100 protein-coding genes, 1 tRNA gene and 9 pseudogenes are annotated in these 96,943 nt (G+C 70.0%); 46 read left to right on the forward strand and 64 right to left on the reverse strand.

Annotated elements, in window-relative coordinates; genetic code table 11:
- Positions 1–106: 106 nt before the first annotated feature.
- From ACFVX6_RS15655 to ACFVX6_RS15670, 4 genes are all read right to left on the reverse strand, one after another.
- A complete protein-coding gene (locus tag ACFVX6_RS15655) occupies positions 107–778 on the reverse strand; it encodes an IS5 family transposase (RefSeq protein WP_389691677.1) in 672 nt (223 codons plus the stop codon).
- Positions 779–945: 167 nt separating this feature from the next.
- On the reverse strand, positions 946–1,530 hold the full coding sequence (locus tag ACFVX6_RS15660; RefSeq protein ID WP_389691679.1) for a DinB family protein: 585 nt from the start codon (positions 1,528–1,530) through the stop codon (positions 946–948).
- Positions 1,531–2,093: 563 nt separating this feature from the next.
- The gene (locus tag ACFVX6_RS15665) at positions 2,094–2,858 is read right to left on the reverse strand and encodes a hypothetical protein (protein ID WP_389691681.1); all 765 of its coding nucleotides are present in this window, start codon (positions 2,856–2,858) and stop codon (positions 2,094–2,096) included.
- 17 nt (positions 2,859–2,875) lie between these two features.
- Complete coding sequence (locus ACFVX6_RS15670; RefSeq protein WP_389691683.1) at positions 2,876–3,049, reverse strand: hypothetical protein; 174 nt, start codon at positions 3,047–3,049, stop codon at positions 2,876–2,878.
- A 473-nt stretch (positions 3,050–3,522) separates the two neighbouring features.
- Between ACFVX6_RS15670 and ACFVX6_RS15675 the strand changes: the two genes are divergently transcribed.
- Entirely contained in the window at positions 3,523–3,987 is a 465-nt protein-coding gene (locus ACFVX6_RS15675) for a hypothetical protein (protein ID WP_389691875.1), read from the forward strand.
- Positions 3,957–4,568, forward strand: a complete 612-nt coding sequence (locus ACFVX6_RS15680; RefSeq protein WP_389691871.1) for a recombinase family protein — start codon at positions 3,957–3,959, stop codon at positions 4,566–4,568. Before ACFVX6_RS15675 ends, ACFVX6_RS15680 begins: the two co-directional genes overlap by 31 nt.
- Here ACFVX6_RS15680 and ACFVX6_RS15685 read toward each other — a convergent pair.
- The 3 genes from ACFVX6_RS15685 to ACFVX6_RS15695 all read right to left on the reverse strand — a co-directional run bounded on the left by ACFVX6_RS15685 (position 4,531) and on the right by ACFVX6_RS15695 (position 7,352).
- On the reverse strand, positions 4,531–4,818 hold the full coding sequence (locus ACFVX6_RS15685; protein WP_389691685.1) for a hypothetical protein: 288 nt from the start codon (positions 4,816–4,818) through the stop codon (positions 4,531–4,533). The genes ACFVX6_RS15680 and ACFVX6_RS15685 overlap by 38 nt on opposite strands.
- 543 nt (positions 4,819–5,361) lie before the next feature.
- Positions 5,362–5,853: a hypothetical protein gene (locus ACFVX6_RS15690; RefSeq protein WP_389691687.1), complete on the reverse strand. Its 492-nt coding sequence runs from the start codon at positions 5,851–5,853 to the stop codon at positions 5,362–5,364.
- A 503-nt stretch (positions 5,854–6,356) separates the two neighbouring features.
- Positions 6,357–7,352 (reverse strand): terpene synthase family protein, encoded by a 996-nt coding sequence (locus ACFVX6_RS15695; RefSeq protein ID WP_389691689.1) that lies wholly within the window; start codon positions 7,350–7,352, stop codon positions 6,357–6,359.
- Between the two features lie 202 nt (positions 7,353–7,554).
- Here ACFVX6_RS15695 and ACFVX6_RS15700 point away from each other — a divergent pair, with 202 nt between their 5' ends.
- Genes ACFVX6_RS15700 through ACFVX6_RS15710 form a run of 3 tightly spaced genes read left to right on the forward strand, consistent with a single transcriptional unit; the run spans position 7,555 to position 8,187 of the window.
- Positions 7,555–7,731, forward strand: coding sequence for a hypothetical protein (locus tag ACFVX6_RS15700; RefSeq protein WP_389691691.1), 177 nt, complete (start codon positions 7,555–7,557; stop codon positions 7,729–7,731).
- Positions 7,728–7,961, forward strand: a complete 234-nt coding sequence (locus ACFVX6_RS15705) for a hypothetical protein (protein WP_389691693.1) — start codon at positions 7,728–7,730, stop codon at positions 7,959–7,961. The genes ACFVX6_RS15700 and ACFVX6_RS15705 overlap by 4 nt, the downstream gene beginning before the upstream one ends.
- Positions 7,962–7,992: 31 nt before the next feature.
- Complete coding sequence (locus ACFVX6_RS15710; RefSeq protein WP_389691695.1) at positions 7,993–8,187, forward strand: hypothetical protein; 195 nt, start codon at positions 7,993–7,995, stop codon at positions 8,185–8,187.
- A gap of 342 nt (positions 8,188–8,529) precedes the next feature.
- On the opposite strand, the gene ACFVX6_RS15715 is transcribed toward ACFVX6_RS15710, so the two are convergent.
- The 4 genes from ACFVX6_RS15715 to ACFVX6_RS15730 form a co-directional block, all read right to left on the reverse strand.
- Entirely contained in the window at positions 8,530–9,126 is a 597-nt protein-coding gene (locus ACFVX6_RS15715) for a hypothetical protein (RefSeq protein WP_389691697.1), read from the reverse strand.
- 757 nt (positions 9,127–9,883) lie between these two features.
- Positions 9,884–10,951, reverse strand: coding sequence for a terpene cyclase (locus ACFVX6_RS15720; protein ID WP_389691699.1), 1,068 nt, complete (start codon positions 10,949–10,951; stop codon positions 9,884–9,886).
- Between the two features lie 543 nt (positions 10,952–11,494).
- Positions 11,495–11,887: an MmcQ/YjbR family DNA-binding protein gene (locus ACFVX6_RS15725; protein ID WP_389691701.1), complete on the reverse strand. Its 393-nt coding sequence runs from the start codon at positions 11,885–11,887 to the stop codon at positions 11,495–11,497.
- Positions 11,884–12,279, reverse strand: a complete 396-nt coding sequence (locus ACFVX6_RS15730; RefSeq protein WP_389691703.1) for an MmcQ/YjbR family DNA-binding protein — start codon at positions 12,277–12,279, stop codon at positions 11,884–11,886. Before ACFVX6_RS15730 ends, ACFVX6_RS15725 begins: the two co-directional genes overlap by 4 nt.
- Before the next feature lie 116 nt (positions 12,280–12,395).
- Here ACFVX6_RS15730 and ACFVX6_RS15735 point away from each other — a divergent pair, with 116 nt between their 5' ends.
- The gene (locus ACFVX6_RS15735; RefSeq protein WP_389691705.1) at positions 12,396–13,340 is read left to right on the forward strand and encodes a helix-turn-helix domain-containing protein; all 945 of its coding nucleotides are present in this window, start codon (positions 12,396–12,398) and stop codon (positions 13,338–13,340) included.
- A gap of 146 nt (positions 13,341–13,486) precedes the next feature.
- Here the strand turns inward: ACFVX6_RS15735 and ACFVX6_RS15740 are convergent, their stop codons facing one another.
- The 12 genes from ACFVX6_RS15740 to ACFVX6_RS15795 all read right to left on the reverse strand — a co-directional run bounded on the left by ACFVX6_RS15740 (position 13,487) and on the right by ACFVX6_RS15795 (position 24,322).
- The gene (locus ACFVX6_RS15740) at positions 13,487–13,918 is read right to left on the reverse strand and encodes a YybH family protein (protein WP_389691707.1); all 432 of its coding nucleotides are present in this window, start codon (positions 13,916–13,918) and stop codon (positions 13,487–13,489) included.
- A gap of 269 nt (positions 13,919–14,187) precedes the next feature.
- Positions 14,188–15,108 (reverse strand): SDR family oxidoreductase, encoded by a 921-nt coding sequence (locus tag ACFVX6_RS15745; protein ID WP_389691709.1) that lies wholly within the window; start codon positions 15,106–15,108, stop codon positions 14,188–14,190.
- Positions 15,109–15,230: 122 nt separating this feature from the next.
- A complete protein-coding gene (locus ACFVX6_RS15750) occupies positions 15,231–15,710 on the reverse strand; it encodes a MarR family winged helix-turn-helix transcriptional regulator (protein WP_389691711.1) in 480 nt (159 codons plus the stop codon).
- An 11-nt stretch (positions 15,711–15,721) separates the two neighbouring features.
- The gene (locus ACFVX6_RS15755) at positions 15,722–16,783 is read right to left on the reverse strand and encodes an alkene reductase (protein ID WP_389691713.1); all 1,062 of its coding nucleotides are present in this window, start codon (positions 16,781–16,783) and stop codon (positions 15,722–15,724) included.
- A gap of 83 nt (positions 16,784–16,866) precedes the next feature.
- Entirely contained in the window at positions 16,867–17,772 is a 906-nt protein-coding gene (locus ACFVX6_RS15760) for an NADP-dependent oxidoreductase (protein WP_389691715.1), read from the reverse strand.
- A gap of 321 nt (positions 17,773–18,093) precedes the next feature.
- A complete protein-coding gene (locus ACFVX6_RS15765) occupies positions 18,094–19,548 on the reverse strand; it encodes a sensor histidine kinase (RefSeq protein WP_389691717.1) in 1,455 nt (484 codons plus the stop codon).
- 50 nt (positions 19,549–19,598) lie between these two features.
- Positions 19,599–20,252 (reverse strand): response regulator transcription factor, encoded by a 654-nt coding sequence (locus ACFVX6_RS15770; RefSeq protein WP_389691719.1) that lies wholly within the window; start codon positions 20,250–20,252, stop codon positions 19,599–19,601.
- A gap of 64 nt (positions 20,253–20,316) precedes the next feature.
- Entirely contained in the window at positions 20,317–21,510 is a 1,194-nt protein-coding gene (locus ACFVX6_RS15775) for an ABC transporter permease (RefSeq protein ID WP_389691722.1), read from the reverse strand.
- Positions 21,504–22,220 (reverse strand): ABC transporter ATP-binding protein, encoded by a 717-nt coding sequence (locus ACFVX6_RS15780; RefSeq protein WP_389691724.1) that lies wholly within the window; start codon positions 22,218–22,220, stop codon positions 21,504–21,506. Before ACFVX6_RS15780 ends, ACFVX6_RS15775 begins: the two co-directional genes overlap by 7 nt.
- Positions 22,217–23,296 carry a peptidoglycan-binding protein gene (locus tag ACFVX6_RS15785; protein WP_389691726.1) on the reverse strand — a complete coding sequence of 360 codons (1,080 nt, stop codon included), beginning with the start codon at positions 23,294–23,296 and terminating at the stop codon, positions 22,217–22,219. The genes ACFVX6_RS15780 and ACFVX6_RS15785 overlap by 4 nt, the downstream gene beginning before the upstream one ends.
- On the reverse strand, positions 23,293–23,805 hold the full coding sequence (locus tag ACFVX6_RS15790) for a hypothetical protein (protein ID WP_389691728.1): 513 nt from the start codon (positions 23,803–23,805) through the stop codon (positions 23,293–23,295). Before ACFVX6_RS15790 ends, ACFVX6_RS15785 begins: the two co-directional genes overlap by 4 nt.
- A 223-nt stretch (positions 23,806–24,028) precedes the next feature.
- Complete coding sequence (locus ACFVX6_RS15795) at positions 24,029–24,322, reverse strand: transposase (protein WP_389691730.1); 294 nt, start codon at positions 24,320–24,322, stop codon at positions 24,029–24,031.
- A gap of 234 nt (positions 24,323–24,556) precedes the next feature.
- On the opposite strand from ACFVX6_RS15795, the pseudogene ACFVX6_RS15800 reads away from it, so the two are divergent.
- Positions 24,557–24,765: pseudogene (locus ACFVX6_RS15800) on the forward strand (pyridine nucleotide-disulfide oxidoreductase); the annotation flags it as partial.
- Between the two features lie 38 nt (positions 24,766–24,803).
- On the opposite strand, the gene ACFVX6_RS15805 reads toward ACFVX6_RS15800, so the two are convergent.
- From ACFVX6_RS15805 to ACFVX6_RS15840, 8 genes and pseudogenes are all read right to left on the reverse strand, one after another.
- On the reverse strand, positions 24,804–25,082 hold the full coding sequence (locus tag ACFVX6_RS15805) for a TIGR02391 family protein (RefSeq protein WP_389691732.1): 279 nt from the start codon (positions 25,080–25,082) through the stop codon (positions 24,804–24,806).
- A 28-nt stretch (positions 25,083–25,110) separates the two neighbouring features.
- Positions 25,111–25,437, reverse strand: a pseudogene (locus tag ACFVX6_RS15810) (hypothetical protein); the annotation flags it as partial.
- A 388-nt stretch (positions 25,438–25,825) separates the two neighbouring features.
- Entirely contained in the window at positions 25,826–26,092 is a 267-nt protein-coding gene (locus ACFVX6_RS15815) for a hypothetical protein (protein ID WP_389691734.1), read from the reverse strand.
- A 480-nt stretch (positions 26,093–26,572) separates the two neighbouring features.
- Positions 26,573–26,736, reverse strand: a pseudogene (locus ACFVX6_RS15820) (transposase); the annotation flags it as partial.
- Positions 26,737–26,800: 64 nt separating this feature from the next.
- A complete protein-coding gene (locus tag ACFVX6_RS15825; protein ID WP_389691736.1) occupies positions 26,801–27,289 on the reverse strand; it encodes a DUF4265 domain-containing protein in 489 nt (162 codons plus the stop codon).
- Positions 27,290–28,051: 762 nt separating this feature from the next.
- On the reverse strand, positions 28,052–28,603 hold the full coding sequence (locus tag ACFVX6_RS15830) for a hypothetical protein (protein WP_389691738.1): 552 nt from the start codon (positions 28,601–28,603) through the stop codon (positions 28,052–28,054).
- Positions 28,604–29,059: 456 nt separating this feature from the next.
- Positions 29,060–30,073, reverse strand: coding sequence for a L,D-transpeptidase (locus ACFVX6_RS15835; RefSeq protein ID WP_389691740.1), 1,014 nt, complete (start codon positions 30,071–30,073; stop codon positions 29,060–29,062).
- Positions 30,074–30,541: 468 nt separating this feature from the next.
- The gene (locus ACFVX6_RS15840; RefSeq protein ID WP_389691742.1) at positions 30,542–30,781 is read right to left on the reverse strand and encodes a Tn3 family transposase; all 240 of its coding nucleotides are present in this window, start codon (positions 30,779–30,781) and stop codon (positions 30,542–30,544) included.
- 9 nt (positions 30,782–30,790) lie between these two features.
- Between ACFVX6_RS15840 and ACFVX6_RS15845 the strand changes: the two are divergent.
- Positions 30,791–31,616, forward strand: a pseudogene (locus tag ACFVX6_RS15845) (IS5 family transposase).
- A gap of 40 nt (positions 31,617–31,656) precedes the next feature.
- Here ACFVX6_RS15845 and ACFVX6_RS15850 read toward each other — a convergent pair.
- Complete coding sequence (locus ACFVX6_RS15850) at positions 31,657–32,667, reverse strand: hypothetical protein (protein ID WP_389691744.1); 1,011 nt, start codon at positions 32,665–32,667, stop codon at positions 31,657–31,659.
- 334 nt (positions 32,668–33,001) lie between these two features.
- Between ACFVX6_RS15850 and ACFVX6_RS15855 the strand changes: the two genes are divergently transcribed.
- Positions 33,002–33,887, forward strand: a protein-coding gene (locus ACFVX6_RS15855) for an IS5 family transposase (RefSeq protein ID WP_389691746.1) whose coding sequence is annotated in 2 segments (ribosomal slippage) — positions 33,002–33,499 and positions 33,501–33,887 — 885 coding nt in all. Because the reading frame shifts where the segments join, the coding sequence is not laid out codon by codon here.
- An 11-nt stretch (positions 33,888–33,898) separates the two neighbouring features.
- Here ACFVX6_RS15855 and ACFVX6_RS15860 read toward each other — a convergent pair.
- The 4 genes and pseudogenes from ACFVX6_RS15860 to ACFVX6_RS15875 form a co-directional block, all read right to left on the reverse strand.
- Positions 33,899–34,294 carry a hypothetical protein gene (locus ACFVX6_RS15860; protein ID WP_389691748.1) on the reverse strand — a complete coding sequence of 132 codons (396 nt, stop codon included), beginning with the start codon at positions 34,292–34,294 and terminating at the stop codon, positions 33,899–33,901.
- Positions 34,295–34,389: 95 nt separating this feature from the next.
- Positions 34,390–34,944 (reverse strand): annotated as a pseudogene (locus ACFVX6_RS15865) (transposase); the annotation flags it as partial.
- A 972-nt stretch (positions 34,945–35,916) separates the two neighbouring features.
- Positions 35,917–36,306: a hypothetical protein gene (locus ACFVX6_RS15870; RefSeq protein ID WP_389691750.1), complete on the reverse strand. Its 390-nt coding sequence runs from the start codon at positions 36,304–36,306 to the stop codon at positions 35,917–35,919.
- 182 nt (positions 36,307–36,488) lie between these two features.
- A complete protein-coding gene (locus ACFVX6_RS15875) occupies positions 36,489–36,704 on the reverse strand; it encodes a hypothetical protein (protein ID WP_389691752.1) in 216 nt (71 codons plus the stop codon).
- A 170-nt stretch (positions 36,705–36,874) separates the two neighbouring features.
- On the opposite strand from ACFVX6_RS15875, the gene ACFVX6_RS15880 reads away from it, so the two are divergent.
- Positions 36,875–37,105, forward strand: coding sequence for an HIT family protein (locus tag ACFVX6_RS15880; RefSeq protein WP_389691754.1), 231 nt, complete (start codon positions 36,875–36,877; stop codon positions 37,103–37,105).
- A gap of 466 nt (positions 37,106–37,571) precedes the next feature.
- Here ACFVX6_RS15880 and ACFVX6_RS15885 read toward each other — a convergent pair whose 3' ends face one another.
- The 3 genes from ACFVX6_RS15885 to ACFVX6_RS15895 all read right to left on the reverse strand — a co-directional run bounded on the left by ACFVX6_RS15885 (position 37,572) and on the right by ACFVX6_RS15895 (position 40,188).
- Positions 37,572–38,111 carry a dihydrofolate reductase family protein gene (locus ACFVX6_RS15885; RefSeq protein ID WP_389691756.1) on the reverse strand — a complete coding sequence of 180 codons (540 nt, stop codon included), beginning with the start codon at positions 38,109–38,111 and terminating at the stop codon, positions 37,572–37,574.
- 382 nt (positions 38,112–38,493) lie between these two features.
- Positions 38,494–38,862: a hypothetical protein gene (locus ACFVX6_RS15890; protein ID WP_389691758.1), complete on the reverse strand. Its 369-nt coding sequence runs from the start codon at positions 38,860–38,862 to the stop codon at positions 38,494–38,496.
- A gap of 846 nt (positions 38,863–39,708) precedes the next feature.
- A complete protein-coding gene (locus ACFVX6_RS15895) occupies positions 39,709–40,188 on the reverse strand; it encodes a hypothetical protein (protein ID WP_389691760.1) in 480 nt (159 codons plus the stop codon).
- Positions 40,189–40,228: 40 nt separating this feature from the next.
- On the opposite strand from ACFVX6_RS15895, the pseudogene ACFVX6_RS15900 reads away from it, so the two are divergent.
- The 4 genes and pseudogenes from ACFVX6_RS15900 to ACFVX6_RS15915 all read left to right on the forward strand — a co-directional run.
- Positions 40,229–40,362 (forward strand): annotated as a pseudogene (locus ACFVX6_RS15900) (sensor histidine kinase); the annotation flags it as partial.
- Between the two features lie 266 nt (positions 40,363–40,628).
- Positions 40,629–41,102 (forward strand): hypothetical protein, encoded by a 474-nt coding sequence (locus ACFVX6_RS15905; protein WP_389691762.1) that lies wholly within the window; start codon positions 40,629–40,631, stop codon positions 41,100–41,102.
- A gap of 2 nt (positions 41,103–41,104) precedes the next feature.
- Entirely contained in the window at positions 41,105–44,971 is a 3,867-nt protein-coding gene (locus ACFVX6_RS15910) for a hypothetical protein (RefSeq protein WP_389691764.1), read from the forward strand.
- A gap of 32 nt (positions 44,972–45,003) precedes the next feature.
- Positions 45,004–46,215: a tetratricopeptide repeat protein gene (locus ACFVX6_RS15915; protein WP_389691766.1), complete on the forward strand. Its 1,212-nt coding sequence runs from the start codon at positions 45,004–45,006 to the stop codon at positions 46,213–46,215.
- A gap of 141 nt (positions 46,216–46,356) precedes the next feature.
- Here ACFVX6_RS15915 and ACFVX6_RS15920 read toward each other — a convergent pair.
- Positions 46,357–47,319, reverse strand: a pseudogene (locus ACFVX6_RS15920) (transposase); the annotation flags it as partial.
- A 580-nt stretch (positions 47,320–47,899) separates the two neighbouring features.
- Here ACFVX6_RS15920 and ACFVX6_RS15925 point away from each other — a divergent pair.
- Positions 47,900–49,075 carry an alpha/beta hydrolase family protein gene (locus ACFVX6_RS15925; protein WP_389691768.1) on the forward strand — a complete coding sequence of 392 codons (1,176 nt, stop codon included), beginning with the start codon at positions 47,900–47,902 and terminating at the stop codon, positions 49,073–49,075.
- A 20-nt stretch (positions 49,076–49,095) separates the two neighbouring features.
- Here ACFVX6_RS15925 and ACFVX6_RS15930 read toward each other — a convergent pair whose 3' ends face one another.
- Together ACFVX6_RS15930 and ACFVX6_RS15935 are read right to left on the reverse strand one after the other, a co-directional pair.
- On the reverse strand, positions 49,096–49,566 hold the full coding sequence (locus ACFVX6_RS15930; RefSeq protein WP_389691770.1) for a hypothetical protein: 471 nt from the start codon (positions 49,564–49,566) through the stop codon (positions 49,096–49,098).
- An 888-nt stretch (positions 49,567–50,454) separates the two neighbouring features.
- Entirely contained in the window at positions 50,455–50,835 is a 381-nt protein-coding gene (locus tag ACFVX6_RS15935) for a hypothetical protein (RefSeq protein ID WP_389691772.1), read from the reverse strand.
- Positions 50,836–51,094: 259 nt separating this feature from the next.
- On the opposite strand from ACFVX6_RS15935, the gene ACFVX6_RS15940 reads away from it, so the two are divergent.
- From ACFVX6_RS15940 to ACFVX6_RS15975, 8 genes are all read left to right on the forward strand, one after another.
- Positions 51,095–51,736, forward strand: a complete 642-nt coding sequence (locus tag ACFVX6_RS15940; RefSeq protein WP_389691774.1) for a maleylpyruvate isomerase N-terminal domain-containing protein — start codon at positions 51,095–51,097, stop codon at positions 51,734–51,736.
- Between the two features lie 177 nt (positions 51,737–51,913).
- Complete coding sequence (locus tag ACFVX6_RS15945) at positions 51,914–52,081, forward strand: hypothetical protein (protein ID WP_389691776.1); 168 nt, start codon at positions 51,914–51,916, stop codon at positions 52,079–52,081.
- Positions 52,082–52,117: 36 nt separating this feature from the next.
- Positions 52,118–52,357 carry a hypothetical protein gene (locus tag ACFVX6_RS15950; protein WP_389691778.1) on the forward strand — a complete coding sequence of 80 codons (240 nt, stop codon included), beginning with the start codon at positions 52,118–52,120 and terminating at the stop codon, positions 52,355–52,357.
- Between the two features lie 375 nt (positions 52,358–52,732).
- Positions 52,733–52,894 carry a hypothetical protein gene (locus ACFVX6_RS15955; protein ID WP_389691780.1) on the forward strand — a complete coding sequence of 54 codons (162 nt, stop codon included), beginning with the start codon at positions 52,733–52,735 and terminating at the stop codon, positions 52,892–52,894.
- Positions 52,895–53,045: 151 nt separating this feature from the next.
- A complete protein-coding gene (locus ACFVX6_RS15960) occupies positions 53,046–53,444 on the forward strand; it encodes an STAS domain-containing protein (RefSeq protein ID WP_389691782.1) in 399 nt (132 codons plus the stop codon).
- Positions 53,445–53,823: 379 nt separating this feature from the next.
- Positions 53,824–54,255, forward strand: a complete 432-nt coding sequence (locus ACFVX6_RS15965; RefSeq protein ID WP_389691784.1) for an NfeD family protein — start codon at positions 53,824–53,826, stop codon at positions 54,253–54,255.
- Positions 54,256–54,258: 3 nt separating this feature from the next.
- Complete coding sequence (locus tag ACFVX6_RS15970; RefSeq protein WP_389691786.1) at positions 54,259–55,287, forward strand: SPFH domain-containing protein; 1,029 nt, start codon at positions 54,259–54,261, stop codon at positions 55,285–55,287.
- 365 nt (positions 55,288–55,652) lie between these two features.
- Positions 55,653–56,408 carry a DUF72 domain-containing protein gene (locus tag ACFVX6_RS15975; protein WP_389691788.1) on the forward strand — a complete coding sequence of 252 codons (756 nt, stop codon included), beginning with the start codon at positions 55,653–55,655 and terminating at the stop codon, positions 56,406–56,408.
- Between the two features lie 81 nt (positions 56,409–56,489).
- On the opposite strand, the gene ACFVX6_RS15980 is transcribed toward ACFVX6_RS15975, so the two are convergent.
- Both ACFVX6_RS15980 and ACFVX6_RS15985 read right to left on the reverse strand, forming a co-directional pair.
- Positions 56,490–56,714, reverse strand: coding sequence for a hypothetical protein (locus ACFVX6_RS15980; RefSeq protein WP_389691789.1), 225 nt, complete (start codon positions 56,712–56,714; stop codon positions 56,490–56,492).
- Complete coding sequence (locus tag ACFVX6_RS15985; RefSeq protein ID WP_389691791.1) at positions 56,698–57,384, reverse strand: HemK2/MTQ2 family protein methyltransferase; 687 nt, start codon at positions 57,382–57,384, stop codon at positions 56,698–56,700. Before ACFVX6_RS15985 ends, ACFVX6_RS15980 begins: the two co-directional genes overlap by 17 nt.
- 592 nt (positions 57,385–57,976) lie before the next feature.
- Between ACFVX6_RS15985 and ACFVX6_RS15990 the strand changes: the two genes are divergently transcribed.
- On the forward strand, positions 57,977–60,097 hold the full coding sequence (locus tag ACFVX6_RS15990) for a SpoIIE family protein phosphatase (RefSeq protein WP_389691793.1): 2,121 nt from the start codon (positions 57,977–57,979) through the stop codon (positions 60,095–60,097).
- Between the two features lie 124 nt (positions 60,098–60,221).
- Positions 60,222–60,470: a transposase gene (locus ACFVX6_RS15995; protein WP_389691795.1), complete on the forward strand. Its 249-nt coding sequence runs from the start codon at positions 60,222–60,224 to the stop codon at positions 60,468–60,470.
- Between the two features lie 457 nt (positions 60,471–60,927).
- Here ACFVX6_RS15995 and ACFVX6_RS16000 read toward each other — a convergent pair whose 3' ends face one another.
- From ACFVX6_RS16000 to ACFVX6_RS16010, 3 genes are all read right to left on the reverse strand, one after another.
- Positions 60,928–61,227, reverse strand: coding sequence for a hypothetical protein (locus ACFVX6_RS16000; protein WP_389691797.1), 300 nt, complete (start codon positions 61,225–61,227; stop codon positions 60,928–60,930).
- A gap of 897 nt (positions 61,228–62,124) precedes the next feature.
- Entirely contained in the window at positions 62,125–62,529 is a 405-nt protein-coding gene (locus ACFVX6_RS16005) for a hypothetical protein (RefSeq protein ID WP_389691799.1), read from the reverse strand.
- A gap of 1,018 nt (positions 62,530–63,547) precedes the next feature.
- Positions 63,548–63,790: a hypothetical protein gene (locus tag ACFVX6_RS16010; protein ID WP_389691801.1), complete on the reverse strand. Its 243-nt coding sequence runs from the start codon at positions 63,788–63,790 to the stop codon at positions 63,548–63,550.
- Between the two features lie 408 nt (positions 63,791–64,198).
- On the opposite strand from ACFVX6_RS16010, the gene ACFVX6_RS16015 reads away from it, so the two are divergent.
- Positions 64,199–64,272 (forward strand) — tRNA-Met (locus ACFVX6_RS16015).
- A gap of 596 nt (positions 64,273–64,868) precedes the next feature.
- On the opposite strand, the gene ACFVX6_RS16020 is transcribed toward ACFVX6_RS16015, so the two are convergent.
- From ACFVX6_RS16020 to ACFVX6_RS16040, 5 genes are all read right to left on the reverse strand, one after another.
- On the reverse strand, positions 64,869–65,276 hold the full coding sequence (locus ACFVX6_RS16020) for a DUF5133 domain-containing protein (RefSeq protein WP_389691803.1): 408 nt from the start codon (positions 65,274–65,276) through the stop codon (positions 64,869–64,871).
- 718 nt (positions 65,277–65,994) lie between these two features.
- Positions 65,995–66,375 (reverse strand): toxin Doc, encoded by a 381-nt coding sequence (locus ACFVX6_RS16025; RefSeq protein ID WP_389691805.1) that lies wholly within the window; start codon positions 66,373–66,375, stop codon positions 65,995–65,997.
- A 2-nt stretch (positions 66,376–66,377) separates the two neighbouring features.
- On the reverse strand, positions 66,378–66,623 hold the full coding sequence (locus ACFVX6_RS16030; protein ID WP_389691807.1) for an antitoxin MazE7: 246 nt from the start codon (positions 66,621–66,623) through the stop codon (positions 66,378–66,380).
- Positions 66,624–66,688: 65 nt separating this feature from the next.
- Entirely contained in the window at positions 66,689–66,811 is a 123-nt protein-coding gene (locus tag ACFVX6_RS16035; RefSeq protein WP_389691809.1) for a hypothetical protein, read from the reverse strand.
- Positions 66,812–67,235: 424 nt separating this feature from the next.
- Complete coding sequence (locus tag ACFVX6_RS16040) at positions 67,236–68,126, reverse strand: SDR family oxidoreductase (protein WP_389691811.1); 891 nt, start codon at positions 68,124–68,126, stop codon at positions 67,236–67,238.
- A 228-nt stretch (positions 68,127–68,354) separates the two neighbouring features.
- On the opposite strand from ACFVX6_RS16040, the gene ACFVX6_RS16045 reads away from it, so the two are divergent.
- From ACFVX6_RS16045 to ACFVX6_RS16070, 6 genes and pseudogenes are all read left to right on the forward strand, one after another.
- Positions 68,355–68,744, forward strand: a complete 390-nt coding sequence (locus tag ACFVX6_RS16045; protein WP_389691813.1) for a hypothetical protein — start codon at positions 68,355–68,357, stop codon at positions 68,742–68,744.
- 305 nt (positions 68,745–69,049) lie between these two features.
- Complete coding sequence (locus ACFVX6_RS16050) at positions 69,050–69,397, forward strand: hypothetical protein (RefSeq protein WP_389691815.1); 348 nt, start codon at positions 69,050–69,052, stop codon at positions 69,395–69,397.
- A 342-nt stretch (positions 69,398–69,739) separates the two neighbouring features.
- On the forward strand, positions 69,740–70,312 hold the full coding sequence (locus ACFVX6_RS16055) for a cysteine hydrolase family protein (RefSeq protein ID WP_389691817.1): 573 nt from the start codon (positions 69,740–69,742) through the stop codon (positions 70,310–70,312).
- Between the two features lie 866 nt (positions 70,313–71,178).
- Entirely contained in the window at positions 71,179–72,369 is a 1,191-nt protein-coding gene (locus tag ACFVX6_RS16060; protein ID WP_389691819.1) for a hypothetical protein, read from the forward strand.
- Between the two features lie 136 nt (positions 72,370–72,505).
- Complete coding sequence (locus ACFVX6_RS16065; protein ID WP_389691821.1) at positions 72,506–72,826, forward strand: hypothetical protein; 321 nt, start codon at positions 72,506–72,508, stop codon at positions 72,824–72,826.
- 474 nt (positions 72,827–73,300) lie between these two features.
- Positions 73,301–73,457, forward strand: a pseudogene (locus ACFVX6_RS16070) (DUF6766 family protein); the annotation flags it as partial.
- Positions 73,458–73,629: 172 nt separating this feature from the next.
- Here the strand turns inward: ACFVX6_RS16070 and ACFVX6_RS16075 are convergent.
- Positions 73,630–73,830, reverse strand: coding sequence for a hypothetical protein (locus tag ACFVX6_RS16075; protein WP_389691823.1), 201 nt, complete (start codon positions 73,828–73,830; stop codon positions 73,630–73,632).
- 207 nt (positions 73,831–74,037) lie between these two features.
- Here ACFVX6_RS16075 and ACFVX6_RS16080 point away from each other — a divergent pair, with 207 nt between their 5' ends.
- Complete coding sequence (locus ACFVX6_RS16080) at positions 74,038–74,313, forward strand: isoamylase early set domain-containing protein (RefSeq protein ID WP_389691825.1); 276 nt, start codon at positions 74,038–74,040, stop codon at positions 74,311–74,313.
- A 356-nt stretch (positions 74,314–74,669) separates the two neighbouring features.
- Here the strand turns inward: ACFVX6_RS16080 and ACFVX6_RS16085 are convergent, their stop codons facing one another.
- Entirely contained in the window at positions 74,670–75,179 is a 510-nt protein-coding gene (locus tag ACFVX6_RS16085) for a hypothetical protein (protein WP_389691873.1), read from the reverse strand.
- Between the two features lie 131 nt (positions 75,180–75,310).
- Positions 75,311–75,531 (reverse strand): annotated as a pseudogene (locus ACFVX6_RS16090) (amino acid permease); the annotation flags it as partial.
- Positions 75,532–75,964: 433 nt separating this feature from the next.
- On the opposite strand from ACFVX6_RS16090, the gene ACFVX6_RS16095 reads away from it, so the two are divergent.
- The 6 genes from ACFVX6_RS16095 (at position 75,965) to ACFVX6_RS16120 (ending at position 81,521) form a co-directional block, all read left to right on the forward strand.
- The gene (locus ACFVX6_RS16095; RefSeq protein WP_389691827.1) at positions 75,965–76,120 is read left to right on the forward strand and encodes a hypothetical protein; all 156 of its coding nucleotides are present in this window, start codon (positions 75,965–75,967) and stop codon (positions 76,118–76,120) included.
- Positions 76,121–76,275: 155 nt separating this feature from the next.
- Positions 76,276–76,557, forward strand: coding sequence for a hypothetical protein (locus ACFVX6_RS16100; protein ID WP_389691829.1), 282 nt, complete (start codon positions 76,276–76,278; stop codon positions 76,555–76,557).
- A 126-nt stretch (positions 76,558–76,683) separates the two neighbouring features.
- Positions 76,684–77,322: a 2Fe-2S iron-sulfur cluster-binding protein gene (locus ACFVX6_RS16105; RefSeq protein WP_389691831.1), complete on the forward strand. Its 639-nt coding sequence runs from the start codon at positions 76,684–76,686 to the stop codon at positions 77,320–77,322.
- Positions 77,319–78,338, forward strand: coding sequence for an FAD binding domain-containing protein (locus ACFVX6_RS16110; protein ID WP_389691833.1), 1,020 nt, complete (start codon positions 77,319–77,321; stop codon positions 78,336–78,338). The genes ACFVX6_RS16105 and ACFVX6_RS16110 overlap by 4 nt, the downstream gene beginning before the upstream one ends.
- Before the next feature lie 28 nt (positions 78,339–78,366).
- Entirely contained in the window at positions 78,367–80,478 is a 2,112-nt protein-coding gene (locus ACFVX6_RS16115) for a xanthine dehydrogenase family protein molybdopterin-binding subunit (RefSeq protein ID WP_389691835.1), read from the forward strand.
- 77 nt (positions 80,479–80,555) lie between these two features.
- The gene (locus tag ACFVX6_RS16120) at positions 80,556–81,521 is read left to right on the forward strand and encodes an LLM class F420-dependent oxidoreductase (protein ID WP_389691837.1); all 966 of its coding nucleotides are present in this window, start codon (positions 80,556–80,558) and stop codon (positions 81,519–81,521) included.
- A gap of 53 nt (positions 81,522–81,574) precedes the next feature.
- Here ACFVX6_RS16120 and ACFVX6_RS16125 read toward each other — a convergent pair whose 3' ends face one another.
- The gene (locus ACFVX6_RS16125; RefSeq protein WP_389691839.1) at positions 81,575–82,006 is read right to left on the reverse strand and encodes a hypothetical protein; all 432 of its coding nucleotides are present in this window, start codon (positions 82,004–82,006) and stop codon (positions 81,575–81,577) included.
- Positions 82,007–82,362: 356 nt separating this feature from the next.
- Between ACFVX6_RS16125 and ACFVX6_RS16130 the strand changes: the two genes are divergently transcribed.
- The gene (locus tag ACFVX6_RS16130; protein ID WP_389691841.1) at positions 82,363–82,566 is read left to right on the forward strand and encodes a hypothetical protein; all 204 of its coding nucleotides are present in this window, start codon (positions 82,363–82,365) and stop codon (positions 82,564–82,566) included.
- A gap of 121 nt (positions 82,567–82,687) precedes the next feature.
- Here the strand turns inward: ACFVX6_RS16130 and ACFVX6_RS16135 are convergent, their stop codons facing one another.
- Together ACFVX6_RS16135 and ACFVX6_RS16140 are read right to left on the reverse strand one after the other, a co-directional pair.
- The gene (locus ACFVX6_RS16135) at positions 82,688–83,800 is read right to left on the reverse strand and encodes an aromatic acid exporter family protein (protein WP_389691843.1); all 1,113 of its coding nucleotides are present in this window, start codon (positions 83,798–83,800) and stop codon (positions 82,688–82,690) included.
- A 103-nt stretch (positions 83,801–83,903) separates the two neighbouring features.
- Positions 83,904–84,305 (reverse strand): DUF1622 domain-containing protein, encoded by a 402-nt coding sequence (locus ACFVX6_RS16140; protein ID WP_389691845.1) that lies wholly within the window; start codon positions 84,303–84,305, stop codon positions 83,904–83,906.
- 152 nt (positions 84,306–84,457) lie between these two features.
- Here ACFVX6_RS16140 and ACFVX6_RS16145 point away from each other — a divergent pair, with 152 nt between their 5' ends.
- Together ACFVX6_RS16145 and ACFVX6_RS16150 are read left to right on the forward strand one after the other, a co-directional pair.
- Positions 84,458–84,736: a GlsB/YeaQ/YmgE family stress response membrane protein gene (locus ACFVX6_RS16145; RefSeq protein WP_389691847.1), complete on the forward strand. Its 279-nt coding sequence runs from the start codon at positions 84,458–84,460 to the stop codon at positions 84,734–84,736.
- Between the two features lie 139 nt (positions 84,737–84,875).
- Complete coding sequence (locus ACFVX6_RS16150; protein WP_389691849.1) at positions 84,876–86,069, forward strand: amidohydrolase; 1,194 nt, start codon at positions 84,876–84,878, stop codon at positions 86,067–86,069.
- A 770-nt stretch (positions 86,070–86,839) separates the two neighbouring features.
- Here the strand turns inward: ACFVX6_RS16150 and ACFVX6_RS16155 are convergent.
- From ACFVX6_RS16155 to ACFVX6_RS16170, 4 genes are all read right to left on the reverse strand, one after another.
- Positions 86,840–87,184 (reverse strand): DoxX family protein, encoded by a 345-nt coding sequence (locus ACFVX6_RS16155; RefSeq protein ID WP_389691851.1) that lies wholly within the window; start codon positions 87,182–87,184, stop codon positions 86,840–86,842.
- Positions 87,185–87,332: 148 nt separating this feature from the next.
- Positions 87,333–89,030: a sensor histidine kinase gene (locus ACFVX6_RS16160; protein ID WP_389691853.1), complete on the reverse strand. Its 1,698-nt coding sequence runs from the start codon at positions 89,028–89,030 to the stop codon at positions 87,333–87,335.
- A gap of 121 nt (positions 89,031–89,151) precedes the next feature.
- Positions 89,152–89,967, reverse strand: coding sequence for an ABC transporter permease (locus ACFVX6_RS16165; protein ID WP_389691855.1), 816 nt, complete (start codon positions 89,965–89,967; stop codon positions 89,152–89,154).
- On the reverse strand, positions 89,964–90,935 hold the full coding sequence (locus ACFVX6_RS16170) for an ATP-binding cassette domain-containing protein (RefSeq protein WP_389691857.1): 972 nt from the start codon (positions 90,933–90,935) through the stop codon (positions 89,964–89,966). The genes ACFVX6_RS16165 and ACFVX6_RS16170 overlap by 4 nt, the downstream gene beginning before the upstream one ends.
- A 260-nt stretch (positions 90,936–91,195) precedes the next feature.
- Here ACFVX6_RS16170 and ACFVX6_RS16175 point away from each other — a divergent pair, with 260 nt between their 5' ends.
- From ACFVX6_RS16175 to ACFVX6_RS16190, 4 genes are all read left to right on the forward strand, one after another.
- A complete protein-coding gene (locus ACFVX6_RS16175; protein ID WP_389691859.1) occupies positions 91,196–91,876 on the forward strand; it encodes a response regulator in 681 nt (226 codons plus the stop codon).
- Positions 91,877–92,126: 250 nt separating this feature from the next.
- Complete coding sequence (locus ACFVX6_RS16180) at positions 92,127–93,056, forward strand: SigB/SigF/SigG family RNA polymerase sigma factor (RefSeq protein ID WP_389691861.1); 930 nt, start codon at positions 92,127–92,129, stop codon at positions 93,054–93,056.
- A 10-nt stretch (positions 93,057–93,066) separates the two neighbouring features.
- A complete protein-coding gene (locus tag ACFVX6_RS16185) occupies positions 93,067–93,201 on the forward strand; it encodes a hypothetical protein (RefSeq protein ID WP_389691863.1) in 135 nt (44 codons plus the stop codon).
- Between the two features lie 247 nt (positions 93,202–93,448).
- Positions 93,449–93,913, forward strand: coding sequence for an ATP-binding protein (locus ACFVX6_RS16190; protein ID WP_389691865.1), 465 nt, complete (start codon positions 93,449–93,451; stop codon positions 93,911–93,913).
- A gap of 222 nt (positions 93,914–94,135) precedes the next feature.
- Here the strand turns inward: ACFVX6_RS16190 and ACFVX6_RS16195 are convergent, their stop codons facing one another.
- Together ACFVX6_RS16195 and ACFVX6_RS16200 are read right to left on the reverse strand one after the other, a co-directional pair.
- Complete coding sequence (locus ACFVX6_RS16195) at positions 94,136–95,203, reverse strand: cation diffusion facilitator family transporter (RefSeq protein ID WP_389691867.1); 1,068 nt, start codon at positions 95,201–95,203, stop codon at positions 94,136–94,138.
- Positions 95,200–96,675 carry an MFS transporter gene (locus ACFVX6_RS16200; RefSeq protein WP_389691869.1) on the reverse strand — a complete coding sequence of 492 codons (1,476 nt, stop codon included), beginning with the start codon at positions 96,673–96,675 and terminating at the stop codon, positions 95,200–95,202. Before ACFVX6_RS16200 ends, ACFVX6_RS16195 begins: the two co-directional genes overlap by 4 nt.
- Between the last annotated feature and the right edge of the window lie 268 nt (positions 96,676–96,943).

Consider the following 96,943-nt stretch of genomic DNA (forward strand, 5'->3'; position numbering starts at 1 on the left):
GCAGGCATCGACCGCCTCTGCAACCTCACCTGCACCGCAGCCCGACACTCCGAGAATCTGTTGATAAGCGGGCAGTCCAGGTGAAAACGACCTCTAAGAGGGTGTCTCACGTGGCAAGTTTCGCGAGCTTCTTGTAGCAGGTCAGGGCAGCGGCCAAGCCGAGGAAGGCGAGGAAGCGCGAGCCCTTTCGTTCGTATCGGATGGTCAGGCAGCGGTAGCCGAAGAGCCAAGCGATCGACCGTTCGATCTTCCAGCGGTGCCGGCCGAGGCGTTCGCCGGACTCGATGCCTGGCCGCGCGATGCGCGCGACGAGCCTACGCTCGCGCAGCCAGATGAGGTGTTCGGCGGAGAAGTACGCCTTGTCCGCGCGGAGTTTGACAGGCCGGCGCCGCCGGGGTCCCCGGCAGGACTGGACGGCCGGGGCGAGGCTGTCGTGCATGTTCACCCCCGACACGGCGACGGCGAGCGGGATGCCCTGGGCATCGGACAAGACGTGCAGCTTGCTGCCCTTCTTGCCACGATCGACCGGGTTCGGCCCCGTCAGCGATCCCCCCTTTTGGCGCGAACGGAGGCCGCGTCGACGATCGCCGAGGTCCAGTCCACCTCGCCCCGGACCCCGAGTTCGTCCAGCACCGCCCGATGCAGCCGACGCCACAGGCCCGACCTCGGTCCATACCGTGAAGCGCCGATGCGCGGTGGCGGAGGACGTGCCGAACGTCGGCGGCAGATGCCGCCAGGCACAGCCGCTGGTCAGCACGTAGACCACTGCCGTGAACACGGCCCGTTCGTCACACGGCGCGGTCTTGCGGTCGAGCGGCGAACGACGAACGACGGCAATAACGGGGCAACCAACTACCAGAGCTCATCAGGAAATAGACGCTTCGACAGATCAGCACTCACGACCGGCATCATGCCGTTCGAACATCACGTCATGTCGTGGAGCCCCTACGCGGTGGTTGGTGTGGCCATCCCGGCGGCTTGCTCGATCTTCGCGAAGTAGGCTGCGCGGGCTTCCTTGTCGATCGGCTGCTCGTGTTCGGCGCGCATCCCGGTCCGGCCGTCTACGCCCTCGCGCAGGATGTCGGCGTGCCCGGCATGCCGGATGGTCTCGCCGAGGACATGGACCATGATGGCGAACAGGTTCGTGTCGGCATAAGGCTCCGGCCACCAGGGCACGTGGCCGGGGGCGTCGAGGGCAAGCTCGTTAATTGTCGCGTCCGAGTGTTCCCACGTGCGCCGGTAGAACCCGACGATCTGACCACGCGTCTCGTTCTCGGCCGCCCATTGATCGCTGCCGTCGGAGTCCTGCCACCGGCAAAGCGGCTCCGGAGAAGGGCGGTCGAAGACCTCACCGAAGTACCTGGCCTCGACCGTGGCCACGTGTTTGACCAGGCCGAGGAGGTTGGTCCCGGTCGCCGTCAGAGGCCGGCGCGCATCGTATTCGGACAAGCCGTCGAGCTTCCAGAGCAGCGCCTCACGGTCCCGCCGCAGTCTCTTGTGCAGGTTGTCTTTCGCGAAATCATCGATCATGCGGCACGAGCCTGCCATGGGCTGCTCATGGTCTCAAGATCCCGTACGCGGTCCGCAACGACTGGCGGAGCCGTGGTCAGCCATGGTCACCACCCCGACCTGCTGCAAGGAGCTCAGAGACCTGTCCACGTGAGACAACCTCATCGGGGAAGCTCCTTCACCCATCCCTGGAACCCTTCGGCCTCTTCGGCGGTGGCGGGGGGGGCTGCAGCAACGGGTACATCGAATGCACCCGAAGGTCGAACTCCTCCTCGTCCAGGTCGACCGACCGCCACCCGCGCGGGTCGTGGGCCTCGAGGCGGACGATCGAGGCGAAGTCGAACCACCACTCCATGTGGAGGCGGGGTCCGACGGTGACGAAGGAATAGCTCGACGCGTACTAGTCGAACGCGTCCGCCCAGGTCTCCGCATTCAGTTCTTGCCGCATCAGCCCCGGAAGGTCTGGTCCTGCCCCAGGCTGGTCAAGCACGCACCCGGGCCCTCCGGCGCCCCTGCCGGCTGCCGCGCGCGTCGTCGCCGAGGTCGAACACCCAGGGGTGCCCCATCCGATCGGATCGGCATATTTATGCCACGTCAAACAGCAGCGACCGTACGTGTGCGTTGCCGGCGGTGGACAAGTACTCCGCCAGCGCCTGTCCCGCCGGTCCCTTCGCCCGGCGTACCGCGGTGACCGCATGGGCCATCGTCCGGTCGGCGGGTACGGCCTGGAGGATCCTCCTGACCAGTCCCACGGCCAGTTCTTCATCGACGGGAACGACCGAGTTGGCCAGGTCGACGAGCTGGGTCGCCAGATCGAACCGGAAACGGGCACCCGATTCGATGGAACCGAGGCCGCGAATGACCACTTCGTGGATGTCGGGAAGGCATGCGCGCACCACCACTTCTTCCAGGTAGTCGCCCAGCTTCTCCTCGAAGTATTCACCGTCCGCGATCCGAATGAGCGACCGAAAGGTTTCCACGCGGAGATCTGAAGAATTCTTTTCCCCGGCGAGCTCCCGACTGTCCGCCGCAGCCTCCGAGAATTGTCCGTAACTACTGTCCACCGAGAACTTGCGATCCATCACCAGGTCATACCAAGGAACAGCTCTCGGCTCCAGGGTCGCCTGCCGGACCGCCTCGTACCCCGCAGGCTCACCCCAGGACACAAGAGCCAGGCAGGCGAGATATCTTTCGCGATCAGAAGCCGACGCATCTCCGAGCAAAGCCACGAGGCCGGGCACACGGTCGCGATGACTGGCGTGATCGTAGCTTCCGTAGATCACGTCATCGACGTCGTCGGTGCGATTTCCCTCGAAGTCGGTTCCGAGGAGATCTTCGAACTGGGTCATGCCACTGCCCTGTCTCATTACGGTCCGGTGATGTAATCACTCGGCACAATACCCTTGATAAGCCATTCTTCGTCGCGCTGGGTGTTCATCATGTCCACCATGCGCTGAACGATACGCTTGGTCTTCGTTTTACTGAGTCCCAGTTCCGCCGCCGCTTCCTCGATCGCGGGCCTCGAGCTGCCCGGCGGCACGGTGAGATCGACGGGGCGACCGGCTATTTCGTCCGCGCTGGCCTGAATAGCGGCTTGGACTTCGCGGACAACCCCGCCCCGCCATCCGGCGCACCCAGTACATGCCCGGAGTCGGTCACCACGTGTGGAACGGCCTGGGTGACAACGACCAACGAGCAGCCGCCGCCATCACCGCGTTCCTCCAAGACAAGCCCGCACCGCTGCCTGACTACCCGACCCGAGCCGACATCCCGGCCTTCCTCCGGGGCCACAAGTAAGCGAGCAGACCCATGGCGTCGCGTCCAAGGCGCGTGGAGGAGTTGGCGGGTTCCGCAGCGACGTTACGCGTCTCTCACAAACGACCCTCTCCCGGAGCAAGATCAAGAACGGTCGACGGGAACGGTCCGAAGCGGGGATTCACTGTCATAACTCGTTCTCACTCAAAAGTGGGACCAGACATGTTCTGGGAATTGTTTGTGACGGTACTCAGGGTCATGACGGACCATCAACCCGCACTCGCGTCCGAAGCGGACGACATCGAGCGCCACCCCTGCCCGCGCTGTGACGCCGCGCCAGGCTCGCCCTGCCGCTCGCGCTCCGGCGCGGTCGCCGGGACCTATCACACAGGCCGCTTCACGAAGGTGCCCAGGCTCACGAAACTCCTGCGCGTGCCCACCCCCGCCGACCGCCGCCCCGGGCAGCCGTGGCGGCCCGGTACTCCCGTGCCCGCGCCCGTCGATCCGGACACCCCGAGTGCGGACATCCGCATCGGGTACGCGAGGTGCTCCAGCCTCACCCAGGAACTCCCATCACAGCTCGACGCGCTCGCCGGACACGGCATCCCCCGGGACAAGATCTTCGCCGAGAAGATCAGCACCCGGTACGGGTCCGCCCGCAGTTCGAGGCAGCGCTCGCCGCGGCCCGCGAGATCAAGGCGCACGCCCCGCACTGCCGGGTGATCTTCACGGTGAACGAGATGAAGCGGCTCGGGCGCGACGCCGCGGAGCTGACGGCCCTGGCCGACCACCTATCCACCCACGGCCTGGTCCTGGAGATGCTCGCCGGTCCCCTTCAGGGGATGTACGACCCCAGCGGGCCGGGACGTCTGCTGTTCGGGTTCTTCGCCGCGATGGCCGAGACGGAGCGCGCGAACATCCGGGAGTCCACCCTCGAAGGGCTGGACGCCGCGGCACGCAAGGGCAATCACGGCGGCCGGCCTCCGGTCATCACCGACGACATGCACCACACCGTGCTCCGGCGCCGCGCGAACGGCGAGACCGTCGAAGACATCCAGCCCGACCTCCTCATCTCCACCGGCCGCCGCAAAGGACACAGTCCCAGCCTTTCCAGCATCTACCGGGCCCTGGCCGAGCACGAGAAGAACCGGGCATACCCGGAGGTAGTTGAGACAGCACACGCTGACTGCGCCCACCCTCGCCGGACCGGCCGACGTCAGGCTCCTCGTTCCTGCCGTGCCGGCCCGGCAGCTCACGCAGTCGGGTTCAGTCCTGACAGAAGTCCTGGCCCTTCTTGTCGTTGAGCCGGCCTTCGGTGCAATATTTCTTGATCTCGGGGATGCCTCCGGCTGTGGCGCAGTGGTAGAGGGCGTCTTCCTCCGGTGTTCCGATGAGAAATCCCGATCCGTCGGTGGCGCGCAGGTAGTAGAAATTGCCGGGGTAGTCCCCGCAGCGGAGTTGGTCCTCGGCTGCCGCATGCGTGACGGGGAGCAGGGCTGCCGTGGCCGCAGTAAGGAGGACAGCGGCCACGGTGCCGGCGGATCGATGGTTCACGGGGCAGTTCCTCGGGTCGGTGGCGCGGATCAGGCATCTACGTTGTCACGGGCCGTGTCGGCCTTGCCGTCCCCACGCCGTGCGTGGCCACTTCCGCACGGCGGTCTTGTATCGCTAACCGACCACGATCAATCTGAGCGGGATTCCCTATACGCCAACTACTCACCCCCGGGGTGGTTGTGTCGGTTACCAGTGACTCCATCGGAAGGTCAGTTCTGACTCCACCTTGCCTGTCCTGAACGTCGTGTCAGTGGGTTTTGGCTCCGCTGGTGGTGCGGCGGGAACATGGTCGAGTGACAGCGGCTCCTACCGCCCGGCCACCATCCGGGCCCACGCCGAGGCCGGCTGACGCCAGTTGACCTTGCGTCCCGGCCCCGGCTGCCGACGATGCACCTGCGGTGTGCTGACGAAATGCCAGCTCCGCACTCGCTGACAGCGGGTACTCACCTGACCTGTACGGCGTCCGCCTTCCGCGCTCGTGAGGCCGCTCCGGCGCCGGGGGCGACCGGCGCGGCGTCCGGGTGCGCAGTGCGGGCCCGTGGTTTAGGCGGTGGGGTCGGTGAGACTGTCGATTTTCAGGTCGGACAGCCGGACCTGGTACCAGACGCCGGTGCTGGTGCCGTCTTCCCAGTTCTCGGTGACGATGATCTTGGTGTGGGTGTCGGTGCTGTCGGTGTCCGTCGTCGACCAGGTCGCGGGGAGGTTCTGCGCGCGGAAGACCGGGTCCGCCTGGTGCTCGGAGCCCCAGGCGGTGAGGGCGTCGTCGAGTTCGGTGGTGAGGAATGCCTGGCGGACTTCGGCAGGGGAACTGCCCTCGCTGTGCTGCCCCTTAACGGCGTCCTGGTACTCCTGAAAGAAGCTGGCGACCTGCTGCTCTGCCCGCGAGGTCATCAGCGTGCCTGCGGCGGGTACGGCCTGCTCCTGCTGGCTGTGGGCCTGGGCGGGAAGGGTGAGCAGACCGGCGCCGGCGACCAGCGCCGCGGTGCAGGCACCGATCACAGCGCCGCGCAGCTTCGTACGGTGGGCTTCGAGCATGAGGAGACTCCCTGGGAACGGATCGGCCATAGCGGACACAGCACTGAACCAGCACCCCGCAAAACCCCGGTAGTGGCCCTGGGAGCACGTACCGCCCCTCGCACGCACCGGCCCGGTGGGTATCTCCGTCCAGCCCATGGGGAGAACGGTTTCTGCGCATCGCGCGTCAGTCCGCCGGCAGAAACACCCGTACGGCAGGTGGTACCACACCCGGCCCGCACGCCCGCTCCGAACTTCCGGCACGGTCGAGACCTGGCGCCGCGTACCGACCACGCACCCCCGTCGAGACCCAGCCAGTCAACGCGATGGGTAACTGGCACTCGGCTTGGAGTCGCTTCTCACCTTCACACCATCGTTTTGGCGGCCCCCGAACGGAGACAGAACCGACCTTCGGCTGGAGTCACTGGTCACTGGTCACTGACAAAGCCATGGGGGCAAATGCCCACTCCAACCGCCAGCCTGAATAGTGGCGGGGTGTTATCGCTGATCAGGCAGGCTTGAGATCACGCCGACTCGATCGTGACAGTTCGGCCCTGTGCCATCACCATCTGCGCGGCGCGGAGCCCGTTCCAAGCGGAGCCGGCCCCGCTGTAGCGCGGCGAGTCGAGCGACCAGAACAGGTTCGCAGCCACGAAGTCCCACAACCCGTTCACGTACCGCTGAACCTCGGTGCATCCGGCGTATCGCTCCTGCAAGGCGTCGCTTGCTTCGCCGAGGGCCTGCCCCGCGTGCGCGATCATAGCGGTGAGCGTGTCCATCGCAGTCTGCAGACTGCCGGTGCGGTCCTGCGCGATCAGGATCGAGACCGCATTGGCGTGCTCTCCGCCGGATGCCTCCTTGCGGAAGGAGTAGAGGTCGTTGGTCAGCATGCAGTGGTCGACGGCATGCCGTCGCACTGCGTCCAGATCAGGATCAGTCTCACGCAGGTCCGTCAACGTGGTCAGGCCGAGGGCGTACTCCAGATACAGCAGGTAGCCGTCAAGCGCTACAGAGCGCCGGCGCAGCGGCAGATAGGTGTCCAGGTCCGGGATCTGGCGCGCTCTGCGAAGAGCGTTTTCCTCGCAGGTGGCGGTGTACCAGTCGCGCCAGGCGCTGTGGAACTGCTTCCACAGCTTCGGCGGCATCTGGGCTTCGACGGTGCCGAACGCAGAAGTGAAGGCCGCCACCCACCCGTGTCCGTCGTCACGTCCCAGATCTCCGAACAGGGCGTGCTCAACCAGGGCCAAGTCGTCGCAGGCGAACGTGAGCGATGTGATGCACGACGACTGGTAGACCCGGTCGGCGATGGCATCGAGGTAGCTCAGGGCGTCGAACATCGGGAACCGGTCGGAGAACTGCCGTCGGGATTCGGGGATGTGACGGCGTACCCATGCGGCGTTGCGTTCGTAGATCGCTGGGTACTCGGAGTGAATCCGGGCCCTGGCGCGGCACGGAAGCGGGGCCAGCCGGAAGGTTGCCCCGGACAACAGCGTTGCGCCCGGAATCGAGAGGTTGCCCATGCAGGGAGTATCCGAACGCACCGTCTTCTCTGTCGATCGCTCGATGGGGTGACCACTATCAGGGTGGGCCCGGAAGATGGACATGGGATGAGCTCGCGAATGGTCGTGTCGACAGGTCGACAGACAGAGCGCGCCGGTAGTGCGCTCCCCCATCCGGTCATTGCCCCCTTGGCGGGTATCTCGGTCACACTCCCTGCACACCGTGCGGTGGCGCAAGGCCCTCGGCGAGTCCGTCGGGCGGATCCAGCCCGACCTGATCATCCCCACCGGCCGCCGCAAAGGGCAGAACCCCAGCCTGGCGAGTGTCTACCGGGCCCTGGGCCGAGCACGAGAAGCGGACGGCGGGGCGCCCGCACCCCAGGACGGGGGCGGGCGGTGACGTTGTGGCGGCAGGTCTTGGCCGCCCTCAGCGACGACACCCTCGAGGAGGCGGAGCGCGAGCGGGTTCTGGCCCGCGGCGCCGCCCAGCTCGCCGTCCGCCGCGCACCCGAGGGCCAGCAGGCTACCCCCGAGGCGGTCATGGCCGTGGCGCTCAGCGAGTTCGCCCTGCTCCTCACCGCCGGCCAGGCCCGCGCCGCCCTCCGCGAAGTACGCCGGGCCCGTGGGTAACCCGGACGGCACAGACGCCGTTGAGCCGGGCGTGACCACTCCGATGCGGCTCACGCCCGTCATCGGCGTCCAGCGCAGCACAAGCGAAACGGTTCCCCGCCCCGAGCTGGAACCGATCTGCACCGCGCTCGCCCGGCAATGGGAGACGGACGGCCGTCTGGTCCCCGGGCGTGCGGATGAGGAGTGGACGATCCTCACCCGCCGCTATCCGTGGCCCGGGCGCTGACCGCGCGGTGCGGGTGCAAGCCCCTCACCGCCACCCGCACCGCACCCCCAGGAGCCGGCCGACGCCCGTCGGCGTCGCGCTCCCGGGCTGCCGGACCGGCACACCGTGGTTGGGCCCCCGGTCCGGCAGCCCCATCAGCAACCACCGGCCCCTCCGGTGTACGGAACGCCGCCCCACAACGCGAAGGCCCTGGCCACTCGGGGCAGGCCAGGACCTTGTTCACACAGGCCGAAGGAGGTCTTGCTGTCCCGCACCGGCAGCGCGACGCGCATGGGGTCCTTGAAGTGGGGCTCGATGAGGTCCCAGTCGATGCTGTTGCGCCCGGGCCTCGCGTGTGACCGCTCAGGGCAGGTGGGGAAGGCTGGTGGCGAGGTGGCTTTCGCTCGAGGCGTTGAAGAGGGGGGCCGGGCCGGGATAGGTGCCGAATGCGCTGGTGAAGATGGACTGGCCTGTTGGAGTGAGGAGCAGGGGAACGTCCGTTGCGCGGGCGCCGGTCGGGGTGATGGACGTATGGTCCGCGCCATCGGTGTAGGCCAGCACGGGGACGGCGGAGCGGGAGGCGTGCCGGCTGGAGCTGTCGGCGGTGATGGTGGCGTGGGTGATATCGATGTGGATGTTGGTGAGCTTCAGGTCGCTCGACTGCCGGGTGAAGGCGATGCCGCCCTCCAGGTCCGCGCCTCCTCCTGACAGGTCCGTGGCGAGTGTCGCTCCCGTGAAGGGGAGGATTACGCAGTTCGGCCGGTCGGGGTCGCTCTTGGCGTCGCCTGCGGGCTGCATGGTGATGCCTTCGCTGTTCAGGTTGCGCGCGGCGTCGGCGGTGAGGCAGAAGTCGACGGTGCCGTCGAGATGGAGCAGTGGAGCGGCGGTGGCGGCTGTTACAGCGATGAGGAGGGCAGGCATGGCCAGGGCGGTGACGGTGCCTCGGGTCAGTCGTCGCATGGGGCTGGTCCTCTTCTGGGATGTTTCTACACAGCGGTATCCGCATGTAGCCATCTGATTACTTACCGTAGCCATGCGTCTACGCTCAGTAGACGCATGTGGATCACTCGTTCTGCCACCCGGCCGTGGCACGGACGAGCAGCGGATGATTCCGGGCCGGCTGTACTCGGTCGTAGCCGCCCGGAAGACCGGCCGGACCTCTTGGACCGCGATCTTGTTCGCCGTACGGCTGGAACCGGCGCGGATGTAGCCGCAGCCATCGCTGCCCGACTCCGCCGCATGGTTGATGAGTTGACAGCGCCGGCCAGTGGCGGTCGGGTACGCCGTGCGTCGCCACGTGCGGGCCAGCTTGCCCGTCCAGATTCTCGGCCGCCTTCGCTGAGACCGGGTGATGCCCCGGTCCTGCAGCTCGACCACCGGCCGGCTACTCATGCACGGCGTCGAGTTCGCCTTCGGCCGACCCGGCCCCGGGGAGCAAGCGGCGACCGACTCCGGCACCGCCTCTACGGCACGCCACCGCCGGGGCCTGGGGCCGGCCGCCCACGGCTCACCCGGGGCGAGCCCTGGCTGGACCACTCTGACGAACTGACGAGCATCAAGGGCGCCGGGACCCGAGTGGGACCGCTGTCACGCTGACCGCCCAGTCTCACCGTCCAAACGGCCGGGGCCGTTGGCCCATTCACGCAGCCATGATCAGCAGCTTGTCCGCAGCGATAGGTTCAAAAGACGCCACTGGAAGACGGGTGATGCCACTCGGTCAGCGGAGCCCGGCTTGTCCAAGGGCCTCCGCTTCCGGGATCGCCTGAGGTGCTGCTCCGGGGCCGTGCTGGGTGCGGGCGAAGTCGGTGCTGTAGCGCCAGGCTCCGCGCTCCCACTGGCAGTACCCCGCCACGTACAGGCGGATCCCTTCGAGATAGGAATCGACCGCGGCGGCCTCCTGGGCGGTGAGGCGCAGGCGAGCGCAGAGGTCTCCGATTCCCGCTTCGATCTGGTCGAATCGGCGCACCCAGCGCTCGAGCATGTCGTTGCGGCTGTCCAGGGCGTCGGCGTCGGAGTGCCCGAACTCATGGCGCAGGACGATGAACAGGTTGCAGTTGTCGCCGCTGGCTTCCTCCTTCTCCAAGGACGCGAAATCGTTGGTGAGCCAGGGAAGGTCGGCGCCCAGCTGCCGGGCCGTTCTCAGTTCGGGGCTGCGCAGCGCGACGAGAGGGACCTCGAATCCAGCGACCCGCTCCAGCAGGTCGAAGACGATATCCAGCGCAACCGATGAGCGACGGATCAGGAGGAACTCCTCCAGCCCCGGGATTCGTCCCCGCTCCCGGCCGACGGCCTCGTGGACGTAGCTGATGAAGTAGCTCTCGTAGTTCTGGGCTGCACGCGCCCGCCACTGCACCGACATGCCCGCCGTACTGCGTTCCCACAGATCGGCAAAGCCCCGTTCCACTGGTGACAGCGGCTCGGTGGCCGGGTCCGCACCGCGGTGAAGGATCGAGATCATGCGTTCAACGACGGTGCGGCACCGCGCGGGATCCCGGCCCAACGGGCCGTCGAACATGTCGTCGAAGACCAGAATCCAGCCCATCCAGTCGGACACGAGGTCCAGGTCCACTCCGGTGGCCATCGGCCAGCCCATGGCCGTCAACCGTGCGACGTCACAGCGCACATACCGGTCCGACTGGTACTGGCCCGGCGCCGGCGCCGCATCGACGATCAGACCCGTCTCACGCATCCACGCCAGATGGCGAGGGGCTGCTCGGGCGAGGTCAGGGCTGACCGACCACGCCCAGGGGATCTCGGACTGCCCAAGCTCCTGCCCCTTCACCACCGGGGCACCTTCAGGGGCGGGTACGGGCCCGGCACAGGAGTGAGTGTCGAGTCCATACCCCAGCGGAACACCTGACAGAACACTTCCGTCGCGCATCGGCTCTCCTTCACATGCCTGCCAAGAACGGCGGCCGGGTATCCAGCGGCTTCCGGCGCACGCACCGATCCTGCCCGCCCCCTGGACAAAACACGGCCAAGACACCACCAAGCCCACCGGCACCCGCGCGGACGGCGAAGCCGCCACAGGTATCGGACTGCGCCGATCATCCGAGCAGCTCCGCCGCCCGCCACCGTGCCCTCACCGTCCGCTTCCTCGGCCGCCCGTCCTCGCTGCCGGCGACCAGGTCCTCCAGACGCGAGCGGGTCGCGTGCGGGTCGCGTGCGAGAGCCTCTCCACCCTGCTGCGGCAGAACTGGGCCTCGAAATCCTTGACCGCCTTGCCCACCAGTCGCCCGACCTGCCCCGGGGCCAGCGGCTCGCCCGGCTCCCAGCACTGCCTGGCCGGCCTGAGGCCAGCCAGTGTTCGAGGGGGCGCGGCCAGCGTTCACCTGGCGGCCGCGTCCGGGCCAGGGGCTCGCGGCGGGCGCTTGCTCTGGGGCAGACCGTCGACGACCAGGTCGTAGGAGTGCTCGACCGCATCGTTGATCAGCCGCTGCGTGATGCCCCGCCCAGGCCCCAGCGAGATCCAGTGCCTCTTGTCGAGATAGCGGCCCGGGGTGATCGAGGCGTAGCCGCGCTCCAGTGCCCGCGCGTGCTCGGGCTCGCACTTGACCGTGATGATCTGTTCGTCCGGGTCGTCGGTGACGATCAGGAACATCTTGCCCGCGACCTTGTACACGTCGAGTCCGGGGGTGAAGGGGCGGCCGTGGCTGACGTCGGGGAGGGCGAGGGCCGCTTCACGGGCGGTGTCCTGGAGGCGGTCTCCGGCCGCGCTCACCGGGCCGCCTGCGTGCTGGTGCCGTAGGTGTGCGGGTCGACGGGCTGCTGGGCCTTGGGCAGGTGGGTGACGACGAGCAGGTAGGAGTCGGTGACGAGTTCCCTGGCGAGCGTCTTGTCGACGCCGGTCCCGCCCTCCAGAGTGATCCAGTGCTTCTTGTTCATGTGGTAGCCGGGGGTGATGTGGCTGTTGTTCTCCCGGAGAGCGTGGGCTTCGCCGGGGTCCGCCTTGAGGATCACGACGGGGCGCCCGGGAACCTCGGTCATCAGCATGAACACCTTGCCTCGTACCTTGAAGACCTCCCAGTCCGGGCCGAAGGGATGCTCCAGCTGGGCTCCGGGAAGTCCCTCCGCACACTCGGCGGCGAACGTCTGCAGGGTCGATCCATTCATGAGTGTTTCCTTTCTCAGGTGGTGGCGGGCCGCGGCGTCGGCCACGTTCACGGACGCGGACGGCACGCCCCACCCTTCCCCTGAAGCGGGCAAAGCGGGCAGTAGGCTGCGGACACGTGATGGTCGACAAGCGACACCCCAGGCGTTCTGCCGGAGGACGCGGCCAGGCCCAGGCCGCGGTTCCGCTGTACGGTTTCCAGCCCCCGGTCGGCACTCCGTACGGCCTCGAGGTGAGCACCGTCGAGGACTTCTTCGCCGAGCACGACGACTGGCCGTGGAATCCGCCCCGCCCGGGCCGCGCCACTTTCCACTACCTGATCCTCGTCACCGAGGGTGAGCTGCTCCACGATGTCGACCACGTCACGCGGACCGTTGCCTGCGGCCAGTGGCTGTGGGTGCGTCCCGGGCACGCGCAGTGCTGGCATCCACCGGGCGCCGCCCGCGGCCTGTTCATCCTGTTCGCGCCGGACGTGCTGACGTCGGATGCCGCCCGTCTGCTGGCCCCGCTCACCGCGCACGAGGCCCCTGCCGTCCTCAGCCCGTACCCCGATGACGCGGCCTGGCTGAGGCAGACGGCGCTCCAGCTCCTGGACGAGCACCGTGCGCTGGGGCGCCGCCGGCTCGATGTCCACCACGCGCTGCGGCGCAGCCTGCTCGAATCGCTGCTGCTGCGCCTCGCCAATTCCCCGGACGTCACCACCACCGGCGCGTTGGAGGGCGGCACGGGCCGCAGGGTCACGTACGCACGGTTCGTGGACGCCCTGGAGCTGCACTTCCGGGAACTGCACCGGGCTGCGGACTACGCCGGGCTGCTCGGCTGTTCGGTTCGTACCCTCAGCCGCGCGGCCCGGGACGCCACCGGCAAGGGGGTACGTGAGGTCATCGACGAGCGGCGGCTGCTCGAAGCCCGGCGACTGCTGGGAGATGGCGGTTGGGACGCCCGGGCTGTGGCCGTCCATCTCGGGTTCACCGATCCCGCGAACTTCGGCCGCTTCTTCCGTGGCCACACCGGTCTCACCCCGGCCGCCTTCGCGGCCCGCGACGAAAGAACCGGCAGGTGAGGCGGGCGCGGCACAAGCCCGCATTCCCACGGCCTTGACCGAGTCCGGAGCGGGGCCGGGCCGGCTGCCTCCCTGACGGTCTTGGCCACTGCTCGACCCTCCCATTGAGCACGCTGGTACCCGGGCTTTGCTTCGGGTTCTCCCGGTCAGGAAGCGATCTTTTCCGTGACGGTCTGGGAGAACGCCCAGTTGGAGTGCGCGATGCGCCACTGGTTGTCGATGAGGCGGTAGCCGTGGGTGGCGTTCCATGCGCGCAGCTGCTTCTCCTCGCCGTTCTCGTCGAGCACGAAGGTCTTCAGGTTGTACGCCAGGACAGCGAAGTCACCGCTGTCGCTGACGTGAACCTGCGGGTTGAGGTAGTCGCTGCGCACGATGTGCGGGTTGGAGTAGATGGAGTCGATCCACGCGATGACCTTGTCCCGGCCGACCACGATGTTCTCGAGGATCGGGTCGAAATAGCTGACCTCCTCGGCGAACCCGTCAAGGTAGCCGCGGTTGTCGCCGACGCTCCACCGCTCGTTGAAGGACTTCTCCAGCTCGATGATGGTCTTGCTGATTTCTTCCTTGTTGACGCTCATAAAGTCTCCGTTTCGTATGAGCCGCCGCCAGCCGCCGCCACCCGGCTCCGACTGGCGCGGATGGGTGTGTTTCTCAGTCGTCGAGCAGCACCTCTCGATCTTCTGCCAATATCCGACGAATCGCTCCGTCAGTTGCGGACATCTGGTGGTCAATGGGGGACACCAGGTGAGCCCCGCTCCCGCAAGACTTCACTGGGCCCCTCATCCCGGCCAGGGAAGCGCTGAGCGCCCGCCCCATCACCCGTTCGGTCCGGCAGACGTGGGGCCTGTCACCGGCGCTGTGCGGTGCGCAGCTCGTCGGTGTATCGGGCGAGGGTTTCCTCGGCCGTAGGGACGGGGCCGAACAGCTGCTCCTGGCGGCTGGGGTCGGCGACGTAGCGTCCGGTCTCGAACCACCGGAACATCGCCGCCATGTCCGCGATCAGCGGCATGAACCGGCCGGCGACAGCTCCTGCGGCGCGGGCGACGGCGGACGGGACGGCCCACACCTTGATCTTCTTTCCGGCCCGGCCGCCCATCGCGTCAGCGACTTCTCGCATGCTGACCGGACGGTCCCAGCCGATGTCGATCCGCTCACCGGCCTCGGCGTCGGCGTCGACCGCGGCTGCCAGGTACGCCGCGAGATCGGAGGTGTGGACGAAGGTCAGTGGGACGGTGGCCTTGCCGACCCACACCATGCGGCCCTTGTCGAGCGGGTCGCCCGCCATGCTCGCGACCTGGTCGAGGAACGCGCCCGGGCGCAGGGCGACGAACGGGACGCCGAGCTGTTCGAGCTTGTCCTCGGCGAGCTTCTTGTGCCAGAAGTGCGGGACTTGGGGCGTCTGGTCGCTGGTGAGGATGCTGGTCAGGACGAACCGCCGGATGCCGGTGCGGTGGGCGGCCTCGGCGAGGTTGGCGTTGCCGATGGTGTCGATGTCGTTGGCGTTCTTGCCGCCGCGGGTGTAGCCGGCGGCGGTGGTGATGACGGCGTCGGCGCCGTGCATCGCGGCCACGAGCGAGTCGACGTCGAGCATGTCGCCGCGGGCGATCTGAACGCCCCGGCTTTCGAGCCGGCCGGCGTCGCTGGCCGGCCTCACCAGGGCGCGGACGTTCTTGCCGCGCCCCAGGAGTTCGTCGACGACCTTGCTCCCCAGGGAGCCGGTCGCCCCGACGACGAGGACCGGGAGGGCGGTTGAGTCGGTGGCAGGCATGAGGGTCTCACTTTCCGTCAGGTCATCAGCGAGGGGCTTGGTGGGCGGCGGCGACCTGGCGGTGGCCGCGCCGCATGCGGGACGGTGTGCACCCCGGTCCGCGTGGGGTGCACACCGGGGAGTCACCCGGACTCTTCTTCCGGCAGCGCGCGGCTGCTGATCGCCTCGGTGATGGCGTACGCGGTCTCGACGAAGGACTCCGCCTGCTGCTCCGACAGATTCCGGGCGGAGGTCTCCTCCAGGGCCTGCCACAGGGCCGCGATGGGCTCGCGCATGGCCCGGCCCTTGTCGGTGAGGTGGACCACCATGACGCGCCGGTCATGTGCGGCCGGCTCGCGGACGACCAGGCCGGCGTCCTGCATGCGGCGGAGCGCCTTGGAGATGGTGGAGTGGTCCACGCCGAGGCATTCGAGCAGCTCGGACTGGGACTGGCCGTCCCGGTCAAGAAGGTGCATCAGCAGCAGTTCCTGTCCGGGATGCAGGTCCATCTCGCGCAGCAGGGTGGCGGCGTAGGCGCGGTGTGCGCGGGCGAGTTGGAAGATCGCGTAACTCATCGGTCCTGCGGCGGCCGTCGTGGGGATGCGGGGTTCGGGGGTGAGCATGGTTCGGTTCCTCAGCTGGTGTGGGTGGGGTAGTCGGTGTAGCCCGCCGCTGTGCCGCCGTAGAAGGTCGCCGCATCGGGGGTGTTCAGCTCCGCGCCGGAGCGGAGCCGCTCGACCAGGTCCGGGTTGGCGAGCGCGAGGGCGCCGACGGAGACGAGGTCGGCCGTGCCGTTGTCGATGTCCTTCGCGCGGGCGGGCAGGCCGGTGCCGCCCCGGTTGAGGATCAGCGTGGTCGGCCACTGCGCGCGCAGGGCGTCAAGGAGGGCCTCGTCGCCGGCGTGCATCACGTGGAGGTAGGCCAGACCCAGCGGACGCAGGGCGTTAAGGACCGCCGGATACAGCTCGGCGGTGTCGGACTCGGCGATGTCGTTGTAGGAGTTCGCGGGGGAAATACGGATACCGGTGCGCTCCGGGCCGATCTCGTCGGCCACCGCGGCGGCGACCTCGACGGCGAAGCGGATGCGGCCCTCGATCGAGCCGCCGTAGCCATCGGTGCGCTGATTGGTGTTGTCGGCCAGGAACTGGTGCACCAGGTAGCCGTTGGCGCCGTGGATCTCCACACCGTCCGCGCCCGCCGCGACGGCAGCCGCAGCCGCGCGCCGGAAGTCCTCGACCGTTGCCGCGACCTCCTGCGTCGACAGGGCACGGGGCTCGGGCATCTCCTGGGGCCCGGACGCGGTGAACATCACGCCCTGGGGGCGGATCGCCGACGGGGCGACCGGCCGGCGCCCGTGGGGAGTGTTGTCGGGGTGGGCGATGCGTCCGGTGTGCATCAGCTGGATGACGACCCGGCCACCGGCCGCGTGCACGGCGTCAGTGACCTTGCGCCACCCGGCGATCTGCGCGTCGTTGTGGATGCCGGGGGTCAGGAGGTAGCCCTGACCGTCGGCCGAGGGCTGGGTCCCCTCGGTGATGATCAGCGCGTGCGACGCCCGCTGGGCGTAGTACTCGGCGTTCAGCTCGGTCGGCACGCCCTCCGGCGTCGAGCGGTCACGGGTCATGGGGGCCATGACCAGGCGGTGCGGCAGAGATATGCCGCCAAGAGTGGTCGGTGTCCACAGGGAATCCAGCATGAGGGGGACCTTCGATAGGGCGGTGACCGGCCGGTCACCGTAAAGGCAGCGGGTGGTCGTGGGGAGGCGGTGGGAGGGCATGCTCAGTCGACGGTCAGGACGAGCTTGCCCCGCACGTGCCCGGCGTCGCTGACCTGCTGGGCCGCGGCCGCCCGGCCGAGCGGGTAGGCGGTGACGGTGGTGACGAGCTTGCCGGCCGCGGCGTCCTGGGCCAGGGCGGCCAAGCGGGCGGTCGACCGTTCCTGGGGCCCCTGGGAGAAGGTGATGCCCAGCTGCCGTGCACCGAAGTCGGCGATGGTGACGATGCGCTCGGTACCGCCCCGCAGGGTGATGGAGTCCTCCAGGGCGCCCTTCCCGGCCAGGTCGAACACCGCGTCCACGCCGTCGGGGGCCAGCGCCTGCACCCGCTCGACCAGGCCCTCGCCGTATACGGTCGCTGTGGCGCCGAGCGAGGTGAGGTAGTCCTGGTTGGAGGGGCCCGCGGTGGCAATCACGTGTGCTCCGCGGGACGTGGCGAGCTGGACCGCCAGGGTTCCTACCGCTCCGGACGCGCCGTGCATCAGCACGGTCTCCCCGGCGGCGACCCCCAGCAGGTTCAGGACCCGCTCGGCCGTCTCGCCGGCCACCGGCAGCGCGGCCGCGTGCTGCCAGTCGAGGCCGGCGGGCTTGGGGGCCACGGTGGTGGCCAGCGCGTACTGGGCGTACGAGCCGGTGTCCGACCAGCCCAGCACCTCATCGCCGACCCGCACGTCGCTCACGCCCGCACCCAGGGCGTCCACTACGCCGGCGAGCTCGCCACCGGGGACGGCGGGGAAGGCCGTCGGGCGGACGGCCTCCAGCATCCCGGCGCGGATCTTGCCGTCCAGCGCGTTCAGCCCGGCGGCCTTCACGCGGACCCGGACCTGGCCGGGGCTGGGCTGCGGGACCTCGATGTCCGCCTCGTGCAGCACGTCCGGGCCGCCGAACTGGTCGAAAACGATTGCTTTCATGATGACTCCATTCCTTCGGCCACTAGAAGTGTGGCTGACCACATAATTAAGGTAACAGCAATTATGTGGCCAGCCAAGTAACGTGGGAGCGAAGGTAGCCACCCCGGCCCGCTTCGGGGTGCGCCGGCCACCAGCCGAGCCGTCCTGCGAGGCGCTCCACCAGTAAGCCTGAGCACGTCCGAAGCGGGCTCTGAGGCGTTCGCACGTGACGCCGGCCTGGTCCCCAGTAGGCACGGCGATCCAGGGAGGAAACAGCAGGAGAGGGGAACCGGCGTGTCGCCGGCGATTGCGATCCCGGCCAGCCGCTCCAGTGCCGCGGTGTCACGGGCATTGATCACCGCCTCGCCACCGATCTCCGCCAAGGCCTCCAGAGCGCCCGCGCGCCTGCCCGGGACCATCGAGGCGGAGCGCCTGGAGCAGCGGCACGACGGCGGTTCCCCACGACGAGAAAGCCTGAACCGCTGCCTGCCTGACCTTCGCGTCCCGGTCGCCCAACAGTGGCAGACCATGTTGCGCGGCAGTCGGCACGTCGCTGCTCCAGCGGCTGATCGCTGTCACAGCCGCGCGCCGCAGGGTTGGATCATCGCGTGGCCTGAGGTCTGCGGCGAGCGCGCGGCCTCTCCGGGCCAGTCCGAGGGGTTCCAACTCGCGTCCGCGTCGCGCACGGACGCGGTGCGCACCCGCCGTTTGATCACGCCGTTCGGGAAACCGGACTTCTACCTGCAGGCCGCCCTGTGCGCCGGGCGCGGCCGTGGCCGTGCCGCCATGAGCGGTGGTGATGGAGCGGACGATCGCGAGGCCCAGTCCGTGGCCTCGGTCCGGGCCCGTGGTGGTGCGGTCTTTGCCGCGTCCGCGGCGGAAGGGTTCGAAGAGGGCGTCGATCTCGTCTGCGGGCACGGCGGGACCGGTGTTTGTCACCCGCAGGCAGCCCGGGGAGACACGTAGGTGAACTCGCCCACCGGGGTGGTTGTAGGCGATGGCGTTGCGCAGCAGATTGCTGATCAGCCGGCTGAGCAGGTCCCGGTCGCCCCGCAGGAGAACGGGCTCGGTCTCCACCGAGAGGGTGACGCCGGCCGCCTCGGCCGCCTGCCGACAGCGGGCGGCTTCCTCTTCTGCCAGGGCCGAGAGGTCTACTGTCTCGGTTTCCACGAGGGCTTGCTCGCTTTGGGCGAGTACGAGCAGTCCGTCGATGAGGCGCTCGTTGCGCCGGTTGTCGGCCAGCAAGGACTCGCGTACGTCGGCGAGTTCTTCCGGGGTGGGGTTGTCCAGGCCGATCTGGAGTGCAGCGCGTTGCGCGGTGAGGGGGGTGCGCAGTTCGTGGGAGGCGTTGGCGATGAATCGGCGCTGACTGTCGAAGGATTTCTCCAGGCGGGCCAGCAGCGCGTCGAAGGTGTCGGCGAGTTCCTTGAGCTCGTCCGGGGGGCCTTGAAGGGCGATGCGCTCATGCAGATTTTCCTGCGAGATGCGGCGGGCCGTGGAGGTCATGGCGTGCACGGGCCGCAGCACCCGTCCGGCCGTCCACCAGCCCACTGCGATCGCGAGAACGACCATGATGAGCAGTGCCACCGCTGACCAGGTCAGCACCTGGTCAGCGGCGATCTGCGCCAACTGAAGAGTTACTTGCCCGGGGGCATCGCTGGGCGTGGTGCCTTCCGGAACCGCCGTGAGCTGTTGTCCTATCAGCTGGTGTGCCTTGGCGGCGGTCCCGGCGCGGGACAGCAGGAAGACCAGGGTCAGTAGGATCCCGCCCAGCAGTGCGAACACCAGGCCGAACACGGCGGCGATCCGTGTGCGTGCGGGGGCTCGGCGGGCGTGCGGTGCGCCGTTCACAGCACGTACCCGGCGCCGGGCACGGTACGGATCAGCGGAGGGTCTCCGAGCTTGGCCCGTAGCCGGCTCATGGTGACGCGTACGGCCGAGGTGAAGGGGTCGGCGTGCGCGTCCCAGGCCCGCTCCAGGATCTCCTCGACACTGAGGGCAGCCCCGTCCGCCATCAGCAACAGGCGAAGTACCGAGAACTCCTTGGGCGAGAGATCGAGCGGCCGCCCGTCGCGCGTGACGGTACGACGGGACGGGTCCAGGACGACTCCCGCCTTCTCCAGGATGGGCGGTACGGAGGGGGCGCTGCGTCGCCCGAGTGCCTGCACTCGGGCGACGAGCTCCAGGTATTCGAAGGGTTTGGCGAGGTAGTCGTCCGCTCCCAGATTCAGGCCCTCTACCCGGTCGTGAAGGCCGCCTGCCGCCGTGAGCATGAGGATCCGCGTACGGGCCCCGGAGGCGACCAGGTCGGCGGCGAGGTCGTCACCCGACCTCCCGGGCAGATCCCGGTCCAGGACCACGACGTCGTAGTCGTTGACGGTAAGGCTGAGGGCTGCCTCATCGCCGTCGTAGGCGGTGTCGACCGCGAAGTGGTGGCGCCGCAGCCCGCGGGTGACCATGTCGGCGATCAGCCTGTCGTCCTCGACGACGAGTACCCGCATCTCATTCCCGTTCCGTTCGTACCGATGTGCATGGTGCTGGCGGCCAGCATGGTGGTGGGGGGCCTCAGGTCGCGGCGAGCGCGGCCGTGGGAGCCAGCCTGGCCGCCCGCACGGCGGGGTACAGGCCGGCGATACCTCCGATCAGCAGGGTGGCTCCTGTCCCGCCGGCCATCACCCATGGTGGCACCACCACCGGCCATCCCTGGCTGGCGGCGTAGGCGGCGGTGACACCCGAGCCGATCATGACGCCGGCTGCGCCGCCCAGGGCGGACAGCAGCAGGGATTCGGTGAGGAACTGGAGGCACACCTGGCCGCGGGTGGATCCCAGCGACCGCCTGAGGCCGACCTCGGCGCGGCGCTCGATGACGGAGATGACCATGGTGTTGGCGACGCCGATACCGCCGACCAGCAGTGCCACTCCGCCAAGGCCGAGGAGCAGGCCGGTGAAGGCCGCTTCGCCGGCCTGCCGGGCGGCAAGGGCGTCGGAAGGACGGGACACCGCGACGGTGGCGGGGTCGGCCGGGTTGGCGGTCGGCCCCAGCAGGGCGCGGACCTCCTCGACCGCGTGCTCGGCGGCGCGGGTGTAGAGGGTGGTGGGAGCGCCGTCGAAGTTCAGGTACTTCTTGCCGGCGTCCCAGCCGACCAGCGCAGAGGTGTCGATCGCGGAGGCGAGAGGCACGGGGTCGAGGATGCCCACCACGGTGAACCATTGATCGCCGAGCCACACGCGGGTGTCGGGCCCTGGCTCGGTGACGCCCAGGAGGCGCGCGGCCTCAGCCCCCAGCACGGTCACCGGGTATTGGCCGGTGACCTGGTTGAGCCAGTGACCCTGGGCCATCGTGGCACCCAGCGGTTCGAGCAGGTCCTGGCCGGCGGCGGCTACGGTCATGCCTCCGGACTGGCTCCGGGGGACCTTGTCCGTGCGGTAGACGTTCTTCCCCTCGATGACTCCGACGGCGCTGCTCGACTCGACGTTCTCGATCCGGCCGATCATGTCGGGGGACTCCTCCGGCAGCTTCGCTGTCCCCCCGGCCATGCTCCTGCCGGGAGAGGCGGTGAGCAGGTTCGTGCCGAGGCGGTCCAGGGCGCGGTCCAGTTCGGCCCGGCTGGAGCTGGAGATACCGACGACGGAGACCATGGCGGCGATGCCGATGGCGATGCCCAGCGCGGACAGCAGGACGCGCACAGGGCGGCTACGCAGACCGAATCCGCCTACGCGCAGACAGTCGGCCGGGCTGAGGCGTGCGGGGGTCAGCATGGGGCCTCTACCTTCTGGTCGGCGGAGTCCGCCTGGAGGAGTCCGTCGAGCATGACCAGCTGGCGGGGCAGTGACTGAGCGATCGCCCGGTCGTGGGTGATGACGAGGATGGTGGTGCCCGTGGCGTTCAGTTCGTGCAGGAGCTCCATGACGGCTGCCCCTGACTTCGAGTCGAGCGCGCCCGTGGGCTCATCGGCCAGGAGCACGGCAGGCTCGCCGACAACGGCGCGGGCAATCGCCACACGCTGCTTCTCGCCGCCGGACAACTGGTGGGAGCGGTGCTCCATGCGGGCGCCCAGGCCCACCCTCTTCAGTGCTGCGGCCGCGCGTTCACGGCGCTCACGCTGCCCGACACCGCTGTAGAGGAGCCCGTAGGAGACGTTGTCCAGAGCGGATACGCCGGCAGAGAGGTGGAAGTGCTGGAACACGAAGCCGATCTTGTTTGCGCGCAGCGCTGAAAGCTGCCGGTCCGAGAGGGCAGCCACGTCGTGACCGTCGACTACGACCCGGCCGGAAGAGGGCCGGTCCAGTGTGCCGATCACATTGAGCATGGTGGACTTCCCCGAGCCGGACGGACCGACGATCGCTGCCATCTCACCGCGCCACACCGTCGCACTGACCCCGCCCAGCGCGGTGACCCCGCCGGGGTAGAGGCGCGTCACCTGGTCGAGCTCCACGACGGGGGTGTCCCGGTTGTTCACCGTGGTCATTGCGGTACCACCACGTTCATGCCTTCACGCAGACCGTCGCCGGTGATCTCCACCCGGCCCTGAGCGAACAGCCCGATCTTCACGGGGATACGGCGTACGGTCCCGTTCTCGACTGCTTCCACTCCGTAGCCGCCGTCGGCGAGTGCCACCAAGGCGGTCACGGGCACCGACAGGGCCTGCTTGGCCGTGGCCTTGGTGAACTTCACGTCCACTGTCGCGGCGTCGAGGTCCGTGAGTGCCTTCTGGTCGGCGATCTCGATCCGGGCGGCGACCTTGGTCTTCGGCTTCTCCCCCTGGCCACCCCCCTGCGGACCGTCGTCCCCCGGCGGGATCACGGTCTGCACCTCCTTGACGATGCCGGGGACGGTCGCGCCTCCGGGAAGCAGCACGTCCACCGTCGCGCCCTTCTTCACCAGGCCCTGGTCCTTGATCTCCAGCAACACGGAAACCGACTTCACCTGGTCCGACCGGGTCAGGATCTTCCCGGTAGCCGGCCCGCCGACCGCAGCTTGAAGCCCGGCGACCCGGACCGCGCCATCAGTGAAGACGATCTGCCCATTCCTCACCTCACCTGTCCGCTTCATCTCCTGCTTCTCCTGCCACGCACGCACGGCGGCAGCGGTCCGCCACGTGTACTCATCACTGTCCGGAGCGTCGTAGCCCAGGGCGCGGAGATTGCTGTTGAGCTGCTCGACGTCGGGGCCCTCGACCCCTTGCTTCAGGTCCCGGTACATCGGGGTCGAGCCGTACATCAGGCTGACGGGCTGGTTGTCGACCTCGTAGAGCTTCTGTCCCCGGCTCACCGCCGTGCCCGGGCCGGGCAGCCAGGTGACGGTCCCCGGCATGCGTCCCTCGACCGTGACCGGTTCGCCGTACCCGAGTTCACCGGGCATCAGAGTGGATGCGGACAGGTCGCTGCGGCTGACCGCGGTGGTCGCAGGCGCAGCCCGGTCAGGTCGTGAAGCCGCCGGGTTGTCGCTGCCGCCCAGCCCTTGTGCCGCCACCGTGACCCCGCCGGCTCCCAGTGCGACCACGCTCGCGAGCAGGACCGCCTTCGGCCATCGTTTCCGGGTCACTGGCCACCCGCGTTCTGACGCTTGTTGGCGTCCGTGCACGCCTCCATCGCCTTCTGGAACGTCGGGGTGTTCTGGGCCTCTCCCTGGGGTGGGATGAACACACCGTCGGCCGTCGGGTCATCGACCTCGACACCGTGCTCCCGGAAACACTTGGCCATCTCCAGTGCTTCCTTCTTGAATCCCTCCAGTTCTTCCTTGGTGTGCCCGGGCGGTGCGTACTGCTTGCACGCCTTCATGGCCGCCTCGACCTTCTGGGGAGAAGTGCCCTCCGGGAACGACTTCCCGACCTCCTCGCCAGGCTTCGGATCCGGGACATCGACCCCGTTGTCCCTCAAGCACTGGGCGTACTGCAGGTTCTTTTCCTTCTCGCCCCCCGAGGCCCTGTTCTCTTCTGCGCCGCCGCCAGTGGTGCCGCAAGCCGCGAGCGCCATCGTCACCGCAGCGATTGCCGAAGCGAGCGCCATCGCACGGGTGCCGCCCGACGACTTCCCTCGTATCCGGAGAGCCACCTTGTCTTCCTCTCGTCAGAGGGCGGCCGGAAGCCGCCCTGCAGATCAAGGAGTACAGAGCATCTTGTTGCGCAAAGTTTTCAGACGCCGCTCAGAGCGGACTCCTCTCCGTCGAAGCAGGAACGTCACGCCCGCAACCTGCTCACCCGCCTGAAGAACACCGTGACCTCGATTGCGAAGCAGCTCCGCTGCTGCCCGTCGGCCTTCACCAAGCCCTTGCTCTTTATGCAGCCATCAGCAGGTCCAAGGCCCGTTCCTCCAGGTTGTGCGCCACCAGACGAGCGCGGAACTCGGACAGGACCGAGGCGTCGAAACTGGATCGTCCAGGTCCAGGCAGCGCACATTTGAAGTCCACCCCGGACCGCACCCGATGCGCAGCGGCACGGTCGGTGAGGTTCTCGGCGAACTGCAGCAGTGCCAGGTGCCCCGGCGACCACCCTTGCCAGCCCCGTACCTCGAACGCCTGGGCGAACTCGACATCCGCGAACAACTCGCCGAACTCGTCGCGGACCCGCATAGCCAACGGATACGGCCCTTTCGCCGCTGCGGCCCGCGCTGCCCGCCCGGTCGCTTCCGGCACCTGCGGCCACGGCCGCGCCCGCATCGACACCCCACACCCCACCCCGCGACCGCAGACGGAAGAGCACGCCCGCTCCATGACCAATGAGCGTCACAACCGACCAGCAACGGAATTGGCCAGCAGGATCGGTGGCACGGTTCTTACCGGCACCCCTGTCGTGGGTTGAGCTGCACCAGAGCAGAGGCGGACGCGACCATCTGGTGCACCGGATTCCGCCCGGCCTGCGCCTGCGAGGCACCCGCGGCCACATCGCCACCGACGGCACCCGGGCCGTCGACGAAGCGCACCTGCACCTACGCGGCTACGGCGACTGGACCGGTCCGGGCTCCGCCACCCTTATCGGCGACGGCCGCCCCTCCCGCGACGCCTCCCGACAGATCCGCGACTGCTGGCCTGAACGCCCAAGAGCTTTCGGGCGTCAGGCGGTGATCAGGGCCGCAGTATCGACCCAGCGGGCCAGCACGCTGAGCGCGGCCCACTGCTCCAACGCCTCATGCTCGGGAAGTTCGGGGAGTCCGTCATCGTGGCTGTTTGGGTTGCGGATCCCGGCGAAGAAGCCCTCCGCGAAAGCCGCAGCACCGCGGTGGACACTGCGGAAGGTGTCGCTTCCGTCGTTGTCCATCAGGCGCAGGCGGGGCTGCCCGGGCTTGGGATCGTCCTGGGAGAAGGCCTGCTGGAACAGCCTGGTCTCGCTCACGTCCTTGCGGCTGACCTTGTTCTGCGTTCTGCGTCTCCGCGTTGACCTTTCGGGCGGCGGCCGTGACGGCCTCGCGGAAGTGCCCGCTCTGCCACAGCGGCCGCGCACCCTCCCACGCCCAGGGGTGCATCGCCGAGGCGTTCAGGTCCGGGGCATCGTCCCCTGGCCGCGCACGTACCTCGCCGTCGCGCTCCAGCACGGCCTCAGCTCGCTGGGCGGCCTCCCGGTGTCGGCACCAGCGGTTGACGCGGCTGTCCGGTATCTCCGTGCGCCAGCCGGGAAGCACCCTGTCCAGGATCTGCTCGACCACCTGAGCGCTGGCCGGGATGTCTTTCTGATCCCCCCGGTTGGACATACGCTAGGTGATGAAGGTGACCCCCGGCGGGTCCGGCGGGTGGTACAGCGTGGCCGTTCTTCGAGTCACTCGAACCGGCGATGGCACCACACCTGTTGCAGCGACTAGCGCTGGCGGTCCGCGCACTGAGCTGCACAGACCGACCTTGGTGCCCGGTGCGGAGCGGCGGTGAAGGAGGCCATCCCGAGTGGTCCTGATCCCGCCTTCGAGCCGATGCTCGCCCAGGCCGCCGAGCACGTCCCCGGCTCCGGCGTCCTGGCGAGCGGCTTCGCGGCGGAGCAGAAGTTATGGACAGGGTTCGGGTTTGTCCGTTGTCCGCTGTGAGGCAGGGGTGGTCAAGGCGAAGTGAGCCGACAGCGATGAATGGCCCGACTCCTAAGCTTGCCGTTTAACCTCGGCGCGAGATGAGCCGGGCGAGTGCCTCTGTGGGCCAGCAGAGCCATACAAGAAGCGGGCTCATGACCACGAACCAGTGGACACTGATTCGGCCCTGCTCCTTGTCCAGGATCGCTGGGGCCTCCTCCCGGTAGACGTAGCGGAGGTATCGGCGGCGGACCGGTCCTCCGGCTATGAGCAGCACTGGCGAGGCGACAAGGGCGGCCACCGGGACCAGGACTCTCGCGGCGGTGAGCTTCGCCTTCTCCTCGTATCGCATGAGCTCAGCCTGTCGCCTAACCTCAATTCCCTGAAGGGGGTGAGTATGGATCAGGCGGTCTTCGAGTCCATCAGGTACTCAGCTGGGTGTCAGGACTGCGGTGCAGAGTTGGAGTGCTGGGGCGTCCAAGCCCTGGTCCACGGCTTTTTGCGTTGGGACACGGAGTCCCGGTGTTCAGCCTGCGGGTTTGCGATAGCTGACTGCGGCGGCGATCTGCCTTCCGAACTACGAGGTCGGCTGATCTCCGAGCGGGGACCAGCTCGCCTCCAGGTGGATCCATCAGCGAGGAACGCCGCGATCATGCGGGTTCTGCGGGCAGAACTTGGCATGGGTCTGGCGGAAGTCAAGACCTTGCTGAGGGAGGTCTTGGCGGGAGCCCACTCAGGCACGATGCCTGAGATGGAGTTCCTGGCCCGGAAGCTGCGGGAGTCTGGCGTCGATGCTGTTGCCGCTCGGCCGTAGAAGCCCTGACCTGGCTAGTCAGCTGGTTCTCCGCGGTTTCGTGCCGACCTTGTGATGTGCTGGGCGGATGTATGCCTCGCCGGTGGCAAGGACGCGTCCGATGTCGTAGCGGGTGGCGGGCGGTTCTTCGAGCCGAGCGGGCGGCCGGGGCCGGGGCGGGTGGGTTTTGGTGCGCCGGCCGGTGTTCCCAAACGCAAGGGAGAACGCGGCGGCGCCTCATGGGCCTGCGCAACCGCTACGGGACCTTTATTCCGAGGCAGTGGACTTCCAAGCAGCAGTGACACATCCTTCCTCCCAGTGCCACCATCCTTTGGCGTCACCGTGTTCCAAGAGCTGTCGGATTTTTGGCAAGTTTGCCGTCGGCGGGACATCCAGAGCCACCATCCGGAACTTCTCGATACCCTCGCCGGTCGTACCGAGGCTGTGGAAGATCTCCAGGACACTCTGACGAGCAGCGGCTGAGCCGCCGTCCTTCAGAACGATCAGCCGGATCGTGCAGTTCTCGGAGGCCCGTACCGTCTCTCCGGCCCAGCGGATGCCTTCATCGTCGACCTCTACCTGGATGATGTCGTCGCTGGCGACTCCTCGTACGAACCACGGTGTGTTGTCCAATCGCACGGTGCCGTCGCCGAGGTCCACGGCCCACAGGCTCTCGACGCTGGCTGGCGGCCAGCCGTCCTCATCCACGTCTATCCGGAAGTGGACCTTCACGTGGTCGGTGCTGATGTTCGTCACGACATCATCATCCACACCACCTCAGCCGTGGCCTCAGCCGCCCATCTCTCCGCGGGAAGCGATCTCCGGGCGGCCTGTACCGGACCAGGCCAGCGGCACCCCGGAACAGCCCGTCCGAGCAGCGTGGCGGCGGTGCGGGCCCGTCCGCTGGCAGCGCAGGGTGCAGCGGCGCAGACGCCGTCGGGCGGCTCTTCAGACATCGCCGCGCACTGGAAGGGAGCGGACGACGGCCGAGGGCTGCCGCAGAGCATCGTTCTCGGTCGTCAACTGCCGGATCATCTCGGCGTAGACCTCTACGGTGCGGCGCAACTCGGTGTTCTCCTGCCGCAGCCGTCGCACCGTTCGGGCGGCCGTCTCGTCGGCGCCCGCCGGACCGCCGTTCGCAGCTGCTGTCGGCCGGGGGATGCGGGGCTGGTGAGGCTCTCCCCGCCCGCCGCTTCCAGGAACGACCGATATGACGCCGGCAGGGGCAGTCCAATCTCCTGCTCGAGACGGCCCAGCTCCTCGACTTCGAACGGCCTGAACGGCCCCACGACCAAACGGCCCCGATATCAGCGCGATATTTCCTCAGACACGGACCGATCATCGCACCCACTAACGACCCGAGCACTGGCCACTCGACGCACCCGAGAGCCTTCGTATTCACCGTGTCATCGCAGATGAGCGCCATCAGGTTGCCCTTCGGGATCAACGCTCGTGTTCACCAGGAACGTCGCCAGCATTCACGTACGTGCTCACGTAGAGAGTCGCCCAACAGGTGCGCTAGCCGGCCGCCTCCAGCTGCTCGTGCTGACGCTTCATGAGGGAGACAGGAGGCCGTTGTCCATCCGAGGGGGTGAGATAGACGGCCAGTGAGCCACCGGTTCGCACGATCGTCATGATCTGCCGCTTGGCGGAAGTCTCGTCGGCGGTCACGGAGTAGGAGACGGATCCGTCACCCACGTCGGCGGCCGGCAGCGCCGCGAGGGTGACCGGGTCCGACCAGCCGCGTCGGGAGGAAGCCGAGAAGTTCTTGCACGTGGTGAGAGCCGCTTTCAGCTCGCTCATCCAGTCCTTCGCCCCACCCGTCGCGAAACTGGAGAGCACGATGCTCCCGCCGGAGTTTCCGTTCTTGTCCTGAAGCACTGCCCAGACGGTCCCGGTGAGCTGGTGCTTGGGCTTGACGCTCGTCACGTCGGCCAGCGACTGACAGGCCGGATCGGACGCCGTGACGACGTCCTCTTCCTCGAGCATGGGCCATCGCTCGGGCATGACGGTGAACCCGGAGTGCTTCCCGTCCAAGAGGGCGTCCGCGAGTTGTGCCGAGGTGAGCATCGCGCGCCCCTTCTCTCCCTCCTCCCCCTTCTGTCCCGTCTCTCTGGTCTGCCCACTGGTGCAACCCGCTGCTGCGGAGGACAGGACAAGGAGCGCCGCCACTCCCCGTAGGAAGCCACGCACGCTGTTTCCATCGTCGAAGACAAGAGACCGGACTCTGTCAGGCGCGGACGGTCCGACTGTCGGCAAGATGGTTGTTCTGTTGGTGCAGGTGGCGGGGCATCCCTTCGTACCGGGGCGTCCACGCAGACGGCGACCCGGTACGGGGCTGGGCCCGGACTCTGCCGGGTTCGGACGGGGATGCGCCCGTCGGCGAGACGGCCGGCCATCCCGCCGGCGGAGGGCGGGATGGCCGGAGAGGCCGGCGAGCTCGGCGGCGCCGAAGTGGACGGGGCCGCGAGGTGCGAAGCGTTGGGCCGGTGCCGGATGGAAGCGGGGCGTGACCGGGGCGGTGGTTCAGGAGGCCTTGCTCAGCTTCTTCCAGTCTTCGTAGCCGATGCTCCAGTCGGCGTATCCGTTGCCGGGACCGTCGACGTTCTTGATGGCTTCCCGGCCCTTGATCGTGAGCAGGTCGCCGAGGATGGTGTTGTCGAAGACCCACTTCGCATCGGCCGGGGTCATGCCGATGCAGCCGGCGCTGTGGTTGGTGTTGCCGACGTACTTCTGCGCCTCGGGAACCCCTTCGTGGATGTAGGCGCCGGTGTCGGTCACCCGCATGCCCCAGTTGACCACCACGTCGTAGTCCACCGGCCCGCCTACGGACGCGGAGGTCATGTGCACCTTGGGTTCCCGGGTCTTGAGGGCGTAGGTGCCCAGTCGGGACTGGCGGCCCTTGACTGGCTGCCCGCCGGACATGGGGATGGACTTCACCACCTTGCCGTCACGCTCGACGACGAGCCGGTGGGTGTCGAGGTCGGCGGTCAGCTGCTGGTCACGGCCGATCTTGAACGTGCGGTCCAGGTCGCGGTCGAAGTGCGCGCCCCCGGGGTCGACCGTGGTGAGCGTGCCCTTGACCGTCACGTCCGTGCCGGGCTTCCAGGGGTCCCTGGGACGCCAGTCCAGGCGATCGTGGCCCGAGGGTGTGGTCACCCAGCCCCAGGAACCCTCGGTCGGGGTCGACGCGGTGACCGTCAACGCCTTCTCCACCGCGGCCTTGTCCTTCACCGGCTTCTCGAACTCCAAGGACACCGGCTGACCCGTGCCCACCGTCTTCCCCGCCCCCGGAATCAGGTCGAAGTCCAGCACGGCCCCGGTGGTCACCTTCGGCGGAACGGCCGCCTCCGACGCCGCGGCGTGCACACCCGCCACGTCGGCGGACACCTTCGAGTCGTCCGCCCGAACCGTGTCCCCGCCGGAGCCGCACGCCGTGAGGAGCAACAGCCCGGCGACAGCGGCGAACAACGGGGCCGCGGGGCGGCCACGACCGCGGGCGGAAGCTGCCGGGGTCGTCTGGGGGCGAACACGCATCATTGGGGACGGCTCTTCTCTGGAAAGGGCTGGTACAGCGGTGAGGACGGCTGCCGGCAGACAACCGGTTCTCATCTGCTGATGACCGTTGTGTGACAAACCTCAGGCCCGTCTCGTCGCGGATCGACCATGTCGGCAGCTCACGGCACGGGCAGGCGGGTCACATCGATGACGGGGGTGCCCTACGAGTCGGTCACGGGCGACGTGGCGGTATGGGGAACCGGCCGCTCCGATCAGCTGATGGTCCCGCCCCAGGCCCAACGGCTGTCTTCCGCCATGGGTTGCGTTCAGGTCGTTCGGAACAGCGACCTCGCCGACCTCGACGCGGCAGATCTCGGCCTCCGCCTGCCCATAACTTGAATGGACACCGGCCGCGGTCTTGGGCCCGGCGCCCGCCAGGTCGTCTTCACCGTCGCTCCGATGGCGCTCCGCCCGGAGCCACAGTTATCGCGCCGTGGCTCCGGATGCCTCTTAACGCGGGGTGCGCGGGCCGGGCACCGTCGCCCGAATGGACAGATCCAGATCGAGACGACTGTTCATGTCCAGCTCGAACCGGCCGTACGGATTCACATGGGTCCCGAACACCGGGGAGAGCGCCCGGCGGTCCGCGTCGGTGAGCTTGTCCGCCCACTTCGGAGCGGCCAGGACCTCCTGCATCAGCAGCGTATTGCCGTGCACCAGCGCGGACTGGAGCAGGTGCAGCGCGAGCATACTGACCTCCTGGGATTCCTTGTCCGCACCGGCCAGGTCGCCGTCATCGTGTCGGATGAACTGTGGTCGCTCATCGAGCCGTTGTTGCCTGAGCCGGTGCCGAAGCAGGTGGAGGGACGTCCTCGGGTGCCGGACCGGCAGGCACTCTGCGGGATCCTGTTCGTGCTGCATACCGGGATCCAGTGGGAGTACCTGCCGCAGGAGCTGGGCTTCGGGTCCGGAATGACCTCCCGGCGGCGACTGGCCGCGTGGAACAATGTCGGCGTCTGGGACCAACTGCATGTGGTGCTGCTGAAGAAGCTGCGGGTTGCGAAGAAGGTGGACTGGCGCGGGCGGTGATCGGCTCCTCCCACGTCAGGGCCGCTCGACGGGGCCCAAAAGCGGGCCCAGCCCGGTCGACCGAGCACGTCCGGGCAGCAAGCACCACCTCATCGTCGACGGCCAGGGCATCCCACTCGCCATCTCGCTGACCGGCGGAAACCGCAACGACGTCACCCAGCTGATACCCCTGCTGAAGAAGATCCCGTCCGTCGCCGGCCTGGTCGGACGGCCACGGAAGCGACCCGACAGCCTCCTCGGCGACCGAGGCTACGACCACGACAAATACCGCCGCCTGGTCTGGGCACTCGGCGTCAAACCCGTGATCGCCCGCCGCGGCATCCCACACGGATCCGGCCTCGGCGTCCACCGGTGGGTGGTGGAGCGGACCATCGCATGGTTCCACGGCTTCCGTCGGCTACGGATCCGGTGGGAACGACGCGACGACATCCACGAAGCCTTCCTCGGCCTCGCCACCTGCCTCATCACCCACCGACACGTCCAACGCCTTTGTTAGGACCTCTGACTGGCCGCAGACGGTCACTCTGTGTTGATGCTCATCCGGCAGCGGGACGGGTCCGAAGCCAGTAGGAGCGGGCCGCGATGGTCAGGGCGAGGCCGTAGACGGCGAAGGCGACTATCCCGATCCAGCCGACCAGCAGCGCGTCGCCCGAGGAGTGGAAGTCGCCGCGTCGCATCGTCACTGCGCCGGCCGTGGCCAGGGCCAAGTATCCGACACCCACAACGCCGTACGGCGCGAGCGTGGCAGCGCCGAGCAGAGCCGGAGCGAGCGGGAGCCAGCGCGGCACCCGCCGACCGCGCAGGAACAGCGTCCAGCGCGGAAAAACCTGCCCCCACGGGCGGACCAGGCCCCAGAGCAGGAAGATGCCGAGTACGGCCAGTAGCGCGGTGGGGTCCAGGCCCCAGGACTCCAGGGTGAGGAAGATCCCCGAGGCGCCGTTCCGCTCCGAGACCGCGAGCATCTCCTCGCCAGTGATACCCGCGAACGTGCCGCCGGACGCCCAGACCAGCTTCATCGCCGCGTACGGGGCAAAGGCCAGCGTCCCTGCCCAGGCGGCAAGTTGGAGGCGCCGCGGTGCAGCGGACGAGGCGCGGACGGCAGTACCGGCGGGCAAGCGGTCGGACCGGGCCGTGGCCGCGAGCAGGAGCGCCCCGACCGCCGCGAGGGCCTTGTTCGCAGCGGAGGCCCGGCTGTCCACTCCCTGACCGAGCATCAACGTGATCACGTCCATCAGCAGGCTGAACGCGGTGATGGCTGCCAGCCCGCAAACCACCCAGAGCAGCACCCGCAACAGGGGCAGCAGCCCGAACAGCACCACCGCTCCGCTGACCAACGTCCCCAGCGCACCCACCGCCACGACGGCCCAACTCAGCCCGGGGGTCCCCGAGTCACCGCCGAGGAGCAGGGAGGTCCCGCTCAGCGCGCACGCCAGACCGAAGCCGGCATACAGCACCGCCCACAGCATCGTTGCCCAGGCCACCCAGCGCGGCCATCGCTGCCACCAGGCACTCCAGAGCGCCTCCATCGTCCGTTCAACACTGGTCATGTTCTGAACGTCGCATCGACCCCGGCGGAATGGCGTCGGCCTCCGGAACGATCCCCCTCCCCCAGCCGGGTGAGTGACCTCTGAGCCCAAGGTATGACACGCGTTATGGAGCGTGACGCCTCAAATGGCCGTCCGCGGGGAATCTGGACTGACCTCTGTCACGCGAGCCGATCCGGGCGCTTGGGTGCCTTCCCGGCCCTTGGGGAGGGTCGGACCGAGTTTTGGCGCGTAGAACCGCGATTTGGATAGCGTTGCAGTGACCGGGGCTGTATCGCGGTTAGGCCGTGTCCGATGGGTCGAGTGACGATCCCGCTGGGAAGTCGTTCCGTGGGACATGGGGCGGGGAGATCTTTCGGATGAGGAGTGGGCCCGTCTGGAGCCGCACTTGCCGGTGAATCGCGGGCGGGGTGGACGCTGGCAATGCCACCGTCGGGTGATCAACGGGATTCTGTTCCGGCAGCGGACCGGTCTCCCCTGGCGGGACCTGCCTCCCTGCTTCGGTAGTTGGAAGACGGTCCACGACCGTCATCGCAGGTGGTCGGCGGACGGCGCGTGGGAGAGAATCCTTCGGGCCGTCCAGACCGACGCCGACGCCGAGGGCCGGATCGACTGGAGCATGGTCAGCGCCGATTCCACGACCTGCCGCGCTCATCAGCACGCGGCTGGCGCCTCCACCCGTGCCCCGAAGATCCCGGGTCGGCGCAGGAGCCCGGCGCGTCACCGTCCCGTTGAGGCCCTGGGACGCTCGCGAGGCGGGCTCACAAGCAAGATCCACCTCGCCGGGGAGGGCGGGCGCCGCCCGCTCGGGTTTGTCATCATGCCCGGCCAGTGGGGGGGACGCACCGCAGATGATTCCCGTCCTGGAAGAGATCCGTGTGCCCCGGCAGGCTGGTGGACGACCGCGCACCCGGCCCGACCATGTCGGGGGCGATAAGGCGTACTCATCACGACGCAACCGGCGTCACCTGCGCAGACGCCAGATCAAGCACACGATCCCCGAGCCGAGAGACCAGCGGGCCAACCGCCGGCGCCGCGGCAACCTAGGCGGCCGACCTACAGGGTTCGACAAGACGATCTACCGCCGCCGCAACGAAGTCGAGTGGACCATAAACCGGCTCAAGAACTTCCGCGCCGTCGCCACGCGCTTCGACAAACGGGCGTACGTCTTCCACGGAACGGTCACCGTGGCGGCGATCCGCCTATGGCTCCGTCCGGAGTGAAGTGCCCCGGCTCAGAGGTCCTTGGCACCCGGGTAGTGGTGGCGAAGTTCGCTGAGTACGCGTTCGTCGACAGCCCTGACGTCCCACAAGGAGCTGTCGAATTCGGTCAGGACGAGCGCCAGCTCGTCCCCGGCGAACCCACGTGCTTCGGCATCGATCAGCTGGAGGAAGGGGGTCGTCAGCGACAATAGTGTCAGCGTGTCCATGCCGGCGTCGGCGGACCGTCTCTCCATCTCGACGCAGCGAGGATCGACGATCTCGTCGAATTCGACGCGCCACGTCAGGTCCAGGCCGAAGCTGCCGAGGCGAACCAGTAGCTCAGCCAGGGTCACGTAGTGCTTTCCGTGCCAGGCCGGAAACGTGATCCCCTTCATCCCCGCCTCTGCTTCGGCTGTATCGCGCGCCATGCGGCCCCCTTCGTTCCAGCGAACAGTAAGCCACGTTCCTGATCAGCTCATACGACCATCGGACAGGCCCTAGCCCACCCGGCACCCCCGGGCAGGCGCGAGTCGTCGCACGTGCGGATGCTGGCCAGGGCGGAGGTGTAGAACACGCGCTGCAGCCCTCGGTGGTAGCGGTGAGGTCGGTGCAGGTTGCCGCTGACATTGCCCGAGTCCCGAGGTACCGGGGCGACTCCAGCGAGGCTGGCCAGGCGATCGGGGGTACCGAAGCGGCTGAGATCGCCAGTGGTGGCAGCCGGGAACTCAGCGCCGAGCACCGGCCCGATGCCGGGCATGCTCTCGACTATCTCGGCGAGTTCATGGTCGCGAAATTAGGCCTCAATGAGCTTGTCGATTTTGTTGACCTTCTCGTGGAGGCCCATCACCTCCTTCGCCAGAGACCCGATTACCTGTGCCGAGACCCTCTCTCCGGGCAGAGCGGTGTGCTGCCGCTCTGCGGCCTCGAGGCAGGCGTTTGCCAGCTCCTCAGCTCCGCGGACCTTCTGGTTGCGCAGCCATGTGGTCAGTCGCTTTCGTCCGACCCGCCGCAGGGCCGCCGGGGTCTGGTAGCTGGTCAACAGGAGCAGCGGCCCGATATTGCGCAAGTCCAAAGCCCGGCCGCTTGCCTTCGGCGTCGAGGACCGCGCAGTGATGGTGTCCCTTGCCGATGTCTATTCCCGCCCAGAGCTGGGCCACGGGGGTCCTCCGGTCGCTGGAAGTGCGCTGTTGTCCCGGGCGGCCTTGCCGGCGTGGTTCTACTCAGCGATGCACGACGAGGCGCTCGCGTCTTAATCAGCGGTCAGGCCGTCGTGAGACACCGGGCGGCCAGGTTGGACCAGCCATCAATGGCGACCATACGGAAGCCATACCCGGTGTCTCTGGGCCTCCAGACCCTACAAGGGGCCTGGATCGACCCGCTGAAGAACGTAGGATCGTACGAACGGCTCGACCATCCCGTCCCAGGAACGTAAGGCCTCCTAGAGCGCGGCAACGGAGCGCGCGTCCAGCGGGCCCTGCTCGGCTCGGAGGGGGACCTGGCCTCGGTCGTCCGGCACTGTGCACGGCGGACCACGGAGGGGTGACCCGGGTCGGGCAGGATCGAAAGATCCTCATCAGCACCCCGTTGCCGTGGTCGCCCGCCGCTCTCGACGCCGAGCTGCACGTCGCCCTGGCCGCTTTCGACGCTGCGGCCGCTCCGTGGCGTGAGGCCCTCGAGGACCTGGACGAAGACGTCCTCGCCGAGGCCGCCGCCGAAGCGCGGGTCTTCGGCGCCGGCCCGGCGGCCACCGTCGACGAACTGGTGCGCGGCCTGCTCGGGCAGTTGGCCGACTGGCAGCAGTCGATCGGCGAGCTGGGCCGCGCGCTCACCACGGCAACTGAAGGCCGACCGCTACCCGGCTGGTCCACCGACGCCGGCCGCACCGAGGACATCGGGCGGCGCCAGGCCCGCATCACGCTGCTTGAGGCCGTCGGACGCCACCACCACGCTCACCTGCTCGCCGCCATCGTCGAGCTCGGCGGTGAGCTGGAGTTCCCAGCTACCCGTAACGGACGCTTCAGGGGCGCGGTCATCCCGGAAGGCTGCGCGGTCAGCGCCGGCCGCCGCCGATGCGGCGGTCGTCGGCCAGTGCGGTCAGCGGGCCGAACTCGCGGGCAAGCTGGTTCCACGTCAGAACCTCGCCACAGCGGGCCGGGTATTCCTTCGGGTTGAACTCGGGCATGGTCCAGGTGCCAGTGCCCCGGTCCCGCAGCCACAGGTCCCCGTCACCGTCGACCACAGTCGGCGGGACCGGTACGGGCTCGGCCTGATCGGTGGGCTCCCAGGTGACCCGGCCCGGGTGGGAAACGCGGCGCAGCTCGGTGGTGGCCAGCCGCGCGGCCAACTCACGGGTGGACTCCTCGGCGTCCTTGACCGACGCGAGTCGGAATGCGTCGTCAAGTACGGGCAGGGCTGGATTCTTGCTGCGCTTTGAACTCATACGCTGATCTACCTCCGGTGGGGGGCGTCACATCCGTTATGGCACCCCGTAGAGGAACACGATATCCGAGGCGGGAGCCGGGCCGGCTACGACATCTGTCCAGGTGGAGGCGCTGGCACACCGGGCGGTGGGGCTAGGTGGTGAGCTGGTCCTGGACGTGGCGCAACCCGTGGTGGTAGCGCTCAGATATGGCGGTCCGGGTCGGAGAAGGTGAGGCCGCCGGAGGCGAGCAGACGTCGGGCCGGGGCGGGTGCGGGCTCGGTCTCGCCGGGCGGCTGGCGGAAGTCGGCGCCCTGCTCGACCGGCATCAGCCGGCGCCCACCCGCCTGGGCGGGTACGGGAGCGTCGGAAGCGGGCTCGGAGAAGGCGGGCAGCGAGAGCGGTCGACGGTCGGTCATGATCCCTAGTCTCCCAGGTCCGGCCCTGCGGATAGGACCAGGCCGCTATCAGCGGTGATAGTGCTCTGGCCCTGGCCAGCAGGGCCAGGCTGGTTGTTTCAGATCACCAGAACAGAGCGGTTAAGCCACTGCTACCGCCGGTGAACCGGCCCGGACCGCTGGTCCAGCGCGTGGCCGAGGCCGCACGGACCGCCTTGAACGCCTCAGGCGTGAACATCCTCAGCGCCAGCGGCCCGGGATCGGAGCAGTCGGTGCCCCATCTGCACTTCCACGTCGTTCCGCGGTGGGTGGACGGCGGAATCTCGACCTGGCCGGCCGGACGCTCCGCACACCACATCACTGGCGATCCGGGGGCGCGGCTTGCCGACGCCCTGGCTTCCGGCCAGCACCATGAACGTTGAGCCAGAGCCCGGGTTGCGAAGCCGGTTGTTCACGGGTTTGGGAGGCGCCCAGACCCACGGTCGGGTGAGGTTCACGGGGGCGGATGCGGGTTCAGCTAGCGGTGCAGGACTCCGGTACGAGCGGCGATGCCTCGGAGTTCGGGTGTGGTGCGTCCGGAGAGCAGCAGGCCGGAGATGAGGGATTTCACGGCTGGGCGTGCGTGGGTTTCCTGTGGGGCCCAGTACTCGGCTTGGAGGAGGGCGCAGATGCATTCGTCGCGTCGGCCCCATTGGGCGAAGGCCTTCGCGCGGTCGGTGAAGTAGAGCGCGCGCCGTTCCGTGGTGAGGAGTGCTTGGGGGGCGAGAGCGTCTGATGCGGCGATGGCGGCGGAGGGGTCTCCGGCGGTGTTCTCCGCCGAGATCAGGTGGAGCTGGACAGTGGCCCAGCTGAATCCGCCGTGGGTGTCTCGGAGGTGGGTGACGGCGCTTAGTGATCTGGTTTGGAGATCCTGTCGCAGTAGCGGCAGATGCGGTCGAGGATCTGGTCGGCGGTCTTGGTCCACTTGAAGGGACCGCCCACCAGGACCGGCGCGGTCGCCAGCACATACTCGTCAATCAGCCCGGCCCGCATGGCCGCCCCTGCGAGCGTCGCGCCACCGATGGCCATAGGGCCGCCGTCCTCGGCCTTGAGCCGGGTGATCTCGGCGACCGCGTCGCCGGTGACCAGGCGGGTGTTCCGGTCGACCTTGTCGATCGTCGAGGAGAACACCACCTTCGACATGTCCCGCCAGTGACGCGCGAACTCGATCTCCGCCGGGGTGGCGCCCGGCTGCTGGTCGTCGGTCGGCCAGTGAGAGCTCATCGTCTGCCACAGCTTGCGCCCGTACAGCGACAGGTCGGTCGCCTGCAACTGGTCGGACCAAAACTGGAACAGCTCGTCGCTCGGCACGCCCCAGTCGATGTCGTCGCCGGGCGCGGCGATGTAGCCGTCCAGGCTCAGGTTCATGCCGTAGATCAGTTTCCGCATGGCGCCCGCCTTCCGTAAGTCGGTCTCACGCGGTACAGACCGGCGCGGCCCGGAAACTCATCGGTGCGAGATCTGAGCTCACATGTAGTCCTCGTGCTTGGTGACTCAGCCCCAGACTCATCGTTCCGCCGAGGAAAATCGCATCGATCTGAGACCGATCTTGGGTGGCATCGCTGTGAGACAACAGAGAACCAGCAGTTCACAGAAGGCCGACATGCCATCGGACGCGAGAACCTCCAAGCGTCGCGACACGCCCACCGACCCCCACCCCCGCCCGCGACACACCCCCGCGGTCCGGCCGCCAGTCGGAACCCAGCCGCCGGACCGGACCCAGCTGTGGATCCATGCGCCCCCTCCGCTGGTGCGTGCCGCGGCCTTGGGGTCAGGACACGCGCTTCAGCGTCCACGCGTTGTTGTTGAAGCTGGGGTTCGACGAGTAGACGCAGCTGCTGGTGTAGTACGAGGCGGTCTGGATCCAGCCAGCAGGCTGGTAGGTGGAGGCACAGGCCTGCACCACCGTGCCGACGGGCAGTCCGGTGAGCTGCTTTATCTGCTTGATGTTCGGGTTGAAGCTCTGCGTGCCGCAGCTGCTGCTGTAGCCCCAGCTGACGTCGACGTAGCCGGCCGGGGTGAGGACGCTCGCACAGGAAGTGGTGACGTCACCCGGGGCGGCGTGGGCGGGTGCAGCGGACAGGGCGAACATCGCTGCGGCGCAGGCAAGGGCCATACCTGTGGTGCGAAGGCGAGTCATGGTGTGGCTCCTTTGATCAGGAACGGCCGGTCAGGCCGAGAAGCCATTCCTACGGGCTGATCGCCGGATACGGAAAGCGACATTCAAGCCTAAAGAGATCCAACGGATCGCCGGCGACGAACAGCCAGCCGGTCCGCCGCCCACCGGGCCCCACAACGCGGCACGGATGTGTGCTGTGTCTGCCGGACCATCCCTCAGGCTGAGCCGCCGCATAGCAGACCTGCTCCTGTCCAGCGGGCCTTGCCGGCTCCGACAGGCGCCTGGCGAGCCGGATGCGCAGGTTACGGTCTACGCCGGTGTTCAGCGGAGCCCTGGAGAGGGCGGATACGACGATGCGGGCGCTGTGCACGAAGGCTCTGGGGATTGGGACCTGGGCGCCTTCGTGCGACATGAGCAGGGAGATCCTCTTCTCCGGTGAGTCCGGCCACCCGGCCGGGTGAGTTGCCCCGATACCCCCTTCCAGGTAGGCCGTGGGCCCGGCTACAAGCCGGAGCATGATCAACCATCTGCTGCGCCGCGGCCGGCCCGCGCTCGCCCTCGCCGCCCTCCCCCCCCCTCCCCCCCCATCACCACCGCACTGCCAGCCTCCGCCCACACCGCACCCGCGACAGCGAACTCCACCATCGAGCACACCCTCCTCCACAACGCCGCCGCCGCGGCACCGGGCTCGGCCGGGGTTCGGGCACCGCTGCCGCTGTTCGAGGCGATCGACCGGCTCCCCGTCGCCGCCGAGCACCGCGAGGGCTACAAGCGGGACCTGTACAAGCACTGGAACAAGGGCCTGATCGCCTCCGACGGCTGCGACACACGCCTTGAGGTCATCCTGTCGGAGGCGGTGACGGCGCCTCAGGTGGCGTCCGGCTGCAAGCTGACGGACGGATCCTGGCGCAGCCCGTACGACAACGTCGTCGTCACCGACGCCGGACGCCTCGACGAGCGACCAGGCCCCGAACACAGTCCACGCCTCGGCGACCGATACCGGGTACTTGTCCACGCTGTAGTCCCGCGCGGGGTTCTGAACCAAGGCCGCCATGCGGTGAGCGGCATCGCGTTGCCGATCTCCTTGACCCACCGATAGGTCTCGCCCCAGAAGAGCGGCGGCAGCATCAGGAGTATGCCGACGACCGCCACGACGGTGCCCGCAGCATGCCGGATGAGGGCGCCGAGAGCCATGCCGGTGAGGGCGCACAGCGGTGCGAGCAGTGCGGAGGCGGCGACGGCCCGCAGGGCCCCGGGGTCGCCGAGGGACATGCCGTGGTGGTCCTGCAGGATCGCCTGGGTCACACCGAACGACGTGCCCGCGACGACCGTCCCGAGGACAAGCATGACCGCCGCCATGACGATCGACGGTCACGGGCCCACACCTGCGGGAAACGGCTACGGCATCATCGGGATGCGCGAGCGGGCCGCCTGCTGCACGGCCAGTTCACCGCCGGGCCCCGCCCCGAAGGAGGCTTCCGCGTAGCGGCCCGTCTGCCGGTGCCCGTGGAGGCGCGATGACTCCGCCCCCGTCCGTGTCGTGCTCGTCGACGACCAGCCGCTGGTGCGTGCCGGACTGTGGCCGGCCCCCGGATTCACTACTGTGCCCGATGTGGACGCTCACGCCGGCATCGGCGGCGTCACGAAGGCCCTGACCGAGGCTCGCCGGAACGCTCGGCGACCTTCCGCGGCTAAGCACGTTCCCTGCCCGCCCGGCTAACCTGGTTCCAGGACAGGGGAGTTCGGCATCACGGGGGCTGCCCGCGGCACGGGACTTAGGAGGACGGATGCTGGCCGAGTCACTGACGGCGCTCGCCGGCGCGGGCGCCACCGCGCTGATCGGAGCCATGGCCACCGACGTGTGGCAGGGGGCCCGCGGCGGGGCCGTCCGGCTCTTCGGGCGGGGCGGCGAGGCCCGCGGGACGGCGATCGGTGCGCAGCTCGACGAGGACGCCGACCTCGTCGTCCGCGCCGAACCGGCCGGGGCGGACGAGATCCGGGCGGAGCTGCTGCCGGTGTGGCGCCGGCGGCTGCTCCTGTTGCTGGAAGAACACCCCGACTCCGAGGGCGAACTGCGCGAGCTGGTCGCCCGCGTGCAGAACGGCCTGCCGACCGGGCGGCAGGTGTGGACGCAGTCGAACACCGCCCGCGACCACGGCACCCTCTTCGCTGTCCAGGGCGGCAGCCTCCACTACCACCCGGCGACCGGAGGGTGGGTGCCACCGCCCACCGACGAGGACGGCGCGGACGGGACCGGCTGACCGTGGACCTCCCCGACGAGGTCCACCAAGAGGTTCGCGCCGTCGCCGGTTTCGCCTACGGCGCGGTCGGCGCGGACATCCACGTCTTCGGCGACGGCACCCCCGTCTACCTGCTGTACGCGCGCGACACCCACGGCGCCGCGGACGCCCTGCGGCGGGACTCCGCCTGGCTGCGCGCCCAGCCCAGCCGGATGCTCGACGCCCGCAGCGAGGTCGTGGAGTTCACCGGTCGCGAAGCCGAGCTGGCCCGGCTGCGGGAGTGGCGCGTGCAGCCCGCACGGTCGGCCGCACGCTGGCTGCACGGACCCGGCGGCTCGGGCAAGTCCCGCCTCGCCGCCCGCTTCGCCGCCGAATGCGCCGACGCCGGCTGGCTCGTGGTCGACGCCGTACACGGCACGGACACCCACCCGCCCGCCCGGGGCAGCCAGGACCTGCGCACCGACCACCGCGCCGGGGTGCTGGTCCTCGTCGACTACGCCGACCGCTGGCCGGACGCCCACCTCAGATGGCTGTTCCACAACGGCCTGCTCCTCGGAGACCTCCCGGCGCGGATCCTCCTCATCGCCCGCTCGGTGCGGCCCTGGCCCGCTCTACGGGCGCAGCTGAGCCGCCAGGGGCGCGCGACCGACCTCTCCGACCAGCCACTGGAACCGCTCTCGGGTCAACACGGCGAACGGGGGCGGATGTTCGAGGCCGCCCGCCGCAGCTTCGCCGCCCACTACCCGGACCCCGCCGCCCTCACTGACCTGCGCCCTGCGTTCCAGGACCTCGCCCGCCCCGACTTCGGCCTCACCCTCGCCGTCCACATGGCCGCGCTCACCGCCGTCGACGCCCGGGCCGGCGGCCGGGAACCGCCCGCCGACCTCGTCGGGATGACCGCGTACCTGCTGGACCGCGAACACGACAACTGGCGCCGGGCGGGCGAACACGACACGGCCGGCAGCGGGGGCACCACCGGAGCCGAGGACGAGGACCGCCGCGCCCTCGACCTCGCGCGCATCGTCTTCACCGCCGTCCTCACCGGCCCGATGCGCCGCGACACCGCCCGCCCGCTCCTGGACCGCCTCCTGCTGCGCACCCCCGCGGACCGGGCCCTGACCGCCCACGCCGTCCACTACCCGCCCACCGACCCCGCGGCCGCCCACGTACTCGAACCGCTGCTCCCCGACCGTCTCGCCGAGGACTACCTGGCCCTCACCCTCCCCGGCAGCCCCGTCACCGGCTACCCGACCGACCTGTGGTCCGTCACCGCGACCACCCGCATCCTGCGTCGCGACGGAGGGGCCGCGCCCGCCTGGACCCCGCGCGCCCTCGCCTTCCTCATCGCCGCGGCCGAACGCTGGCCGCACATCGGCCCCGCCGTCCTCTTCCCGCTGCTGCGCCGCGACCCCGCCCTCGCCGTCCGGGGCGGCGACGCGGTGCTGACCTCGATCGCCGCCCTGGACTCCGTGGACCTCGACGTGCTGGAGGCCATCGAACCCCTGCTGCCCCCAGGCGACGTACGCGTGCAGGGCGGCGCCGCGGACCTGGCCGTACGACTCGCCGGCCACCGCCTCGAAGGCGCAGCGGACGCCACGGAACGCGCCCGGCTCTCCATGGAGCTGGTCACTGCCCACCTCACCGGGGGCCGCAGGGACGAGGCCCTCCCGTACATGGAGGAAGTCGTACGACTCACCCGGGAGGCCGCCGAGGCGGACCCGGCGCACCGGTCCGCCTACGCCGACGCCCTCCTCAACCTCGGCGGCCTCTTCCTGTACGAGATCACCGCAGAGCGCCGGGTCGCACTCCTCCGGCAGGCGATCGGGCTGATGCGCGAGCGCGGGGAGGACGGAGGAGGAACGGGCGGGGAGGACGGAGGAGGAGGAACGGGCGGGGAGGACGCCGGACCGGCGCCGACCCTCTTGGGTGCGCTGGCCCAGGCCCACACCCGGCTGACCCTCGCGCTCTGGGAGACCGGGGCCCGGCAGCAGGCGCACGCGGCCCTGGCGGAGGCCGAACGGCTCTTCGGCGAGGTTCTGGACCGCGACTTCTTCCTGTGGTGGTCCCTGTCCTCGGAGGTGAACCGCCTGGAGATGGTGAGGAGCTTCCTGGCGGCGCGGTCGGGGCGCCCGCAGGAGGCGGCCGAGGGTGCCGGGGCGGTGGTGGCGTACGTACGCCAGATGGCGGAGCTCAGTCCCGCGCATTTCGGGGACGACCTGGCGGAGAGCCTCGACCTCCAGAGCCTGCACCTGTGGAACGCGGGGCGGTACGCCGCGTCCGTCGAGGCGCTCCTGGAGGCGCTCCACCTCTACCGCCAGCTCGGCGATGTGCGCCCCCACTACCGGGACGTCCTCGTCGCCCGCCTCGATGGCGCCGCGGCCAAGCTCATCGCGCTGGGACGGCACCCGGAGGCCGTCGCGATCGTCGAGGAGAGCCTTGCCCTGCACCGGGAGCGTCTCGCCCTCGATCCCGGCACCGCCGCGACCGCCGGAGCCGAACGCGGCGCCGTCGGGCGCGCGCTGCTCTACCTGCGGGAGCGGCGCGGCGCCGACCGCCTGCCCTGGGGCACGGCGGCGGAGATCGACGCGGAGGCCGAACGGCTCGTACGGGCCGCCGACCGCGCAGGGCTGTGGGATCTCATGCGCCGGATCCCCGTCACCGATTCGATCCGGCTCGCCCACCACCACCGGCCCGAACACTGGGCCCCGCCGGCGGACGGCCCCGGCGGGCCCCTGGCCGCCCGGCTGACCTCGCGGCGCCACCGGCCGCAGGCCGCCGAGCGCACGGCCCGGGCCGCCGCCGGGCGGGCGGGGTGGCAACTGCCCCGCCGCGGCGGCCCCGTGGCTCCGGACCGGGTCTCTTTCGCTCCCGGCGCGCCGGTCATGACAAGGGAGACCTACCTGCCGCCGAGCCGGGGGCGGTCGCGCTACGAGTGCTCCACCCGCATCGACGTATACGACCTCGTCTCCCGCTCCCGCCTCTGGTCCGCCGACCACGTCAGAGTCGGCACGGAGGCCGTGACCTGCCTGGGGCCCGACGCGGTGCTCGCCCTTCGCGAGGACCTGTGGCCTGTCCCTGAACTCGTCCTGTACCGGCCGGGCCGGGCGGAGGTCCTGGCCGGCGGCCCGGACCTCCTTCTGGGAGCCCGGACCTTCGCCACCGCCCGCGGGTTCGTCGTCCTCCTGCGGAGCGAGCCCGTGGCCCTGGTCGGCGCGGTGGGGCGACCGCTGGAGCGGATCGACCTGCGGAACCTGGGGCTGGAACGCTGCACCGTCCACGCAGTCGACCCCTCCGGGGACCGCCTCCTGCTGGCCGGCGGCCGCCGCGTGATCCTCACCGACGCGGGTCTGGCACCGCTGATCGCCCAAGGCTTGTGGGAGGTGCCCGAGCAGCACGGCACGGTGGAGGCCGCCGCCTTCCTCTCCCCCGACGAGTTCGTGACCGCCGCGTCGAGCGGCGGTGTCTACCTCTGCCAACAGGAGTCCGGCCACCCCATGGTGACCGCGTGGAACACAGCCGGTCCCCGCCTGGACCACCTGTTCACCGTACCGGGGTGGCGGGTCGTCGGCGGGCGACCGCGGGGCGAGGGGACGGCGACCTCCTTCCACGACGCCGTGGGCCTCGCCGCGGTGCCGCAGCCGCGCCCGCTCACCGTGCCCTCCAGGGGCGGCCCGCACACCGTGACCGCCGCACCCGGCGGCCGCCACGTGGTCCACGGGTACGCCGTGCACGACCTCGGCGACCCGCTCTCCTTCGCCGGACGTCCGCTCGCCTCGCTGACCGCAGCCGACCGGGCGGCCCTGAACGCCTACCTCGACGGCGGGCGGGCACCGCACGCCGCGATCCGGGAACTCCTGGAACTCGTACGGGATCTCGGCTCCCCCCTATGACCACCACCGACCGAGGAGAGTGACCGACCACCATGTTCCGAAGGAAGCGCGCCAGGAACAGCAGCCAGGGGGATGCGGAGAGCCGGGAGAGCGGGCATCACGGGGAGAACCAGCCGCCGGATCCGGGCCCGCCGGCGGATCCGCTCGACCTGCGGCTGAACGAGCCCGACGACACGCCGATCCACCTGACCATGGACGCCACGATCAGGATGCGCGACGAACTCGCGGAGGCGGAGCGGCGGCTTGGCGCGGACCACGAGGACGTCCTGCTGCTGCGCCACAACTATGCCTTCACCCTGTCCGTCTGGTCCGCGGCGGCCCCACCCGGGGACACGTACATGCAGGACCACGCGATCCCCCTGCTGCTGGAAAACCTGACCCACCAGTCCGCGGCCCTGGGCCCGCACGCCCGCGACACCCTGGTCACCCTCCAGCTGATCGGATCCGCACACCTGTCGGCGGGGCGCCCCGCCGAGGCCGTCCCCTACCTCGAACAAGCCCTGGAAGGCAGCGAATCAGGCCCCGACCGCGACGCGGAGCGGACCCTGACCTGGCGCGAGAAACTGTCCGACGCCTACGCGGCGGCAGGCGGCACCGACCGGGCGATCGCCCTGCTGGAGGAGACCGTGGCCGACAGCAGGCACCTCCTGCCGCCGGGCTCGGAGCAGCTGGAGGCCCGCAAGCAGAAGCTTTTCAAGGCCTACCACACGGCGGGCGGCCGGCTGCCCGACGCGACCGCGCTCTGCCGGGAGATCGCCTCCGACAAGGAGCGCTTCTACGGACCCGACCACCTCGACACCTACATCTGGTGGGACAACCTGGCGCACCTGCACCACGACGCCCGGGACCTCGACGCGGCCGTCGCCTGCTACGAACGGGTCATCGGCGGCTTCGAGCGCATCCACGGAGCCGACAGCGAAGAGATCGCCTACCGCTACCACAACCTCGCCATCGCCCACCTGGAAGCCGGCCGCCCAGAGCGGGCCCTGCCCTACCTGAAAGCTTCCCTCGCCGCACGCGAGCACGCCCTGGGGCCGGACCACGCGGGGACGCTGGACGCGCTGATCGCCCTCATCTCGGGCTACGACCAGGCCAGGCGGATCGACGAGGCGATCGCGGCGACCGAGCGGCTGATCACCGACCTGCTGCGCACCGGCGGCCCCACGCACCCCAAGCTCCCCGAAGTGCGCACCTACCTCGACCGGCTGAGGGAGGCCCTCGCCGAGGACCGGCCGGCCGGCTAGGAGGCCCCGCTCCAGCAGGCCCCGTACGAAGACGACCTGCCCGACGTGCTGGAGGTCGTCGGCCAGCATGCCGACCAGGCGCACCCCCAGGGTGACCGGCGGATCCCAGCGTTCGGAGGGCACCCGGGCCCTGATCGAAGTCTGGTCGATGTCCCGCAGGGCGGTGCCGGTGCCCGACCACCACAGCCAGACGGGCTTGTTCACCCCGCCGCTGGGCAGCTTCTCGACCGTCAGGCGGATCACAGTGCCCTCGATGATGGGCAACGGTCCCTCGTGGTCGAGCCAGGCTGCCCGGCGGGTCAACCGGGGGTGCAGTCGGTCCCATGCCTGCGCGGTCGCGTCCCCGTACCGGTCGGTGTTGGTGACGGTCGCCGCGGCGGCTTCGCCCCAGGTCTCGGGTCGGCCGAAGACGAACTCGCCGCCGTGCTTGGGCGGGCGGCCGCCCTGCTGCGGGCAGATCCACGGCACCGGAACGGGCTTGCGCATGACCCGGTCCGAACGGAGCCGACCCAGAACCTCCACCGGCAGGTCTACCAAGAGGTGGGCGATGCGGGGCGCGTCGTAGCCCGCGTCCAGCACGACCAAAACCTCCGGGTCCCCATCCCGCCACTGGTCGGCGTCCACGAGGCGTTGATCGACGTCGCGGACCTGGTCGGCGGTGACCGCGGCCACGTCGGCACCGGGTTCCAGCAATATCGCGTCCAGCAGCGCGGTCCACGAAGTACGTCCGGTCTCCAGGGCGGCGACGATCGAGTACGGCCGGCCGGGCACCATCTGGTGCTTGCCCAGGCCCCGGCCGAAGGTATCGCAGAAGGACCGGTCCGAGGATGTGTCAGCGTCCGGCCGCAACCACGGGGAGACGTCCACCGCCAGCACCAGCCGGCCGCCGCCGGCTCGGGGAAGCGGGACACTGGCCAGTGCCCGCCGCAGCCGGGCCACGTCGATCCGACCGTGGTTGACCCCGGAGTACAAGGCCCCGTGCCCGCGCCGATGCTCAGGAGCGAGCGCCAGGTCCACGAGGGTGCGGACCGGACCATCGGTGCACAGCAACGCGTCGCACAGCTCGAACAAGGGGTCGCTCCGCGCCGTCAGGCACGCGTACAACTCGGACCCCGCACCCGACCATGACCGAGCCCGCCCAACCCCCGGCGCCTGGCCGACTGCCGCCCGTCCGGGTCCTGCTGCCCGACGGCGAGGTAGTCGGCCGGCTCGTACGCGGTGGAGACCGACGCCGGCCAGTGGGTCTACACAGTCGCCCTGCACGCGCCGCACCGCCAGCACCGGACAGGACATCACCGCGGACATGGTCGAGATCGACGTACCCGCCGACCGCGTGCGCCCCGTACCCAGGACGTCGCACTCCCGCGTTCCCAAGCCGCACCGCCACCAACCGCTCGTCACCCCCACCGTGCCAGACCCACCTCCGCCCCGCCGACCACACCGTCCGCAACCGCGCCCCCTGCCGGCGGATGGCTCTGCGCACGCGTGGGACGCCCCCAGTCGTCGCGTCAGCCCTCGCGGTCCTCTTGCGCTGCGGCGACCAGCGCGTTAGCGAGGCCGCTGTGGGGCCAACGATGCTTCCAGTAGTGCGCCTTCGGGCGTAGACGGTCCCCTCCTGAGGTGGGAGGGACGGTCCTCCTGCACGGTGACGATCCGCCAGGACGGCCTGCATAGCCTCGTCGCCATGAACCGACGCAGAATCGCCGTCACCGCCTCCGCCTTACTCGCCCTGCTCCTGCCGCTCCCGCTCGCCGCCGCGAGCACCGCGGCCGCGGCCGGTAGCGCTCCCGGGGCGCAGAGCCCCCGTACCTCCGCACCGGAACTCCCCCGTCCCACCGGACCGTTCCCCGTGGGGCGGGACACCCTCCACCTCGTGGATCGCAGCCGCACCGACCCCTGGTCCGGATCGGGCCCGCGCGAGCTCATGGTGACGATGAGCTACCCGGCCCGGCCCGATACCGGAGCAGCCCCCGGGCGCTACCTCACCGACGAGGAGGCTCGGAGGCTGCTCGTCTCCCGCGGCCTGGACCAGGTGATCCCGGTGGAGACCCTGACGGGCACGAGGACCCACTCCAGGCCGGGAGCCCGGCCCGTCGACGGCCGGCGCCCCCTCGTCATCCTGTCGCCTGGCTTCACCGCCCACCGGGCCACCCTCACCTCCCTGGCCGAGGACCTGGCCTCGCGCGGCTATGTCGTGGCCTCCGTCGACCACGCCTACGAGAGCGTCGGCACGGCCTTCCCCGGGGGCCGGGTGCTGACCTGTCTGGCCTGCGAGCAGACCGGCGGGGAGGCGGGCTACCGCAAGGTGACCGACACCCGCGCCCTCGACTCGTCCTTCCTCCTCGACCGGCTTACCGGCCCCCGCCCGGCCTGGCGCCACGCCGACGTGATCGACCGCGGCCGCATCGCGATGACCGGCCACTCGATCGGCGGGGCGTCCGCGGTGGCCGCCATGGCCGTCGACAGAAGGATCCGCGCCGGGATCAATCTGGACGGGGGAATCCACACCCCCGTCCCCGAAGCCGGACTGGGCGGGCGCCCGTTCCTGCTGATCGGCGCGCAGAACAACGCCCCCGGCGGTGACATGACCTCCTGGGATCGGGAATGGCCCAAGCTGGACGGCTGGAGGCGCTGGCTCACCTTCGCAGACTCCGGCCACTTCACCTTCACTGACTTCCCCGTCATCGGTGACCAGCTGGGCCTGCCCGACCCGGACGCCCCACTGCCCGGCACCCGCTCCGTGGAACTGACCCGCCGCTACGTGGCCGCGTTCCTCGACCAGCACCTGCGCGGCCTGCCCCGGCCCGTCCTCGACGGCCCGTCGGCCGATACGCCCGAGGTCCTCTTCCACACCCCCTGAACGGAGAGCGCGGACCACGGTCACCGGGCCGAGGGCCGGGCTTGCTCGAAGGCCTCCGCCGCTGCCTGGAGGCGTGCCCGGACGAGGGCGGGGGCGGCGTGGACGGCGGCGGCCACCAGGAGGTCGCCGAGCGCGGCCACATCCCCCGCGCCCTCCGCCCGCCCGGCCCTCCCGGGCAGACCGGCCGCCTCACGGATACGAGCCTCCGCGCGCGCCCAGTCGTCCGCGCCGACCGGGATGTCGAAGCGCTCGCGGACCCGCGGCAGCGACAGGTCGTAGGCGAGGGAGCTGCCGGAGAACCACACCGGTCGGGTCCCACCGTCGGCGCGATCCCCGGGCAGCGCGACCGCGTACCCGACGAGCACGCCTTCGTCGTCATCGGTGTCCCCGACGGCGAGGGCGGCGGCCTGACGGACCGTGCGCTGCAGTGCCGGGCAGTCTCCACCAGCCCGGTGCTCCGCCTTCGCCTTCTCCCCCCGTCGCCGGGGCACGGCGCGCGGTCCGATCCCCGGGCGACATCGGCGTCAGGCCCCAGCGGACTTCGAAGGCGCGGGCGGCGGCGCGCATCGCCACGATGTCGCCCCGCAGCCGGGGCTGGCGCCCGTCGCCGCGGGCGAGCGTCGCCGCGAGGTGGATGTGGTCGGGGGCGTGGCGCACCGCGATCCACCGGCAGGCCTGTTCGTCGCCGTACGGGGCGATGCCCGCGGCGCCCACCATCGCGGCCGCCACCTCCCCCAATCGACGTGCCGATACTCGGCAACCGGCCCTGATGATCACGGGCATGCGTAAAGGGGGGACTCCTTTTGAGCCATGGAGACGCCATCTCGCCTCATCTGACATCTTTCTTCTCGCCTGAAGCGGCATGCCTCACCATAAGGAAACCAATCGGAAGGGGACTCCAATGCCTGGCCGCAAGAAGATCATTTCGCTACTGACCGCGCCGCTACTCCTCACTGGAGCGGTTGTCGCACTCGCCACCCCGGCGAGCGCCGCTCCGCACGGTTGTGGGTACACGAAGTTGGACCATGCCACTGCGAGTTCCACCTGCCGCTACGGACCGGGTCAGCAGCGAGTAGTGATCACCTGCCTGGACGGCGTTAACGGGTACAAGTACACGTTCTACGGCGCGTGGGTGCAGTGGTACCAAAACTCCAAGGTCTCGTGCGCCGCGGCGTATCGGCAGAACATCTCATGGGTCACGGTCGAGGTCCGCTGACTACTCGGAGGAAGTGGCAACGCCGTACTGCTCGACGCCACCCCGGGGGCGCACCCGTCACCACACGACCGGCCGGCCGGCACCGCTGACGGCTACCCGGCAGGACGTCCATCCGTGATCCAACTTCAATGACAAACGATCCAAGTTCGGTGACACAGGACAGTCACACCGCAGCGCCGGGCCCGGGCCGCAACCGGGTGTGAGAGCCGCCGCCGTCACCGCGTACGCCCTGCGCCCCTGGCCGGTGCGGCCTGCTGCCGGCGGGCGGGGATTGCGGCTTCCGCCCAGGCCGGCTGCCCGGGTGCCGCCGCGGCGGGCGTGGTGGTGGAGCGGGAGCGGGCAGCCGTCGGGGAGACGCGGACCCGGGATGCGGGCGGCGGCCGGTGTCGGGGGCGGTGTCGGTCGTCAGGGAGTGCAGGGTCGCATCCACGAGCCGCCCGACCGTGGTGGAGGACGGGCCGTCCTTCCAGGTGGTGTCGGTCCCGAGGCGGGCCAGGTGCGCGGCGAGGAGACCGGTGCCGCCCTGGTCGCGGAGCTGGTCCATGCGGCGGGCGAGCAGGGGCCACTGGCGCGAGCCGACCAGGAGGCCCGCCTGCGTCTCGGGGAGGACGTCCTTGACGGCTCCGACGATCGCGGCGTGCGCGAGCCGGTTGACGCCGAGCTGGTCCAGCGCCTTCGTGCATCAAAGGTCGACGGTCACCTGGGATGGGGCCGATGGCGAACATTGCTTCCACATGTCGGACAGATTGACCAACATGTGGACCATCTGGCTGCTGTGATCTTCGTACGGGCAAGATGCCTGCATGACTACGGAGATACGCAAGGCGTACCTACTGGCTGCTGAACGAGCCGTGCAGCTCCTGGCCACTGAAGAGTTGGCACATTCCTGGGAGAAGGAGTCCGTACTGCCGGGGATGTCGGTGGGCGGACTGGCCGGCCACCTTGCGCGCAGCGTGCTGCAGGTCGAGTGGTTCCTTGATGGCCAGGTGGTCGGCGCGGAACCGGTGCCCCCGGTGCGCTACTACGCCAGGCTCGAGGGCACGTCCGTTCCCGACTCCGCGCTGAACGTCGGCGTGCGGGCGCGGAGCGAGGAAACGGCCGCAGCCGGCCCAACCGCCGTTGCTGAGCAGGCGCAGGCTGCGTGGCGACGGCTGGCAGACCGGCTAGACGAAGAGCCGACCGATCGGCGAGTGGCCATCCTTCACCGGCCAGGAGAGGAGATGCTTCTCGACGGCTATCTCCAGACCCGCTGCGTCGAACTGGCAGTTCACCTGGATGACTTGGCACTGAGCATGGGCATTCGTTGCTCGGCGCCCGAAGCCACCCTGGCCATCGCGGTTGACGTGCTCATCGCGGCTGCCCGGGAACGGCACGGCGATCAGGCCGTCATGCACGCGTTGGCCAGACGCGAACGTGACGTCGACCAGGCCCTGCGCGTGCTGTAGACAGTTTCACCCCTACCGACGCCCGCGCCCACGAATATCGGAGAGACAGGACCTCACCCCACGCCCCCGCGGATCAGCGAGCAGGTGTTCGTGGGCGGCCGGCCAAGGGCAGTCACGGAGTGATCAGGCGTTCATGCCAAGGCCCATGCCGCCTGTCAGCGGGACAGACTTCTTCGTGTGGATACCACAACCCACCTGCGCGGCGAGGAACGCCCCCTCGGCGCCGCGTGGTCGCTCGCGGAGGTCGTCGAGCTGTTCCGTGACGCCGGCCCGGACACAGCGCGCGGCCGGCCGCCGATCCGCTGGCTGGGCGGCGGCCCCGACACGTGGGGTGACCGACCCTGAGATGCCCGGCCGGCCGGCAGCCTGCAGGCTGGGGCAATGGACCACGCTCCGATCCTCGTGCACCGGATCTCCTCGACAGGCGGCCGACGGGTCGTGATCCGTATCCGGGGCATCGACACCGTCCTCGGTATCGCCCACAGCGACCAAGACCTCATCGAGTTCCTCCGCCGCATCGACCTCCCCGACCCCGACGACCTGGTCCTCGGCGACTCCCCCGCCATCGCCTGGCAAGGCGGACAACCCCACCAGTACAAGGCCGTCCCCGACGCACCCTGAGCCAGCCAGACGGCGGCACTCCCCCTCGGGCCGCCCTGCTGCTGTTGCGCGAGATCCGCGAGGAGCTCGCCGGCCGGGAGAGCGGCTGATCGAAACCGCCCGCGCACAGGGGGCGAGCGGGCTGACCTCGCCGGCCCCATCGGGGTCGCCAGCAGCCAGGCCGCCGAACGCCGCTACCTGAGACTTCGCCCCGGCACTGCCGGAAGCACCGGCGAACAGCGTGTCCAGGCCACACGGGCGACCTGCGCGGCGGACCGCCCCGTAACCGCCTGGGCCCGCAACCACGCGGCTGATCTGCGTCGTCTCGCCGGGCAGGTCACCTCCCTGACCGGCCTGCCCGCCGCCGCCGCCGAGAGCGCGGTCGGAGACCTGAACGTGGCACTGGGCGACAGTGACGTCTCCCGCCTCGTGCGCCCCCTGGCCGACAGTCGCGAGCCTCTGCGGCCCGAAGACTCCGAGCTCGCCGAACGCATCGACGCCCTCACCCGGCACACCGCCCAGCTCCGCCAGGACACCCGCGACCAGCGCACCACCTGATCCCGATCCCGTGACCGCCCAGCCGACAGCTGCGCTTCCTTGCTGCACCGAAGCTTCTGCGCGCCTCGCACCCGGCCCACCGCGCGCCGGGTCAGGATGGTGGCCCCGTGGGTTCGGAGCCTGCGGGTGACGGGAGCAGAACTTGATCAACGTGAATGTTCAGCACTGCGGCAGCTCGGTCTTGGTCAGCGCCGACGGGAAGCTCGATGAGGATGCAGGCGAGGTACTCCAGCGCGCGCTGGACCACGTCACCATGGACGAACGAGACCTCCTGGTGGACCTGCACGGTGTCGCGGCCATGGACGCCGACGGCCTGCTCCACCTCCTGGACTTGCACCGGCGCGCGGAGCGCATGCGCCTGAGAGTCCAGGTCACCGGCTGGCAACCCCAGCCCCAGCAACTCATGGCCACGGTCGCCGGCATCCCCGGACCCAGAGCAGCCACCGGGGAACGCTACGCACTCGCCGGCTTCCGCCGACTCCTCGAGACCCGCGCCCAGCGCACACGGGACAGCGCCGACTTCACCGCCGGCTGGCTGCCCGGCTCCTGACCATTCGGCTCGAGGGCCGAGTGCTCAGACGGGCGAAGGCCGCGGTCTGAAGCGTCCAGCCAAGAGTGAGACGGGCCGGGACTGGGATGGTCGGTGCGGGCGGAACGGGCTGCGGGGTTGCCCGCCCCGGACAGACAGGTGACGGGTCGGTCCCCCTCCGTGCGCACCGGTGCATTCCCGTACTGGGGCGGACACCCCGCGACCCCACACCGGATCACCGCCTGGGGCTTCGCCCGCGGCCCGATGGGACCGGCCCGGCCGGGGTGCGAGGCGTCGCGCCGGGGCTCAGGAGGCGATAGCAGATTCCCTGCTGAACGAACGGGTAAAACCTATAAAAGCCACATTTGCGACCGCTGTCGATTTGCCGGAGGCGTGAGGCATGGATCCTTGGCTGATCTGGCTGATCACCGCTCTGGTCCTGAGCGCGGCGGAGATCGTCACCCTCACCGCCGCACTCGGGCTGCTCAGCGTTGCAGCAATCGTCACAGCCGTATCCGCCGCTGTTGGCCTGCCCCTGCCGTGGCAGTTCCTGGTGTTCGCGCTCGTATCGACTGTCGCCGTGGTCTTCGTACGCCCGGTCGCTCTGCGTCGCCTGTCTCCACCGCCGGGCGAGCGCTTCGGCGTGGACGCCTTGATCGGCGAGGCCGCCATCGTCACGTCGGAGGTGTCGAGGCTGGGGGGCAGAGTCCGTATCGGTGGTGAGGAATGGACGGCGCGTGCCTACGACGAGACCCTCGTCCTTCCGCCTGGCACGACCGTGGACGTCATGGAGATCAAGGGCACCACCGCGCTCGTCTATCCACGGGAGTGAACCATGGAGATTTCCGCGCTCCTCGTAGCCGGTCTGCTCGTCGCGGTGCTCGCCGTCCTCACCGTGGTGCGGGCGGTACGCATCGTCCCCCAGGCCCGCGCCCGCAACGTCGAACGGCTCGGCCGCTACCACCGCACCCTCAGGCCCGGACTCAGCGTCGTCATCCCCTACGTCGACCGCGTCTACCCGGTGATCGACCTGCGCGAGCAGGTCGTCTCCTTCAAACCGCAACCGGTCATCACGGAGGACAACCTGGTCGTCGAGATCGACACCGTCCTGTACTTCCAGGTCACCGACCCCCGCGCGGCGGCCTACGAGATCGCCAACTTCCTGCAGGCGGTGGAACAGCTGACGGTCACCACACTGCGCAACGTCGTAGGGTCCATGGACCTGGAGAAGACCCTGACCTCACGGGACACCATCAACAGCCAGCTCCGCGGTGTCCTCGACGAGGCCACCGGCAAGTGGGGTCTCAGGGTCAACCGCGTGGAGATCAAGGCCATCGACCCGCCGCAGTCCATCAAGGACGCGATGGAGAAGCAGATGCGGGCCGAGCGGGACAAGCGGGCCGCCATCCTCGGAGCCGAAGGGCAGCGCCAGTCCCAGATCCTCACCGCCGAAGGCGACAAGCAGTCCGCCGTCCTGCGCGCCGAGGGCAACCGGACCGCCGAGATCCTCAAGGCGGAGGGGCAGTCACGGGCCATCGACGAGGTCTTCCAGGCCGTCCACCGCAACGACCCCGACCCCAAGCTCCTCGCCTACCAGTACCTCCAGATGCTCCCCCAGATCGCGCAAGGGCCCGGCAACACCGTCTGGGTGATACCCGGCGAGGTCACCTCGGCCCTCCAAAACGTCACCCGCGCATTCACTGAAGCACTCCCCCGGTCCGCCGCCACCCGCGCGGCGTCCTCCGACGACCTGGCCGTCCATGCCGCGAACGACGCTGCGAAGGCCGCGGAAGCCGCCGCCGAAGCCCTCGCCGCCGCCGCAGAGGCAGACAGCGCGCTCGCAGCGCGACGTGAGCCCGAATGACGCGGCGCAGAGGCAGCGCCGCAGTGACTCCGCCCTTCGCGGATCAAGCCGAGCCGTCGCAGACACGTCGCCCGGCGTTACACCCGATCTCGGCCGCGCCGGACCCCAGCCGTGTCTGCCCCGCTCCTCTGGTTCGAGCGTCTACGGGGCGCTCAGAGCGCGCAGCGGACACTACTCCCAGACGGCGGGACGGCTGCCTGCCTGACGACGTTTGTCCTGCGTACCGCCCGTGACGTGTTCCTCGCCTCTGAGGCCCTTACCGGTCCCCGCTGGCGCGGACGGATATCTCGCGCATCATCGGTCAGACAGTGCCGCGCGGGTGGAGAACGGGGCGTGGTGGGGCTGGCCGTGGGCAGGCGGACCGCATGGCACTCTTCGTCGGCACGTCAGGGTGGCAGTACCGGGACTGGTCGGGCGTCTTCTACCCGCCGGACCGGCCGCAGCGGCTGTGGCTGGAGGAGTACACACAGCACTTTCCCACGGTGGAGGTCAATAACGCCTTCTACCGGCTGCCCCCGCCCGAGACGTTCGCGCAGTGGCGGGCCAGGACTCCGCCCGGCTTCGTCATGGCCGTCAAAGCGAGCCGCTTCCTGACCCATGTCAAACGTTTGCGCGATCCGGTGGAACCGGTGCAACGGCTCATGACGCACGCCGCCTCCCTGGGCGACCGCCTGGGTCCGGTCCTCCTCCAGTTGCCGCCGACGCTGAGGGCCGATGCAGCGCTATTGGACGCTTGCCTCGCCTGCTTCCCCGTCGGCACGCGCGTCGCCGTCGAGCCGCGCCACCCGTCGTGGTGGACGGATGAGGTGCGCTCTGTGCTCGTGGGCCGCGGCGCGGCCCTGTGCTGGGCCGACCGCGGCTCGCGCCCCGTCACACCACTGTGGCGGACAGCCGACTGGGCGTACGTGCGCTTCCACGAAGGCCGGGCCAGGCAGGCGCCCCACTACGGCCGGACAGCCCTGCATAGTTGGGCGGACCGCATCACGGACCAGTGGCCGCGGGACTCCGACGTCTATGCCTACTTCAACAACGACCCCGGCGGGGCCGCCGTGGTCGACGCTCGGGCATTCAAGCGGGTGTTGTCCGGCCGGGTGAAGGGATACCCGGGCCTCCCCGGGTAGGCGGCCGGCATGAGCCGGAGAGGCAGAACCGGAGCAGTAGATTCCGGGGGTGACCGTGCCGCACCCGGGAGCAGTCGGCGCCTACGCAGTCGCCGCGTACCCGGGGCCGGCACGGTCCAGGTAGTGGTGGACGCCGTGGTGTACTGCCGCACCCCCGCTGAAACGCAGCGCCTCCACCCAGGGGACCAGTTCACCGCGTCCCTCGCACCAGGCGGGGGCCGGCAGCAGCGAGCCGTTGACTCCAGGACCACGCGGCGGGCCTGGGCCGGCCAGGCCGCGGTCGGTGGCGTCAGAGGTGCTGGGCACGGATGACCACCAGCTCTTCCCACTCGTCGCCTGCCCGAGCAAGGCCCCGCCGCTCCAGCCAGGCCCGCCGGGAGCGCAGAACCGGGCCCCAGGGAACGGACGCCCGTACTGTGACGTCGGCGGACAGTCCAGCTGCCGTCAGCCGCTTCACGGTTGCCTTCTGTCCGCACATGCCCGAGTGCACCATGAGCAGGACACCACCGGGGCGCAGCAGGGCCGGAGCCGTGTCACAGACCCTGTCGATCACCATGCGCCCGTCAGGGCCGGCGTCCCAGGCCCGATGCGGTCCGTACGACGGCAGGCTCGTCGCTGGGGCGGGCACGTACGGCGGGTTCGTCATCACCAGGTCGAAGCATCGCCCTTCGGTGCGTTTCGCGAAGTCGCCGTGGAGCACGTGCAGGGGGAGGTGGTGGCGCAGGGCGTTGAGGCGGGCGGTGACCACCGCGGGCCAGGATACGTCGACCGCCGTGACGGCGGCGCCCCTGCGGGCGGCGTGCAGCGCCAGCGCGCCTGTACCGGTCCCGATCTCCAGGACGTCCGTCCCGGGCCCCAGATCCTCCTGGGCCAGCGCCGCCGCGAGCAGATGGGTGTCCCCCTGCGGCCGGTAGACGCTAGGGAGGGCAACCAGATCCGCCGATAGCGCGCCCGAGGTCAGAGCCGTATGAGTCATCGCGTACCTCCGGATCGAACGCGGCGTACGAACGCAGCCGCTTGCACCAGTCAGACGGCGACTGCCCCACAGAGGGCCGGCCATGCAGCTTCCGGCGATCTTCGACGAGGCCGAAGCAAATCGGTCCCGCACCGCGCGGGAGCCGGAGGTGATCGCCCTGATCCTCAGAGTGCGTGAACAGCAAAATCGCCCCTGAATGGTGCGCTCACGGGCGACCGGTACTTCGGAACCATGACGGCTGCCGCTCCACGGACCGCCCTGCTCGTTCCACGAGAACACTCCTACGCCGGGTTCGCGGGTGTTCCGACGGGCTGTGCCTGGCCGCTGCCGACCTGGAGTCTGAGGCAGAGATTGTGGTTCCTGGCGGAGCACGCCGGGCGGGCTTTGGGCGGGGCAGCTTTTGGCGCGCCACCTCCACCGGGCGGCGGCTTCCGCACGCCTCGGCCCAGGGGCGCCTGTCCTCCCGGCCGCCGTTGGCGGAGGCTGCCGCCTGGGCGTGGTGGGAGGAGGATGAGAGGGCGGCCGACACAGGCGGGCGGAATCCCGGGTGGTCGGGCCGGAGGCCGCCACGGTGGGTTAAGGAGGTCCGGTCATGGTCGCGTCCGAGGCGTTCCGGGTGGGGGCCGGTCCGGTGGGTGTGGTTCCGTCCGAGCCCGGTGGTCTGCTGGATGTGCTGAGCGTGGCCGCGGTGGTGCTGGACGCGGAGGGGCGGATCACGTTGTGGAGCCCTCAGGCCCAGGATTTGTTCGGCTGGTCCGCCCAGGAGGCGCTGGGAAGGTACGCGGCCGAGTTGCTGGTCGCCGACGAGTACGTCGACTTGGTCCTGGAGCTGTTTGCCAAGGTCATGGCGGGGGGCGGTGCCTGGGCCGGGGTGTTCCCGGTGCGGCACAAGGACGGCTCCACGAGGCTGGTGGAGTTTCGTAACATGCGGCTGCTGGACGAGCAGGGGGGTGTGTACGCCCTGGGGATCGCCTGCGACGAGGCCGTTCTGCGCGGCGTGGAACGGGACCTGGCCCTGTCGGTGCGGCTGGTGGCGCAGTCCCCGCTCGGGCTGGCTGTTCTGGACACCGACCTGCGCTACGTCCTGGTCAACCCGGCGCTGGAGCGGATCAATGGCCTGCCCGCCGAGAAGCACCTGGGCCGTACCGTCCGTGAGGCGCTGCCGTTCCTGGACACCGACGTGATCGAAGCCTCCATGCGGCAGGTGCTGGCCAGCGGCGTTCCTCTGCTGGATCAGTTTGCCACCGGGCGTACTCCCGCCGACCCGGAGCGGGAGCATGCCTGGTCGGGCTCCTACTTCCGGCTGGAGGACCCCGGCGGGCGGGTGATCGGCGTTGCTTTGTCAGTAGCGGACGTCACCGACCGCTATCTCGCGGCCGCTGAGGCCGATGAAGCCCGCCGGCGCCTGGACCTGATCGCCAGGGCGTCCGTCACGGTGGGTACCACCTTGGACCTGTCGTGCACGGCCCGCGAACTTGCCGGACTGTTGGTGGCCGACCTGGCCGACATCGCTACGGTCGACGTCCTCGAATCCGTTCTGGAAGGCGGCACGACGACGGGGCATGGCCCGACGTCGGAGCAGGCTCTTTTCAGGGCCCTGGCCATAGCGGCGGCTTACGAGACGGACATCGTCCACGCGGCTGACCCTGTGGGCGAGCGCGCCTCCTATCCGGTCGACCGCCTGGTCACGCGTTGTGTGAGAACCGGGCGTCCCGTCTTGGTGGCGCACGTCACGCGCCCCGATCTGGCGCACATCGCACGCGATGAGGCCGCCGCAGTAGTCCTCGCCGAGGAGGGCGTGCACTCCTACCTGGCGGTGCCGCTGACCACCCGCGGCCAGGTCCTCGGCGTCCTTGGCCTCGTGCGTGCCCGCAATCCGCTCCCCTTCACTCGCGACGACGTGACTTTGGCCGGTGAGCTGGCCACCCGCGCCGCCATCGCGATCGACAACGCGCGCTGGTACGAGCACGCCAACGGCACCGCCCTCACCCTCCAGCGCCACCTTCTGCCGCACCCCCCGCCCCAGGCCGCCGGCCTGGAGATCGCCTACCGCTATCAACCCGCGGCAGCGGCCAGCGGGATCGGCGGCGACTGGTTCGACGCGATCCCGCAGACCGGGGACAAGACCGCCCTCGTGGTCGGCGACGTCATGGGACACGGAGTCCACGCCGCCGCCACCATGGGACAACTGCGCACCGCCACCCGCACGCTGGCTGAAATCGGCCTCGACCCGGCCAGCGTCCTGCGCCACCTCGACCACATCACCGCCGGACTGGACCAGACCATCGCGACCTGCGTCTACGCCGCCTACGACCCGCACCGCTCCCGTTGCCGCATCGCCCTCGCCGGCCACCTGCCCCCCGTCCTCATACGGTCGGGACAAGCCCCCGAGCTACTCGACCTGCCCACCGGCATTCCGCTCGGCGCAGGCGGCCTCGGCGGCGCCCCGTTCGAGACCAGCGTCCTCGACCTGATTCCAGGCGACCGCCTGGTCCTGTACACCGACGGCCTCGTCGAAACCCGCGACGATGCCCTGGACGACCGCCTGGGCCTGCTCCTCAGGCTCCTCACCGATCCCAGCCTCCCCCCAGAGGCGACCTGCGACCGGCTCCTGGCCGCACTACGCCACCCCGACGCCGCCGACGACGTTGCCCTCGTCATCGCCCACGTGCGACCCCACCCACCCGCCCACGAGACGCGCCAGACGGCCTGACCGGCCAACCACACGCGTCGATCCCCGCCCCTTGAGAGCTCGTAACAAGATCTTGGTGAGATGCCCTGGCCGGCCGTGACCAGTGTGCCGATTCGGCCGTTCGGGATGCCGTGGGCACGCGACCGTGGATGACAACTGGTGGGCGCTGATCGAGCCGCTGCTGCCGCCCTGGCCGAAGAGGTCGCCGGGGCCTCGGCGAGTAGCGGACCGGCTGTATCTACAGGTCCTCCGTACATCCTCTGCGACGACGCGCCTGGCAACTGCTCCCGCTGTACTGGGATTCAGCTCCGGCCAGACCTGCTGGCGCAGGCTGGAGCGTTGGCAGCAGGCAGCGGTCTTCGACCAGCCGCACCGCATCTTCCTCGCCAGTTGAGTCGCTGTCCGCCTGACACCAACATGCGGTGGGGATGCTGTCAGCACACAGCCGTCCGGCGACTGGCGGGTCTATCCGACGGAACTCCGCCTGCGCGGCCGTAGCGAACGGCGCGTTGTGACGTGGACGGGCAGCGCGGCCTGCGCCCGAGTGGGACTTGAAGCGTTCCCCTTGTGCGCACAGCGAGCACACCAGCGCACTGGATCCGGCGTGCCCCGGCCAGTCCCACGACACCGAGCCCGGAGCATGACCCCCTCACAGCCCGGAAGTCAGGTCGTACCCCGAACAGGGTGTCGGGGTGGCGAGCCGGGTGCGGACCAAACGCTCGATGGTGCGGGCGAGGTACAGCTGGGGCAGGCCGGTAGCCCTGGGCGATCTGCGTCCGGATAGCTCCCGCTCGCTGCTGGATAGGCTGGGGCTCCCCGAGCGGGAACCCCAGCCTCGACGCGACCGTGGTTCAGGACGCGGTGGCGATCCAGGGTTCGTCACACAGGACCGCTGCCCCGTTGATGTCGCAGTGCGTCTGATACAGCGCGCCGCGGAGCGTGGCCGCCTTCACGTACAGGTCGTTGCCCTGAGCGCTGACGGTCACCGAGCACACGCCCTGCGGGTACCCGGTCACCGGTGCCACGGTCAGGTCGGTCCAGGCGATGTTGCCCCAGACTCCCATGATCTTCGCTCGACGGCCCAGGAACGTCTTGCCGTCCTTGAGCCGGGCGGTGAACTCTTCGGAACCAGAAGGCTGGTAGGAGTCCACCGAGACACACGGACCCGCAGGCCCGGGCACGCCCTGAGGCCCACGGTCGCCCTTCGGGCCCCGGTCTCCCTTGGGGCCGCGGTCCCCCTTGGGGCCCTTCGGTCCTGGGCTGCTACAGCCTGCGGGGCGCATCGTCGCCCGCCCGCCGTCCTTCGCCCTGCGGACCGTCTTCAGCCCTTCGTCCTCGTCGCACCCGCCTGACCCAGGACTCCAGGACTGCCCGGCGGACGCCACCGTGGCAGCGGCCTGCGTGCCGTGCGCGAACGCCGGTGAGGCGACACCGGCCACCGCCAACGCCGCGGGCAGCACCAGACCGCCAATCAACCTCATGGAGACAAGAGGACGCATGTGCAGGCTCCTTCACACCTAACGAACGGGACACGCTCCGGCCGGAAGCCGTCAGAGCATCCCGCGCCCCAACCGCGGAAGCGAACACAAAGCAGCATGTCGAACAGAACTTCACCCGGTGGCCGTACATCCCGCCTGGGGTCACACCGGCTTCGACCCGACATCCAGCCATGGACAGGTGGCGCTGGCTCGCGAACAACACCACGACGATTGGCACGGTCCACCCGACGGCTTTGACCGTGCCTCGCGACTCCCCCGGAAGGTGAAGGCCTTTCCGATTCCTGGCCCGGGGCCCCCAGGGGCGATTGCGGCGGTCGTCGGGCAGACAAGCCATGAGGCCTACTGAGACGATCACGCGACGCAGGGCGGCCCACCGGCGCCGCCCTCGCCACCGCCGGTGGGCTGGGCCTGGCGCCCGTCCGGATTGGTGGCTGCGGCAGGTCCTTTCCCGGACGCGGGGCGTTAGGGCAGGCCCGGCCGGGAGACGCCCCACGCGGGGGCGGGGTTTGGCCGCGCCGCACTGGTCGGCTCTAGTCCGGCGGGCGTCGGTCAGTTGGCCTGGGCGACGAGGCGGGGGTAGGCCAGGTCTGACAGAGCTGTCGCGGTGATGGCCATCAGGTCGCCGTCCACAGCATCTGCCAGAGCGGTCTGGGCTTGGCTGCAGGCGGGTTCGTCTTGGGGAGTGGCCGAGGCCGGAAGCCAACAGATGGACACGATCCGGTTCTGCCGCGTTCCGTCCTCGCTCGCGAAAGGCAGGTCATAGAGGACGAGTCGCGGCTGGTCAGCGGGCAGTGCCAGCAGGAGTTCGTCGTGTGTGAGGTTGCCCTGACCCTCGACCACGAGGGAATCAGCGGAGTCTGCGAGCCGGTAGATCACCGTGTTGACATCCCGCTTCTCCTTCAGCTCGCGGAATGCCCCGATACAGCGGTCGTCCACGGCGATACCACGGCCCACAACGGTTCCTCCGGTCCAGAGTGCAACTCTCAGGATCCCAACGACCCTCCCCCCGCCAGGTTCCGCCGCCTCTCCGCCGCCAACCAGCCCCTGCTGTCAGCCCATCCCCCGCACGGGTGGCGGCGCATCCCTGTTCCATGTCTGCACAGCCGGCACCGGTCCGGTGGCAGCGGGCTGAGGCGGCGCAGGTGCGCCTGCCCGAAGACGGGCGTAGAGCCGTGGGCGGAGGCGCTGGAGGATGCGGGGCGAGGAGGCCGGGTTCGGCGGGCATCGGCAGAGCTGGCTGGCTACGGCGCCAATGTCCCCCGCGGTGGAGGCCGTTGACGTCGTCTCAGTGGCCCAGGGCTCGTTTCAGATCGGACTTGTCTATGTTGGAGCGGCCCTTGATGTTGCGCTGCTTGGCCTCGTTGTACAGCTGTTCGTAGGTCGGTTCCTGGGAGCCGCTGTGCACGTGCTGGCCCCCACGCTTGCTGAAGGATGTGTCCTGGGTGACGGACTTGGTCGACGACTTCGCCTCGCCGGCGCGTGCCCCCGTCCCTGTTGCCCGTCCGGGACACGATCTCCTCGGCGCATGCCGGCCTCCTCCAACTCTGCGGAATGCGCCGTCACACTTCGGAGGCGGCTAGTTGCACGGATGAGCGCGGCGCCGCCGTTGCGCGGGCAGGGATGGTCCAGTGTCCAACCGGCCTGCCCCTCCGCTCGGCCCAGTCGGTCACCAGCCTGCTGGGCAGCAGGCTGGGCCGCCACCTCGTGGAGGCGGCGACCCACCCGGGAGCCCCGGCGATACGGGTGCGGGAATCAGCTTCTACTGGCTGCCGCTGCGCCGACCGCCCTGGCGGTATCCCGAACCGTTGACCGCAGCGACCTCGATGGTCACCTTCTCCGAGGGCGCGATGACGGCGCGGGGGCCGTCGGAGGCCCTGGCGACGTTGGCAGGCAGAGACGGCTGGCCATGACTGCAGCGTCGAGCGCGGTGCGCAGTGTAGTGATCACCCGGCCATAGAAGCGCTCCCATCTATCACCCGGTGCCCGTAGCGACATCCCGCATCCCTCCCGCCTCCCCACGGGCAGGCCGGCGTGCCTGCGGCATCGCAAGGCGCGTTCCCAGGCGGGCTTGAAGCTCGAGCGCGGCCCGCTGGAGCTGGTCGTCGTCGCGGTCAGCGAGCCGGCCGAGCAGGGCAACGAGTGCGCCCGCCTCGCCCCGGGTGAGAAGTGGCAGCCGGTCGCCAGGCTCGTCCAGAAGGTCCTCGATCTGGTCCAAGGTCATACGGAGACAACGTGCACAGGACGATGCGGTCACGCCGCCCTCAATTCGGCGCCGGCGAGATCAGGGGCCGCCGGGGCCGGCTCAACGCAACCGATACCTCTCGATGCCGCACCTCACCGGCGCATCCGTCCCGTGCTAGTCCGCGCCTGGACGCGGAGGACGATGCCTCCGTAGGCATGCCGTACACAGCTGCGCTCCCTTGGTTGAGGGCCGGCGAAGGCCACGGCCGCACGGGACACCGTCCGCCGGGAGCCGGCCGGGCCGCACACCCAGGCCGCCTACAGCAAGGGGTACTGGCGTACCCAGCCCAGCGCGTTAGACCCCGCCACCATGCGCCAGACCCCTGAGCAGGGCGAAGACGGTGAAGGCGGTCCTGGAGTGGCGTAAGGTGGGTTCTACCGACGCGGGGTGGAGCAGTTCGGTAGCTCGCTGGGCTCATAATCCAGAGGTCGCAGGTTCAAATCCTGTCCCCGCTACTGAACAGAAGGGCCCGGATCCACAAGGATCCGGGCCCTTCTGGCATACCCCGGAAGGCGGCGGCTCCGCGGCACTCAGCCGCGAAGCCCTCGACTCCGGTGACACAGCGGCACGCCACACCGCCGCAGCTGGTGCTTCTGCGCGCCTCGCACCGGGCCCACCGCGCGCCGGGTCAGGATGGTGGCCCCGTGGGTTCGGAGCCTGCGGGTGACGGGAGCAGAACTTGATCAACGTGAATGTTCAGCACTGCGGCAGCTCGGTCTTGGTCAGCGCCGACGGGAAGCTCGATGAGGATGCAGGCGAGGTACTCCAGCGCGCGCTGGACCACGTCACCATGGACGAACGAGACCTCCTGGTGGACCTGCACGGTGTCTCCGGCCATGGACGCGGACGGCCTGCTCCACCTCCTGGACTTGCACCGGAGCGCAGAGCGCATGCGCCTGAGAGTCCAGGTCACCGGCTGGCAACCCCAGCCCCAGCAACTCATGGCCACGAGATGGGGCCGGGACGGAGGTGCGCGGTGTGGGCGCACCAGGCTCCCGGAGGAGCAAGGGCCGCCGCGGCCTCGGCTACACCGTAGGCTCCGGCTCCGCGCTCATTCCTGGTGGGTGGCGAGGTGTTCCTCCGCGGCGAGGACGGCCTCGTGCGTGACGGGCCGGCCCATCAGTACGCACAGCGTGTACGCGGCGTCATCCAGCGCCCGCACCGCATCCGGATCACCGGGCGCCGCGGCCAGCCGGGCCTGACACCGCCGCAAGCGCGTCAAGACCTCCTCCGTCCGTGCCGTACTCGGCATCAGACAAACCGGCCGGACCGCCGAGGACGGCGCCGGGGTACGGGCGGCCCCGATCGCAGTGCGCAAGGACCGCTCCAAGTGCACCGGCAGCGGCACCTCGGCCGTCGCCGTGGTCATCGCGGCCGCCAGGTCCTCCACCGTGGTGAGGGCTAGGTCGGCGGCGGCCCGCAGGATCCGCTCCGCTTCCCGCGCCGGACAGGGAGTCATGGCCATCACCGTCCCCACCGCCCGCGCCACCGACGGCGGCAACACCGGGGGGCCGCCCTGGACACTCCCGGCAGGCGGGTGAGGGCGGGTTGCAGGCTCCGACATAAGGAACCCCTTCAGACCAGAGACGATGCGTCACAACGCGGACACGTGAAGTATTCCCGCCGTAACGGGGCAGGCACACGGAGGACACCATCCCGGCTACCGGCATGCCCCCGGCCGGCCCCAAAACCGGAGCAGCGCCCGCCCATGCAGCAGCCATCGCGGCGAAAACCCGGGGTAGAAAGCAGGTGACTCCTCCGGCCCGGGTTCCTCCGGACATGGTTGATCACCGCTCGGTCGACGTGGGAGGGGTCCGGCTGGCCTATCAGGTGTCGGGGCCGCTGGATGCTGTCCCGCTCGTGCTGTTGCACGCGTTGGGCGAGGACGTCACCGACTCGGACCTTGGTCGCGCTGGCGGCGGAGGACGGCCGTTCCGTGGTGGGCGACGGATGCCCCGTCCGCGCCCGTCGACCGTTTCCCTGCCGTCGATCCGGACCCTGCGTGGGGCGAGCACACCGCCCCGGATCGGACAGAGGGAGCGGGCTGCTGACGCGATGTGGCCGACCCCGCCGCAACCACTCCGCGGCGATGGCTGTCGTACGGGCGGGCTGCCGGACCCGCGGCATTCCCGGCCGCGTCCTCGCCAAGGAACGCGCCCCGGCGAAGGCGCGCCTGATCAGGAAGCGGGGCGTAGCGAGCGGAGGCGGTCGGCAACGTCGTAGACGTTCAGACGTAGGGCGCGGATGTCGTTGATGAGGTCGCGCCAGGGTTCGAAGGTGTCGCCCACGGTCTTGCCGGAGGCCCGGATGTAGGCGACGGCGACGCCGTATCCGAAGAATTCGTTACGGGCCGGCAGTGGGCGCAGGAGGACGATCTGCTCCATAAGGGCTGCGGCCCGCCAGTAGGCGTCGGGTTCATCAGTGGCCAGGGCGGGTGTGTTCACGCGGTGGCGGGCGACCGCGGCGACCAGGCCCGAGTAGTCCAGGACTCCCAACTCTTTGCCAAGGAGTTCTTCCTGCCGGTCCAGGAGCCACCGGATGTCGATGTGCAGTTCCAAGGTCAGGCCGCCCGGCGCGCGCTCGCGGACGACGGGAGGCCGCCGTACTCGGTGTCGAAGGCGTCGGCGATGCCGGGCCGGCTGACGGCTTCGCGGAAGGCGGCGGTGGCCCGGCCGAGGGCGAGCTGGTTCTCCTCCTCGATGGCGAGCTCGGCCAGGTAGGCGCGGACGCTCTTGCCGTGGGCGGCCGCGAGGGCGGCGAGGCGGTCTCGGGTCTCGGAGTCGATCTTCACGGTCGTATCTGCCATGTTCCCGAGTATGCACCTTTGAATACCTTCACGAATACCTCTTTGGGTAACGGCCCGGGAGCCGTTCACCGTCCGGTGGAGGCCAGAGCCTTCACCGGGTCGGCGCGCGTCATCGGCGACCGTCCGGGGATGTTGGCGGCGGCCTTCTTGTAGAGGTCGGCCTTCGTCAGGCCGGTCAGGTCCTGCATGGGCGCGGGGCCCTGTCGGACGCAGGCTTGGGGCTGCCCGCCCGTTCGACGCCGGCCCGCAGGGCCTCCATGAGATCGACGACGCCGGTTGGCTCGGCTGCGGGTTCGGCTTCGCGATGGTCTCGCCGGCCTACTTGGACTCGATCATGGCGGCGACCTTCTCGCGGAAGCTGTCGTGGAACTCGACAGGGTTCCACTCCATGCTCAAGGCCTCCATGAGCTGGTCGGCCATCTTCAGTTCCTCGTCGGAGGCCTTGGTCTTGCCGGGGAGATCCCGTACTCCGAGCCGCGTTCCTTCGGCTCGACGGGGACGTACTCGCCGCCGGTGTCGTAGCCCCGACAACGAGTCCGGCCTGGCCATGATCTGCGGCGCCTGCCCGGCCGAGCCCCTGGGAAAACGACGACGAGTCCGGCCTGGGTGGCTTTACCGCCCCTCGCGGGCGTCCTCGTCCGCACGGCCGCCGGCGCCCAGCATGCCCGTGGCCTCGAAGGGAGCCGAGCGGGCGAGCCGTGGCAGCTCGGTGCGCGCGATACGGGTCATGACCGGCGGGAGGTACGCCCGCACCGGCTGGACGGCTCGCAGCCATGCGGGCGCGTAGACGGCGGCCCTGCGGCGTTCGACGGCGGTGGCCAGACGCGCGGCCACGTAATCGGCCGGGTAGACCTTGCGGGCGGGCCGGGGCATGTGGGCCCGCGGTTCGCGCAGGACCGCGTACTGGTCGGCGTCGCGGGTCATGTCGGTGTCGATCCAGTTGATGTAGGCGATACCGACCCCGACTCCCTCGGGGCCGAGTTCGGCGCGCAAGGCGTGGGCGAGGGACTCGGGTCCTGCCTTGGAGGCGCGGTAGGCGCTCATCAGCGGCGACGTGCCCATGGCGGCCAGCGAGGTGATCTGGAGATAGTGGCCGCCCGTCGTGAGCAGCGAGGGGAGGAAGGAGCGGGCGGTCCCTGCGCTGCCGATGAGGTTGACCTCGATGACACGCAGCCAGGTGTCGGGGTCGGAGTGGGCGAGGGGTCCGCCCTCGGCGATACCCGCGTTGGCGATCACCACCGAGGCGGGCCCGAGCCGGGCGGTAACGCGCGTTGCTGTGTCCGCCATCGCCGCGTCGTCGGTGACGTCGGCCTCCCACCAGGCGGCGTCGTGCTGGAGCGAGCCGGCGATGCCGGCCAGCCGGTCCGGTTCCAGTCCCAGCAGGGCCACCGTTGCGCCCCGTCGGTCGAGTTCCCGGGCCATGGCGGCTCCCAGGCCGCGCGCGGCACCGGTCACCACGGCAACGCGGCCGTTCAGCGGCCTGTGGTGTGTCGCGTGTGTCATGCCTCCTCCCGGAATGCGGCGCGCAGCTGCCCAGGGATCGGCCGGACGCTGGAGGCAGCTCGGGCGGTCCCGGTGTCACTCCCGGTGCGGCTACCCGGGGGAAGCGTCGAGGACACCTGCGGGCCGAGCCGGAGCCCGGAGCGCCGGAGCGTGCCTACGCTGGAAGTGGTTCTCCCCCTGACGGAGAAGCGGGGGCCAGGAGCGCACGCCGGAGAGGCGAGTACAGCCATGGCCAAGCAGCCGAAACCCTCCCAGCCGCGGCATGGAGAAGGGCCCAGCCCGCACCAGGGCACCGAGCAGCACGGCTGGTCGCCTGACGTCGACGCGACCCGCCAGCAGGACAACCCGAGCGCGCACCGCTCGTTCCATCCCGACGAGTACGCACCCGAGAAAGGCCCCGGCCGCACGGTCTCCAAAGAAGAGGAAGGCAATCCGCACGGCAGGCCGGTGAAAAGCATGGGCGACCGTGGCGAGGAGCAGAGCAAGGGCGGACACCAGGACGGCATGCACGACACCGGCCCCAAGGGCCGCTCCCGGCGCCCCAGCGGCACCCGGGACGCCTCAGCCATCACCGGCGTCGACCCACAGGACCCCCCTGCGGAAAGCACGGCGCACTGACGGCGCGACCGCCGATACCGGCATACAGACGAGGCCGGACGCACGGCTTGCGCGATGCGAGAGGCGAGCAGCCGCGGGACTACGCCATCCGCCACAGCTGCCCCCCGAGCGGGTGCCGACTTCGCCGCCGGCCGGCTGCCCAGCGCCTAGCGCGCCGGTGACACCGTCCGGCCAGCGGGAAGGGTGGGCTGACAGGCAGGCCCGTTGCGGTGGCGCCGTATGAGGCTCTCCATGAGGCGGCGCGGTTGCGGGCACCGAGCGTGGCGCTGCTCCGCGCCGTGTCCGTGTGCGCCTACGGTGCGTCCATGACGACAGAACCGGAACGTGAACCGGTCGACGTAGCCGACGTCCATGCCGCACACGCAGCCATCGACGCCTACCTCAGGCGTACGGACTCCGCCCCGGAGCGGCTCCCGGGACGAGGTCGTGTCGCCGATGGGGTGGCGGAGGCCGTCGCCCGCGAGGCCTGGGACTCGGTGATCGCGATCACCCCTCCCCCACCTGACCCGGCGACCGATCCGGGTCCTGCGGTAGAACCCCCTGAAGTTGCCGAACGTCGCGCCGAGGCAATGGCGATCGCCCGGGGGCTCCAGCTGCTCGGCTACCGCCTCGACGAAACCCTCCTCCCCGGCCCCGACATCGCCGCCGGCTAGGCCCTGCCGGACGGGTCGTGTGACGCGAAGGCCGGGAACTCGTTCCGTGAGACATGGGGCGGGGGGGGCTCCGCCCCCGCCGCAGGGAATCCACACGGACAGCCATCCGCGTCGGACGTCACGCACTTACCGCGTCCTCCCGTGCAGGCGACCTCCTCAACTCAGCCACTCTTCACCCGCTCGCGGGCAGACCGGCGCCGGTTCCATCCTGTCCGACACCCCGCGCTCTTCGTCCCACCGTGGGGCTGGCAAGGCCGCGGTGAAGGGGTTGGACACGAGCTGCACGCCGGCTCTGGCCAGGCGATGCTGGAAGACCGGTCACCCGACGGAAGGCAACCTCGCATGCCGCGTACGGCACTCGTCGTGATCGACATGATCAACACCTACGAGCACGAGGACGCCGATACGCTTGTTGCCTCCGTCCGCAAGGCGCTGCCGGCTATCGCCGCGCTCATCGCGCGGGCCCGGGCCAGCGGATCCCCCGTGATCTACGTGAATGACAACTTCGGACAGTGGCGCTCCCACCACGGCGAACTCCTGCAGACAGCTCTCGCCGGCCGTCACCGCGACCTCGTCGAGCCGGTCACCCCCGATGCGGAATCGCTCTTCGTCATCAAGGCCCGCCACTCGATCTTCTTCGAGACACCCCTCGCCTATCTGCTGGGACAGCTGGAGATCGAGCGGCTCGTCCTGTGCGGGCAGGTCACCGAGCAGTGTGTGCTGTACTCGGCGCTGGACGCGCACGTCAGACATTTCAAGGTCGTCGTGCCCACCGACGCCGTCGCCCACATCCACGCCGACCTCGCGGAGGCGGCGCTGCGGATGATGCAGCGCAACATGGCCGCCGAACGCTGCCGCTCCGACGACATCCGCTTCGACACGCCGGGACCGGCCGGCACTGACACCGCGCCCTGACCCCTCCTCACCTTTCCCGCCCGGGAGAGGTCTCGGCTGGCCGGCGTCGGCGGTGGCGGTCTGGGCGTGGCGGCCGTGCAGGTAGGTGGCTGTGGCAAGTCTTCTCCCGGACGCGGGGAATTGGGGCAGGCCCGGCTGGGAAACGCCTCACACCGCGCCGCCGTTCGGCGCGTGCCGGCCCCCTCCAAACGGTGCGGAATGCGCCGTCGCACTCCGGCGGCGGCCGGTTGCACGGATGAGCGCGGCGCCGCCATTGCGCGGACAGGCGGCCAGCGAGGGGTGCTGCGGGAATCGGGGCCGGACGGCGTGCCCGACCACCTGGAAATGCTGGTTCAGGGCGGGCAAGGCCTTTGAAGCCCCGCGCGAGGGCCAGGGACGGCTGCGCCGTTACCGCAGGCACAGCTCGAATCCACTGCGGGGGCGGGTGGGCACACGGGAAAGGGGGATGGTCAGATCCTGGTCGGGAACGCTGAAATCGAGCCGGGCCAGCTCCGTGACGAGGGCCGCCAGGAGGGTGACGGGACGAATTACGTGATCGTCGACAAGGGCCCGCGCGGAAACCAACCGGACCGGCGCTGACAGTCCCCCATGCGACGATCGCCACTGGTGCCCGCACCCCATTGCCCGCGGGCACCAAACGGACCGGCCGGCCACCACCGGCTTGCACCAGGACCGGTGTCCAGCCGGACCACCGGCCCGAACACACAGCCCCGCAAGCGCCGATCAAAAAATCGCGACGGCAGCCGCGACCAGGCCCCAGCGTCCCTTTCCGTGCTCCTCCATGCCGGGCGTGTGCCAGCGCTGGGCGGGCCTGGTGGCGCCGGCCAGCGGCGAGCCCACGACGTCGGGGCAGCGAGAATGGCGGGATGGACGGACTGGGTGGGGCGCTGGCGCGCGCAGCTGCGGATGGCGATGTGGTGGACGGCTGGCTCCAGGGGCTGGCGATCAATCGGGTGCTGCCGGTGGAGACGCTGGCCCGGCTGCTGGAGTTCGACGAGCTGCCGATGCCGAGCTTTTGGCTCAAGTACAGGACCTTGGATGCGGCAGCGACGGAGCTGCTGGTGGCTTCGCCGCGGGTCCAGCACCGTCTGGACGTTGCGGAGAACGCGACGGCGGACGTCGACGTGCTGGCCCGGCTCGCGCGGGATCCGGAACCACGGGTCCGGTTCGTGTACGCGGTGATGCTCTTCGAGTACAAGCGCCGTATCCCTGCCGGGGTGCTGGAGATCCTGGCGCAGGACCCGGAACCGAAGATCCGGCGGATCGTCGGCGCCGGTGAGAAGCCGCCCGTCGCGGTGCAGGAGCCGCCGCCCGTACTGACGGCGGAGCAGCGGGTGACGTACCCGGATCCGGCGGTGCGGATGAAGGCCGCCGCTGATCCCGAGGTACCGACCGTCCTGGCCCTTCGACTGGCGGAGGATCCCGACAACGACGTCCGGCTCGCGGTGTCGATGCGAGAGGAGCTGACGGAGGAGCAGCGAACGGCCATCCCTTGCGAGGTGTGGCGGCAGTTCTGGTCGCCGCCGTCCTGGATCGCACGGCAGGCGACCGATCCGGGCGCGGCCCGCCGGATCGCGAGGTCGGCGCACGTGGGGCTGCGGCGGGTGCTCGCGGCTCAGCCGCACCTGGCGCCGGACGTGGTGGTCCTGCTGGCCGCGGACGAGGACGAGTGGGTGCGGCGCACGCTGGCCGAGTCGTGCGAGGACGCGCCGCACGAGCTGCTGGTGGAGCTGTACGCCACGGTGCAGGACCGGTACTGGTCGGGGTTCCGCAACCACCGCAACTTCGCCCGGCCCGGCTTGGCCCGGTTCGCCGACGACCCGAACCCGCGGCTGCGGCACGCCGCGTTGGACGACCCGGAGGCCGGACCCGAGCTGGTGCTGCGGCTCGCCGACGACCCCGAGGTGGGCGGTTGGGCGGTCAGCGACCCCCGGCTGCCCGCCGACGAACTGCTCCGGCGGCTCACCCTGCCGGCACATGCTGCGGCTGCCGCAGGCAATCCGGCACTTACGGTGGCGGTCATGCACGACCTGCTGGACCTCGCCCGGGCACGCTGACTTTGGGCGAGCGGCTGATGCATGGCCTGCTGGGCGATCAGCGCGCCGTCCAGCGAGAGGTACCCGACCACTTCGGCCAGCACCACCAAGGCCGTCAGGCCCGACGCAGCGTCACAAGATCAGCGACAGAGCCGAAATGAGTGACCGTCCACAGCAGGTTCTCCTGGCGTTTCGTTCGGGAAGCGCGGACCGGGCGGCAGCGCGCCGCGCTGTTGCTTCCCGCGCCGCCGACCCGAACGATCTGGGGCTGCTGCTGGACATGCTCGGCCTCCTGCCCGAGGCCGACCCTGCAGACACGGGCATACCGGCCGAAGCACACCCCGAGCTGATGCTGTCCGCCTGCTCGTTGAAGTGCTCAGCCCATCCGCGTGTTCGCCGACAGATGCGCCTGTATCGGCGCCGCCTTGGTACGACGCCCGCACCGGCTGCGGGGCGCGAGCCCATCTCGGCTGGCTGAGGCTGTCTTCCGGGTTGTCGGGTCCGGCGGATACCGCACCCGGACCGGGTCTGACTTGCGGCAGTAGTCCGGCACAGGTCGGATGTCAGGCAGGGTGGGGTCATCGCCAGAGGCTCGTCAGACATCGCGGCCCCCGACGGCACGGTCCTGGTCAACCTGTGCCTCACCCCCCGCCCAGGTGTCCATGCCAGCCATTTGGCCCCGAGCGCATGCCATGGCCTCACTCCCGATGCGAGCGGCTCTGGTCCAGGTGAATGGAATTGCGTGAGTCCAGTTCCGTGAGCGAGGCGCTTCGGCGCGTGCGGAGCGAGGGCGGGGTTCGTGCCGTGAGGGCATCGACCCGTACGCCATGGTGAAGGGGCCCGGCATGGATGCGATCGTGCTGCTGCGCGATGACCACAAGACGGTCGAGAGGCTGTTCAAGCGATTCGAGAAGACAGCAGGCGACGCCCTGGCCGAGCGCCGGGCCACAGGTCCGCGGACTTCTGGAACCGGTCGCTCCAGAACTGGCAGTCCGAACTCCTGGCCGTGGCGGCCATGGCGATCCTGTCCGTGTACCTGCGCCGGCGCGGATCCGCCGAGTCCAAACCCGTCGGCGGGCCCGCACACGTCCACAGGAGTCGAAGGGTGAAGCCCTATGGATCAAGAAGTTTCGCTCACGGCCGACGCAGGTTGGCGCCCGTGAGCGCCGTCGCAGCCCGCACGTCTGCCCACCTTCGCGGTGGGGTGGCGGCATGACAGAGCCCGACCGGGTGACTGTCCTTGGCCCCGGCCGGGCTCTGCGTGCGCGGGTAGTGCTGTTTTCAGAATTCGTCGTCGCTCAGGTGCTCGTCGCGCAGCAGGTCCTCCTCGCGACGGCGCGTGCCTTCTTCGCGTCCGCGCTCGGGGGACGGCTGGCCGGGATCGGGGTGGACCGGGTCCTGACCGGGGCGCCGCAGGCGCTCCTGGTCCCCGCGGCCCTTGTCCGGTTCCTGGCGCGTGTCCTTGTCCTGCCTACCGCCCATGACGGCGACTCCTTGTGGTGCGGGGTGGATTCCTCCTCCACACTGACACGCACAGTGACAGCCTGCCCGATAAGTGTCACCGACCGTGGCGTAAGGGTGATGCCCGGGGGCAGGATGGCTGCGCCGGAATGCGCGCTTCACCCTCAGGTGCCCAGGATGGGCCCGACCCCCTGTACACCCCGTCTGTCTGCCGTGAGGAGCCGATTCATGCTGGAGCGCACGCTGCGCAAGGACCGCACCCAGGTCACGTTCATCCTTCCCGCCGACACCCCGCCCGGTCCGGTGAGCGTGGTGGGTGACTTCAACGACTGGCAGCCCGGCGTCCACACTCTGAAACCGCGCAAGGACGGGAAGCGGGCCGTCACGGTCGAACTGCCGGCCAGGAGCACGCATTCGTTCCGGTACCTGGCCGCCGGCGACTACTGGTTCGACGACGAAACCGCCAGCGACCAGGACGGCCCCAACAACCGCCTCCACACCTGAACAGCGACGCGCGCCCACGTCGTCGATCTTCACGCCCATGGGCTGACCTTTTGCCGAGTACGCCCCCGGGCGGGCAAGCGGGCTCAGGCCATCCGGTACGCCCGCGGAGTAACAATCCACAGGGCTGCTTTCTCGGTGGCGCCCTCAATCCAGGCCGCGGTCGCGCGGACCTTGCGGAGTGGGTGAAGGCAGGATTCCCGGCGTCGGGCGTGGCCGTGAGTGACGGAGGGCCGGCGGCTGGGGAGCGGCTCTTTCGGGCAGCGGGACCCCGGCTGCCTTCTGATCACCGGCCGGCCGACCTCCGCCAGCGGTTTCGTCCGGGCCCTGCGAAACCCTCTGCTGTGGCAGAGCCTGACCTATCCCAGCGTGGCGTTCTCGGTGTCCAGCAGGTCCAGGAGCAGCGCCCGGTGGAGCGCGGCGATCGGCTCGAGCAGGTCCGGGTGGCGCAGCAAGGGCGCGGCGCCGTGTTCGTGGTCGCCGGGACGGGTGAGACGGGTGACCTCCCCGGCCTGGCCGCGATCGACGACGCGGTGGGCGTCGGCTGCGATGGCGGGGGCCGCGAGGAGGCAGGCGGCCCAGCTGACGACGGTTTCGTCGACCCAGGTCCGCCAGCCGGCGTCGGCGTCGTCGCCGTGATCGGCGCCGGTCAGCCAGTCCAGCCGGGCGCTTTCGCCCGGGCCGAGGAGATGTAGCAGCTGAGCGTCGAGCGGGGTCGGGTACCGCAGGGCCGCAGCGAGGGTGACGGCCTGGCGGGCCTGGGCCTGGGCCTGGGCCTGGGCCTGGCTGAACGCGCCAGGGGCGGGCGGGAAGGCTGTCAGCAGCCAGTGCGTGCCGGCGGCTATGACGGGTGCGAGTTCGGCGGACACAGCGCTTCCTCGGGGGGCGTGCTCGCCCTGGCCCGTGCCGGGTCCGCGAGCTGCGGCGCGAAGCTGCGCTGCTCCGGGGAGAGCCTGCGAAACCTCATCCCCCAGGGCGGCGGCAACCACCGCCCGCAACGACGTTGCCCGCGGGTACTTCGTGGCGAGCTCCGCGTACGAAGCGGCCGTCAGCAGCGCCAGGAGCAGGGCGCACCGTGAGGGGAACCCACACGGCGCCTCCTGACTTCGCCGCGACGTCGCCGATCAGTACGTACACGCCCGCGCCGAGGACGTCTCCGAGGATGAAGAAGTACAGCAGGCGCGTGGCGCGTGGTGAGCACCTTGCGAGCGGTTGCTGCACGCCGGTGTCGGCAGTACGGGAGGCATGGGCCTCGCCTGTTCTGTCGTAGGGCCAGACGGATACCGGCGCGGACGGGAAGTCGGTCCGCCACACCGGTGGGACTACGGATCTACTGGCCGCAGAATGTCGCTCCAAACAGGGACATTCTGCGGAAATCAATCTCCTCGGCGCCCGCGGCAGGACGGACCGAACGTCCCCTGTCCACGGTCTGGAGGACCTGATTCGGCAATGGCCCGCGATCCGGTCCTCCGCCGCGGCGCGCGTGCTCCTGCCCCTGCGCCTGCCTGCGCGGCGACGGTATTCACTGACGTTCGCCGCTCCACGGCACCCCAGCGCGACGGGGTTCTGGCCCCCGCTCCGATCGGCGATCCCCCCTCGGCCTTGTTGTATGCGGGCCCGGCGCCCGATTGGCCACAGGTTCGGCTGCGCGACCGTGGCGGCGGCGCAGGCGTCCGTAGCGCTGGCCGCCGCCGGCTTCCTGCGGCGCGACCTCCCCGACGCTCGGATCCGCTTCGTCAACGTCGTCGACGACCTCGCCGTCCTGGACGACCACGATGAGGCGGGGCGGGGGCGGGTGACTCCTCACTGAAGGTGCTCCGGACCCTCAAAGTGCGTCGCCGTCCGCGTCGCCCGTCTCCTTCGCGCATGGGCCCCGATCGGGGCAGGCGCAGGAGGAAGGACGGTGGGCACTCCCCGTTCTCGTCCGTCGGCCGTGGACGGCCCCCGACTGCAAGGAGACCTGCCATGCGAAGCGCCCCGTCGGAGCCCGGGCTTGCGGACCGTGTGCCGGAGAAGAGTGATGCCGTCACCCCCGACCTGCCGCCCTTCGGGCCGGGAGCCCCCGACCTCCCGGACGCCGGGCACGAACGGACCCGTCACGCAGGCCCCGAAAAGGACGACGGCGAGGAGAACACCAGCGTGGCGAACCACAGTGAGGAGAACGCGGGCGCGGGCAGCAAGAGCGAGGACGACGAGCGCCCGACGCCCGGTCCTGGCCACACCAAGCCCCACGAGCCGACCGACTGACGCGCCCCATCCGGTGATCAAGGCAGCTTCGACGTATGGAACGGCAAGGGGCGGGGAAGCCGACGGGACAGGACAGCCGCAAACCGACATGGAGGGCAACTCGTGGCATCACGCGCAAGAAGTCCCATGGAACAGCCCGCCCCACCGGCCGCGGCCGGGCCGCCGGCCACGCCCGGTTCGGCGACCGCCAGCGCTCACGATTCGCGCGTAGAACTCCGCGTCAACGGACGGGACCACGTCCTCGACCTGGACAACCGCGTCACCCTCCTCGACCTGCTGCGCGAGCGGCTGGCCCTGACCGGATCAAAGAAGGGCTGCGACCACGGACAGTGCGGAGCCTGCACCGTTCTCGTCGACGGCCGGCGCGCCAACAGCTGCCTGCTGCTCGCCGTGGCCCAGGACGGATCCGAGATCACCACCGTCGAGGGACTCGCCGACGCCGACGGAACCCTCCACCCCCTCCAGCAGGCCTTCCTCGACCACGACGCCTTCCAGTGCGGCTATTGCACCCCCGGCCAGCTGTGCTCCGCCGTCGGCGCGCTGCGGGAAGCCGCCGCCGGGCACCCCTCGCACGTGACCTGCGCCCCGACCGCGGCCGACACGAGCCGGCCGTCCGTCCTGACCGCCGAGGAGATCAAGGAGCGACTCAGCGGCAACCTCTGCCGCTGCGGCGCCTACAACGGGATCGCCGACGCCGTCGCGGACGTCGCCGAAGCCCAGAGCCCGGCCGCAGCGTCCGGCCCGGGCAAGGACGTGATCGCGTGAAGCCCTTCGCCTACGTACGGGCCACCAGCCTCCAGGAAGCGGCGGCCGCCTACGCGAACCACCCCGGCGCCCGCTACCTCGGCGGCGGCACCAACCTCGTCGACCTCATGAAACTCGGCGTCGAAACCCCGGACACCCTCATCGACCTCACCCGGCTGCCCCTCCACGACATCGAGGAGCTGCCCACGGGAGCGCTCCGGGTCGGCGCCGGCGTCCCCAACGCCGATCTGGCCGCACATCCCCTGATCCGCACCCGCTACCCGGCACTGTCGCAGGCCCTCCTCGCCGGCGCCTCCGGGCAACTGCGCAACGTCGCCACCACCGGCGGGAACCTGCTCCAACGCACCCGGTGCCCGTACTTCCAGGACGTCTCGAAGCCCTGCAACAAGCGGGAACCGCGCACCGGGTGCAGCGCCCGGGACGGCGTGCACCGCAACCAGGCAGTCCTCGGCCACTCCGAGCACTGCATCGCCACCCACCCCTCGGACATGGCCGTGGCCCTCGCCGCTCTGGACGCCGGGATCGAGCTGTACGGCGGCGAACACGGCACCCGAGAGGTGGCGGCGACCGCCTTCCACCGGCTTCCCGGCGAGCACCCCGAACGGGACACCGTCATCCGCCCGGGCGAGATCCTCACCGCGGTTCTCCTGCCCCCGGCTGCTCCCGCGGCCGTCTCCCTCTACCGCAAGGCCCGAGACCGGGCCTCGTACGCCTTCGCCCTCGTCTCGGTGGCCGCGGTGCTCGAACTCGACGACGGCCGCGTACGCCACGTCGCCCTCGCCTTCGGCGGCCTCGCCCACCGCCCGTGGCGCGCCGGCACCGCCGAGGAACGGCTCACGGGGGCCGAACCCACCCCAGAGGCGCTACGGGAGGCCATCGACGCGGAGCTTGCCGCGGCCAGGCCCCTGCGCGACAACGCCTTCAAGGTTGACCTGGCACGCAACCTCGCCCACGACGCCCTCGGCACGCTGATCCGCTCCGTCGGCGGTGCGCCTCCCGCCCGCTCCCAGCCATGACCGCCCCCACCCAGGAAGGGGACCCGCGATGCGCCCCACCCCCGACGACCTGCCCGCCCTCGGCAGCCCCGCCCCGCGCCGGGAGGGCCGCGAGAAGGTCACCGGGGCGGCCCGCTACGCCGCCGAGCACACCCCATCCGGCTGCGCCTACGCCTGGCCCGTACCCGCCACGATCGCTCGCGGACACGTCACCTCCGTCGACACCACGGCCGCAACCGCCCTGCCCGGCGTGGTCGGCGTGCTGACCCCGTACGACGCGCCCCGGCTGGGCGAGGCGGACGACCCCACCCTGCGCCTTCTCCAGGACCTACGCGTCCCCCACCGCGGCTGGTACGTGGCCCTTGCCGTGGCCGACACTCTCGAGCGTGCCCGGGCCGCCGCCTCCGCGGTATGCGTCGCCTACGAGAGCGACCCCCACGACGTCACCCTCACCGTCGGCCACCAGGACGCCCACACCCCCGAGGAAGCCAACGGAGGCCATCCCGCACACCGCGAACAGGGCGACCCGGACGCGGCGCTCGCCACCGCCCCCGTACAGGTCGACTGCGCCTACGCGGTGCCGCCCCTGCACAACCACCCCATGGAACCGCACGCCGCCACCGCCGTCTGGGACGAGGAGAGCCACCACCTCACGGTGCACGACTCCAGCCAGGGCGCGGGCCCCGTCCGGGCCGCACTGGCCGCTCTGTTCAAGCTGGCCGAAGAACAAATCACCGTCGTCTCCGAGCACGTCGGCGGCGGATTCGGTTCCAAGGGCACCCCGCGCCCGCACGTGGTCCTGGCGACGATGGCCTCGCGCCACTACGGCAGGCCGGTGAAACTCGCCCTCCCGCGCGCCCACCTGCCCGCCACGGTCGGGCACCGCGCTCCCACCCTGCACCGCGTACGACTCGGCGCCCGCGCCGACGGAACGCTCACCGCCTTGACGCACGAGGTCACCACCCACACCTCGCGCGTCCGCGAGTTCGTCGAGCAGGCGGCCGTGCCCGCCCGCGTCATGTACGCCGTGCCCGACATCCGCACCACCCACCGCGTCGTCGCCCTCGACGTGCCCACCCCTTCCTGGATGCGCGCTCCCGGTGAGGCCCCCGGCATGTACGCCCTGGAATCGGCGATGGACGAGCTGGCCGACGCCCTCGGCATGGACCCGGTCGAGCTGCGCGTGCGCAACGAACCCCTCACCGAGCCCGACAGTGGCCGCCCGTTCAGCAGCCGCCACCTCGTGGAATGCCTGCGCGAGGGTGCGGAGCGGTTCGACTGGGCCGGCCGCCGAGAGCCGCGCCGGGAGGGCACGTACCTCTTCGGGAGCGGAATGGCCGCCGCCACCTATCCCGTCCTCGTCTCGCCCTCCACCGCCCGGGCGCACGCCCGGCCCGACGGCCGCTTCCTCGTCGAGGTCAACGCCACCGACATCGGTACGGGTGCCCGTACCGTCCTGGCCCAGGTGGCCGCCGACGCCTTGCGGGTCCCGCTCGAATCCGTGTCCGTGGCCATCGGGCACACCGGCCTGCCCGCGGCTCCGCTCGCCGGAGGCTCCTCGGGCACCGCCTCCTGGGGGTGGGCCGTCCACGACGCCTGCGTGGCGCTGATCGCACGAAGGGAAGGCCACCACGGGCCACTGCCGCCCGAGGGGCTGTCCGCGTCCGCCGACACCACGCAATCGGCCAAGCAGAAGTCCCCGTACTCCCGGCACGCCTTCGGCGCGCACTTCGTGGAGGTGCGGGTCGACACGGTCAGCGGAGAGGTCCGCGTACGCCGCATGCTGGGCGTCTTCGCCGCCGGCCGCATCCTCAACCCCCGCACCGCGCGTTCCCAGTTCAAGGGCGCCATGGTGATGGGACTCGGCATGGCGCTGACGGAGCACAGCACGATGGACGCGGCGTTCGGTGATTTCATCGAGAGCGATCTCGCCGCCTACCACGTACCGGCGCACGCCGACGTGCCCACCATCGAGGTCCACTGGGTCGACGAGTACGACAAGCACCTCAACCCCATGGGCAGCAAGGGGATCGGTGAGATCGGCATCGTCGGAACGGCGGCCGCGATCGGCAACGCCGTCTGCCACGCCACCGGGCGCCGCCTGCGCGAACTCCCCCTGACGCCCGACCGCGTACTGACGGCACTGCGCCCCGCCGACTGAGGCCGCACGGCGCCACGCTCGGGGCTCTGCCGCTCGCGTGGGGGTTTCGTCCAGCTCTGGGGGGTTAGGTGCCAGATATGATGCAAATCGGATACACGATGATGACCGAGCAGGCAGGCCCGCGCGAGCTGGTCTCGCACGTGGTGGGAGCGGAGCGGGCGGGGTTCGACTTCTCCGTCATCTCGGACCATTCGTTCCCCTGGCTGGAGTCGCAGGGGCACGCCCCGTACGCGTGGAGCGTTCTCGGAGCGGCCGCGCAGGCCACCTCCCGTATCCCGCTCATGACCTACGTGACCTGCCCGACCTTCCGCTACCACCCGGCGGTCGTCGCGCAGAAGGCGGCCACGATGCAGACCCTGTCACGGGGTCGGTTTCGGCTGGGACTGGGCTCCGGCGAGAACCTGAACGAGCACATCGTCGGCGCCGGCTGGCCCGCCGCACACGTCCGCCTGGAGATGCTGGAGGAGGCGGTCGAACTCATCCGGCGCATGTTCGCCGGTGGCGACGTGAGCCATCACGGTGCCCACTTCGACGTCGACAACGCCAGGCTCTGGGACCTCCCCGACGAACCGCCCCCGATCGGGATCGCCGTCTCCGGCCCCCGCTCCTGCGAGCTCGCGGGCCGGCACGGCGACCTGGTGATCGCCACGGAACCGAAGCGGGAACTCCTGCAGCAGTTCGACGCCCACGGCGGCACGGGCAAACCCCGCGTCGGTCAGCTCCCCGTCTGCTACGACACCGACCGCGACGCGGCGGTGGCCCGCGCGCACGACCAGTTCCGATGGTCCCTCGGCGGCTGGAAGGTCAACGCCGAGCTCCCTGGCCCCGCCGGCTTCGAGCAAGCCTCGCAGCACACCCGGCCCGAAGACGTCGCCGAGGCCATCCCCTGCGGTGACGACGTGGACGCCTTCGTCGAGGCGGTACGCCCGTACGCGGAAGCGGGATTCACCGAGATCGCCCTCGTCCAGATCGGCGGCGACCGACAGGAACCGTTCCTGAAGTGGGCTGAGACCGAACTCCTGCCCGCTCTACGAAACCTGTGAGATGGGCTGACCCCGAAGCCGATCCCGCTGCGGACCGGCAGGGGCGCGGTCCGTCACGGGAGGCCCAGGTCGATGGTGGGGGCGCCTGGTGCGGCGCCGTCGCCCACGTCCGCCGACCCGAACACGTGCACCGTAACCGTGGGGCCCGCGTCACGGACCGCGTGCATCCGGTGGTAGAAGGTTTCGTCGAAGTGAAATCCCTTGCCCGCGCCCACCTCTTCGGCGCGGGGCGCACAGCCGAGTCGGGCCCGTTCGTGCGTGAGCGCGCCTCGCGCCACGAACACGGCCCCGCGAACCCCTTCGTGGTCGAGGTATCCCGTGCCTGGAGGCATGTCGTCCCAGTTGATGGCCCATACGCCGAAGTCCCGGCAACGAAATAGCCGGATCCAGATTCCCTCGCCGCCCGACTTCGCCAGGCGCACCCGCCAGCTCGGATAGTCCCGACCGGCGTCGTAGGCCACGTCCATCAGCTCCTCTGGCTGCAAGAGAAGGTTTCCGGGCGAGGCAACCTGTCGTCGGTCCATCGGGACCACCGCCCTTCCCGCCTGACGACAGCCATTGAGTACGCACGCCCGGGATCTCAGCAGGCACCTGCCCGCGCCACGGTCTTCCATGCCGCGCCCGCAACACAAGGGGCCCGGGCGGAGACCTCGACTCGGTCACGCAGGCACAAGGTATAGAGGGCGGCTGCCCGGGCAGGGTGGAGTCAGACCAGCCTGGTCTGGCTCCCGGGTGCATGTAGGTCCGCTGCTCGGCCATGCACGATACGTGTCGTGCGCTTGACGGTCTTCGCCCGAAGAGCCGACCGTGATGGGCTCCGATCAGGACGGCGGAGACGACCATGAGCCTGTACGGCTTCGCCACCGATGTCACCGAGGACCTCGACCGAGCCACCGTTGCGGTGACTGGCGACCTCGACTTCGACACTTGCCAATCCCTGAGCACCCTGGTCAGCACCCTCTCGTTGACCGACCGGATCCTCGTGCGTCTTCAAGGAGCCACAGCTCTCCGCGTCGTGGCTACACAACCCGCTAACGGCCGCTAAGAGCGGTACCGAACTACCTCGCCCGCCTCATTGCCGAAGCCGACCCGGACGCTGAGGCCGGCTGGGAACTCGAGGACATGGCCGAAGCGGCCCGCGCCCTGGGCCACCAGTGGTCACGTCATCAAGACACCGGCGCGAGGGCGCGCTGCCCTGCACGAAGCTCCGCCAGCAGCCGTCCGGCGTCGGTGAGCAGCGCGCCCCGGAGCGTCTGCGCTCGGAGTGCGGTACTCGCGGACTCGTGCTGCACGCGGTCGAGCTCGGCTTCGGCGTCATCGATCAGGCACTCGAGACGATCGATGTCCGTGCGGTCTGCCCGGCCCAGTTCCTCCAGCGCCCGGGCGGCCGCCCGCAGCGCGGAGCTGAATCCGGGACGGAAGGAGTCGGGGAGCCTGCCGATCTCCCCGTCCAGCGCGTGGTCCACGGCTCGGGTCATGGAGCGCAGGTGGTCCAAGCTGCGCTCCGCCATGTCGGCGACCTCGCGGGCGCGGGCCAGCGCATTGTTGACGTCGGCTGGGCTCCGGCGTGGGTTCAGCCGGCCGTTCTCGACCTCCGTGTCGATTCTGTCCTGGATGTCCCGGCAGTCGGCGGCCAGGCTGCGCCAGTCGCGGCGCCACTGCCGTACGCGTTCGCCGTCGGGCTCGCCCGAATCCAGGGCGTCGGCCAGAGCGTTGATGCGTCGGCTCATCCCGGTGCAGAGGGCAGCGACGGCCTGCCTGCGATGCCCGGTGTGCCGTGCGGGGGCGAGTAGGAGATGCGCGCCGAGGCCGCAGAGAGCGCCGATGGCCACGGCGGCCGCCAGGTGGCCGACGTAGTCGATGCGGCCCTGTCCGGAGGAGAAGGCGAAGAATCCCACGATGGTCACTTGGGCGCCCTGCTGCCCGAGACGCCTCACTCGCCCGGCCCACAGGCCCAGGAGCGTGAGCAGTCCGAACGACCAGCCGTGGATGCCGACCGTGGCCGCGAGCGTCGCGGCGAGCGTGGTGCCCGTCGCCATCGCCAGCAGGTACTGGGCGCAGTCACGCGCGGACCGGTAGACGGTGGCCTGGAGCGCCACCAGTGCGGTGAACGGGGCGAACGTGGAGACGGTGGGAGGGAGGAGGTAGCGGGCCAGGACCCAGGCGACCATGGCTGCCACCACGCACTTGGCGTTCAGGAGCAGGTCATCGCGCTCCCGCCCCGGTTCCGCCATCGCGCGCCACACGTAGCGGCCCCTCGCCGCAGCCGCAGTCCTCATTTTCCGCGGCACGCTGCGCCACTTGGACAAGACGATCACCTCCCGCCTGCCGTATGCCCATCCGGTGCAGGTCAAACGGCTTCGAAGGGCCGATGCTCCGACGTCAGGCGAGGCTGGGAGCGCTCGGCCCGCTCCGGTCGTGCTCGATCTCCGCGCGTTCCTTGGCGATCTCCCGGGTGAGGAAGAAGTTCAACGCCGTACGGATCGCGGCGATGGCCGCGAGCTGACCTATCTCGGTGAAGCTGGGTGCGACAGCCGTACGCAGCACATCGCCGGCGAGCTGGAATTCCAGTCCGAGGACGAGGAAGCGCCCCAGGCTCAGTCGGATCTTGTTGAACTCGCCGAGCAGGGAACGCCTGCGGATCCCGGTCGTGGCGAACCGGGCGAAGGCCCACACCGCGCCCACGAAGATGATCAGCGCGCCGGCCGCCTCGATCACGTGGACGAGCCACCCGATCATTTCGCGCAGCGCGGACTCGGACAGCAATTCTCCCGACAGCGTCATGGAGGCCCCTCTACCCGCTGTGCGGCCGCTACACGGTGCGGCCGGACCGACGCGGGAAATCCGGAGGATGACCGATCCAGACGTTTGAAGGTCGGCCGGCAGTGCAGACGATGCACTGACACCGGCTCTATTCAACGAGGTAGGAGACCTTCATGGGCATCATCGCTTGGATCCTCATCGGACTGTTCGCCGGCCTCATCGCGAAGGCCTTGATGCCGGGCAAGGACCCGGGCGGCATCATCATCACCATGCTCATCGGTATCGCCGGCGGTCTGCTCGGCGGGTGGCTCGGCAAGGCCATATTCGGCGTCGACTCGATCGACGGTTTCTTCGACCTCTCCACCTGGATCGCCGCCGTCGTCGGCTCCGTCATCCTCCTGGCCCTCTATCGCGTCGTCGCCGGCGGTCGGCACGCGCACCGCCACGCCTGACCCCTACGCCTCCCCACGCCCCGGGCCCGCCGCGAAACCGACTTCGCGGCGGGCCTTGCTCGACGTCCGGAACGGTCGGATCGGCGCGTGCCCGCTGGCGAAGTGGGCATGAGCGCCCACGAAGCTGCGAGGAGGAGACATGGACGGCCCATCCGATGACCTGTACGGACGGCTGCGGCATGAGTGCGCCCGGCGCGCGGACGATCTGTGGCACGTCAGCCGGACCCTGCACGCCGACCCCGAACTCGCCTACGAAGAGCATCGCGCGGCCGGACTGCTCACCGGGCAGCTCCGGCGGGCCGGCTTCCAGGTGGAGCAGGGGACCGCCGGGCTGGACACGGCGTTCCTGGCCCGGGCCGGGAACGGGCCGGGGCGCTGTGTGGCCCTGCTGCTGGAGTACGACGCGCTGCCGGGGATGGGACATGCCTGCGGGCACAACCTGATCGCGGCGGCCGGTCTGGGAGCCGCGCTGGCACTGCACAGCGTCATGGAGCAGGTAGCGGGAACCGTTCTGGTCGTGGGGACACCAGCGGAGGAGCAGGGCGGGGGCAAGGTCGCTCTGGCCGAAGCCGGGACATTCGATGGTGTGGATGCGGCACTGATGTTCCATCCGGGTGTTCACGACTGGTCGTGGGCACCGCTGACGGCGCAGACGCAGATCCGCGTGGGCTTCCACGGCCGTGCGGCGCATCCGACGGGCGATCCGACGCGCGGGATCGACGCGCTAGCCGCCCTCATCCAGTTGTTCAACACCACGGCAGTGGTCGGCAAACGCCTCCCGCCCGGCTCGCACGTCCAGGGGATCATCACGGACGGAGGCAGCGCGACCAACGTCGTACCGGCCTACGCCGAGGGCCTGTTCGGACTGCGCGCAGCCACCAGCACCGCACTCGACACCCTGGTGGCTGACCTCGGCACGTGGTCCGAGGGCGTGGCGGCCGCGACCGGCACCACCGTGAGCGTGAAGCGCCAGGGCAGCGGCTACGCCCACTTCCGGGACAACGACGTCCTCTCGGACCGCTTCAGCGAGCACATCGCCCGCTCCGGCATCCAACTCACCCAACCCGCCGGAGGGGTGTACCTGGGCTCCTCCGACATCGGGGACGTGAGCGGTCGGGTGCCCGCGATCCATCCGTTCGTCGCGATCCTCGGCGACGAAGAATCGGACCACACCCCGGCGTTCGCAAAAGCGGCCGACTCGGACCGGGGCCGCCACGTCATGCTGGCGGCCGCCGAGGCTCTGGCTTGCACAGCAGCCGACGTCCTCACCGACGCCACCCTGTCCGCCCAGGCATGGGCCCGGCTGCGCGAGAAAGCGGCCCAGGGACTCTGACTCGAGCCCGTCTCGGTGGTCCAAGCCGGGATCAGGGTCTTTGCCGCCGGTCGCCGGGACCGCAGAAGTCCTCCCGGCCGTGTACAACGCGGTGGCCCTTTCGATCCTCTCTTCAGTGGAGAGTTCCGGTGCGGAAGGGGCGCTGGTTTTGGGTCGCGCCCCGCACTTTCCGCCTCCCTGAACGGGAAACCCCGTTGCAAACCACCAAGCTGCTGCACCGCTCAGATCGACCATGAGGTCCCGCTCGTAGACGGTGACGACGCAAAGCGCCTCTTGGAGTGCTGCGCCGGCGTCCTGGTCGAGTTCCCCGCCGAGGCTGACCAAGACCGAACTGCCGCAGTGCCGGACATCCATGGTGATCAACACGTTCTCCTCCCGCCCGGGGCGCCAGGGCCCTTGGGGCAGCCCATCCTTGCGCGGCGTTCCCCCGAACGGGCACGAGGCTCGCTGAAGCTCCGGCATCAACCTGGCCAAGCACGGATCAACGTCTCAGATGTCTCCAGGCGACGGTCCACCGGTGTACCCCTGAGGAGGCGGAGGCCGTCTACGCGGACGCTGTCACGGCGATCAGGAGGGTAGCCAAGGTGGCGCCGGCCAGTGGGAGGCGGGGCAAGGGTCGCATGTCGTGCTCTTTCGCATGTGGTGAACAGGGGTACAGCGCAGCGGCGGACCAGGGGTGTTTCAGCCGGTCGTGCGTTCGGCGAGGCAGCCGTCTCGTGACCGACGCCTCGTCTCGTCTCGGGTCGGCCTGAGCCATGTCGCCCGGAGTGTCAGGCAGTGAGACCAAGGACGAGGGTGGCCGTGACCGGAGCCAGGTAGAGCAGGGGGAAAGCGACGGTCTTGTACGAACGGACCCGCAGCACGGTGACGACAGCGCCGAGGAAGTACAGCACCAGGCCGGCCCCGGCCAGCAACCCGATCACAGGAACTGCCAACCCGATCAGCAGACCGGCCGCGCCGGCGAGCTTGGCCAGGGCGAGCGGGGTCCACCAGGATCGGGGCACCCCGTACTGGACGAGGGGTTCCACGACGAACTGGGCTCTGCGCATCAGGGACAGGCCGGAGAAGCCGACCCAGACAGCGGTCAGAATGGTGACGACTACGGTGATGGACATGCGGACACTCCAAAGTTCGCTGGGCGCGAGGCGTGTGGTGGATATGAGGTTTTAGGCCGGCCGCTGCACGAACACGCCGCTACTGGCCCCTCCGGCTCGGCTGCGCGGCGCAAGTCGGCGACCTTGACCAGCATGGAAAGAACGGGACCTAGCGGTGGGTTCGGCCCGCGGGGACAGTGTCTTTGGTGATGAGGGTGTTGTCGGACCAGCAGAGGCGATAGAGGTCGACTTGTTCCAACAGGTCGCGGCCCGAGCGGTAGAACTCGCACGTGGTGCCGGGTGGTCGGGGTGTGGAACGGGCGTGGTCGGGCGGGTAGGGGTAGGTGCGGGCAGGCAGCAGGGGGGCGAGTTCGGTGCGCGGCCGGCCGGTGGTCAGCTCGTCGAACGCGGAGGGCGGAAGGACGCTTGTCGTCAACTGCCAGGCCAGGAAGGCGGCGGTGGGCACGAAGACGGCGGCTGCCGCGGCGGGCGCCGCGAACGCTGCGACGGAGCGGCCCAGGGCGGTACGGCGTGCGTCAGCGAGCCGCCTGGTGTATTCCGAGGCGGTGGTGTCCGGGGCCGGGTGCGGGGTCATGTTGGACGACTGCGCCGCGGGCCCTGCGTGCTTCCGCCGATTCCAGGCCGGCCTCTCGGCCGGCGTCCTGGTTACCGGCGCCGGTGTGACGGGGCGGGTTGTCGCCTGATGCGGTAGGAGGGCGGTGACGTGGAACCCGCCCTGGTGTGGGCCGGTCCGCAAGGAGCCGCCGAGAACCGCCACCCGTTCCCGAAGCCCGCTGAGTCCCCGGCGCCCACCGCCGTCCACCGGTCCCTCGCCCGCGCGTGGCGCTCCGTCCGCCGGCGAGGCCGCGTTCACGACACTCACGCGGGTGCGGTCGGCCCCGTGCGAGATCTCCACCCGGATCGCGCCGTCAGGGGCGTGCTTGACGGCATTGGTGACGGCCTCCTGCACCACTCGATACATTCCGCGTTCGACCAGGGGCGACAACGCGGGCGCCGCCCCGCGCCGCTCCCACCGCACGGGCACGCCGGAGGCGACAGCCCGGGCGAGGAGGTCGTCGATGGTGTCGTTGACGGGACGGCCCACGCCCGGTTCAGGGGTCTCGTGCAGGACGGCGATCGTCTCCCGAAGTTGCTCGACCGCGTCCGCGATCGTGCCGCGCAGCTCGGAGAGCTCGGTGCGGTCGCGGTCGGTCAGATCGGGGGAGAGTTCCAGGGCCCCGGCCCGCAGGGCGACCAGGCTCAGGGCGTGGCCGAGGGAGTCGTGCATGTCGGCCGCGATGTCAGCGCGTTCGTTCAGTCGTACCCGTTCCGCGACCAGGTGCTGGCGTTCTTCGAGGCTTCGGGCCGTGCGCCATCCTTCGCGCACGAGTTCGCGTCGGCCGCGCCAGTGCCGGCCGACCAACCACGGAAGGAGGAGGGCGGCGGGCAGTACGCTCAGCGCCCAGAACCACCAAACTGCCTGCACCCGCAGCACGGCGCACGTCGCGACATCGACCGCGAGGCACCCGGCGAGCACGAGGAGCGGACCCCGGGCAGGAGCAACCCGGGCTCCCAGCAGGCAGCCGAGGGCAGCCAGCGACAGGACATGGGCATTGGCGGGGGTCGAGGAGTCGGCCAGGCCCAGCGCGCACAGCCCGTTGACGAGGACGACGGCGTACCCCGGCCGGCTGCGGGACAGCGGCACGGCCACCGCGAGGACTGCCAAGGGGAGGATCAGGTCCCGGACTGGGGAGGTCGCGCCCGCGTCCCGGAAACCGTAGCCGGTCGCGGCGGCGAGTACGGCCCACAGGGCCACGTCGCCGAACACGGCCTTGGCCGGGGGCAGGGCTGCGCGCGAATGCGGCATGACTCGTCGATCTTCCTTCCGATGGCTGTTCCTGGTCTTCTTTTGTCGATTCTGCGGGACGGTTTGGGACAGGCGACCAGGTGGTCTCGCCGACTTTGCCCGCGCAGGTTTCGACAGGCCGTCAGGCGTCCCTGCGGCGAAGGACGTACAGACCGACCATGTGTGCCGCCACAGCCCACGCCGCCACGATCAGAACGGAAATCGCCGCCGTGTGGGGGGCTTCGGTGCCGACGCGCATGAAGTGGTCTGCGGCACCGTGCGGCAGATGGTCGTTGATCGCTGCGAGCGTCGGACCGCCGAGCCCGAGGAGCACGCTCGGCAACGCCCACAGGAGCGTGACGAGGATCGACAGCGCTCCGGCCGCGTGACGCGTGGCGAAGGCAACCCCGACGGTCAGCACGGCTACCAGCGCCTGGTAGCCCCCGACGGCCAGGACCTGCATGAGGGTCGTGCCCGCTTCGAACGAGGACCGCCCACCAAACGCCCCCCAGGCCACCGCCGTGCCCACGATCGCATACCCGGTACCGGCGACGAAGGCGACCCCGCCGACCACCACCGCTTTCGCCGCATGGACCCGATGCCGCCGGGGCACCCACAGCAGCGACGCCCGTACGCTCCCCGTCGAGTACTCGGAGGTCACCGCGACCGTGGCGAGGATGACGACGGCGAACTGCGCCAGGACGGCTGAGGCGGCCGCCGCGTTCCCGACGGGCTGGATCGGCTGCTCGTTGATACGGGCGATCGCGGCGTAGTAGTAGGTGAACACCCCGGTGATCGCGATGCCCACCAAGAGACAGAAGTAGGGGGCGCGGACGGACCACAGTTTCGTCCACTCCGCGGCGAGCGCGCCCGGGAAGCCCGCGGGCGTCCCTCGGCCCTGGAGACCGACTGCTTCCCGGGGCGACTCCCGCTCGGCAGGTGTCGTTGTCGTGGTCACTTTCGTCCTCCCTCGTTCGACGCAGAGGCGGTTCCCGCCGTGGTCGCTTCGGTGGCGCCGGTGGCGTACTCGACGCTTCGCGCGGTCAGGTCCATGTATGCCTGCTCCAACGACACGCGGACGTCGCTCAACTGGTGCAGCCGCACGCGGCAGTCGTGGGCGAGGTCGCCGACCTCGGCGGCAGTGCGGCCCTCGACCGTGAGTTCACCGGCCTCGGACGTCTCCACGCGCACTCCGTCCCCCGTGACCAAGCGGCGGACCAGGGTCGCCCGCTCCCCCGGATCGGGCACCGAGGCGCGCGCCGACGCGGGGGACGCGGCGGCGAGGAACGCCGTCATGGAGGCATCGCTCAGCAGCCGGCCCCGCCCGATGACGACGAGGTGGTCGGCCGTCAACTGCATCTCGCTCATCAGGTGGCTGGAGAGGAACACGGTGCGGCCCTCGGCCGCCTGCTCACGCACGAGTCGCCGGATCCACCGCACCCCGTCCGGGTCGAGGCCGTTGACCGGCTCGTCCAGGACGAGCACCGGCGGGTCGCCCAACAGGGCGCCCGCCACCCCAAGTCGCCCGCTCATCCCGAGCGAGTAGGTCCCGACCGGCCGCCGGGCAGCCTTGGCCAGGCCCACCGTCTCCAGCACCTCATCCACACGACGCACCGGGATCCCATTGGAGCGGGCCTGCGCCACCAGGTGGGCGCGGCCCGAGCGGGCCGGGTGAACGGCCCGCGCGTCCAGCATCGCTCCGACCGCGCGCAGCGGCTGCCGCAGATCCGCGTAGGGCCGGCCGGCGATCAGGGCCCGACCGCGGGTGGGATGGTCCAGCCCCAGAATCATCCGCATCGTGGTGGACTTCCCGGCTCCGTTAGGTCCGAGGAAGCCGGTCACCCGGCCGGCCTGGACATCCAAGGTCAGGTCCTCCACGGCAAGGGTGTCGCCGTAGCGTTTGCTCAGTCCACGCAATGTGATCACAAGAATCCTTTGCTGTCCGTCTCGTCACGACGCTCATGGGAACCGGAAGTCCACCCGCGGCACCGCCCACGCAGAGTGGGCTTCCCAGTCGGCCGATGCCGCGTTTCCCGTACGGAAGCGACGCTAGAAGGCCGGGAGGCCGGCGCCCATCCGTCGAAGGGCAGCACCACCTTGACTTTCGTCAGGGGTCAGCTCAGCCCCTGGGTGTATCTGCGCAGCTCGCCGCCGATGGGCCGACGGCGCGCCCGTAGGCTCGCGATGTGGATGAGACGACAACGAACAACCGACCGGTCCGCGTCCTGGTAGCCGACGACGAAGCGATGGTCAGGGCCGGGGTGCGGGCCATCCTGGCCCGGGACCCGCACCTCGAGGTCGTCGCCGAGGCAGGCGATGGGTACGAGGCCATAGCCCTCACCCGCCGGCACCGGCCGGACGTGGTCCTGTTGGACATCCAGATGCCCGCACTCGACGGGTTGGCGGCGGTCACACACCTCCACCGAGAACTCCCCGGAGTCGGCGTGATCATGCTGACGACGTTCGGTCAGGACGAGTACGTCACCCGCGCCCTCGAAGAGGGTGCCGACGGTTTCCTACTCAAGGCCGACGACCCGCGCGAACTCCTCAACGGAGTACGGGCCGTAGGAGCCGGCGGCGCCTACCTGTCGCCCCGGGTCGCAGGCCGGGTCATCGCCGGGATGCGCGCCCACCGGACGGCACACCCCCACCGGTCGCTGGAACGGCTGACCGAACGAGAACGGCAGGTACTGGCCGCACTGGGGGCGGGCCTGTCCAATGCCGAGATCGCAAGCCGGCTCCATTTGGTCGAGGGGACGGTGAAGGCACACGTCAGCGCGGTGCTCGCGAAACTGGGCGTACGCAACCGAGTGGAAGCCGCCATCTGCGCGTACGAAGCCAACCTGATCCCACCGCTCCCCCGCTGACCCCCCTTCCCGCGATCCACAGAGCGTTGGCTCAGTGGGGCAGGGGCGCGGGCTGGGCATCGGCTACGTCCTGGCCGATGACCTCGACGTACACGCGGTCCACGGAGGTAAAACCATCACTGCTTGCTTCTGCCCGGCCCCGACCCGGCTCCGCACGGAGAAGCCCCGCAGGATCCGAGTGCATAGAACCGCGAGACCCGGGCACTAGGGTGCCGGACAGCCGTCAGTCAATTGGGAGGGAGCGGCCACCATGTCCCGCTCGGCCACCGCCGTAGGACCCGTTCGTGAAACAGACGCACACGTCCCCGCCTGTGACCGGCGGAACCCACCAGCCGCGCCGACGCGAGACGTGGAGCCGCTCCGGGTGGAGAATCCACGCGAGATGGCGCCCGCCGACGCTCGCGAGCTGTCGCGAGACTTCTTCCGGAGGATGCAGAGCCTGGAGGAGGGCACGCGCGAGTACCAGTACACGCGCAACACCCTGATCGAGATGAACCTCTCCCTCGTCCAGTTCGCCGCACGGCGCTTCCGGGCACGCGCCCTCGGCGGCGGTCTCGACATGGACGACGTCATCCAGGTGGGCACGATCGGCCTCATCAAGGCCATCGACCGCTATGACCTGGAACGCGAGGTCGAGTTCTCCACCCTGGCCCTGCCCTACATCATCGGTGAGATCAAGCGCCACTTCCGCGACACCACCTGGGCCGTGCACGTCCCCCGCCGCCTTCAGGAACTGCGTACGGAGCTCGCCAAGGCCCAGGAGGCCCTGACCGACGTCTTGGGCCGGGCGCCGACGGTCAAGGAGATCGCCCGGCACCTGGAACTTTCCGAGGACGAGGTCATCGACGGGCTGGTGGCAGCAAACGGCTACACCAGCGGCTCCCTCGACGCCGGCAGTGCGGACGGCGAAGCGCAGTCCCCGACGAACCGGACCACACGGCCGATCGCAGAGCGCCTCGGCGAGGTCGACCCGGCCATGGAGCTCTTCGAGGAGTTCCACACCCTCGCGCCGCTGCTGGAGCAACTCGACGAGCGCGACCGGCACATCCTGCGGATGCGCTTCGGTCAAGAGAAGACCCAGGCCGAGATCGGCGCCGAACTGGGCATCTCCCAGATGCAGGTCTCCCGCATCCTGTCCCGGACCCTGGCCCGCCTGCGCGCCGGCATGCTTACGGCATAGACGCCCGCACGTGCCGGAAAGCGATGCGGCGGCCGCCCTCAGCGGGCAGGGACGACGCCTGCTGCTCCACGACCCGCCGTACTCGCTCCGCAAGCTCGTGGAGATGTTCCCTGACGAATGCGCCGCGCTGGAGGTCGCAGCATGATCACTGTTCCTGAGCCCACCGGGCCCGGGGCCCTCTGCGAACCTGGTCGAGGTCCGCGCCACGGACGATGGCTTGACGCTGCGACTCCACATGGAAGTGTCATGAGACGAGGGCTCGACTACCCTGTCACGACGCTGCACCGGCGTCCTGTACCACAGGGGGTCGTACGGATCGGCGCAGGGCTCCAGCGCTTGTAGGCGACCAGAGCCCTGGCATCAGGAACAGCGAACACGGGGGCGGTGCCACAGTGCAGATCAAAGAACCGGAGGTGGGCGCCCCATTGAGTGCCGGCCTTCCTTCCGCGGGACAGCGGCGTCGCCTCGCCTTGGCGGGCGTCCCCGGCGCTGTCTCCAAGGGCCGCGAGTTCACGCGCCGCGCCCTGCGCGACTGGGGCTGGGACGGGACCGAAACCGCCGAGGACACTCTGCTCCTCGTGTCTGAGCTGCTCACCAACGCGGCCCTGCACGCTGACGGTTGCCGCGAACTCATCCTCACAGCCTGTGATGCTTTGCGCATCGAGGTCTGCGATGGCACAACGGCCCTGCCCACCCGCCTTGCAACCCCGCAGCGCGGCGTCCCGGGCGGTCACGGTCTGTACATAGTCGACCGGCTGTCCGATCGGTGGGGCGCGCAGGCATACGGGGAGGGCAAGACCGTCTGGGCCGAGATCGATGGCTCCCGGTTGGTGTCCGGCAACGCAGTCGAGCGCTGACCGCTCCCTGCTCGGATCAACCGCGCGAGGGCCTCCTCTGCTCCGAACCCGTACGTGCCTGTCCGTTGGCCCGCTGTCCTTCGGGGCGGGTAGTGCCCTCCTCGCGGCCGACCCACCCGAGGCGCCCTGCGTGCTCTGGCAGGGCGCTGAAATTCTCGTGGGCCGTCATCTCGTCCTCCTTCGGTGGTGCGATCCTTCGGCGACTACCCCGCCCTGTCGTCATCAGGCGCCTTCGCGTACCCCCTCGGCCCCCCGGCGGGTCGCCGCCGCGTCCGTGACGTCGAGGAACACCTGGTCCAGCTCGGGCCAGCGGCCGCGTACCCCGCGCCGGATCCGTACCATCGCGTCCTCGACGGTCTCGCTGTCGTAGCCGGGCGTCAGGTCGACGCGGGCGGCCGCCATGACCGAGTCGGGCCCCAGCCGCATGGTCAGCAGCGCGGGGACCGTGTCGATCTCCGGCTGCTCCAGCAGGAACGCGCGCACCTCCCGCTGCACGGCGGGATCGGCCGCCTCGCCGACCAGTTGGGCGCGGGCGGCCCGCCCGAGCGTGTACGCGACGTAGACGAGCAGGATCCCGATGAGGATGGAGGCGCAGGCCTCGTACGCGATCTCCCCGGTCGCCATGTGCAGGGCGATGCCGGCGATCGCCAGGAGAACGCCGGCGCAGGCCGTGCTGTCCTCGGCGAGTACGGTCCGCAGCGCCGGATCGTGACCCGCCTTCATCTCGGCGGCCATCCCCCGGCCACCCTCCCGCGCGGCGCGGCGCACCTGGAGCAGGGCCCGGACGAGTGAGGCCCCCTCGGCGGCCAGGGCGAGCACCAGGACCACCAGGCCGATGACGTAGCCGTGCCGGGTCTCGTTGCCGCCGGAGCGGAAGGCCTCGACCCCCTGGAAGACCGAGAAGCAGCCGCCGGTGACGAAGATGCCGACGGCGGCGAGGAGGGACCAGAAGAACCGCTCCATGCCGTAGCCGAAGGGGTGGCGCGCGTCCGCGGGGCGCCGGCTGCGCTTGAGGGAAGCCAACAGGAAGACCTCGTTGAGGCTGTCCGCGATCGAGTGAGCCGCCTCCGACAGCAGCGCCGGGGATGCCGCCACGACCCCGCCGATGGCCTTGGCCACGCAGATGACGAGGTTGGCGGCGAGGGCGACCCACACGGTCTTGCGGGTCTCAGTGTCCTGGCCTGTGCCCGCCGGACCGCTCGGACCGCCAAAGCCGTCGGGACCGCCAGTCCCGTCCGGACCTCCCTGCCCGTCCGGACCTCCCTGCCGGCGCCCGCCTGTCCCGCTCATCCGCTCTTCGTCGCGGTGGCGGAGCGGGCCGAGAGCGGGGTGGCGATCTGCTCCAGGGAGCGGCCCTCGGCGGCAACCGCGTAGAAGACGGCAACCAGGCCCGCGGCGACCATCAGCCCGGCGCCGACGCAGAAGGCGAGCACCGCGTCGGACACCACACCGCTGGAGGTCAGGTTCGCGAAGAGCAGCGGGCCGGAGATACCGCCCGCCGCGGTGCCGACGGCGTAGAAGAAGGCGATCGCCATCGCGCGGGTCTCCATCGGGAAGATCTCGCTGACGGTGAGGTAGGCCGAACTGGCCCCGGCGGAGGCGAAGAAGAGCACGACGCACCAGCAGGCGGTCATCGTCACCGCACTAAGCCGGCCGGCGCCGAAAAGCCATGCGGTGGCGAAGAGCAGCAGTCCGGAGAGGATGTACGTGCCCGCGATCATCGGGCGGCGGCCGACCGTGTCGAAGAGGCGCCCGAGCAGGAGCGGCCCGAGGAAGTTCAGGAAGGCGATGACGGCGAAGTAGTACCCGGTCACACCGCTGGAGACGTGGAAGAAGGTGACGAGGATGGAACCGAAGCCGAAGGTGATGGCGTTGTAGAGGAAGGCCTGGCCCACGAAGAGGGAGAGGCCGAGGACGGCGCGGCGCGGATAGGAGCGGAAGACCGTCCTCGCGATCTCGCCGAAGCCGATGCTGTGGCGCTGGGTGACGGTGATGGACTCCTCCGGCTCGGGCAGCCGGTGACCCTTCTCCGCCTCCACCTGCCGTTCCACGTCCGCGACCAGGGCTTCCGCCTCCTCGGCCCTGCCGTGGATCATCATCCAGCGAGGGCTTTCGGGGACGTGGCGCCGCACCAGCAAGATGACCAGGCCGAGCACGACGCCCAGGGCGAACGTCAGCCGCCAGCCCACCGACTCCGGGAAGATGTCCGTGTTCAGGGCGACGACCGACAGGAGGGCGCCGGCCACTGCGCCGATCCAGAAGCTGCCGTTGATGATCAGGTCGACACGGCCCCGGAACCGGCTCGGGATCAGTTCGTCGATCGCCGAGTTGATGGCCGCGTACTCGCCGCCGATGCCGAAACCGGTGAGGAAGCGGAAGAGGAAGAACCACCAGGCGGAGAAGGACACGGCGGTCAGCGCCGTCGCCGCCAGGTACACGCCGAGCGTGATCAGGAACAGCTTCTTGCGCCCGTAGAGGTCGGTGAGCCGGCCGAAGACCAGCGCGCCCGCGCAGGCACCCGCCACGTAGAGGGCTGCGGCGATACCGGTGACCTGGGCGTCGGTGATCGACAGCCCGCTTCCGTCCTCGGAGATCCGGCTCGCGATGCTCCCGACGACGGTGACTTCCAGGCCGTCCAGGATCCATACGGTTCCCAGCCCGATCACGATCATCCAGTGCCAGCGCGACCAGGGCAGTCTGTCCAGCCTCGCCGGCACCTTGGTGGTGACGGTCTCCGTCTTCGACTCGGCGTGCTCCAGCATGTCCGGGCGTTTGCCCGGACCGCCCCGCCGCAAACGGCGACCGGGGGTGCGCGACCCGTGCCCGCCGGATACAGAGCCATCCGGAGCAATAGGCAAGCCCGGAGGAGCGGGTGCTGCTGTCCTGCCGGCAGCGCGGAGGATGGGTGGACTGCAACCCGGTGTGATACCGGCTGCACGGCTCGAAGGGCTGGGTCTCGGCCCGCTACGTGCACAACCTGCAGCCGGTCCGCCCCTGTTGAGAGCGCGGGAATGGGTGCGGCCCCACATC

The sequence above is a fragment of the Streptomyces sp. NPDC058289 genome (assembly GCF_042880975.1).
Classification (GTDB): Bacteria; Actinomycetota; Actinomycetes; order Streptomycetales; family Streptomycetaceae; genus Streptomyces; species Streptomyces stoeckheimensis.

What these genes read in the sequence shown, in the direction of transcription:
- ACFVX6_RS15660 (WP_389691679.1), bottom strand. Translation starts at nt 1,530, where the DNA reads ATGATCGATGATTTCGCGAAAGACAACCTGCACAAGAGACTGCGGCGG.
- ACFVX6_RS15665 (WP_389691681.1), bottom strand. Translation starts at nt 2,858, where the DNA reads ATGACCCAGTTCGAAGATCTCCTCGGAACCGACTTCGAGGGAAATCGC.
- ACFVX6_RS15675 (WP_389691875.1), top strand. Translation starts at nt 3,523, where the DNA reads ATGACGGACCATCAACCCGCACTCGCGTCCGAAGCGGACGACATCGAG.
- ACFVX6_RS15690 (WP_389691687.1), bottom strand. Translation starts at nt 5,853, where the DNA reads ATGCTCGAAGCCCACCGTACGAAGCTGCGCGGCGCTGTGATCGGTGCC.
- ACFVX6_RS15695 (WP_389691689.1), bottom strand. Translation starts at nt 7,352, where the DNA reads ATGGGCAACCTCTCGATTCCGGGCGCAACGCTGTTGTCCGGGGCAACC.
- ACFVX6_RS15715 (WP_389691697.1), bottom strand. Translation starts at nt 9,126, where the DNA reads ATGCGACGACTGACCCGAGGCACCGTCACCGCCCTGGCCATGCCTGCC.
- ACFVX6_RS15730 (WP_389691703.1), bottom strand. Translation starts at nt 12,279, where the DNA reads ATGAATGGATCGACCCTGCAGACGTTCGCCGCCGAGTGTGCGGAGGGA.
- ACFVX6_RS15740 (WP_389691707.1), bottom strand. Translation starts at nt 13,918, where the DNA reads ATGAGCGTCAACAAGGAAGAAATCAGCAAGACCATCATCGAGCTGGAG.
- ACFVX6_RS15745 (WP_389691709.1), bottom strand. Translation starts at nt 15,108, where the DNA reads ATGCCTGCCACCGACTCAACCGCCCTCCCGGTCCTCGTCGTCGGGGCG.
- ACFVX6_RS15750 (WP_389691711.1), bottom strand. Translation starts at nt 15,710, where the DNA reads ATGCTCACCCCCGAACCCCGCATCCCCACGACGGCCGCCGCAGGACCG.
- ACFVX6_RS15755 (WP_389691713.1), bottom strand. Translation starts at nt 16,783, where the DNA reads ATGCTGGATTCCCTGTGGACACCGACCACTCTTGGCGGCATATCTCTG.
- ACFVX6_RS15760 (WP_389691715.1), bottom strand. Translation starts at nt 17,772, where the DNA reads ATGAAAGCAATCGTTTTCGACCAGTTCGGCGGCCCGGACGTGCTGCAC.
- ACFVX6_RS15770 (WP_389691719.1), bottom strand. Translation starts at nt 20,252, where the DNA reads ATGCGGGTACTCGTCGTCGAGGACGACAGGCTGATCGCCGACATGGTC.
- ACFVX6_RS15775 (WP_389691722.1), bottom strand. Translation starts at nt 21,510, where the DNA reads ATGCTGACCCCCGCACGCCTCAGCCCGGCCGACTGTCTGCGCGTAGGC.
- ACFVX6_RS15780 (WP_389691724.1), bottom strand. Translation starts at nt 22,220, where the DNA reads ATGACCACGGTGAACAACCGGGACACCCCCGTCGTGGAGCTCGACCAG.
- ACFVX6_RS15795 (WP_389691730.1), bottom strand. Translation starts at nt 24,322, where the DNA reads ATGCGGGTCCGCGACGAGTTCGGCGAGTTGTTCGCGGATGTCGAGTTC.
- ACFVX6_RS15815 (WP_389691734.1), bottom strand. Translation starts at nt 26,092, where the DNA reads ATGCGATACGAGGAGAAGGCGAAGCTCACCGCCGCGAGAGTCCTGGTC.
- ACFVX6_RS15830 (WP_389691738.1), bottom strand. Translation starts at nt 28,603, where the DNA reads ATGCTCACCTCGGCACAACTCGCGGACGCCCTCTTGGACGGGAAGCAC.
- ACFVX6_RS15835 (WP_389691740.1), bottom strand. Translation starts at nt 30,073, where the DNA reads ATGATGCGTGTTCGCCCCCAGACGACCCCGGCAGCTTCCGCCCGCGGT.
- ACFVX6_RS15840 (WP_389691742.1), bottom strand. Translation starts at nt 30,781, where the DNA reads ATGCTCGCGCTGCACCTGCTCCAGTCCGCGCTGGTGCACGGCAATACG.
- ACFVX6_RS15850 (WP_389691744.1), bottom strand. Translation starts at nt 32,667, where the DNA reads ATGACCAGTGTTGAACGGACGATGGAGGCGCTCTGGAGTGCCTGGTGG.
- ACFVX6_RS15860 (WP_389691748.1), bottom strand. Translation starts at nt 34,294, where the DNA reads ATGGCGCGCGATACAGCCGAAGCAGAGGCGGGGATGAAGGGGATCACG.
- ACFVX6_RS15870 (WP_389691750.1), bottom strand. Translation starts at nt 36,306, where the DNA reads ATGAGTTCAAAGCGCAGCAAGAATCCAGCCCTGCCCGTACTTGACGAC.
- ACFVX6_RS15875 (WP_389691752.1), bottom strand. Translation starts at nt 36,704, where the DNA reads ATGACCGACCGTCGACCGCTCTCGCTGCCCGCCTTCTCCGAGCCCGCT.
- ACFVX6_RS15885 (WP_389691756.1), bottom strand. Translation starts at nt 38,111, where the DNA reads ATGCGGAAACTGATCTACGGCATGAACCTGAGCCTGGACGGCTACATC.
- ACFVX6_RS15890 (WP_389691758.1), bottom strand. Translation starts at nt 38,862, where the DNA reads ATGACTCGCCTTCGCACCACAGGTATGGCCCTTGCCTGCGCCGCAGCG.
- ACFVX6_RS15895 (WP_389691760.1), bottom strand. Translation starts at nt 40,188, where the DNA reads ATGCTTGTCCTCGGGACGGTCGTCGCGGGCACGTCGTTCGGTGTGACC.
- ACFVX6_RS15905 (WP_389691762.1), top strand. Translation starts at nt 40,629, where the DNA reads ATGCTGGCCGAGTCACTGACGGCGCTCGCCGGCGCGGGCGCCACCGCG.
- ACFVX6_RS15915 (WP_389691766.1), top strand. Translation starts at nt 45,004, where the DNA reads ATGTTCCGAAGGAAGCGCGCCAGGAACAGCAGCCAGGGGGATGCGGAG.
- ACFVX6_RS15925 (WP_389691768.1), top strand. Translation starts at nt 47,900, where the DNA reads ATGAACCGACGCAGAATCGCCGTCACCGCCTCCGCCTTACTCGCCCTG.
- ACFVX6_RS15935 (WP_389691772.1), bottom strand. Translation starts at nt 50,835, where the DNA reads ATGGACCAGCTCCGCGACCAGGGCGGCACCGGTCTCCTCGCCGCGCAC.
- ACFVX6_RS15940 (WP_389691774.1), top strand. Translation starts at nt 51,095, where the DNA reads ATGACTACGGAGATACGCAAGGCGTACCTACTGGCTGCTGAACGAGCC.
- ACFVX6_RS15950 (WP_389691778.1), top strand. Translation starts at nt 52,118, where the DNA reads ATGGACCACGCTCCGATCCTCGTGCACCGGATCTCCTCGACAGGCGGC.
- ACFVX6_RS15965 (WP_389691784.1), top strand. Translation starts at nt 53,824, where the DNA reads ATGGATCCTTGGCTGATCTGGCTGATCACCGCTCTGGTCCTGAGCGCG.
- ACFVX6_RS15970 (WP_389691786.1), top strand. Translation starts at nt 54,259, where the DNA reads ATGGAGATTTCCGCGCTCCTCGTAGCCGGTCTGCTCGTCGCGGTGCTC.
- ACFVX6_RS15975 (WP_389691788.1), top strand. Translation starts at nt 55,653, where the DNA reads ATGGCACTCTTCGTCGGCACGTCAGGGTGGCAGTACCGGGACTGGTCG.
- ACFVX6_RS15985 (WP_389691791.1), bottom strand. Translation starts at nt 57,384, where the DNA reads ATGACTCATACGGCTCTGACCTCGGGCGCGCTATCGGCGGATCTGGTT.
- ACFVX6_RS15990 (WP_389691793.1), top strand. Translation starts at nt 57,977, where the DNA reads ATGGTCGCGTCCGAGGCGTTCCGGGTGGGGGCCGGTCCGGTGGGTGTG.
- ACFVX6_RS16020 (WP_389691803.1), bottom strand. Translation starts at nt 65,276, where the DNA reads ATGACTCCCTGTCCGGCGCGGGAAGCGGAGCGGATCCTGCGGGCCGCC.
- ACFVX6_RS16030 (WP_389691807.1), bottom strand. Translation starts at nt 66,623, where the DNA reads ATGGCAGATACGACCGTGAAGATCGACTCCGAGACCCGAGACCGCCTC.
- ACFVX6_RS16035 (WP_389691809.1), bottom strand. Translation starts at nt 66,811, where the DNA reads ATGCAGGACCTGACCGGCCTGACGAAGGCCGACCTCTACAAGAAGGCC.
- ACFVX6_RS16040 (WP_389691811.1), bottom strand. Translation starts at nt 68,126, where the DNA reads ATGACACACGCGACACACCACAGGCCGCTGAACGGCCGCGTTGCCGTG.
- ACFVX6_RS16045 (WP_389691813.1), top strand. Translation starts at nt 68,355, where the DNA reads ATGGCCAAGCAGCCGAAACCCTCCCAGCCGCGGCATGGAGAAGGGCCC.
- ACFVX6_RS16050 (WP_389691815.1), top strand. Translation starts at nt 69,050, where the DNA reads ATGACGACAGAACCGGAACGTGAACCGGTCGACGTAGCCGACGTCCAT.
- ACFVX6_RS16055 (WP_389691817.1), top strand. Translation starts at nt 69,740, where the DNA reads ATGCCGCGTACGGCACTCGTCGTGATCGACATGATCAACACCTACGAG.
- ACFVX6_RS16060 (WP_389691819.1), top strand. Translation starts at nt 71,179, where the DNA reads ATGGACGGACTGGGTGGGGCGCTGGCGCGCGCAGCTGCGGATGGCGAT.
- ACFVX6_RS16065 (WP_389691821.1), top strand. Translation starts at nt 72,506, where the DNA reads ATGAGTGACCGTCCACAGCAGGTTCTCCTGGCGTTTCGTTCGGGAAGC.
- ACFVX6_RS16075 (WP_389691823.1), bottom strand. Translation starts at nt 73,830, where the DNA reads ATGGGCGGTAGGCAGGACAAGGACACGCGCCAGGAACCGGACAAGGGC.
- ACFVX6_RS16080 (WP_389691825.1), top strand. Translation starts at nt 74,038, where the DNA reads ATGCTGGAGCGCACGCTGCGCAAGGACCGCACCCAGGTCACGTTCATC.
- ACFVX6_RS16100 (WP_389691829.1), top strand. Translation starts at nt 76,276, where the DNA reads ATGCGAAGCGCCCCGTCGGAGCCCGGGCTTGCGGACCGTGTGCCGGAG.
- ACFVX6_RS16105 (WP_389691831.1), top strand. Translation starts at nt 76,684, where the DNA reads ATGGAACAGCCCGCCCCACCGGCCGCGGCCGGGCCGCCGGCCACGCCC.
- ACFVX6_RS16115 (WP_389691835.1), top strand. Translation starts at nt 78,367, where the DNA reads ATGCGCCCCACCCCCGACGACCTGCCCGCCCTCGGCAGCCCCGCCCCG.
- ACFVX6_RS16120 (WP_389691837.1), top strand. Translation starts at nt 80,556, where the DNA reads ATGATGCAAATCGGATACACGATGATGACCGAGCAGGCAGGCCCGCGC.
- ACFVX6_RS16130 (WP_389691841.1), top strand. Translation starts at nt 82,363, where the DNA reads ATGAGCCTGTACGGCTTCGCCACCGATGTCACCGAGGACCTCGACCGA.
- ACFVX6_RS16135 (WP_389691843.1), bottom strand. Translation starts at nt 83,800, where the DNA reads ATGAGGACTGCGGCTGCGGCGAGGGGCCGCTACGTGTGGCGCGCGATG.
- ACFVX6_RS16140 (WP_389691845.1), bottom strand. Translation starts at nt 84,305, where the DNA reads ATGACGCTGTCGGGAGAATTGCTGTCCGAGTCCGCGCTGCGCGAAATG.
- ACFVX6_RS16145 (WP_389691847.1), top strand. Translation starts at nt 84,458, where the DNA reads ATGGGCATCATCGCTTGGATCCTCATCGGACTGTTCGCCGGCCTCATC.
- ACFVX6_RS16150 (WP_389691849.1), top strand. Translation starts at nt 84,876, where the DNA reads ATGGACGGCCCATCCGATGACCTGTACGGACGGCTGCGGCATGAGTGC.
- ACFVX6_RS16155 (WP_389691851.1), bottom strand. Translation starts at nt 87,184, where the DNA reads ATGTCCATCACCGTAGTCGTCACCATTCTGACCGCTGTCTGGGTCGGC.
- ACFVX6_RS16160 (WP_389691853.1), bottom strand. Translation starts at nt 89,030, where the DNA reads ATGCCGCATTCGCGCGCAGCCCTGCCCCCGGCCAAGGCCGTGTTCGGC.
- ACFVX6_RS16180 (WP_389691861.1), top strand. Translation starts at nt 92,127, where the DNA reads ATGTCCCGCTCGGCCACCGCCGTAGGACCCGTTCGTGAAACAGACGCA.
- ACFVX6_RS16195 (WP_389691867.1), bottom strand. Translation starts at nt 95,203, where the DNA reads ATGAGCGGGACAGGCGGGCGCCGGCAGGGAGGTCCGGACGGGCAGGGA.
- ACFVX6_RS16200 (WP_389691869.1), bottom strand. Translation starts at nt 96,675, where the DNA reads ATGCTGGAGCACGCCGAGTCGAAGACGGAGACCGTCACCACCAAGGTG.